This window comes from Actinophytocola glycyrrhizae (assembly GCF_042653545.1).
GTDB classification, from domain to species: Bacteria; Actinomycetota; Actinomycetes; order Mycobacteriales; family Pseudonocardiaceae; genus Actinophytocola; species Actinophytocola glycyrrhizae.
The window spans coordinates 38,345-150,063 of the sequence record NZ_JBHSIS010000008.1 but is presented as its reverse complement, the minus strand read 5'-3'; the positions used below and the strand labels follow the sequence as shown (position 1 = coordinate 150,063).

Genomic DNA, 111,719 nt, shown 5'->3' with positions numbered 1-111,719 from the left:
CACCACACGTTCGTCTGCCGCGTGCAGACCCATGACCTGCTGGTCGACCGCTTCGAGATCCGGCGGGCCACCACCCCGCTCGCCCCGGGCGCCGCACACCACGGCATCAACACCGAGGGCTTCTCGTCGGGCAACGTGTGGTCGAACGGCACCATGGAGGGCACGTTCGACTCGCACCGCGCGCTGCCGTTCGAGAGCGTGCGCACCGCGATCACGGTCACCAACAACGGCACCACCGGCGGCGCGGGCGACGCCGGGCCGCGCTGGGGCGCGCGGTTCTGCCACTGGAACGTCGACGTGCTCGGCGGCCGGTCGCACGGTGTCCGGCTGGAGGAGCACGCCCCGTACAGCGCGGTGGTGGGGGTGCGCGGCACCGCCGGGCCGACCGACCACCCGGAGGACTTCACCGGCGAGCTGTCCTCGGTCGTCGACGCGCTCGACGAGGCGGTACTGCCGGTGAACCTGTACGAAGCCCAGCTGCGCCACCGGTTGCGTGGCACGACATAGGAGCGTTGCGATGCGTAGGACAACGAGGTCGGCCTTCGCGGTGACGGCGGTGCTGGCCGTCGCGCTGGCGTGCGGCGCGCCGGAGACGACGGCACCGGCGAACGCGCCGAGCTCGGTGCCGGACAAGCCGTCGGCACCGGTCGAGCTGAGCATTCTCGACGTGGCGGGCAACCTGCAGCTGACGCAGGGCATGATCGACGAGTTCGTGGCCGAGCACCCGAACATCGTCAGCGCGGTCAACTACACGAAGTCGACCGCGCCGGAGATGCCCGGCAAGTTGCAGGCCGAGCAGCGCGGCGGGTCGTCGCAGACACATCTCGTGCTCACCGGCACCGACGGGCTCGCGTCGGTGATCGAGCAGGAGCTGGTGCTGGAGCTGTTCCCGGACTTCGAGTCCCGCTTCCCGGACCTGACCGAGAACTACCTGCCCGCGGCGGCGGACATGCAGGAGCTGGCGCAGGGGCAGGGGATCACGGTCACGTTCTACCCGTCGGGCCCGCTGCTGGAGTACGACCCGAACGCCGTCGCGGACCCGCCGTCGAGCACCGGCGAGCTGCTCGACTGGGCGAAGGCCAACCCCGGCAAGTTCCAGTACGCGCAGCCCGCCAACTCCGGCCCCGGCCGCACGTTCCTGATGGGGCTGCCCTACCTGCTCGGCGACGAGGACCCCAAGGACCCGGTCGACGGGTGGGACAAGACGTGGGCGTACCTGGCGGAGCTGGGCAAGTACGTCGACTACTACCCGACCGGCACCACCGACACCATGAAGAACCTGGCCAACGGCACGGTCGACGTCGTCGCCACCACCACCGGCTGGGACATCAACCCGCGCGTGCTCGGGACCGTGCCCGCACACATGAAGACGACCACTCTGGACGGTTTCCACTGGGTCACCGACGCGCACTACGCGGTCGTGCCACGCGGGGTGTCGGAGGACGTGCTCTCGGCGACCCTCGCGCTGATCGAGTGGATGTTGCAACCGGAACAGCAGGCGAAGGCCTACGACAAGGGCTACTTCTACCCGGGACCCGCGGTGAAGGACGTGACGCTGGACATGGCGCCGCAGGAGTCGCGGGACGCGATCGAGAAGTTCGGGCGGCCCGAGTACGACCGGCTCATCGAGGACAACCCGCAGGAGACCTCGCTCCCGGCCGAGCAGCAGGTGGCGGCGTTCCAGCGCTGGGACCGGGAGATCGGCAGTGGTAAGACGAAATGAGCTTCGCCGAACTCCACATCGACCGGGTCAGCAGGGCGTTCGGTGAGCACATCGCCCTGCGGGACCTGGAGTTGACGATCAAGGGCGGCGAGTTCGTCGCGCTGCTGGGGCCCTCCGGCTGCGGCAAGTCGACCGCGCTCAACTGCCTCGCCGGGCTGCTGCCGCTGACCGGCGGACAGATCCTCCTGGACGGCAGGCGGATCGACACGCTGCCGCCGGAGAAACGCGGCTTCGGCATGGTGTTCCAGAACTACGCGCTCTTCCCGCACATGTCGGTGCGGCGGAACGTCGCGTTCGGACTGTCCATGCGCAAGGTCGCCCGCGCGGAGCGGGAACGGCGGGTCGACGAGGCGCTGCGGCTCGTGCAGCTCACCGACCACGCGACGAAGTTCCCCGCGCAGCTGTCCGGCGGGCAGCAGCAGCGGGTCGCGATCGCGCGCGCCATCGTGCTGGAACCGCGGCTCGTGCTGATGGACGAGCCACTGTCCAACCTGGACGCCGCGCTGCGCCTGGAGATGCGCTCGGAGATCAGGAGACTCCACCAGACGCTCGGCCTCACCACGGTGTACGTGACGCACGACCAGGAGGAGGCGCTCGCGCTCGCCGACCGGCTGGTCGTGCTGCGGGACGGCCTCGTCCAGCAGATCGGCTCGCCGGAGGAGGTGTACGCGCACCCCGCGAACCGGTACGTGGCCGGGTTCATGGGCTACCGCAACCTGCTTCCGGTCACCATGTCCACACAGGACACCGTGGTGGGCAACGGTTTCACGCTCGCCGGGATCAACCGCGACGGTCTCACCGAAGGTGGCGCGGTCGCCGCGTTCCGGCCAACGGACGTGACCGTGGCCGACGCCGACGGCGAGAACACCGTGCGGGCGGCGGTGGAGATCGTGGAGTACCACGGCCGCGAGCAGGCCGTCGAGGCGCGGCTGCCCGGCGGCGAACCACTGCACGTGCGCACCGAGAGCCGTCTCGCGCCCGGCGACGAGGTGCTGTTCCACGTGCCACGCGAGCGGGTCCTGGTGTTCGCGCCGTGACCGTGACCGCACCGGAGAAGGCGCAGGGGAAACCGAGTGTGAGACACCGCCTGGCCGAACGCGGGGTCGACCGGACCCTGCTGCTGCTCGTGCCCGGCGTGCTGTTCGTGGTGCTCCTGTTCGCCTACCCGGTCCTGTACGGGCTCCAGCTGTCGTTCCAGCCGGCCGAGGGCGGCGGCCCGTTCGCCAACTACGCCAGGTTCTTCTCCGATCCCTACCTGTTCGACACGATCTGGATCACCCTGCGGCTCGCGCTCCCCGCCGCGCTGATCAACGTGTTCGCGTCGATCCCGATCGCGTACCGGATGCGGGGGCGGTTCCGCGGCAAACGGCTGCTCACCACGATCCTGGTCGTCCCGATCACGCTCGGCACCGTGCTCACCGCCGAGGGCCTGATCCGCTACCTCGACCCGGTCGGCTGGTTCAACAAGATCCTCGCCCTGTTCGGCGCGGACGAGCCCGCGCGGCTCGTGCACAACTACTGGGGCGTGCTGTTCTCGCTGATCATCACCGGGTTCCCGTTCGCGTTCCTGCTGACGCTGTCGTACCTGTCCGGCATCGACCCGACGCTGGAGCAGGCAGCGGCGACCCTGGGCGCGGACTGGTGGCACCGTTTCCGTTACATCACGCTGCCGCTGCTCGCCCCCGGCCTCGCGATCACGTTCTGCCTGACGTTCGTCCTCGCGTTCTCGGTGTTCCCGTCGGCGTACCTGGTCGGGCTGCCGCAGGGGGAGACCCGCGTGATCTCCATCGCCGCCTACGAAGCGGCGTTCCGGGACAGTGACTACCCACTCGGCTCCGCCATCGCGATGATCATGGCGGCCGTGATGCTCGCGGTGATCGGGCTGGTGCTGCTGTGGCGGGCCCGGCTCTACCGCGGCGCGACGGGAGGCAAGGGATGAAGCTCACCGTCGGCGCGTGGCTGGTGTGGGGCGCGGTCGCGTTCTTCCTGATCAACCTGTTCGGGCTGGTCGCCTCGGTCGTGGTGAACTCGTTCGCCACGCAGTGGTTCGGCACGTGGTGGCCCGCCGGGCTGACCACGTCGTGGTACTCGACGGCGTGGGCCGAGATGAACCTGCTCGACGTGCTCCTCGTGACGTTGCAGGTCGCCGTGGCCGTCGTGGTGCTGTCGGTGGTGATCGGCGTGCCGACCGCGTACGCGCTGGCCAGACGCACCTTCCCCGGCAAGAAGCTCGTGACCGTGCTGTTCCTGCTGCCGATCCTGATGCCGCCCATGACCTACGGCATCCCCCTCGCGACCGTGCTGTACAAGTTCGACCTCGCGGGCGGCATCGCGGGCGTGGTGATCGCGAACCTGGTGCCGTCGGTGCCGTTCGTGGTGCTGACGATGACCCCGTTCATCGAGCAGATCGACCAGAAGATCGAGTCCGCCGCACGCATGTGCGGTGCGAACACGGCCGCGGTGTTCGGCCGGGTGCTCGCGCCGCTGCTGGTGCCGGGCATCCTGGCCGCGTCGATCCTCGTGCTGGTCCGCACGGTCGGCATGTTCGAGCTGACGTTCCTCACCGCGGGGCCGGGCAGCCAGACGCTCGTGGTGTCGTTGTACGAGGCCATGTTCTCGGCGGGCATCCGCGCGCAGCAGGCCGTGGACGCCATGGCCGTGATCTACACCGGATCCATGCTCGTCCTCCTGGTGATCGCGCTACGGTTCGTGAACCCGACGCAGCTCGTCACCAGGCTGAAGGAGTAGGCATGCGGCTGACCGGCCACGCGTACCCGTGGGACGTGCTGGGCGACCCGGGTTTCCCGGCCCGCGCGGAGGGCGTGGCGACGGTGGCACTGGCAGCCGCCTACCACTCGGTCAGGGCCGCGACCCCGCTGCACCCGAAGCACCAGCTGGTGAACGCGTCCTACGCCGCGCTGTACCGGCCGGTGCGGCCGGACGTGTGGCGGGGACGGCGCCTGCGCCCCAGGGAGCCGGAGTGGATGTCCACACCCGACTCGTGGGACCGCGCCGCCGAGGTGCTGCGCGCCGAGGGGCTGCGGGTGTCGGCGTGGGTCGTGCTGACGCACAACACGAGGCTGGGCACGGAGTTCCCGGACGTGGCGGTGGTCAACTGCTTCGGCGACCGGTACCCGTACGCGCTCTGCCCGTCCCACGAGGAGGTGCGGACCTATGCGGCCACGCTCGCGGCGGAGGCGTCGAAGGGCGCCGACGAGGTGTCGCTCGAGGCGTGCGGCCAGCTCGGCCTGACCCACGGTTCCCACCACGAGAAGACCGACAACGCGTGGACGGCGACCGCCCAGCGGTGGCTGTCGGTGTGCTGCTGCAAGGAGTGCCAGAAGGGCTGGTCCGAACGCGGCCTCGACCCGGTGTGGGTGCTGTCGACGCTGCGGGAGGCCGTGCGCACCCCGGCGGAGGTGCCGTTCGCGGACGAGCTGCTGGCCACCCGCCACGCGGCGACCGACCTGCTGCGCGCCGAGGTCCTGGCCCGCATCGAGGTGCCGGTGACCCTCCACGCGCACCCCGACCCCTGGGTGACGGGCGCGTCACCCGGCCGCACCCCGACGACCGGCGAGGACGTGTCGGCGCTGGTCGTGCCCGCGTGGCCGGTGGACAGCGCTCCGGTGGTGAAGGCCGCCGCCGGGACCGGCCGCCCGGTCGACGCGTACGTGACGGTCCTGGGGTCCGAGGACGGCCTCACCGACCATGCCCGTCGCGTGGTGGAAGCGGGTGCGACCGGCCTGGCGATCTACCACCTCGGCCTTGCCCCGTCGACGCGCCAGCCGCTGATCAGGGCGATGGCGGCGGCTGCTTGCTTGGCTTGAGCACCCCACTTCCGCCGGTTGTCCGGCGACACGCGCGGCACACTAGACGATTGATTCCGTGAAGATCATGTGAAGTGGCCCGGCGTACGGACCCGTCATCAGGGCCGATGCCGTGAAAGGCGTGTTCACGGCACAACGAGTGCCGTCAATGGGCCATTCAGGGCGCCCAGCGCCCTGAACGCGCCTTTCAGGGCATTACCGCGCCGTCAACGCGCCTTTCACAGCACCAGCCCGGGCGCTACGCGCCCCGGGCCCGCGCAGCGGGCCCTGCCTGCGCAACCCTGACGGTGGCGCAAGCCCACCAGCAAGGGGCTCCCTGCCATCCCGAACCCAACCGCCGCCGACCCGCCCCTCCGCCACCCCGGAGACCTGCCCGTCCGGCGAGGACAAAACCCCACAACACCAACCGCAGCCAGCACACGACGACCTACTCACACCGACTTCACGGAATCAATCATCTAGCCGATCCAGTAGCGGCACGTGCCCGCGACGACGTTCTCCAGCGCACCGCCGCACTTCTCGATCACGCGCCGGGACGGCTTGTTCGTGCGGTCGCACGTGAGCAGCGCGCGGGGCACGCCGTGTGCGCGGGCCACCGTGAGGCTCTGCCGCAGGATCTCCGTCGCGTAACCGCGGCGGCGGTGGGCGGGCAGCACGCAGTAGCCGATGTGGCCGCCGACCGCCGCCAGCTCGGCGTTCAGCTCGAAGCGGACCGACGTGCGGCCCACCAGCTCGCCGTCGACCTCGGCGAGCAGGAACGACGCGGGCACCCGGCCGAACGACCGGTCGCCCGCCTCGATCTCGGCCAGTCTGCGCAGGTAGTACCGCCACGACAGCCCGGATAGCCCGAGCCCGAACACGTGGCCCTCGTCGGCGAGCAGTGCGTGTGCGCGGCGGAACTCCTGCTCGTCGGCGATCACCGGTGGGCGGAGCGTCAGAGCTGGAAGTGCCATACGACCATCACCGGGATGCCCGCGTCGGCGGCGGCCGTCGCCTCCGGCACCAGCGCCGCCAGCGACCACGGCCACACGTCCCACGGGCCGGGGTCGGTCGCGCGCTCCCCGGCGGGCGGGTCGAGCAGCGGCTCGACGCACCGCCGCACCCGGAACCCGGCGGCGAGCGCGGCACGCACGTAGTCGCCGACCAGGTGCCGGTGCGCGGGCACGCGGACCGGTCTGCCCTCGGCGTCCCGCAGCGGCGGGACCGCGCCGCGCAGCACCCGCTCGGGGTGCATGTCGGCGATCACCACGTGCCCGCCCGGCCGCAGCACACGCGCGAACTCGGCCAGCACGGGACCGAGCGAGGGCACGTGTGTGAGCGCGAGCCCGCACGTCACGAGGTCCACGGCGGAGTCGGCGACCGGCAGCGCGGTCACGTCCCCGACCCGGAAGTCACCCGCGGGCAGGCGGGTGCGGGCGTGACCGAGCATGTCCGGCGACGCGTCGACCCCGATCACCTGGTGCCCGCGCGCGGTGAGCAGCGCCGCGTACCGGCCGGTGCCGCACGCGGCGTCGACGGCCGGGCCCGGCGGCAGCTCCGCCAGGATCTCCGCGAGCACCGGTTCGTCCACGTCGAACGCCGAGTTCGGACCGTCGTACGTCGGTGCCCACAGCCCGTACCCGTCGACGGTGGTGACCGGTGTGGACGTCACGCCCTCGGTCAGCGCCGGGTCGTCGAGCAGCTTGCGGATCTCCTCGATCCGCGCCTCGACGAACTCCCGGTCGTGTTCCCCGCCGAAGGCCCGCAGCAGCGCGAGCCCTTCCATCCCCAGAACGTAAGAAAGCGGCTGTTCATACCCCACCCGGCCAGGCTAACCAGCCTACGCCGATCGGACGACCGAATTACCCCGCGCCCACCGGCAGGGCTGGACTGCCCTGAAAGGCGCGTTCAGGGCGCTGGGCGCCCTGAACGCGCCTTTCAGGGCGTTGAGGACCCGGTGTTTATCTCCACCAGGACGGTTGCCGCCTCCGCCGCCGCATGGGCCAGCAGCTCGGCGACACGGGCGTCGCCGGTCAGGTTCGGGTTGCCGTCCGCGACGAGCCCGCGCGCCAGCTCCGCCACCCGGCCCGCCACGGCCGCGATGTCCTTCGGCACCTCGGTCGCCGCGCGCAGTGCGGCTTTCCTCGCCTCGCCCTTCGCCGCCAGGTACGCCGTGTAGGCGTCGGCGTCGGCGTCGGCCAGCCGCAGCAGGTCGGCGCGCAGTTCGTCCGCGGTCGCGGCCAGCGGCTCGTCGGCGCTGAACCGCGCGGCCATCGCCACCAGCGCGGCGGCCGAGGCGGCGGTCGTCGCCGCCACCGCCCCACCGCCGGGTGCCGCCGTGCGGGCCGCGACCGCCGCCAGGAAGGACTTCACGACAGCCCGACGATCTCGCCGTCGGCGTCCAGGTCGATCCTCGTCGCCGCCGGTGCCGCGCCGAGGCCCGGCATGGTCCGCATGTCGCCGCAGATCGGGTACACGAACCCGGCGCCGACCGACGCCCGCACCTCGCGGACCGGCAGCGTCCACCCGGTCGGCGCGCCGAGCAGCTTGGGGTCCGACGAGATCGACAGGTGCGTCTTCGCCATGCAGACCGGCAGCTCGCCGTAACCGTTGCGCTCGAAGCGGTCCAGCTGCCTGCGCGCGGCGGGGGAGTAGCTGACGCCGTCCGCGCCGTACACGCGTGTCGCGATCGTCTCGATCTTCTCCCGCAGCGGCGCCGCCGACGGGTACAGCAGCTGGAACTCGCTCGGCTCGTCGGCGGCCGCCGCGACCGCCTCGGCCAGCTCGACCGCGCCGGCGCCGCCGTCGGAGAAATGGGTGGACACCGCGACCTTCGCGCCCATCTCCTCGGCGATCTCGCGGATCACGGCGTGCTCGGAGGCGAAGTCGCCGGGGAACGCGTTGATCGCGACGACCGGGGAGACACCGTGCATGCGGATGTTCTCGATCTGCTTGCGCAGGTTCGCCGCGCCCGCGTGCACGTCGTCGGGATTCTCCTTGAGCAGGTCCTCCGGCAGCGGCTTGCCCGCGACGATGCGGAACTTGCCCGAGTGGGCCTTGAGCGCACGTACCGTCGCGACCAGCACGGCCGCGTCGGGTGCCTCGCCGGAGACCCGGCACTTGATGTTGAAGAAGCGCTCGGCACCCATGTCGGCGCCGAACCCGGCCTCGGTGATGAGGTAGTCGCCGGTGCGCAGCCCGATCAGGTCGGCGACGACGGACGAGTTGCCGGTCGCGATGTTCCCGAACGGTCCGCAGTGGACCAGCACGGGCGTGTTCTCCACGGTCTGCATGAGGTTCGGCTTGATCGCCTCCCGGAGCAGGACGGTCATCGCGCCCGCGGTGTCCAGCTGCTCCGCGGTCACCGGTTCCCCGTCGGCGGTGTACCCGACGACGATCCGCCCGAGCCGCGCCCGGAGGTCGGCCAGCCCGGTGGTCAGCGCGAGCGCCGCCATCACCTCGGACGCGGCGGTGATGTCGAACCCGGTCTGCCTGGTCACCCCGTCGGCCTTGGCGCCGAGCCCGACCACGACGTTGCGCAGCGCCCGGTCGTTCATGTCGATCACCCGCCGCCAGGTGATCTCCCCCGGGTCGAGCCCGAGCGCGTTGCCCTGGTGGAGGTGGTTGTCGACCATCGCGGCGAGCAGGTTGTGCGCGGCCGTTACGGCGTGCATGTCGCCGGTGAGGTGCAGGTTCAGCAGCTCCATCGGCACGACCTGGCTGTACCCGCCGCCCGCCGCGCCGCCCTTGATGCCCAGCGTCGGCCCCATCGACGGCTGCCGCACCGCGATGGTCGCCCGCTTCCCGACGTGGGAGAACCCCTGGCCAAGCCCCACGGTGGTGGTGGTCTTCCCCTCCCCGAGCGGCGTCGGAGTGATGGCGCTGACCAGCACGTACTTGGCTCTCGGCGCGTCGCGCAGCTCCTCGATCGCGCCGAGCCCGACCTTCATCACGTCCCGCCCGTAGGGCTCCAGCAGGTGCGGTGGCAACCCCATGTCGGCGGCGATGTCGTCGATGGGCTTGAGCTTCGCGCCACGCGCGATCTCCAGATCGGACGGGAAGGCCATGTGTGCTCCTCGGGGTCGCCGGTGTGCTGCCGTCAGTCAACCAGCGAGCGCCAGGAACAGAGCCTCCGCCGTGCGCTTTCACGGCACAACCAGCGCCGTGAAAGGCACATTGACGGCGCTGAGCGCCGTGAACGGCCCATTGACGGCATCGCGGAACCAGGGCGAAGCGACCACCCGAAAACGATCACCCAAAGGTTTACTCGAAACGCCGATATATCGCCCCCCGTCCGGTTAAGCTACGTCGTAGCGCAGCGAACAAAGGGGGGCGGGAATGGATCAGTTCTATGTGCAACTGGATCGTCTCGACGATATCGGGAAGACCCGGTTGCCCGGTATCGCCGCGTCGATGACAGCCGCCGGTGCGCGGCTCGAAGAGGCCATCGGCTGGATCACGCGCACCTTCGACACCGAGGGGCGGTCGTACGACCAGGGGCGGTGGGACGCGGAGCAGCCCTACCAGTCGTACCTGTTCTGGCGGCCGGGGAACGAGTGCTTCTACGCCATGGACTTCATGCGGCGGATCGTCGACGACAACCGCGAGAACGTCGAACTCGCCGCGCAGGCGGTACGGGAGATGGCTCTCCGGTACCGCCAGGCCGACGGCCAGGCGTGACGGGGGGATATGCATGGATCCCGACTGGGCCGGCCGGATGGCCGACCTGAACGAGAACTTCCAGGCGATTCTCCGGGAACACGACGAGGACGGCATCGGTGATTCGGCGCGGCTTTACCACCGCATCGACCGGGCCTTCAACCTTTTCAGCTGCGGCGAGGGCTTCGCGGCCGAGAAAATGATCAGCAGCCTTGGCCTCGCCAAGGGGGAGCTGGCCAAGGAGAAGGAAGAGAACTTCAACGGCATACACAGGGACATGGAAGGCTGGCAGGGTGCCGCGGCCGACCAGTTCCTCGACTGGGTGAACCAGCTCGAGGGCGGTGTCAACGTGATGACCGACCGGATCGACACCCTGCTGATGATCCTCCAGGCGCACAACACCCTCGTGGTGAACATGCGCGCGGACGTGCTGGACCTCGTTCAGAAGACACTGGACGGCGTCGCCGCCGCGGAGACGGACGGCTGGGAGGTCGGCATGACGGTCGCCGGGGCCGTCGCCGGTTTCGCCGCGGGTGTCGCGGGCTCGGTCGGTGTGCTGCCTGCCTGGGCCGTGCTCGGCACGATCGCGATGAACATGGCGGCCGGTGCGCCAGGAGTCGCCGTGGCGGTGAACGAGGCCGCCGACGAGCTCGGTGTGATGGTCCGGTTCGTCGACTCCGCCGAGGGCATGCTCGACGCGATCGACATCGAACGGCTGCGGATCGAGAAGGCGTTCCGGGAACTCGCCGCGTCGATCACCAGTGATCAACTGGTGTGGGTGCGCCCGGACCGGCCGGACGTGATCACCGCGCCCGACTTCCAGCCCGGCGCGTTCGGCATGGAGGAGGACGACCAGGCCGGGCACCCGCTGCCCACCGACACCTCCGACCTGGTGCCGGAGCCGGAGAGGAAGCCGGACGGTCAGTTCGACCGCACCACCGGCGCCGACGGCGAATCACACGATCGCTACGTCGAGCAGGGGCCGGCATGAGCGACGAACACAGCGTCGGCGCGTTGAACGACCGCGCACGCCGGTTGAGTGACGAGGCCGCGCACGTGTACAGCGTGACCAGGCGCCGGAAGGAAGCCCTGCGGGCAGCCGAGGCGCGCGCACTGAAGGTCAGCGGCGAGGCGGCTTCCCACGACGGTTCCGTGCGAGCCAGGGTGGACGCCGGCGGCATGCTGACCGAACTCGTGCTCACCGACAAGGCACTGCGGTCCGGTCCTGGCGAGCTCGCCCGCCTCGTGACCACGGTGACCCAGCGGGCCGCCGCTGATGCCAGGTCGAGCGTGCGGGACACGTACGACCGGCTGCGCGACGAGGGGATCGTGCGGGGCGTGCCGGTGCTGCTGCCGGCACCGCAGACGGAAGCACCCCAGCGGCCCGGGAAACCGGAGGAAGAGGCGTCCTACGAGGAGCGTTCCGTCGTCCGAAGGCGGGGACCCCGGTGACCCGGGCCCGCGGGACGACCGCCTTGCTGGCAGTGCTGCTGGGTGTCGTGCTCGGCGGGTGCGGCTCATCGGAGGCACCGCCTCCCACCACGAGCACGGCGGCCACCCCGGCCGCCGACGAAGGCCTGCGGCCGGTGCGGATGACCGGTGGCCGCGCACTGGGCTACGTCCAGGACGACACGGCGTCCCAGATCCTGTGCCAGGTTCTTGGCAGGCAGCAGTGGGAACAGCTGCTGTCAGGCCCGGTGGGTCGGCGACCGTCTCCCGGCGCGGGGTGCCGGATAACCACCGGACACGGCATGGTCGACCTGTCGTTCCGGGGCGAGAACGCCGCGTTCGCACCGTCGGCGACCGTCGCGGACCGGCCGGCCACGGTGGAACAGAACAGCTTCGGCATGTCCGTGTTCACCCTGGTGATCGCGGACGACACCCCAAGGCCGCTCCTGCGGCTGGAGATGGTCGCCTACGACGACGGGCCGGGACAGGACGTCGGCACGCGCGTCCTCGACGAGATCGTCCCGTTGCTCACGAAGGACGGGGAACCACTGCCCGAGATCGACGATCAGGGGAACCTCGCGTACGCGGGAACACCGTTGACGGCCGACGAGTTCGTCGACCTGCCGACGCCGGTGCAGGCACTGCAGCTGTGCACCGTCCTGCAGGAGCAGCTGGGCATCCAGGCAGAGCACGTCCGCGTGGACGCGACCGGCAGGTGCACTCTCTCGACAGCTCAGGGGCCGGTGGCCGTCGAGGCACAAGCGGCCAGTCGTTCCGGCGACTTCACGAACCGGATCGCGGGGCGCCCCGCGTGGACGCCCGCGGACCCACCCGTGGCGACGGTCCTGCTCCGCGACGACACCGACGTCGCCCTGTACGTGTCCTCCCCGGACTCGGTCGGGCTCGCCGAGCAGCTCGTGCCGTTGCTGACCGGTTAGACGACCACCGCGCGCAGGCGGGACGCGACGTCCTCGGGGAGCACGTCGGTGATGAACGCGCCCATGCCGGTTTCCGACCCTGCCAGGTACTTCAGCTTGTCCTCGGCGCGCTGGATCGACGACACCTGCAGGTGCAGGTAGGCGTGTTCGCGCAGCGGGTCGGACACCGGGGCCTGGTGCCACGCCGCCACGTACGGGAGTGGCTGGGCGTACAGGCCGTCGAGCCTGCGCAGCACGTCCAGGTACAGCACGGCGAAGTCGTCGCGTTCCTCGCCGGTCAGGGACGGGATGTCGGGTACGCGGCGGTGCGGGTAGACGTGGACCTCGACCGGCCACCGGGCGGCCGCAGGCACGAACGCGGTCCAGTGGGTGGTGGTCGCCACCACGCGGATGCCCGAATCGCGTTCTCCCGCAAGGAGGTCGGTGAACAGGTTGCGGCCGGTGCGGTCCGCGAAACGAGCGGCGTTGCCCAGCATCTGGCGGCTCTTCGGGGTGACGAACGGGTACGCGTAGATCTGCCCGTGCGGGTGCCCGAGCGTCACCCCGATCGCCTCGCCGCGGTTCTCGAACGGGAACACCTGCTCCACGCCGGGCACCGCGGCAAGCGCGCTGGTGCGGTCCGCCCACGTGTCCACCACCAGCCGGGCGTGTTCCGGCTTGAGCGTGGCGAACGCGGCGTCGTGGTCGCTCGTGAAGCACACCACCTCGCAGCGGCCCACGCCTGGGCGCTGCGTGACCAGCGGCGGCAGGTCCGGTCCCGCGCCGCCGACCGCGTGGGTGGACAGCGAGGGGAAGCGGTTCTCGAACACCACCACGTCGTAGTCCGGCGACGGGATCTCCGTGTGCCGGTCGGGAGTGGACGGACACAGTGGACAACTGTTGGCCGGTGGGTGGTAGGTCCGGCTCTGCCGGTGCGCGGCCAGGATCACCCACTCGTCGAGCACCGGGTCGTGCCGCATCTGCGAGGCCGTCGACACCGGGTCCAGCTTGCGCGGGTCGTGCTGCTCCCTGGCCGGTGCGGTGTCGTGGTCGAAGTAGATGATCTCCCTGCCGTCGGCCAGGTGTGCCGTGGTGCGCTTCACGATGACGCCCCTTCCCCCGCTGCGTGGCGTCGCGGTGTCCGATGGTTCGCTGCGCGGGCTCCGCTCACCGGGCCGCCTCGACGTCGACGATGCGCAGGTCCTCGACCAGTTCGGCAAGCGCCTCGCGGCCGTCGTTCGGCAGGCCGTCGTCGGTGATCACGATGTCGGCGTCGGAGAGCCGGGCGATCGTCGAAAGGCCGACCGTGCCCCACTTGGTGTGGTCGGCGAGCACGACGAGCCTGCGCCCCGCGGCGACCAGCGCGCGGTCGGTGTCGGCCTCGAGGAGGTTCGGGGTGGTGAACCCGGCCGTCTCCGCCATGCCGTGCACCCCGAGGAACACGATGTCCAGGTGCAGTTGCGCGAGCGCGGACACCGCGATCGGGCCGACCAGCGCGTCCGACGGCGTGCGCACCCCGCCGACCACCACCACGTTCTGGTCGGTGCGTGGTGGCGCGTGCAGCACGTCCGCGACGCGCAGGGAGTTCGTGACGATCGTGAGCCCGTCGACCGCGCGCAGCGCGTGCGCGAGCGCCCACGTCGTGGTGCCCGCGGACAGCCCGACCGCGGTGCCGGGGGAGACCAGTTCGACCGCGGCGCGCGCGATCGCCTCCTTCTCCGGCTGCTGCCGCAACGACTTCGCCTCGAAGCCGGGCTCCTCGGTGCTCGCGGCCCTGGCGCGGGTCGCGCCGCCGTGCACCTTGTCCAGCAGCCCCTGCTGGGCGAGTGCGTCCAGGTCCCTGCGGATCGTCATGTCGGAGACGCCGAGCATCTGCGCGAACTCGATGACCCGGACCGCGCCCCGCCTGTGGATCTCCTCGACGATCCGGGCTTGCCTCTCCGCTGCCAGCATTGCCTCTCCCAACCGGTAGGGCACCCCCCGAGTCGGTCGCCGACCCAATCATAAACCGACTCATTCGCACAGGCGCAGACGCCGGCATGCACACCCCCGGTCTGTCGACCCCACCGGTCGCTTCCTGGGGCAATCCTCGTACTGATCCGTGCCGCGCGCCTGTTGATCCGACGTTCGTGTCGATACCGTGCGTAGTCCATGTTGACATATGTGCGCACGTGCGGGAAGTGGGAAGATCGCGCGCCCGGCCGGACGCGGTGGAGGACGAAGGCGGTGACCCCGTCCCCCACCGCACCGGCCGGTCCCGATGTGCGGTGAACACCGGGACCGAAGCCCCGTCGCCCGGCCAAGGCGACAGTGGTCGGTAATGGTCCAGACCATATCTCCGCCCGTTCCCCGGCGGCAAGGGCGTTCGGAGATGGGATGTCTACGGAGGGTGAGGCAGGTGTCGGTCCGATGAACGGGCCAGGTCACGAAAGTACCACCGGTTTGGCTTCGGCCTCTTGACAGGCGCGTGGGCGGCCCGCAAGGGTTTCGATTCTGAGAGGTCCCGTTCACAAGTGTTGGTTTCTGGCCGCTCCCTGAGGAGGCGCACAATGATGAGCCCTCGTACGTTCGGTGCAGGCGGCGTCTCCGCCATCAACGTCGGACGGCGCACGCTGTTGAAGGGGATGCTCGGCGCAGGGGCGCTCGCGGGCCTCTCCGCATGCGGCGGTGGCGACGGCGGCGGTGGTGGCGGCGATGTCACGCTCGGCTCGAACTGGTCCGACGACGTGCCGAAGAAGGCCATCGCGGACGTGGTGAAGGGCTTCACCGGCGGTGGCGTCAAGATCAACACCATCGACCACAACTCCTTCCAGGAGAACATCAACAACTACCTGCAGGGCGGCCCGGACGACGTGTTCGGCTGGTTCGCCGGCTACCGCATGCAGTTCTTCGCCGAGCAGAACCTGGTCGGCGACATCAGTGACGTGTGGGCCGAGATCGGCAGCGGTTTCTCCGACGCCATGAAGCAGCAGTCCACCGGCGCGGACGGCAAGCAGTACTTCGTGCCGCTGTACTACTACCCGTGGGCCGTGTTCTACCGGAAGAGCGTCTTCGCCGAGAAGGGCTACGAGACGCCGAAGACCATGGACGAGTTCGTCGCGCTCGCCACGAAGATGAAGTCCGACGGTCTCAACCCGATCGCGTTCGGCGACTCCGACGGCTGGCCCGCGATGGGCACCTTCGACTACCTGAACCTCCGCATCAACGGCTACGACTTCCACCGCGAGCTGATGGCGGGCGAGAAGCCGTGGAACTCGGGTGAGGTCAAGGCCGTCTTCGACGCGTGGCGCGAGATCCTGCCCTTCCACCAGCCCGACGCGCTCGGCCGCACCTGGCAGGAGGCGGCGCAGTCGCTGCTGAACAAGGAGTCCGGGATGTACACCCTGGGCATGTTCGTCGGCCAGCAGTTCCCGGAGGGCGCCGAGCGCGACGACCTCGACTTCTTCCCGTTCCCCGAGATCGACCCCGCGATCGGCTCCGACGTGGTCGAGGCGCCGATCGACGGCTTCATGATGGCGGCCCGCCCGCGCAACCCCGACGGCGCGAAGGAACTGCTCTCCTACCTCGGCACCGCGAAGGCGGAGGACATCTACCTCGAGTCCGACCCGAACAACATCGGCGCGCACAACGACGCGGACAAGAGCGGCTACAACGCCCTGCAGCAGAAGGGCGAGCAGCTCGTCAGCGGAGCCAAGTCGATCTCGCAGTTCCTCGACCGCGACACCCGGCCCGACTTCGCCTCCACGGTGATGATCCCGTCGCTGCAGGAGTTCATCAAGAACCCCGACGACGTCGACGGGCTGACGAACAGCATCGAGGACCAGAAGAAGTCGATCTTCGGTGGCTGACCTGATGACCAGGCCGGGGCGCACACGGACCAGGTCCGGTGCGCCCCGGTCGAAGCACGCGCGCACCCTGTCCACGATGGACAAGCTGACCGTCGTGCTGATGGTCGCGGTCCCGGCGCTCATCGTCGTGTCCCTGGTGTGGTTCCCCGCGATCTCGACGATCGTGCTCTCGTTCACCGACTGGAACGGCATCGGCAACATCGCCGACATGAACTTCGTCGGCACGCAGAACTACGTCGACGTCACGACGAACTACCCGCCGTTCGGCCCCGCGATGGAGCACAACCTCATCTGGCTGGTGGTGTTCTTCCTCGGGCCCACCCTGCTGGGGATCTTCCTCGCCGCGCTGCTCGACCGGGAGATCCGCGGCAGCCGGATCTACCAGAGCATCTTCTTCCTGCCGGTCGTGCTGTCGCTCGCGCTGATCGGCTTCATCTGGCAGCTGATCTACTCGCGCGACCAGGGTCTGCTCAACACCGTGCTCGGCACCCAGACCGACTGGTTCGGCGACCCGGACATCAACCTGTGGGCCGTGCTCGTCGCGGCCGGGTGGCGCCACACCGGGTACATCATGCTGCTGTACCTGGCGGGTCTCAAGGCGGTCGACCCGGCGCTGCGGGAGGCCGCCGCCGTCGACGGGGCGGGCGAGGTGCGCACGTTCTTCCAGGTCATCTGGCCGGTGATGCGCCCGGTCAACATCGTGATCCTGGTGATCACGGTGATCGAGTCGCTCCGCGCGTTCGACATCGTCTGGGTGATCAACAAGGGCCGCAACGGGCTGGAGCTGATCTCCACACTGGTGACGCAGAACGTGATCGGTGAGGCGAGCCGCGTGGGCTTCGGGTCCGCGCTCGCCACGATCATGATCGCGATCTCGACCGTGTTCATCGTGATCTACCTGATCCAGGTCATGCGGGAGCAGCGATGACGGCGGCGGTGGGACGGCGGCGCAGGCCCGGACGCGTCGTGTTGCGGGTGTTCCTGACGGTCATGGCGGTCGGCTGGCTCTTCCCCGTGGCGTGGGCGTTCTACAACTCGTTGCGGGACTACGACTTCACGTCGACGCACGGGTACTTCTCGTTCGGTGGCTTCACGTTCGACAACTACGTCAACGCCTGGTCGCGCGGCAACTTCGGGCAGACCTTCTACAACTCGATGATCATCACGATTCCGTCGGTGGTCATCACGCTGCTGCTCGCCTCGTCCGCCGCGTACGTGCTCGCACGCTACAGCTTCAGGTTCAACCTCGCGCTGCTCGCGTTGTTCACGGCCGCGAACCTGTTGCCGCAGCAGGCATTGCTCGTGCCACTGTTCCGGATGTTCCTCAACGTCGAGGTGCCGTTCTGGTTCAGCGACTCCGGCTCGCTCTACGACACGTACTACGCGGTCATCGCGGTGAACATCGCGTTCCAGACCGGGTTCTGCACGTTCGTGCTGAGCAACTACATGAAGACCATCCCGAAGGAGATGACGGAGGCCGCCCTGGTCGACGGCGCGGGCGTGTTCCGCCAGTTCTGGCAGGTCGTGCTGCCGCTGTGCCGCCCAGCGCTCGCGGCGCTGGCGACCCTGCAGATCACGTGGGTCTACAACGACTTCTTCTGGGCCGTCGCGTTCATGCGGACCGGCGACAAGTTCCCGGTGACGTCGTCGCTGCAGAACCTGCGCGGCCAGTTCTTCACCGACTACAACCTGCTGTCCGCGGGCTCGGTGATCGTCGCCATCCCCACGCTCGTGATCTTCTTCCTGCTGCAGCGGCACCTGCGTGCCGGTCTCACTCTGGGAGCCACCAAGGGATGATCGTCCACCTGCGCGCCGACACGGTCAGCGTGGTCGTCGACGCACGCGGCCTGCCCTCGATCGTCCACTGGGGCGCGCCGCTGCCCGACCTGTCCGAGGAGGACCTGCTCGCGCTGGCGGACGAGGCCGTCTCGCCCATCCCGAACAACGCACCGGACGTGCCCATCCCGATCGGGCTGCTGCCCTCGGCCCGCCAGGGCTACCCGGGACGGCCGGGCCTGCGGGGACACCGCGCGGGCGGCGACTGGCTGCCCTCGCTCACCCGCACGTCGGTCGCCCGGTCGGCGTCGGGAGCCGTGATCGACACCGAGGGCGGCGGGCTCGCCGTGCGGTCCACGGTGGAACTGGCGCCCTCGGGGGTGCTGCGGGTCCGGCACGAGATCAGGAACGACGGGTCCCACGCCTACACCCTGGACGGCGTCGAGACCGCGCTGCCGGTGCCCGCGCAGGCAAGCGAGCTGATGGACTTCCACGGCCGGTGGATCCGCGAGAAGCACCCACAGCGCAGGCACTTCGACCTCGGCTCGTGGGTGCGGGAGAGCCGCCGCGGCCGCACCGGGCACGACGCGACTCCCGCGATCCTGGCCGGCACCAGCGGTTTCGGCTTCCGCACGGGCGAGGTGTGGGCCGTGCACGTCGCGTGGAGCGGCAACCACGTCACCTACGCGGAGCGGGTCCACGAGGGCCGCGGCGTGCTGGGCGGCGGTGAGCTGCTGACCAGCGGCGAGGTGGCCCTCGCGCCGGGGGAGACCCACACGTCGCCGTGGCTGTACGCCGCGTACTCCGGCGCCGGGATCGACGGGATCACCTCGGCGTTCCACCAGTGGCTGCGTGCTCGGCCGTCCCACCCGGTGCGGCCGCGGCCGGTCGTGCTGAACACCTGGGAGGCCGTGTACTTCGACCACGACCTGACCCGGCTCAAGGGGCTCGCGGACGTGGCCGCGCGGATCGGCGTCGAACGGTTCGTGCTGGACGACGGCTGGTTCTCACACCGCAGGGACGACACGGCGGGCCTCGGCGACTGGTACGTCGACGACGGCGTGTGGCCCGACGGGCTGGCGCCGCTGATCTCCCACGTCACCGGGCTGGGCATGGAGTTCGGCATCTGGGTGGAACCGGAGATGGTCAACCCGGACTCCGACCTGTTCCGCGCGCACCCGGACTGGGTGCTGGCACCCGGCGACGGCACGCTGCCGCCGACCTCGCGCAACCAGCAGGTGCTGGACCTCGCGAACCGGGCGGCGTACGCGTACCTCCTGGACCGGCTCGACGAACTGCTGCGGGACAACGACGTGCGGTTCGTGAAGTGGGACCACAACCGCGACATCATCGGTGCCAGGGCACACGAGCAAACGCTTGCGGCGTACCGGTTGCTCGACGAGCTGCGGACCCGGCACCCCGGGGTGGAGATCGAGAGCTGCTCCAGCGGCGGCGGCCGGACCGACCTGGAGATCCTGGCGCGCACGGACCGCGTGTGGGCCAGCGACTGCAACGACGCGCTGGAACGGCAGACCATCCAGCGGTGGACGGCGTTGCTGCTGCCGCTGGAACTGATCGGCGCGCACGTCGGCCCGCCGCGGTCGCACACGACCGGCCGCACCCAGGACCTGTCCTTCCGGGTGGCGACCGCGTTGTTCGGGCACTTCGGCATCGAGTGGGACATCGCGTCGGCGTCCCCCGCCGAGCAGGAGGCACTGGCGGAGGCGGCGGCGTTCTACAAGTCGGTGCGCGGGCTGCTGCACACCGGCACGCTCGTGCGCGGCGACCTGGCGGACCCGTCGGCGACGCTGACCGGTGTCGTGTCCGACGCGGAGGCGCTGTACTGCTACGCGCAGCTCACGTCGTCGGCCGCCACGGTGCCGCCACCGGTCCGGCTGCCGGGCCTGGACCCGGCGCGCCGGTACGCGGTGACACCGGTGACCCCTGGCGGCGCGCCGCGCACACAGCAGGTCCCGGCGCCGACCACCGGGACACGGGTCCTGTCCGGCCGCGTCCTGTCCGAGGTGGGAATCCGCCCGCCGGTGCTGATGCCGGAACAGGCGTGGCTCGTCCACCTGATAATGACCGGGTGAACGCGACGATCAGGACCTACCAGCGGGCCGACGAGCAGGTGTTGTACGACATCTGCCTGCGGACCGGCGACAGCGGCGAGGACGCGACGGACCTCTACCGGGACCCGAGGCTGCTCGGCGAGGTGTACGTGGGCCCGTACCTGCGCTTCCCGGCCGCGCTGGCCCTGGTCGGCGACGAGGACGGCGTGGCGGGCTATGTGCTCGGCGTCCCGGACACCGTGGCGTTCGAACTGTGGTGCGAGCAGTCGTGGTGGCCCGCGCTGCGGACCCGCTACCCGCTCGGCACGTTCCCGGCCGAGTCCCCTGACGACCGGATCGTGCGCCTGATCCACCACCCGCCGACCGCGAGCCCGGACGTGGTCGAACGCTTCCCCGCCCACCTCCACATCGACCTGCTGCCCCGCCTCCAGGGCAGGGGCGACGGCAGGCGCCTGCTGACCGCGCTGTTGGACGGCCTCGCCTCGGCAGGCGCACCGGGCATCCACCTCGGCGTGGCCCGCGCCAACGAACGCGCGATCGGCTTCTACAAGCGAATGGGCTTCACCGAGACAGAGGCGTACACACACTCGCTCGTGATGGCCCGCCCGCTGTGACCCGGTGCCGTGGTCAGATGCCCAGGTGTGTGGCCAGCCGGTCCGTGTGGGTGTCCGCGTCGCCGAAGGCCAGGGCCGATGACATGGCGTGCCGGGTGTAGTGGTGCAGGTCGTGTTCCGCGGTGAAGCCGATCGCGCCGTGGACCTGGTGGCCCAGGGCGCAGACACGTTCGTAGGCCTCGCTCACCCACGACTTCGCCACCGACACCTCCACCGACGCGTCCAGCTCACGCGACAGCCGCCAGATGGCCTCGTAGGCGATGAACCGGGCGCTCATCACGTCGATCGCCATGTTCGCGCAGTGGTGTTGCACCGCCTGGAAAGCGCCGATCGGTTTGCCGAACTGCTCGCGTTCCTTGGCGTACTCGACCGTCCTGTCGAGCACCGCCTGCGCGCCGCCCACCATCTCGGCGCACGTCGCCGCCGCCCCGTAGGCCTCGATGGGGCCCGCGACGACCGGTTCTCCGGAGACGGAGCCGTACGTCACGCGGTACGTCGGGGCCGGGCCCACCACCGTCACCGGGGTGTGTTCCGCCTCCGAGGTCAGCACCAGGCCAGACGGCGTCGCCACCAGCAGCGCCGCCGCCTCGGCCGCCCACGGGACCAGTGCGCCGCTGAACGGCACGTACGCGAACACCTCGCCGGTGCCGACCCGGGGACGCAGCGACGGGACCGCCATGCCGCAGATCAACGAGGACAGGTACGGCACCGGAACCCGCGCCCGGCCCAGTTCCTCCGCGATCAGGCACGCCTCGAGGAAACCGAAGTCCTCGAAGGGCAGTGCCTGCCAGCCGAGGTCGGTGATCTCCTTCCACACGTCCTGGCCCGCGCGGCCCGCGAGGAACTCGCGGGCCGTCCGCTGGACCATCTGCTGGTCCTCGGTGAGCGTCAGGTCCATCAGCGCCTGCCGGGGATCTTGTCCGAGCGGACCCACACGCCGGGGCGCTCCTCCCAGAACAGCTGCACCAGCACACCGCCGGTCTGCTTCGGGTGGACGAAGGTGTGCTTCCACCGCGCGCCGTCGGTGACCCCCTCCTCGTCGTCGAACGTGGGGATGTCGTGGTGGCGGCAGGCGTTCAGCGCCGCGTCCCAGTCGGCGACCTGGAAGGTCACGTGGTGGGCGGCGGGACCGTTGCGGGAGAGGAACTTGTCGATGAACGACTCCTCACCCCTCGACGTGATCACCTCGAGGCAGATGCTGGAGCCCGGCACGTTCAGCACCAGGTCGGCCATGTCCGGGTGCTCGTCGTCGGCGGTGCGCCACACCTCCACCGCGCCGAGCAGGTCCCGGTACCACGCGGACAGCTCGTCGCGGTCCGGGAACGCCTGGCAGACGTGGTCCAGGTTCACGATGCCGAGCGTCGGTCCGTCCACGGGGGACGCGGGCACCGCGACGGCGGCCTCGTCACCGGTCATGGTCAGGGTGCCGGGGCCGCGGAGGCGGAACAGCACGCCGGGGCCGTGTGCCGGCGGGGACAGCGACGCCTCCACCCACTTGCCGGGCACGCCGTCGGTGACCTTGATGCCGCGTTCGTCCAGTTCGGACATCGCGGCGTCCAGGTCGGGGACCTCGGCGCCGATGTGGTGCAGGCCGGGGCGGCCGCCGTGGTCGTCCAGCCAGCGCTGGATCGGCGAGTCGTCACCCGAGGGGGCCAGCACCTGCCAGGTGTGGCCCCACGTGCCGGGGATCTCCAGCCGGGCGCCGCGGACACCGGCCGCCGGGTTGTCCCACTTGTGCGTCGCGCGGAAGCCGAACAGCTTCTCCAGCAACGCCACCTGGGGCTCCAGCGCGGGAACCGCCTGTGCGACATGGTCTATCCGGTAGATCTGCATTGCGCGGCTCCTTACTGAGCGTAGCTTGCGGAGCGAACGTCGTTTCAGCTCGGGTGCGGCTCGATCCAGTCGTACTCGTTGTCGACCAGTTCCTTGACCAGCCGCAGGTTGTAGCGGTTCATGGCGCCGATCCGCTCGGCCAGAGCCGCGACCTGCTTGTCGAACTCGTCGGCCGGGAACACGCTGTTCACCAGGCCCAGTTCCAGCGCGCGGGCCGCGTCGAGCTGGATGCCGGTGAACAGCATCTCCTTCGCCCGCGCCTTGCCCACGCGCTTGGGCAGCCGCTTCACCCCGCCCCACCCGGGTGCGGAACCGCCGACCTCCGGCTGGTCCGGGTCCGGCTCACCTTTCATGTACTTGGGCTGGTACGGCGGCCGCGCCGACAGGGTGATCTCGACCAGGCCCATCTTCGCGTTGTCCGCGCACACGATGAAGTCCGCCGCCAGCGCCAGTTCGAGCCCGCCACCGACCGCGTAGCCGTGCACGGCCGCGATCACCGGCACCGAGAGCCGCTCCAGCATGGAGAAGGTCTTCTCGCCGAGCCTGCCCTGCTCGATGCGTTCCCTCTTCGTCAGGCCCTCGGACCACTTCAGGTCCATGCCTGCGCAGAACGCCCGCTCACCGGCGCCGCGCAGCACGACGGCGTGCACGTTCTCGTCGTCGTCGGTCTCCGTGCAGAACCGCCGCAGCTCGGTCATCGACTCCGGCGTCAGCGCGTTCAGCTTCTCCGGCCGGTTCAGCGTTAGCCACGCGACCCGGTCCTCGATCCGGACATCCAGCGTTTCGTATGTCATGTTTCCCTTCCCCGACAACGGTTTCCTAGCTTCTGGGCAGTCCGAGCCCTCGGGTCGCGATCACGTTGCGCTGGATCTCGGTGGTGCCACCGAGAAAGGTAGCGGCTACCGAGTCCAGCCGCAGGTGCGTGAACGCGGCACCGAGCGGCGCGTCCTCACGTTGCCACAACTCGGCCAGTCTGCCGAACGCCTTCGCACCGGTGCGCGCGAGCCGCTGGTGCAGCTCGGCACCGAACAGCTGGCTCACCGAGCCCGCGTAGTCCCCGGAGGAGGCCGAGTGCCGCGCGAGGTTGTACAGCACGCGGACCTCCGCGTACCGGCGCGCGATCTCCAGCCGCAGCCCGGCCATGTCGGGCCGCGCCGTAGCACGTCCCTCGTCGGACTTCAGGTACTCGACCAGGGTGGACAGTGCCTGCTCGAACTTGACGGTCGCGCCGATGCCCGCCCGCTCGAAGCCGAGCGCGGCCATCGCGACGTACCAGCCGCGGTTCTCCTCACCGACCCGGTTCGCGACCGGCACGCGGGCGTCGTCGAAGAACACCTCCGCGAACGGGGTGTCGCCGCGGATGTCGGTGATGGGCCGAACCGTCACCCCCGGTGTCTTCGTGTCCACCAGCAGGAACGTGATGCCCTTGTGCTTGGGCGCGTCCTGGTCGGTGCGCACGAGCACGAACAGCCAGTCGGCCTGCGCACCAAGCGACGTCCACACCTTCTGCCCGTTGACGACGTAGTGGTCGCCGTCGCGCACCGCCCTGGTCCGCAGCGACGCCAGGTCCGACCCGGAGCCCGGCTCGGAGAACCCCTGCGCCCACGTGGTTTCCCCGCGCGCGATGCGTGGCAGGTGCTCGGCCTTCTGCTCGTCGGTGCCCAGTTCGAGGATCGTCGGGCCGAGCAGGAACGCGCCGATCCCGTTCACCGTCGGCACGCGGGCCCGCATCATCTCCTCCTGCAGGATGAACTCCTGCCGCGCGGACAGCCCGGCGCCGCCGTACTCGACCGGCCAGTGCGGGGTGATCCAACCGCGTTCCGCCAGCGCGGCGGCCCAGGCGAGCGCGCCGTCCCGCCGCGCCGGGTCGGGCGAGAGCCGGTCCGCGGCCCAGTTGTAGCCCCACACGTCCTCGGGCTCCAGGCTGTGCTCCGCCTCGGGGTCTCGCCGGTACGCCGAGGGGAAGTGCGTGGTCACGAACGAGCGCACCTCGTCCCGGAACTCGGTCTCCTCTGGCGTGTCTTCCCAGTTCACCGCGTTGCCTCACCGTCCCACGTCGCGTCTGTGATGCCGTGGTCGCCCTGCTCGCGCAGCTTGTACTTGGCGACCTTGTCGGTCGGGGTGCGGGGGAGCGTCTCGGCGAACTCGACGTAGCGCGGCACCATGAACTTCGGCAGCCGCTCCCCGCAGAACTCCACCAGTTCCTCGTGGCGGAGCTTCTTCCCCGGCCGCAGCACCACCACGAGCTTCACATCCTCGTCCTCCAGCTCCGAGGGCACCCCGATGGCAGCGCACTCGAGGATCGACGGGTGCGTGTTGACCTCGATCTCGAGGTCGAACGCCGAGATGTTCTCGCCGCGGCGGCGGATCGAGTCCTTCATCCGATCCAGGAAGTAGAAGTACCCGTCCTCGTCGCGCCACATCCGGTCACCGGTGTGGAACCACAGGTTGCGGAACGTGTCGGCCGTCGCCTCCGGTGTCCCGTAGTACCCGCTGGTGATCACGTACGGCTGTTTGGGCCGCAGCACCAGCTCGCCGGGCTCACCGGCGGGTAACTCGCGGTCGTGCTCGTCGACGACCGCGGCGTCGAACCGTTCCGAGTGGACGGTGCCGCACGAGCCGACCCGCCACTCGCCGTACGGGCTGCCGGTGGCGATGCCCGCCTCGGTCGAGGTGTAGGTCTCCACGGACCGTACGCCGAACCGTTCCCGCAGCGGCGCGTCCAGCGCGGACTTGCCCATGTAGAACATCTCGAGCGGGTGGTCCTTGTCACGGTCGGTCGGCGGCGCGCTCATCAGGATCGGGATCATCGAGAACACGCTCAGCGCGAGCTGTGCGTCGAAGTGCCGCACGTCGTCCCAGAACCTGGACGCGCTGAAGCGGTCCACCACCGCGATCGGCGCGCCGGACAGCAGTGCGGAGAACACGCCGTCCCACAACCCGGCCGCGTGGAACAGCGGCAGTGGGCAGTAGGTCGTCTTGCCCCACCGGTCGAGGTAGTTCAGCGAGTCGTACGCGCAGGTCAGCGCGAGCGAGTGGGACACCATCGCACCCTTGGACGGGCCGGTGGTGCCGGACGTGTACATGATCGCCTGCAGGTCGGAGAAGACGACACCGGCACGTGGTTCGGTGGCGTCGCGGCCGCGCAGGTGCTCGAAGCTCACCGCGCCCGCTGGTGGTGTTCCCCGGACCACCAGCCGGGTCAGGCCCGGCAGCCGTTCGAGCTGCAGTCTGTCCACGTACTCCTCGTCGATGACCAGTGTCGTCGAGTCGGAGCTGAACAGCACGTGTCGCAGGATCTCGCCGCGGTTCGCCGAGTTGATCGGCACCGCCACCGCACCGAGCCGGGCGAGCGCGAAGATCACCGACACCAGTTCCGGGCAGTTCGGCAGCATGACGGCGACGTGGTCGCCCTTGCCGATGCCCAGCCCGATCAGTCCCTGCGCGACCCGGTTGGCCTCGGTGTCCACGTCGCGGAAGGTGAGATCGCCGTCACGAAAGCGTAGAAAGGGCTCGGTCCCATGACTGTCGGCACGAGACCTGAGCACGTCGCCGAGAACGAAACTCTCCACCGACCCATCCGAGCACGGATGTCAATAAAGTGCACAAAGGTCGGATGTCTAAGTGATCGACTGCTTCGTGCACGCGTAGGCGGCTGCTAGGCTCCGCATACGCCACCAGCCTGTTGACCACCTGTTGACCACGGAGGTTTGCCTTGCGGCTCATGCGAGTGGGCGCCCTCGGCGCGGAACGCCCGGTCGTCCTGGACGACGGCGGCCGCGCGTTCGACCTGTCCGGTATGGCGAACGACATCGACGGGGCGTTCCTGGCCGCCGACGGCATCGGGCGCGCCCGTGCGGCCCTCGCGGCGGGTGAGCTTCCCATCGCTGACGTGGCCGGGAAGCGGATCGGTGCCCCGATAGCACGCCCGCCCGCCGTTGTCTGCGTTGGTATGAACTACGCCGCACACGCCGCCGAGTCCGGTGCCGCACCCCCCGAGCACCCGGTGGTCTTCTACAAACATCCGAACACTGTGGTGGGACCGAACGACGACGTGGTCCTCCCGAGGGGTGCCGCCAAGGTCGACTGGGAGGTCGAACTGGGCATCGTGATCGGCAGGCGCGCCCGCTACCTGTCGTCGCCGGACGACGCCTTCGCGTACATCGCCGGTTACGTGCTGTCGAACGACGTGTCCGAGCGGGCGCTCCAGCTGGAGGTCTCCGGCGGCCAGTGGTCGAAGGGCAAGTCGTGCGAGACGTTCAACCCGCTCGGCCCGTGGCTCGTCCCCGCCGACGAGGTCGGCAACCCGCAGGGGCTTGGCCTGCGGTCGTGGGTCAACGGCGAGGTCCGGCAGGACTCCAACACCGCCGACATGCTGTTCACGGTGGCGACCCTGGTCCACGACCTCAGCCAGTACACCGTCCTGGAGCCGGGTGACCTCGTGAACAGCGGCACACCGCAGGGGGTCGCGCTATCGGGCCGCTTCCCATACCTTTCGGTCGACGACGTCGTGGAGATCGAGATCGACGGGCTCGGCCGCCAGCGCCAGGTGGTCGTCAAGGGCTGAGCCCGTCAGCCGGGAGAGGGGGAGCCGAGTTGGGCACGCGGGTCGCGTTGTTCGCCACGTGTCTCACCGACACGTTCTTCCCCGACACCGCACGCGCGGTGGTCCGCCTGCTGGAGCGCCTCGGCTGCGAGGTCGACTTCCCCGCGGCGCAGACCTGCTGCGGCCAGATGCACCACAACACCGGCTACCGCGCGCACGCGGTGAAGCTGGCGAAGCGGCACGCGAAGGCGTTCGACGGCTACGACGCGGTGGTCGCGCCGTCCGGGTCGTGCGCGGGCATGGTCCGCGAGGTGTACCCCGACCTGCACCGGCGGGCGGGAGCAATGGCCCAGCGGACCTACGAGCTGTCCGAGTTCCTCGTGGACGTGCTCGGCGTGACCGACGTCGGCGCGTACTTCCCGCACCGCGTCACCTACCACCCGACCTGTCACTCGCTGCGCATGCTCGGCGTCGGCGCGAAGCCACTCGAACTGCTGCGGCACGTCCGCGGGCTGGACCTGGTCGAGCTGCCCGACGCCGAATCGTGCTGCGGGTTCGGTGGCACGTTCGCGCTCAAGAACGCCGAGACGTCGACCGCGATGCTCGCCGACAAGATGACGCACGTGCTGGAGACCCGTGCCCAGGTCGTCACCGCGGGTGACAACTCGTGCCTCATGCACATCGGTGGGGGGCTGTCGCGGCTGAAGACCGGGGTACGGTCGCTGCACCTCGCGGAGATCCTGGCGAGCACGGAGGAGGAGCCATGGGCCGCAACCCCGTGACGTGGCTGGGCAGCCCGGCCTTCCCGAGCGCCGCGCGCGACGCCCTTGGCGACATGCAGCTGCGCGGCAACCTCGCCCACGCCACCTCGACGATCCGTACCAAACGCACCGCCGCGGTCGAGGAGCTGCCGGACTGGGAGCACCTTCGTCTCGCAGGCGCGGCCATCAAGGACGACGTGCTGTCCAACCTGGACGGCTACCTCGAACGCCTCGAAGCCGCCGTCACCGCACGTGGCGGGGTCGTGCACTGGGCGCGGGACGCGGCGGAGGCCAACGAGATCGTGCTGCGCCTGGTGCAGGAGGCCGGCGCGTCCGAGGTCGTCAAGGTCAAGTCCATGGCGACCGCGGAGATCGGGCTCAACGAGGCACTCGCGGCGGGTGGCGTCTCGGCCATCGAGACCGACCTCGCGGAGCTGATCGTCCAGCTCGGCGACGACCGCCCGTCCCACATCCTGGTCCCCGCGATCCACCGCAACCGCTCGGAGATCCGCGACATCTTCCGCGGCCGCATGTCCGATGTGGACGGGCTGTCGGACCGGCCCGCCGACCTGGCGGAGGCGGCGCGGGCGCACCTGCGGCGCAAGTTCCTGTCCGCGAAGGTCGCCGTCTCCGGCGCCAACTTCGCGGTCGCCGACACCGGTTCGGTCGTGGTGGTGGAGTCCGAGGGCAACGGGCGCATGTGCCTCACGCTGCCGGAGACGCTGATCACGGTGATGGGCATCGAGAAGCTCGTGCCGACGTGGTCGGACCTCGAGGTCTTCCTGCAACTGCTGCCCCGGTCGTCCACGGCGGAACGGATGAACCCGTACACGTCGGTGTGGACGGGGGTCACGCCGGGCGACGGGCCGCAGAGGTTCCACCTGGTGCTGCTGGACAACGGCAGGACGAAGACGCTGGCGGACCGGGTCGGGCGGCAGGCGCTGCGGTGCATCCGGTGCTCCGCCTGCCTGAACGTGTGCCCGGTGTACGAGCGGACCGGTGGCCAGGCGTACGGCTCGGTGTACCCGGGTCCGATCGGCGCGATCCTCACCCCGCAGCTCGGCGCGGGCACGGACGACCCCGAGACGGCCGCGCTGCTGAAGTCGCTGCCGTTCGCGTCGTCGCTGTGCGGCGCGTGCTACGAGGTGTGCCCGGTGCGGATCGACATCCCGACGGTGCTGGTGCACCTGCGCGGCAAGGCGGTCGAGGGCACGCACACGCCGGAGTCGGTGGCGATGGCGGCGGCGTCGTGGATGATGCGGTCGCCGGCCCGGTTCCGGCTGGCGCAGCGGGCGGCGTCGGTGCTGCGGCTGGTCGCCAGACGCGGGCGGGTGAAGCGGCTGCCGTGGCCGGGTTCCAAGTGGACGGACTCGCGGGACCTCCCGGCACCCCCGGCGGAGACGTTCTCGGCGTGGTGGCGGAGGACCCGTGGCTAGCGGCGCACGTGCGGAGATCCTCGGCCGGATCCGGGCGGCGCTGTCGGACCGCCCAGGCCCGGTGACGGTGCCGCGCGAGTACGACCGGACCCGCGATCTCGGCGACGTGCTGACGTTGTTCGAGAAGCAGGTGGCCGACTACCGCGCGGTCGTGCGGCGGGTGCCGGAGGCGGCGCTGCCGGACGAGATCGGGTCGTCGCTGGCGGCGCGCGGCGTGCGGGTGATGGTGACCCCGGCGGACGTGCCCGCGTGGTGGCGGGTGGGCGAGTTCGTGTGGTCGCTGGACGCCCCGATGTGGCCGCTGCCGAACGCGGCACTCGACCGCGCGGACGGCGTGCTGACCGGGTGCGCGGTCGCGATCGCCCAGACCGGCACGATCGTGCTCGACGCCGGGTTCGCGCAGGGCAGGCGCGTGCTGACACTGCTGCCGGACTACCACCTGTGCGTGGTGCGCGCGGACCAGGTGGTGGCGACGGTGCCGGAAGCGTTGACACGGCTGGACTCCACCCGCCCGCTGACGTTCATCTCGGGCCCGTCGGCGACCAGCGACATCGAACTGGACCGCGTGGAGGGCGTGCACGGCCCCCGCACCCTGGAAGTCCTGATCGTCGGCTGACGAGCGGCCGCCGCCACCGACGGCTTCGCCCTGACCTTGCGAGTGGGCTTTGTCCTCGCCGGACGTTTGGGTGGGTTTACCTGCTGACCGTTGGTGGTTTGTCCTCGCCGGACGGGCAGGTCTCGGGGGTGGCGGAGGGGGAGGTCGGCTGCGGTTGGGTTCGGGTCTGCCTGCCATCCCGTCGACCTCCCTACGGGCTATCACACCGCGCCAAGGGGGGCCAGCTTTGGCGTGTTGTGATTCGGTCGTTTTGGCCCCCCTTGACACGGCGTGATCGGGCGCTGCCAGGTCGACGGGATGGCAGGGAGCCCCTTGGGGTGGGCTTGCGCCACCGTCAGGGTTGCGTGGGGGCGTTGGCCCGCTTCGCGGGGCTTGCCGCCCAGGGCCCGCTTCGCGGGCCCTGGGCGCGTAGCGCCCTGGCTTGTGCTGTGAAAGGCGCGTTGACGGCGTTGGCAGTGCTGTGAAAGGCGCGTTGACGGCGCTGGGCGCCGTGAAAGGGCCATTCACGGCGTGGCGGATGCCGTCAACGCGCCTTTCACAGCAGTTGCGAGGGCGCTGCGCGCCCGGCCCCGCGCAGCTGCTCCGAAAGGCGCTTTCGGGGGCATGGCTGGCGTTGTGAGTGTGCCGATAGGGACGCGCAGTGTCACTATCGGCACACTCACGGCTATCGCGACCGAACCGAACGCGTCTTTCGGACACGGAACGAGCCCGCGCACCGCAAGGTGAGTCGTTGCTCGCGGCAGGGCCGCCGCCCGGCCACACCAGGAACCAGCAGTACAACCATCGGTGGATCCAGGCTGGGCGCCGTGAATGGCCCATTGACGGCACTTGTTGTGCCGTGAACGCGCCTTTCACGGCGGCTCGCCCAGCGGGTGCTCGCCGGGCACTGATCGGATCAATCTCTCGCCAGGATTGAGGTTGATCTGGATTTCGGGAACCGTCTCCGGTATACATCGGATGTATCATTCGAGGTGGAAGGACCGGCGGCTCACATGGCGCGGATCATCGGCATGGATGTGCTCGACATCCGTTTCCCCACCTCGCGGGAGCTGGACGGGTCCGACGCGATGAACCCCGACCCGGACTACTCCGCCGCCTACCTGGTCCTGCGCACCGACGACGGGCCGGACGGGTACGGGCTCGCGTTCACCATCGGCCGGGGCAACGACGTGCAGGCCGCGGCCATCAAGGCGCTCGACCACATGGTCGTCGGGCGGTCCGTGCCGGAGACCGCGTTCGAACTGGCCGCCCTCAGCAGGGAACTGGTCGGCGACTCGCAGCTCCGCTGGCTCGGCCCGGAGAAGGGGGTCGCGCACATGGCGGTCGGGGCCGTGGTCAACGCGGCGTGGGACCTCGCGGCGCGCCGGGCGGGACGTCCACTGTGGAGGTTCCTGTCCGGGCTGTCGCCGGAGGAGCTGGTCGAGCAGGTCGACTTCCGGTACCTCTCCGACGCGCTCACCGAGGAAGAGGCGCTCGACATCCTGCGCAGGCCGGGGCGCGAGGCGCGGATCGCGGAGATCGAACAGCAGGGCTACCCCGCCTACAGCACCGGCGCGGGCTGGCTCGGTTACTCCGACGAGAAGATGGTCCGCCTCGCGAAACAGGCCGTCGCCGACGGGTTCACGATGCTCAAGCTCAAGGTCGGCGGCAGCCTCGACGACGACATCCGGCGGATGCGGCTCGCGCGGGAGGCCGTCGGGCCGGACATCCGGATCGCGGTCGACGCGAACCAGCGGTGGGACGTCGAGCCCGCGATCAGGTGGATGCGGGCGCTGGCCGGGTTCGACCCGTACTGGATCGAGGAGCCGACCTCGCCGGACGACGTGCTCGCGCACCGGGCGATCGCGGCGGCCATCGCGCCGATCCGGGTCGCGACCGGCGAGCACGTGCAGAACCGGGTGATGTTCAAGCAGTTCCTGCAGGCAGGCGCGTTGTCGGTGCTGCAGCTCGACGCGGCGCGGGTCGGCGGGGTCAACGAGAACATCGCGATCCTGCTGCTCGCCGCGAAGTTCGGGGTGCCGGTGTGCCCGCACGCGGGCGGGGTCGGCCTGTGCGAGCTGGTGCGCCACCTCGCCATGTTCGACCACGTCGCGATCTCCGGCACCCGCGCCGACCGCGCGATCGAGTGGGTGGATCAGCTGCACGAGCACTTCGCCGACCCCGCTATCGTGCGCGACGGACGCTACCTCGCGCCCACGGCCCCGGGTTTCTCCGCGCGGATCAACGACGAGGCGCTCGCCCGGTACGCCTTCCCCGACGGTCCTGAGTGGAGGATCACGTGAGCGGAGCTTGCGAAGCGAACCAGACGAACACGGCCGTGAAACTTGAGTTCGACGGCCTGAGTGCGGTTGTCACCGGTGGCGCGTCAGGAATCGGTGCGGCGGTCGCGAGAACTCTCACCGCACGCGGCGCCACGGTCGCCGTCCTCGACGTGAACCCCGGCGAGGACGGCATCCGCTGCGACGTCTCCGACGACGGAGCGGTCCGTGCCGCGATCGACGCGGTCGTCGCGCGGTTCGGCGGTATCGACGTGCTGGTCAACAACGCGGGCATCGGCGCGGCGGGCGACGTGGCCGCCAACGACGACGCGCAGTGGCACCGGGTACTGGACGTGAACGTGGTCGGCATGGCCCGCGTGACCAGGGCCGCGTTGCCGCACCTGAGGAAGAGCGAGAAGGCCGCGGTCGTCAACACCTGCTCGATCGCGGCGTGGCAGGGCCTGCCGAACCGGGCCCTGTACTCGGCCAGCAAGGGCGCGGTGCTCGCGCTGACGCTGGCCATGGCGACCGACCACCTCGACGACGACATCCGGGTCAACTGCGTGTGCCCCGGCACCGCGGACACCCCGTGGGTCGGCAGGCTGCTCGACGCGTCGGCGGACCCGGCCGCCGAGCGGGCCGCGCTCGCCGCCCGCCAGCCGATGGGCAGGCTCGTCACCGCGGACGAGGTGGCGCACGCGATCGCCTACCTGGCGAGCCCGCTGTCCGGATCGACCACCGGGACCGCGCTCGCGGTCGACGGCGGCATGTACGGCCTGCGTCCACGACCGCGGGCATGACACCCCTTCGGCATCAAGGAGGATGCGATGCGCAGAACCATCGGCGCGGTCGCGGCGGTCGCCGCGCTGGCCGCAGCGGTGAGCGGTTGCGGGTCCACAAAGGACACAGCGGGTGGTGGTGGCGGGGACGGCAGGATCGGGGCCACGGTGCCGCTGTTGACCTCGCCGTTCTGGCAGGCGTACAACAACTATGTGCCGGGGATGGCGGAGGAGGCGGGCCTTGATGTCCTGCCGACCGTAAACGCCGACAACGACACCCAGAAGCAGATCACCGACATCAACAACCTGCTCAACCAGGGCGTCCGGGGCCTGGTGGTGACGCCGCTCGACTCCGCCGCGATCGTCGCGGGTCTCGACCAGGCCGAGCGCAGGGGGGTGCCGGTCGTGTCGGTCGACGTGGCGCCGGAGTCCGGCAAGGTTGCGATGGTCGTGCGGGCCGACAACCGCGCCTACGGCACCAAGGCGTGTGACGTGATCGGGGAACGGGTCTCGGCGGGCAAGGTCATCCAGATCATGGGTGACCTCGCGTCGGTCAACGGCCGCGACCGGTCCGAGGCGTTCCGCGAGTGCGTGAGGACCAGGTACCCGAAGCTCACCGTGCTGGAGATCCCCGCGGACTGGCAGGCGGAGAAGGCCGCGTCGGGTCTCGAGGGCCTGCTGACCGCGAACCCGGACGTCAAGGGCATCTACCTGCAGGCGGGCGGTGTCTACCTGGCGCCGACGCTGCAGGCGCTGGAGCGCAAGAACCTCAAGTTCCCGGTCGGCGACCCGAAGCACATCGTACTGGTGTCCAACGACGGCATCCCGCAGGAACTGGACGCGATCCGTAGCGGCGAGCTGGACGCGACCGTGTCGCAGCCCGCGGACGACTACGCCAAGTACGGCATGTACTGGCTGAAGAAGGCCATGGCGGGCGAGACCTTCGCCGCGGGCCCGACCGACCACGGCAGCACGGTCGTCGAGACGATGCCGGGCATCCTGGAGGACCAACTGCCCGCACCGGTCGTCACGAAGGAGAACGTGGACGACGACTCCCTGTGGGGCAACAACCTGTGAACGTCGTCGAGGCACTCGGTGTCGGCAAGCGCTACGGGCCGACCGTGGCGCTCGCGGACGTCAGTCTCACCGTCGCGGCGGGCGAGTCGCACGCGCTCGTCGGCCGCAACGGGGCGGGGAAGTCCACGCTCGTGTCCATCCTCACCGGTCTGTCCAAACCGGACACCGGGACGGTCGCGTTCGACGGGGAACCCGCGCCGCCGCTCGGTGACCGGGAGGCGTGGCGGAGCAAGGTCGCCTGCGTCTACCAGCACTCGACGGTGATCCCGCACCTGAGCGTCGCGGAGAACCTGTTCATCAACCGGCAGCCGATCCGGCGCGGGGTGATCTCGTGGTCGCGGCTGCGCGGGGACTCGCGTGCGCTGCTGGACTCGTGGCGCGTCGACGTCGACGTGGACCTCCCGGCGGGTGAGCTGTCCGTCGAGGACCGTCAGCTGGTGGAGATCGCGCGGGCCCTGTCCTACGGCGCGCGGTTCATCGTGCTCGACGAGCCGACCGCCCAGCTCGACTCCGACGCGATCGCGCGGCTGTTCGTGCGGATGCGGGAGCTGCAGGACGCGGGGGTCACGTTCCTGTTCATCTCGCACCATCTGCAGGAGGTGCACGAGGTCTGCCAGGCGGTGACGGTGCTGCGGGACGCGCGGCACGTGGTGACCGCACCGGTCACCGACCTCACCCGCGCGCAGCTGGTCGACGCGATGACCGGCGAGACCGGCGGGCTGACGGTGGCCGACGCGGCCGAGCGGGACGCCGTGGCCACCGGCGCGGCGGACGTGCTGACCGTCGACGGGCTGACCGGGGACGCGTTCGCCGACGTCTCGTTCGGGCTGCGGCGCGGTGAGGTGCTCGGCATCGCCGGGTCGAACGCCAGCGGCAAGCACCAGGTCGCGGAGACCGTCTACGGGCTGCGCCCGCCGGCCCGCGGGGTGGTGGCGATGAACGGCCGCCCGCTGCCGCGCGGTGACGTGAAGGCCGCGCTGCGGGCCGGGATCGGTTGTGTGCCACGGGATCGGCACCACCAGGGCCTGGTGCTCGGCATGTCGATCGCCGACAACGCTTCGATGTCCGTTCTGGACCGGATGGGCGCGGGCGGACTCGCGTCGCCCGGTTCGCGGACCGCGGTGGCGAAGAAGGCGATCGGCGACCACGGCATCGTCGCGGCCGGGCCCGAGCAGCCCGCCGACGCGCTGTCGGGCGGCAACCAGCAGAAGGTGGTCCTCGCGCGGGCACTCGCGAGCGACCCGGACGTGCTGGTGCTGATCAACCCGACGGCCGGTGTCGACGTGAAGTCCAAGGAGGCACTGCTCGGCCAGGTCGAGCGGGTGCGTGCGGAGGGCAGGGCGGTGCTGATCGTCAGCGACGAGCTGGACGACCTGCGGCCGTGTGACCGGGTGCTGGTGCTGCGGTCGGGCGCCCTGGTGGCGGAGCACGAGGCTGGCTGGTCCGTTGGCGACCTGGTGGCCGACATCGAAGGGGTCACGCATGACTGAGGTGCGAAGCCCTGAAAGGCGCGTTGCGGGCACTGGGCGCCCGCAACGCGCCTTTCAGGGCATCGGGCGGTTGCCGCGGTTGCGGGAGCTGGCCCTGCTGCCCGTGCTCGTGGTGCTGTTGATCATCGGCGCCATCCTCAACGACAGCTTCCTCACCACCGGCAACCTGGTCAGCATCCTGGGCGCGTCCGCGGCGCTGGCGCTGGTCGTGCTCGGCGAGTCGCTCGTGCTGATCTCCGGCAAGTTCGACCTGTCGCTGGAGTCCACCGTGGGCATCGCGCCCGCGGTCGGCGCGCTGCTGGTGATCGAGACCGGCTTCGGCACGCAGTGGCCGGCCGCGGCCGGGATCGCGGTGATCCTCGTGGTGGGTGCGGTGATCGGCACGTTCAACGGCTTCCTCATCGTGAAGCTCAAGCTGAACGCCTTCATCGTGACGCTCGCCATGCTGATCGTCCTCAGAGGACTCCTGGTCGGCGCCACCGAGGGCAGGACGCTGTTCGACATGCCGGAGGCGTTCTTCACGCTCGCCACGGCCACCTTCGCCGGGTTGCCGGTATCGGTGTGGCTCGCGCTGGTCCTGTACGGCGTCACCGGTTTCGTGCTGCGTTACCACCGGGTCGGCCGCTCGCTGTACGCGATCGGCGGCAACCGGGAGGCCGCGCGGGCGGCGGGCATCAACACCGACCGCATCTCGTGGCTGGTGTTCGTCGTCGCCGGTGTGCTGGCCGCGATCGGCGGGCTCGTGCTCACCGGCTACGTCGGCGCGATCAACGCCAACCAGGGCGACGGCATGATCTTCACCGTGTTCGCGGCCGCGGTCATCGGCGGCATCTCGCTCGACGGCGGCCGGGGCACGATGTTCGGCGCGCTCACCGGTGTGCTGCTGCTCGCGGTGGTGGAGAACCTGCTGACACTCGCGCAGGTCCCGTCGTTCTGGATCCAGGCGGTGTACGGCGCGATCATCCTGGTCTCGCTGATGCTGGCCAGGTTCACCGGCGGCAAGCCGCAGACCTAGGACTGCTCGTGGTCGCCGAGGGTCTTCTTCAGCCACTGCTCCACACCCGAGATGTGCACGGTCGCCCACGAGCGGGCCAGCTCCGGCTCGCGGGCGGCGATGGCGTCGTAGATCGCGCGGTGCTGTTCGCGGGTCTTCGCGACCGCGCCCTCCTGGGTGAGGCCGCGCCAGATCCGCGCGCGGGTCGTCGGGCCCGACAGCGAGTCGATCAGCGAGCACAGCACGGGGTTGCCGGTGCCCAGGGCGATGCGGCGGTGGAACTCCAGGTCGTTCGCGACGAGCGCCTCGACGGTCGGCGACTCCTCGAGTCCTTCCAGGAGCTTCGCCAGCTCGGCGATGTCCTCTTCGGACATGGTGGTGGCCGCGATCGCGGTCGCCGCGGGCTCCAGGATCCTGCGCACGGCGAGGAAGTCGAGCACGGTGTCGTCGCGGTGGAAGTCCACGACGAACGTCATCGCGTCGAGCAGCAGCTTCGGTTCGAGGCTGGTGACGTAGGTGCCGTCGCCCTGCCGGACGTCGAGCACGCGGATCAGGCACAGCGCCTTCACGGCCTCCCGCAGCGAGCTGCGCGACAGGCCGAGGTGCTGTGCCAGGTCGGCCTCCTTGGGGAGCCGGTCGCCTGGCGCGAGCTCACCGGAGATGATCATGCCCTTGATCTTGTCGATCGCTTCGTCGGTAACGGGCATTCAGACCTCTCAAGACCTCGGATGTTTGTCCCCAAGAGTGCCACGAAAGGTGAACGGATGCGGGCAGTACCGCACGCGGTGATTCCGCGTGACCTGCGGGTCGCGCTGCGCGACCACCCGGCGAACGACTCCGGCCCCGGGCCCGGTCGGGAGCTGCCGTGAGGGTGGGTCTGGGCTGCGCGCAGCTGGGCAACCTGTACCGCGCGATGACCGACGAGACGGCGACCGCGATCGTCGACGCCGCGTGGGCGGCGGGCATCCGGTACTTCGACACCGCGCCGCACTACGGGCTCGGCCTTTCGGAGCAGCGCCTGGGTGCCGCGCTGCGCGGCAGGCCGAGGGACGAGTACGTGGTGTCCACCAAGGTCGGCAGGCTGCTGGCGGAGAACCCGGCGTACGCGGGGGAGCGGGACACCGACGGCTTCGACGTGCCCGCGACGCTGGTGCGGCGGCGCGACTACTCCCGTGACGGGGTGCTGCGGTCGCTGGAGTCGAGCATGGAGCGCCTCGGGCTCGACCGGATCGACATCGCGTTCGTGCACGACGCGGAACACCACGTCGAGGAGGCGCTCGCGGGTGCGATCCCGGCCCTGGTCGAGCTGCGTGACCAGGGCGTGCTGCGCGGCGTCGGGCTCGGCATGAACTTCGACCGGGCACTCGCCGAGTTCGTCCGCCGGTCCGATGTGGACACCGTCATGGTGGCGGGCCGGTACACGCTGCTCGAACAGCCCGCGCTGGACGAGCTGCTGCCGCTGTGCGAGGGACGCGGTGTCCGGGTGATGGCGGCCGGCGTGTTCAACAGCGGCATCCTGGCCAGCCCGGTCCCTGGCGGGAAGTACGACTACCAGGAGGCGCCCGCCGAGCTGGTCGAGCGGGCGCGGCGGATCGCCGGCGTGTGCGCGCGGTTCGGCGTCGAACTGCCCGCCGCCGCGATCGCGATGCCCGCCAGGCACCCGGCCGTCGAGGCCGTCGTGCTGGGCGCCAGCTCCGTCCGGCAGGTGGAGTCGAACGCCGCCCGCGCCGCGGCGCCGATACCGACCGCCCTGTGGGAAACCCTGATCGGGGAAGGACTGCTGAGGTGATCATCGACGCCCACCACCACCTGTGGGAGGACCTGACCCGCCGCGACTACGACTGGCTCGCGGACCTCGACCCGATCCGCCGACCGTACACAGTGGCGGACCTGGCCGCGGTGACCCGCGCGGACCGCACGGTGCTGGTGCAGACGGTACCCACGGTCGAGGAGACCGAGGAGTTCCTGTCGACCGCCGCGGCCACACCGCTGATCGCAGGCGTGGTCGGCTGGGCCGACCTGACGGCCCCGGACGTGGCGGACCGGCTGGCCGCGCTGCGCGAGGCCCCCGGCGGCCGGACGCTCGTGGGAATCCGCCACCCGGCGCAGGGCGAGGCGGACCCGGACTGGCTGACCCGCCGGGAGGTCGTCCGCGGCGTCAAGGCGGTCGCCGAAGCGGGCCTGACGTACGACATCCTCGTCCTGCCCCCACAGCACCAGGCCGCGATCGCACTGGCCGACGCGGTGCCGGGCGCCCGGCTGGTGCTCGACCACGCGGGCAAACCGGCGATCGCCTCCGGTGGCTACGAACCGTGGGCCACGTTCCTGACCGCCCTCGCGGCGCGCCCGAACGTGTTCTGCAAACTGTCCGGCCTGGTGACGGAAGCCGACTGGACGAAGTGGACGGTCGACCACCTGCGCCCGTACGCGGCGCACGTACTGGAGTCCTTCGGCCCAGAACGCGTCATGTTCGGCTCCGACTGGCCGGTCTGCGAACTGGCGGCCACCTACGACCAGGTCCACGACGTGGCCCGCGCGTGCACGAACGGCCTGTCACAACCGGAGCGAGCCGAGGTGTTCGCGGGCACGGCGACCCGCGCGTACCCGATCAGCGCGAGCTAGGCCGAGTACAGGTCGACCGGCGGCACCCCCTGGCCGGGGACGTGCACCCAGCCGACGTGCCGCTGCTCGGCCACCTCGAGACAGATCGCGGGATCGAACGTCCGCCCGTCGATCCCGTCGTAGCCGTGCCGGATGACCGACCGGTGGATGTCCCCGGAGACCGCGAGGACGAGGGGCGCGTCGGTCTGCTGCAACCGGCTCTTCAACTCGGGGGAGTCGAGGAGCCGGAACGTGATGTCGAGGTCCTCGCCGAACACGCCCTGCCGGTCGAAGTGCACCTCACCGGAGTGGATCGCGACGCGCAGCCGGAACATCCGGTCCGGATGCCTGATCGCGTGCGCGGTGAGTCGCGTGCTCAGCACCGGCACGAACGTGTGCAGGAGGAGCGTCTTGGGCACGCCGTCGACCGGGCGCAGCAACACCATGACGCCGTCGCCGTAGTCGTAGAACGGCTCGCGCACCTCCTCGGTGATCTCGCACTCGAGCAGCGTCGCCTCGAGCAGCTCGTACATGTCGGCACGGAGAGTCGCCTTGGCAGGGTTCGTCCTGCTGGTGGACCCTTCGACATCGCAGGCGACGATGATGCGCTGACGTGGCTGGAGTCTGGTCACCTCACTCATGGTCCCTCCAGACAGTCCCCAACTTCAGTAAACTTCAGCAAAGTTGGCAGACCTTCGAGGAAGTCCAAGCGTAAGCCGAAGGTGAGCGGTGCGGCAAGCGGTCGAATGGCTCTATGGTCCACGATTCAGTGATAGACCCCTGCTTGCCATCCGGTCGTAACTCTTTCGTGTCAAACTCGATTTTGTACCGGCCGATGGCATTCGCCAATGTAGACTTCAGTCTTTCGGCACTTGACACTGAAATTTGCCGAAGGAAGTGATGAGTGGTGGACCCGGCGCTCCGGCTCGCGCAGAAGCTGCGACAGCTGCGCATCGAGGGCTTGGCTGGCACGTCGATCACCCAGCGTGAACTCGGGGCTGCGATCGGTGCGAGCGGGCCGCTCATCTCCTCGTGGGAGAGTTCCAGTAAGCCGAAGGCCCCGCCGCATGCCCGCCTTGCTTCCTACTGTAGTTTTTTCGCCACCGAGCGCTCGGTGGCACAGCAGCCTTTTCGGGTGCTTCCGGTGGCTCAGCTGACAAGCACGGAACGGGCTCGCCGCGACGAGTTGCTCCACGAGCTGACCAGCCTGTGGAACGAGGTGAAGGGTCACAAGCCCGGACCTGCTGCTGCGAACGCGTTCACCCACGGTCACTGGCATTTCCCGGCCGGCGAGGACATCACGATCGTGTGTTCGGCGCTGCCCCCCGACTACCTCGAGCCGATGCCATACACGGATCCGAACGCTCCCGACTACGTGGAGCTGTACAAGTACGCGGACCTGGACGCGTTGCTCGAGCTGTTCGGGCACCTGCGCGCGGCGAACCCGCACAGTGACGTACGCGTCCGCACTCCCGACAAGGTCGAGACGGACGACTACGGCACTCACCTGGTGCTCCTCGGCGGTGTCGACTGGAACTCGATCACCGCCGAGTTCCTGCATCGCCTCGACGTTCCCGTGCGGCAACTGCCGAGGGAGAACGAGGCCGAGGCGGGCGGCTTCGTGGTCGGCGAGGGCGAGGACGAACGGCTGTACGCGCCGGAACTGCGCAGGGAAGGCGACCGCGAGATCCTGGTCAAGGACGTCGCGCATTTCTCCCGTGCCCCCAGCCCGCTCCATGACACGCGGACGGTCACCATCTGCAACGGCATGTACGCGCGAGGCACCCATGGCATCGTGCGCGCGCTCACGGACGCGAAGTTCCGCGACGGCAACGAGACCTACCTGCGCACGCGATTCGCCGGCGAGAAGGCGTTCAGCATCGTCAGCAGGGTCAAGGTGTTCCTCGGTAAGACGGTCACGCCGGACTGGAGCAGTTCCGAGGACGTGCTGCACGAGTGGCCGGTGCGCGTCGCGTGAGCAGGTCAGTCAACCCGGCTCCTGCCGGGAGGCGTTCCGAACATCACCACGGTTCGCACCGTCAGCTGTTGAGCAGCCGCCCGGCCATCCACTTCCCCATGGAGGTGGACGCGATCATCGTGCCGACCGCCCGGCACGTGGCCACTCTCGGCTCGGCGGTCGAGCTGGCCGCCAAGCTGGGGTGCACGCTCGTTGCCCTGTGCAGCAGGTGGTCCTCGGCGGACCGGGTCGCCGCGTACGTGCGGGGCAGGGGCGTCAAGCTCATCGCCGTCGACGTCGACGAACTGCCGCGCGGAGTGGTCCCCGCGTTCGAGTCATGCCGGGTCCTCGAGGGCACCAGGTTCGAGCGGTGGACCGACACCAGCCTCAAGCGGAACCTCGGGCTGCTCCTCGCCCGGCTGATCGGGTGGCAGCGGATTGTCTTCCTCGACGACGACATCGAGATCCCGGAGCCGACGGACCTCATGGAAGCCGTTGGCCTGACCGATGTCTATGCGGGAGTCGGGCTGGCGATCGACGAGGTCGACGGCATGCCGGACAACTCCGTGGTCTGCCACGCGTTCCGCGCGGCGGGGGGCGCGCAGGACATGTTCATCGGCGGTGGTGCGCTCGCGGTCGGTGCCAAGGCCATGACCTCGTTCTTCCCCAACATCTACAACGAGGACTGGTTCTTCCTCCTCGACGAGGACGGGCTACGTCCCACGACCACGACGGGCCGGGCGATCCAGCGGACCTACGACCCCTACCACGAGCACCGCGCCAGGATGGAGGAGCTCGGGGACTGCCTTGCCGAGGGGCTGTTCTGGCTGCTCGACAGCGGTCGGTCGCCGCGGGACGCGACAGTCGAGCACTGGCAGGGCTTTCTGCGGGAACGTGCCGAGTTCATCACCGACGTGATTCACATGGTCGAACGCATGGGCGGCGATCCGGGGCAGCGTCGTCGGATGTTGCTGGCGTTGAAGGCCGCCCGCGGGCGGTGCCAGTACATCAGGCCCGAGCTGTGCGTGAAGTACGTGGATGCGTGGCGAGCGGACCGCCTCAGCTGGCGCCTGCACGTCGAGGAGACCCACCGCGCGCTCGTGACCAGGAAGAAGAAGGACCGGCGGGAACGCCGCTCCCTCGCGGGCGTCCGGGCGATGTTCAGGTCGCTCGACCTTCCCGACCGGGCGGCGCACCTACATCTCCCGCAGGAGCGCCTTGACCATGATCTGACAGATCTCGACCTGCCGTACTCCATCCCCGTCGGTCAGTGAGTAGCACCGGATCGGCGAGTGCGGCCATTCCTCGTAGCCGAGCCGTTTGTACAGGCGTGCCGCTCGTTCGTTGCTGTCCTCCACAGCGAGCGCGACCTGGCCGAGGAGGAGTTTGCGCAGTCGCCGCTCCGCTTCGTCGATCAGCGTGGAGCCCACGCCGCCGCCGCGGTGGTCGGGGTGGATCTCGAGGTGATTGAGGATCGGGGTGCCGGGCAGATGGTCGCGGAGCTCCTTCTCCTCCGCGTCCTCGAGCCACAGATAGAGGACCCCGATGGGGACGCCTGCCCGCCACGCGGTCAGCAGCATGCCCAGTTTCCTGCTCTGCCGCGAAAAGCGGTCCTCGAAGAACCGCCGCTGGCCTAGCTCCTGAACGAGGGTTTCGAGATCGGCGGGGCGGGCTCGTCGAATGTGTAGGTCACCCATGTCTCTGACCACCACGGTAGCGGAATCACGGCAGGTCCGAGGTCGGTTCTGGGGATCGCGCGGCCAGCCGCGTGACCGGCGGCACGTGCCGGGACTGTCACGTCGGGCGGGTCGGCACCGTCCACCTGGTGATCCGAGAAAGGGGTCAGCATGCGCAAGATCCTGATCGTGGGTGGCGGTTATGCCGGCTTCTACACCGCGTGGAAACTGGAGCGGCGGCTCCGGCGCGGGGAGGCCGAGGTCACGATCGTCGATCCCCGTCCCTACCTGACCTACCAGCCGTTCCTGCCCGAGGTGGTGGCCGGTTCGGTCGAGGCGCGGCACGCCGGGGTGTCGCTGCGCCGCCACCTGCGCCGCACCCGGGTCGTCGCGGGGGCGGTCACCGCCATCGACCACGGGCACCGGGTGGTCACCGTGCGGCCCGCCGACGGCGAGACGTTCGAGCTGGACTACGACATCGTCGTGGTGACCGCGGGTGCGGTCACGCGGAAGTTCCCGGTGCCCGGCATCGGTGAGCAGGCGATCGGCCTCAAGCACGTCGAGGAGGCCGTCGCGATCCGGGACCGGCTGCTGACCGCGTTCGACCGGGCCGCGACGCTTCCCGCCGGGCCGCTGCGCGCCAGGCTGCTCACGGTGACGTTCGTCGGCGGCGGGTTCTCCGGTGTCGAGGGCTTCGGTGAGCTGCTGTCGCTCGCGACCGCACTGCTGAGGCGCTACCCCGAGATCGCCCGCGACGAGCTGCGGTTCCACCTCGTCGAGGCGAGCGGCCGCATCCTGCCCGAGGTCACCGACAGGCCGGGTCGCTGGGTGGTGCGGTCGCTTGAGGAGCGGGGCGCCCGCGTCCACCTGGACACGCAGGTCGTCTCGGCGGTCGGCGGGCACGTCGTGCTCTCGACGGGCGAGGAGTTCGACTCGGACCTGATCGTGTGGACCGCGGGCAACGGAGCCAACCCGGTCGTCGGCAACCACACCGACCTCCCGGTCGACGCGCGCGGCTACGTCGTGGTCCGGCCCGACCTGCGGGTCGGCACCGACGCCGCACCGGTGCCCGACGCGTGGGCGGCCGGTGATGCCGCCGCGGTGCCCGACCTCGCCGTGCCGGGCAGGCGGACCGTCCCGAACGCCCAGCACGCCTACCGCCAGGGCAAGCGCCTGGCCGGCAACATCGTCGCCACCCTGCGTGGCAAGGAGCCGAAGGAGTACCTCCACCACAGCCTCGGCGCCATCGCGACGCTCGGGCTCGGGCGCGGCATCTTCCAGTACCGCCGCGTCGTGATCACCGGGCCGCTCGCGTGGCTGATGCACCGCGGCTACCACGTGCTGGCCGTGCCCAGCTGGGAACGCAAGGTCCGGGTGCTCGCGATCTGGCTGGCCCAGGCGCTGTTCGGGCGGGACGTCCTGTCGCTCGCGTCGGTGCAGCACCCGCGCGACGCGTTCGTCGCGGGTGGCGAGCCACCGATGAGTTCCGCGCCCGCCGCCGGTCCAACCGGCCATGACCGAACTGAGCGGACTGCTCCGGCGCCACGTGGCTGACGGCTCGCTGCCGGGCGCGGTGGCCGCCGTGGCGCGGGGCGACGACGTCGAGGTCGTGGCCGCCGGGTCCGTCGACCTCGCCGGCACCGCGCCGATGACCAGGGAATCGATCTTCCGCCTCGCGTCGGTCACCAAGCCGGTCACGGCCGCCGCGCTGCTGGTGCTCGTCGACGACGGTGTCGTCGCGCTGGACGACCCGATCGAGCGGTGGCTGCCGGAGCTGGCCGGGCCGGTGGTGGTGCGCACCCCGGCGAGCCCGGTCGACGACGTGGTCCCGGTGCGGCGGCCCATCACCGTGTTCGACGTGCTGACGAGCCAGGCGGGCTGGGGTTTCGCGGCCGGCTTCGGCCTGCCCGCGGTGCGGGCGCTGCTCGGTGTGCAGAAGGACGGCCGCGAGGTGCGGAGCTTCCCGCCCGCCGACGAGTGGGTCGCGGCGCTGGCCGGCGTGCCGCTGCTGTACCAGCCGGGCGAGGCGTGGCTGTACGACACGTGCTCGGCGATCCAGGGTGTGCTGGTGGCCCGCGCCGCCGGCACCTCGCTGCCGGACTTCCTCGCGGAGCGGCTGTTCGCGCCGCTGGGCATGACCGACACCGGGTTCTCGGTGCCGCCGTCCAAACAGGACCGGTTCACCAGCTGCTACGAACAGGGCCCCGGCGGGCTGACCCTGGCCGACGCCCCGGACGGGCAGTGGGCCACCGAACCCGCGTTCCCGCTGGGGTCCGGTGGCCTGACCGGGACCGTCGACGACTGGCTGGCGTTCGGCCGGATGCTGCTCGCCGACGGCGACCCGGTGCTGTCGGCCGCGTCCGTGCGGCTGATGACCACCGACCACACCACCCCCGCCCACCGCGAGATCGGGGCGCTGTTCCTCGAAGGGGACGGCTGGGGCATGGGCGGTTCGGTCGACGGCACGCGGTACGGCTGGGTCGGCGCCACCGGGACCTCCGCGCACGTCGACCTCGCCACCGGCACCGTCGCGCTCCTGTTCACGCAGGTGAGCGCGGACTCGCCGGTGCCGTCCGGGTGGCTGAGGGAGTTCTGGCGCCTCACCCGGTGAGGACGACCTTCGCGCGGGCGTGTTCCTCCTCGACGTACCGGATCGCGGCCGCGGCCTCGCAGAGCGGGTAGGTGCGGTCGACGGCGGGCGTCACCTCGCCCGCCTCGATCAGCGCCCGCAGCGTGTCCAGGTTGGCCGAGCCCGGCACCTCGATCAGCACCACCACCCGCTGCCGGACGAACGGGCGCACGAGCTGCGACCGGATGATCAGCCCCATCGGGCCGACGACGCTGCCGCCGCGGTACACGCCACCGCCGGACAGGACCAGCGTCCCGCGCGGGACGAGTGCGCGCCGCAGGGCCGTCAGCGACCGGTTGCCGACGAGGTCGAACACCACGTCGTACCGCTGCCGGGTGAAGTCCTCACGGGTGTAGTCGACGACCTCGTCCGCGCCGAGTTCCCGGACCAGCCCGACGTTGCGGGTGCGGCACACGCCGGTCACGTGCGCGCCGAAGGACTTCGCGAGCTGCACGGCGAACGTGCCGACGCCACCGGACGCGCCGTTGACCAGAACCCGTTGCCCCGCCCGCACATCCGCCACGTCCCGCAGCCCCATGAGCGCGGTGTTCGCGGCCAGTGGCACCGCGGCCGCCTGCTCGAACGTCAGGTTCGCCGGCTTGCGCGCCACCTGGCCGCGGGGCACGCACGCGTACTCGGCGAACGCGCCCTCCGCGCTCCCGAGGTCCCCGTACACCTCGGCACCGGGCCGCAGGTCCGTCACGTTCCCGCCGACCGCGGCCACCACCCCCGCGAAGTCCCGGCCCCGGACCGTCCTCTTCGGACGCCGCAACGACCCCGTCGTCAGCCGCGACAGGTACGGGTCGCCCCGCATCATGTGCCAGTCCCAGGCGTTCACCGCGGCGGCACGCACCGCCACGAGCACCTCGTCGGCGCCCGCCACCGGTACCGGCACGTCCCGGAACTCGAGCACGTCCGGTGGGCCGTAACGCTCCTGCACGATCGCCTTCATCTGGTCTCCCTCCCTCGAATGATCCATTCCGCGACGACGAGGTTGAGCACCCAGCCCGCGCCGAGCAGCAGCGCGAAGGTGAGCTGGTCCGTCGCCGCACCGGCGAACGCTGCCCACAGCCCGAAGACCACGGCCTGGCTGCCCGCGCCCTGCCCGATCGCGTAGCCGCGGATCATCCAGGCGCGGTGCGCGGCGAAGTCCCGCCAACGCACCGCGAGGAACCCGAGCACGAGCGCGACGGCCATGGCCGTGCCGAACCCCACCCGCAGCGCCACGCTCAGTGCGCTGTCGTGTGCCGGTAGCGGGTACACGAGGGCCATCCAGATCCCGGACAGCGCCCCGGCCAGTCCACACAGGACGATCGCCCGGCCAAACACGCGGTGCCGCGGGCCACGGAGGAACTGGAACGCACCCAGCACGCAGTACAGGCTCGCGCCGACGATGTGCAGCACGATCGGCACCGGCGCGGCGAGGAACCGGGCGTTGTCCGCCGTGGCCTCCGGGCCGGAGCCGAGTTCGGTGAGCCGGGCGGCGCCCGCGAGGACCGGGACGGCGGTGAGCACGAGCAGAGCCGTCGGCACCCGCCATTTCCGCCGGGTGAGTGTCGTCGTCATACGACGATCGTGGCGGTTGGCGGCGCCACGCTCATCGGGCGATGGTTCCGTTGTGGCGTCGTACTTTCGGCTACCTGCGGGCCCGGCCGGTCTCGTACGCCCACATCGCGATCTCGACGCGGTTGCGGGCGCCGAGCTTGTTCATGAGGCTCGTGACGTGTGACTTGACGGTGCTGAGCGTGATGTGGAACTCGGCGCCGATCTCGTTGTTGGTGCGCCCGCGGGCGACGGCGGCGAGGATCTGTTCCTCCCGTTCGGTGAGGGGGTCGACGGGCTGGGCGGGCGAGGCCGACGGCGCGCTGCCCGCGAACGTGGCGAGCAGGCGCGCGGTGACGCTGGGGGCGATCAGTGCGTCGCCGTTCGCGGCCGCGTGGACGGCCTGTGACAGCATCGCGGCGCCCGCGTTCTTCAGCAGGAACCCACGCGCGCCCGCCCGCAGCGCGGCGTGGACGTACTCGTCGAGGTCGAACGTGGTGATCACGACGACAGCCATGGGGTCGGCGACGTCCGGGCCCGCGAGGCGGCGGGTGGCCTCGATGCCGTCCAGCTCCGGCATCCGGATGTCGAACAGGCACACGTCGGGCCGCAGCCGCCGCGCGACGTCGACGGCCTCCCGCCCGTCGGCCGCCACGCCGACGACCTCGATGCCCGGCTGCGCGTCGAGGATCATTGCGAGCCCGGTGCGGACGATCTCCTGGTCGTCGGCGACGACGACGCGCAGGCTCACCCTGCCGTCCTCGGCAGGACGGCGGTCACGGCCCAGCCGCGGCCGGGCGCGGGGCCCGCCTCGCAGGTGCCGCCGAGGAGTTCCGCGCGTTCGGCCATGCCGACGAGCCCGAACCCGGTGCCGGTGTCCGGGCGGCCGGGCGGGTCGCCGTCGTCGAGCACGGAAAGGCGCACCGTGTGGTCGTCGGCTTCCACCCGCACCTCGACGCGCGTGGCGTGCCGTGCGTGCCGTTTGGCGTTGGTGACCGCTTCCTGTGCGAGGCGGTAGATCCCGGCGCTCACCTGCGCGGGAAGAGCGTCGACGTCGCCGGTGAACGTCACCTCGACCGGCGGGCCGAGCCGGGCGAGGTCGGTGATCCGGTGGCCGGGGGAGAAGTCCACGGGCCCGTCGGTGCGCAGGAGCCGCACCATGCCACGCATCTCGTCCAGTGCCCGTGCCGCCTCCGCGTCGATGATCCGCAGCGCGTCGACCGCCGCGTCCGGGTGGGTCGCCGCGGTCGCGATCCCGGCCTGTGCGCGGATCGCCATCGCCGACACGTGGTGGGCGACCGTGTCGTGCAGGTCACGCGCGAGCCGTTCGCGTTCGAGGAGCTTCACCTGGTCCAGTTCGCGGACGCGGGCCCTGGCCCGGTAGCGGAACGCCGCGCCGGCCGCCATGACCGAGACCAGCACGGCGCTGCCGCCGATGGCGTCGCCCGGCGTGTGGAACCCGAGTGCCGTGTCGGTGGCCATCTTCGCGAACAGGACCCCGGCGCCGAGCACCGCCTCGCGCCCGGAGCCCCACCGGAACAACGAGAACGGCAGCAGCACGAGGAAGACGAGGACGTCCTGCTCCGGGAAGACACCGCCGACGAGCAGCGACGCAAGCTCGCACACCCCGAACGTGAGCACGAGCACGAGCAGCGGCCGGGACCGCCGCCACGGCAGGCTGAACGCGACCCCGACGCAGATCAGCACGGACAGCGGCCGCAGCCCGAGCCCAGGCCGGAGCACCCCTTCGAGCACCGCGACGGCCACGATCACGGCCACGAGCACCCAGTCCCGCCACACCCGCGACGGCGGCGGCGCGGGCGCCGGTTCCCGCCACACCGACCGGAGAAGCTCATACACCGGCTCATCGTACGAGCAGACCCCAACCCCCAAACCACCCAAAAGTACGACCCCACACAACCACCCCACCCCGCGAGTCCCCGTCCCAGAACCCGCGAGTCCCCGGTTCAGAACCCGCGAGTCCCCGGTTCAGAACCCGCGAGTCCCCGGTTCGGAACCGGCGAGTTGGCGGTTCAGGACTCACTAGTCGCCGTTCCGGTCCCCCCGCCGCTCGACCCGAACCGCGAGTTCGGGGGTTCTGAACCGGGAACTCGCGGGTTCTGAACGCGGGACTCGCGGGTTCCGAAGCCGGGACTCGCGGGTCCTGAACGGGGGACTCGCGGTTCCTGAACCGGGGACTCGCGGGTTCTGAACGGGGGACTCGCGGGTTTGGGAGTTGCGGATGGGTCGGTGATCGGTATATACCGTTCCGGTGACGGATGCGCTGCGAGAACCGACCTTTCTGATACTCACGGCGTTGGCCGCCCGGCCTCGGCACGGCTACGGCATCCTGCGCGACGTGGAGGAGATCTCCGGCGGCCGGGTCCGGCTGCGGGCGGGCACGCTCTACACCGCGCTCGACCGGCTGTCGTCCGACGCGTGGGTGGTGATCGACCGGGAAGAGGTCGTGGACAGCAGGCTCCGTCGCTACTACCGCCTGACCGACCTGGGGGCGGCCAGGCTCGCGACCGAAGTGGAACGGATGCGGGCGAACACCCGTGTGGCGGAACAACGGCTCCGCGCACGGCCAATCGGAGGGACCACGTGAACGAACTCGAGCGGCGGTACCGGCGGCTGATCGCCCTCTACCCCCGTGACCACCGCGAACAGCACGGCGAGGAGATGCTCGGCGTCCTGGTGGCCGCGGGCGACAGGGCCCGGCCCGGCTGGAAGGACGTCGCCGACCTGGTGTGGGGCGCGTTCCGGCTGCACCTGCGCCGCATGGTGGCGGGCGGGGTCGACCCGCGTGACGTGCTCGCGATCGTGAGCCTGCTCGGGCCGATCGCGATCCTGGCCGGTGCCACCGAGAGCCTGCACGAGTTCGTGTGGTGGGTGCGGGCGGTCGCGTTGTGGGACATGCCGTTGCGGGACATGCAGTTGTGGGAACGGAGCCCGGATGCCCCTGTGTGGGTCGTCTGGCTGGTGGTGGTCGTGCTCGTCCTGTTCCGGCAGCGGGTCGCCGCCGCGGTCGGCGCCTGGGTGGGCGCGATCGGCCTCGTCCTGGTCGCCACCGTTTCCGAACGTACTTGGTTGTGGGCGCACGCGGACTCCGGGTGGGTGCTGCTGGGCGCGTTGACCGCCGTCGCGCTCACCCTGTCGCCGGGTCCCGCGCGCGGACGTGAGCTGGCAGGCAGGGCGCCGGTCCGCGTGATGAGCGCGGCGGTCGTGGTGGCCGTGCTGATCGGGGTCCTGGGCTACCGGGAAGTGGTTGCCGAGACGACGGCCCTGCTCGTGCTGGTCGTCGGCGCGGTGACGGCTGCCGGGGCCGGGTCGCGTGCGGGCCGCCGGGCCGCGCTGGTGCTGCTGGTGCCGGTCATGACCACGTTGATCGAGCTGGTCATGGGGTCGTTGAACTCGTTCCGGCCCAACGACACGGTGCAGGCGCTGATCTTCTACGGCCCGCCGCTGGTGGTCCTGCTCGCACTGGGCGGGCTGCTGCCCCGCGGCGTCCGGCGCAGGCCGGACCAGCCGGTCACGTAGTGCGGCCCGCGCCGATGCCGGTCACCGAGCGGACCTCGAGTTCGTCGGAGCGATCGGCGTCGGCGCGGTCGCTGCTCAGCACGGTGCCGAGGTAGCCGAGCAGGAACGACAGCGGGATCGACACCAGACCGGGGTTGCTCAGCGGGAACAGGTGGAAGTCCACGCCCTTGATGATCGAGTTCTGGCCGCCGGAGAACACCGGCGAGAACACGATCAGCAGCAGGCAGGACCCGAGCCCGCCGTAGATGGAGAACAGCGAGCCGGTCGTGTTGAACCGCCGCCAGAACAACGTGTACAGGATCGTCGGCAGGTTCGCGGACGCGGCGATCGCGAACGCGAGTGCCACGAGCGCCGCGACGTTCTGCCCGATCGCGAGGTAGCCGCCCACGATCGACAGGCAGCCGATGACGACCGCGGTGATCCGCGCGACCCGCACCTCGGCGCCCGGCTCGGGGCGGCCGTGTTTGATCACGTTGGCGTACACGTCGTGCGCGAACGACGCGGACGCGGTGAGCGTCAGCCCGGCCACCACCGCGAGGATCGTGGTGAACGCGACCGCCGCGACGATCGCGAGCAGCACCGGCCCGCCGATCTCGAACGCGAGCAGCGGGACCGCCGAGTTCTCCGCGCCCGGCGCGGCGAGGATCTCCCGCGACCCGACGATCGCGCTCGCGCCGTAGCCGATGACCAGCGTGCACAGGTAGAACAGCACCATCGCCCACGTCGCCGACAGCACCGACCTGCGGGCCTGGTAGGCGTCCGGCACGGTGTAGAACCGCATCAGCACGTGCGGCAGTGCGCCCGCGCCGAGCACCAGCGCGATCGACAGCGACACGAAGTCGAGCTTCGCCGTCTCCGTCTTCCCGTACAGCGCACCGGGTCGCAGCACCTCGTCGCCGAGCGCGTTGTTGCGTGCGGCGCTGTCGAGCAGGTTGGTCAGGCTGTAACCGAACTTGCCGAGCAGGAACACGGTCAGCATCAGCACACAGCACAACAGCAGGCCGGCCTTGATGATCTGCACCCACGTGGTGCCCTTCATGCCGCCGACCAGCACGTAGAAGATCATGATCGCGCCGACGCCGGTGATGACCAGCGCCTGCCCACCGCTGGAGTGCACGTCGAGCAGCAGCGACACCAGTACGCCGGCGCCGGCCATCTGTGCCAGCAGGTAGAACGCCGAGATCACGAGCGTGGCGTTGGCGGCGGCCGCCCGCACCGGGCGCTGCCGCATCCGGAAGCTGACCACGTCGCCCATCGTGAAGCGGCCGACGTTGCGGAACCGCTCCGCGATCAGCAGCAGCGGGACCAGCCACGCGACGAGAAATCCGATCGAATAGAGAAAGCCGTCGTAACCGTGCACGGCGATGGCGCCGGCGACGCCGAGGAACGATGCGGCGGAAAGGTAGTCGCCGGACAGGGCGACGCCGTTCTGGAGACCGGTGAAACCGCCGCCCGCTGCGTAGTAGTCGGCGGTCGTGGTGTTCCTGCTGCTCACCCGGTAGACCACGAAAAGGGTCACTCCGACGATGATCAGGAATATCGTGATGTTGAGCGCGGACTCACCGGTCATGATCGGTTTCTCCCGCCGCCGCGCGCAGTTCCGCGATCTTCGGATCGATATTTCTCCTGGTGAAACGGGCGTACCAGAGCATGATGGCGACGGTGCTCACGAACTGGGACAGTCCGAGCAGCAGTCCGGCCGTGACGCTGCCGGTCACCCGGTGCGCCATGAAACCGGGGGCGTATGCCGCCAGCAGCACATAGGTCAGATACCACGCCAGGAACAGCGCGCTCACCGGGAGGACGAACCTGGTCAGCCGCCCGCGCACGGCCACGAAGTCCGGGTGCTCGCGAATGGCCGCGAAGTCCGGCGGCCCGCCCGGTGCCGCGTGCGGACCGGCCGGGAAATCGTTTTCGGCGGGTTCGAACGCGACATGATCTCCCGGTTCCGGCGCACGCGTGAACGACGATGCGTGGGTCATGGGATTCCCTTTCGCGGCATGGCGGGCGCCCGGGGAGGCGGCGATCGAAAGCGTAACCACCGGGTCAAGCCCCTCGTGCGGAAGTTTCCGAAAGAATCGCTGCCGCGAAAATGTCCGCCTGGCAGCGCTTACACAACGGAGTGTGCTCGGTCGGTGGCGTAATCGGTGCTTGAACAATGCGTCACGTTTTCCCTAGGTTGACCCGGATACTCGAATTTCCCTGGGGGGAGAGGGTGCACCCGTGAGCTCGCCCCACGAAAGACCCGCGAGCGGTGCCGCGTGGTGGTCCGCCGCCGTGCAGTGGCGCAACTGGCCGCTGCTGGTCAAGCTCGGCGTGGTGCTCGTCGTACCGGTGGTCGGCGCGCTCGTGCTCGGTGTCCTGCGGGTGCGGGCCGACGTCGAGCTCGCCGACTCCTACGCGAGCGTCGAACGGGTCGCCGCCGTGCGCGTGCAGCTCGTGCGGGTGCTCTCGGCGCTCCAGCACGAACGGAACGAGGCCGTCGGGGACGGCGCCGGGCTGCCGAGGGCCATCACCGCGACCGACGCGGCCATCGCCGACGTGACCGACGTGATCGGGGCGACCTCGGGTGACCAGGCCAGGATCGCGGGCGAGTCGGACTACCGCGAGCTGGTCGGCGCGCTCGGCTCCCTCGTCGCGGCCCGCGGGCAGCGGGCGGCGGACGGCGACGGGCTGGTGGTGCTCAGCGGCTACAACGCGGTGACCGGCGCCGTGCTCGAGTTCGACCGCTCGCTCGTCGGCCGGTTCCCCGACCAGAACCTGACCAACACGTCGATCGCGCTCGGCGAGCTGCAGTCCGTGCGGGAACAGGTCGCGCTGCAACAGGCGATCGGCAGCCTCGCGCTGCGCGACAACGCGCTGTCCGACGCGGGGCGGCAGCTGATGATCGAGGCGGCCGTGCGGCTGGAGGACCAGCTCGGCGACTTCCGTTCGGTGGCCCCGCCCGCGCTGCGCGAGCGCTACGACACGACCGTCACCGGTCAGGACGTGACCGCGCGCCAGCAGATGGTGGACGCGGCCCGCACGATGGGCCCGGCACAGGCCCGGTTCACCGCCGAGCAGTGGAACACCGTCTCCGACACCACGACCAGCCAGCTCACCGAGGTCACGCAGCTGGCGGCGGCCGACCTGCGCGCTGGCTCGGACGAGCTGGCGGAGCGCGTCAGCGACCGCGCGGGCCTGGAGTCGGTGCTGCTGCTGGTGATGCTGCTGCTCGCCGCCGGAGTCGGTGGTGGTCTCGGCCGCTACCTGCTGCGTTCGGTCGGGCTGCTGCGCCGCGCCGCGCTCGACGTCGCGCACCAGGAGCTGCCCGCCGCGGTCGCGAGCATCCGGGCCGGTGACGGGGCGAAGGTCGCGATCGAACCGGTGCCGCTGCGCACCACGGAGGAGTTCGGCCAGCTCGCGCGCGCGTTCGACGCTGTGCACGACCAGGCGCTGCGGTCCGCCGCCGAGGAGGCGGGCCTGCGCAGCAACCTCGCCAACATCTTCACCAACCTCTCCCGCCGCAGCCAGGGGCTGGTCGAGCGGCAGCTGCGGCTGATGGAACAGCTGGAGCAGAAGACCGACGACCCGGACCAGCTCGCCGACCTGTTCAGGATCGACCACCTGGCGACCCGCATGCGCCGCAACAACGAGAACCTGATGGTGTTGTCGGGCACCGGCGCGCTGCGGCGGTTCACCGAGCCGGTGCCGCTGCCCGACGTGCTGCGCGCGGCGATCTCCGAGGTCGAGCACTACGAACGCGCGATCGTGCGGTCCGCGCCGGACATCCGGGTCGTCGGCTACGCGGCGGGCGACCTGATCCGGTCGGTGTCCGAGCTGATCGAGAACGCGACCGCGTTCTCCCCGCCGGACTCGGTGGTCGTCGTCGAGAGCAGGCTGCGCGGGGACGGCTCGGTGATGGTCGACGTGCTCGACGACGGGGTCGGCATGGGGGACGAGGAACTGCGCGAGGCCAACCACCGCGTCACGGGCGGCGGCGGGGTGGACGTGCCGGTCTCCCGGCAGATGGGCCTGTTCGTGGTCGGCAGGCTCACGGCGCGGCACGGCATCCGGGTGCGGCTGTCCAAGCGTGCCGATGGCGGTCTGTGCGCGTCGGTGCTGGTTCCGGCAGCGCTGGTCGGCGTGGACGGGTCCGAGCTCGTGCCGGTCGCGGCGGCCGTGCCGACCGGTGCGGTGGCGGGCAGGCTCGAGTCGGCCGGGATCACCGTGACCCTGCCGGACCTGCCGTCGGCGAGCACACCGGCGTCGATCCTGTTCGCGGCCGACGAGCAGCGCCCATACCACGCCGTCACCGGCTTCGCCTGGCTGGGCACCCCGGCGAGCGGTGCGGCGCAGGCAGGCCCCCGGTCCGCGCCGGTCGTCGAGGCGGGTCCGGACGGGTTGCCGAAACGGGTGCCGAAGGGGCAGTTGCTCGCGCCGCCCGCGCGGCCGCAGCCGTCCACCAACGCCAAACGCGACGCCGCACGGGCACGCGGGTTCCTGAGCGGTTTCCAGTCGGGCATCCGGCAGAGTGAGAAGCGCAGAGGGGAGGCGGAGTCATGACCGCCACGCACGAGCCGGCCGACCGGCAGCAGATGGGACAGTTCGGGTGGCTGGTCAACAACTTCGTCGACAACACCCCCGGGGTGGCGCACGCCGTGGTGGTGTCGGTCGACGGGCTGATGCTCACCGCGTCCGCGCGTCTGCCGGAGGAACGCGCCGGTCAGCTCGCCGCGATCGCGGCAGGCATCGTGAGCCTCAACCTCGGTGCCGCGAAGGCGCTCGGCGCGGAGTCGGTGGTGCGCGCGGTCGTGGAGATGGACGGCGGCGCACTGCTGCTGACGTCGATCAAGGACGGCTCGTGCCTCGCGGTGCTCGCGGCCCGCGACTGCGACATCGCGCAGGTCGCCTACGAGATGACGGTGCTCGTGGACCGGGTCGGCCAGATCCTCACCCCGCAGCTGCGGGCCGCACTGGCCGCGGGCTGATCCCGCGCGAGGAGCTGTCATGACTGATGACAGACCCGAGTCGACCTTCGCCGACGTGCTCAACGGCCTCACCATGGGCAGGCCACGCAAACGCTCGCCAGACCCGGGACCGGCCCAGGAATCCCGTGCCCCGCAACAAGAAGCGCCCGCCGACGAGCCACCGCCCGCCGAGGAGAACGCGGCGAGCGTCCGCGCGTACGCCTGGACCGCGGGCCGCACCAGGTCGAGCGGCAGGCTGGAGATCGAGACGCTGATCGCGACCGCGCCCCGCGCCGAGGAGCTGTTCACCACCATGCGGGTCGAGCACCAGTCGGTGGCGCGGCTGTGCAGGCAGACGAGGTCGGTCGCGGAGATCGGTGCACTGCTCTGCCTGCCGATCGGCGTGGTCCGCGTCCTGCTCGACGACATGGCCGGGCTGGGCCTGGTCACCGTCCACCACAACGAGACGGCACCGGACGCCCGCCCGGACATCGCGCTGATGCAACGCGTGCTGCGCGGCCTCGCCAACCTGCGCACCTGAGCCCCGGCACAATGTGGGCCATGTGGACCCTCGCCGACGTGGAGCGTGCCGTGCGGGCGAGCTGGGGCGCCGACACCTGCGACCCGGCAGACCGCCCCGACTGGGATCCCGGCAACCCCGCTCGCGGCCAGTGCGGGGTGACCGCGCTGGTGCTGCACGACCTGTTCGGCGGTGAGTTGGTGCTCGGCGAGGTCCGGGTCGCGGGAGAGCGGACCGGCGTGCACTACTGGAACCGCTTCGGCACGGGACTGGAGGTGGACCTCACCCGCGGCCAGTTCCGGCCGGACGAGGACGTCGTCGGCGCACAGGTGGTCCAGCGCCCGGACGGGCCGCCGAAGCGCTGCCGCGAGGAGTACGACCTGCTGCGGACCCGCGTCCTGGCACGCTTCAGGGGAGTGCCCACCACGAGTCCAGCCGCGGCACCGGCTCCGTCGAAGCCCGCAGTGCCCGGCTGACCCGGAACAGGAACGCCGCGATCCCGGCCGCCCCCTGCAGCCAGCCGACGCCGGGCGGCAGCAGCGGCTCCACGTCCCGGTGCTCGACGAACCGCCAGTACGCGTGCGGGCCGTCGGTCACCGCGCGTGCCACCAGCGCGTCCGCCAGCCGCACCGCGAACGCCAGGTCGTCGGGGTCACCGCCACGGCACCACGAGTCGAGGAACGTGTCCCCGACACCGGCGGTCCCGCAGCACCGGCCGTCGTTGTCCCAGAACCCGGGCCGCAGCCGCTCGGGCAGACCCGAGGTGCGCACCCCCGCCAGCGCACGCCGGTGCCATTCCATCGGCGCGGCCCCCGCGACCTCCGCCACCCCGGCCCGCGCCAGCGCCAGGTACAGCAGCGACGTGCCGGACCCGCCGTGACACCACCCGTGCGCGACGGGCTCGTCTCCTGGCGGAATCCGTCGTGGCACGACGTATCCGTCGCCGAGCGACAGCAGGTGCGACGCGCCTCTGGTCGCGGCGGTCACCAGGTCCCGGCGATCGAACCGGGCACCGGCCACCGCGAGCGCGGCCGCGATCCCCGCGACACCGTGCGAGAAGTTCGGCAGCCGCACCGTCTCGTCGGTGCGGAACCGCGTCGGCACGTACGCCCAGTCGAGCCCGGCCGGCACCTCCTCCGCCTCGGCGAGCAGCACCTCCGCCGCCAACGCGCCCAGTTCGCGTGCGTTCGTCCACACCGCGGCCAGCAGCACCCCGGCCGTGCCCAGCACCACGTCGGTCACCCGGGTGCCGGGAAGGAAACGGGGCGGCTCGAACGCCGTCTGCGGCCAGCCGTCCGGCGTCGCCAGTGCGAGCAACCGGTCCACGGCGGGCGACGGGTCCGCGCCGAGCGCGGTCAGCACCCCGACCGCGCTGACCAGCCCGTCGAAGAAGTCGTACTCGGTCGCGTGGGGCACCTCGGCGTTCAGCTGTGTCACGATGCGCTCGGCGAGCAGCGATTCCTCCGTGGTCCACGGCCGCGACAGCCGGATCTCGGCCAGCACGTAGGCGAGCCCGCCCACCCCGGAGTTCATCCCGTCGCGGTGCTCCGGCGGCAGGTCGGTGCCCGGTGTCTCGGGGATCGACAGCTCGTCAGCCCACCGCACCTGCGACAGCACCCACCGCCACGCGGCGTCCGCGACCCGTTGGTACATCAGGGAAGGCGTGCGGTGATCAGGTCGAGTACCCCTGGCGCGTCCACCTCCACGCACACGTTCACGAGCGGCCGCCCCTGCCACGCGGGGGGCGCCGGGTCGTCGGTGCCGCCGAGGTTGGGCCAGGTCTTGCCCCGGCTGATGCCCTGCGTCTCCACGCGGACCGGCCACCGCTTCGTGCGGAACAGGCCGGGGGCGAGGAGGTACGCGACCGCGCTCGGGTCGTGCAGGTAGATGCCGTCCTGGCCGCTGGCCTTGGTCAGGAACGCCCGGTACAGCGGGATCGCCCGCGCGAGCAGCCGCGCGGTCGGCGTGTCCCCCGAGGTGACCGCGTCGACGCGGTCACCGGGCAGCAGCACCTGGTGCGTCACGTCCAGCCCGACCATCGTCACCGGCCACCGGGCGCCGAACACGACGTCCGCCGCTTCCGGGTCGTTCCACATGTTCGCCTCGGCCGCCGGGGTCGCGTTGCCGGGGCCGAGCGCGTTGCCGCCCATCACGACGACCTGCTCGACCAGCGTGTCGAGGTCGGGGCGCAACCGCAGCGCCAGCGCGAGGTTGGTCAGCGGCCCGATCGCGAGGATCGTCGCGCCCGGCGCCTCCCGGCACAGGAACTCGGCCGCGCTCACGTCCAGGGCCGGACGGGACGGTTCGGCCAGGTCACCGCCGTCGCCGAGCCCGTCCTCGCCGTGGATGTGCGGGATCGCGCCGAGGTAGTCCATGGCGAGCGGCGCGGTGGCACCACGCGCGACCGGGATGTCGGCGCGGCCCGCGATGTCCAGCAGCGCCAGTGCGTTGCGGGTCGCGACCTCGACCGTGACGTTGCCGAACACGGTGGTCAGCCCGGCCACGTCCAGCTCGGGGGAGGCCAGTGCGGCGAACAACGCCATGGCGTCGTCGATGCCGGGGTCAGTGTCGATGATGAGGCGCGTCACCGCCTCACGTTACCGTGGTCAGCTCCACGTCGAGGAGGCTCGCGACCGCCTTCAGCTCCGCCAGCCGGTGCCCGGTGCCCAGCGCCCAGTGGTGCCCGACACCGCTCGCGGACCAGTCGTCGGTCCACTCGCCGGGGTCCCGGCCGAAGTCGACGCGGCTCGTGGTGTTGCCGATCCTCAGGTGCGGCCCGTCGGCGACCATGCCCTCCGCGGCGACCAGCGTGTACCGGCCGTCGCGGGTCTGGCCGACCCCCAGCAGCGTGACCGGGCCGGTGGCCACGTCGAACTCGACCGACACGCCCCACCCGCGCTTGCCGTGGAACACGCCGAGCCCGCGCAGCAGCGGCTTCTTCGCCGAGATCGCCAGGTGCGCGGGCCCGTCGTGGCCCATCTCGACGTGCCCGCGCGTGAAGTCGAGCGCCTGGAACTCGGTGAACGACCCGCCGGCGCCGAGCACGTCCATGATCAGCATGGCGAGGCTGGTGCGCAGCTCGTACTCACCGGCCGCCGGGACACCGCGGGCGGTGAGCAGGCTCGCGCCGAGGATCATGCCCGCGCCGAGCCGCTCGTGCTGCTCGCCGTTCAGGCCGCGGTGGTAGTAGGCGAGGCTGTCGAGGTCGAAGTCGGCGACGAGCCGGTCGAGGCCGACGGAAACCCGGGCGCCCCAGGCGAAGTCCTCCCGGTCGACCGACTCGGTCACCTCGAACACCTCGCTGGCCGCCGCCAGCCGCCTGTCCACTTCGGACTCGGTGACGGCCTCGACCCGCACCAGCAGGTCGTCGAACTCCAGCACCTCGACGTGTCCGCCGAAGTGCGCGTTGACCATCGCGAGGTCGGTCGACACGTCGTACATGCCGGGGTAGAGGTGTCCCATGAGCCCGTGCCTGCCGTGCCGCAGCACCTTCCGCACCCCGGCGGCGCGGATCCACGCACCGATCTTCGCCCACGCCCGCTCGTCCCGCAGGTGGCCGGACACGCTGCGGAAGTCGATGCCCGCGCGGGTGAACGCGTTCGCCATCTCCGGCAGCGGGCACGCGCCGCAGTAGGCGAGCCACTGCCCGGTGTCGAACGTCGCGTGGTCCATGGACTCGGTGGGCTGCAGGTTGATCAGCAGCACCGGCGCGCCACTGCGCTGCGCGACCGGCATGAGCATGGTCGCGGTCAGGTACGTGGTGAGGAACCCGACGATCAGGTCGCAGCCCGCCTCGCGCAGCTCCTCCGCGGCCCGCGCGCCTTCCTGGGCGTCGGAGATGAACCCGACGTCGACGACGTCGGCGTCGTGGCCCTTGATCCGCTCGCTGACGTACCGCGACGACTCCCGCAGCGTCGGCAGGAGGTCCGGGAACTGGGGCCAGTACGCGCCGAGCCCGCCCGCGACGAGGCCGATCCTCGGCCGTCTCTTGTCGGTCATGGTGTCCCCTCAGCCGATCCGGAAGTCCGCGACACGGATCGGCGACGGCGTGGTGCCGGTCGAACGTTGCTGGTACAGCACGGAAAGCACACCGCCCGCGAGGTCGACGTTCACCTCGCCGAAGGAGTTCATGCCCGGCCGGTCGAACAGCACGGTCCAGTCCGTCCAGCCGCTCGCCCTGGACGCGGCCACGATCCGGCCGTACGGCATCACGAGGTAGGCGTTGTCCTCGCCGTCGAACACGATCCGGGTGCGGCCGGTGGCGTTGGGCGGGACCGGGACCTCGTGCTTGGTCCAGTCGCCGTTCTTCCTGGTCAGGTGGAACGTGCGGGCCCAGCGGGTGCGGTCGGCGGCGTAGCTGGTGACGCACTGGGTGAACCGGCCAGGCACGTAGCTGATCACGATGTGCGGGGTGCCGGCCGAGTCGACGGCCTGGCTTTCCTGGTTCATCAGGCCGTGGTCGGGGCCGAGCGGGTCGACGACCAGACCGGGGTCGACGGCGACCGGGGTGGTGACCCGCGTGCCGTCGTCGCGGCGCCAGGTGCGGCCCTGGTCGTCGCTGTAGACGTAGCCGGTGTCGTGGTTGGTGAGCCCGCCGGGTGCGCACAGGACCCCGGTGTCGCCCTCGCGCCAGGTGAACGCCGCGTGCAGACGCCCGCCGGGGCCGTAGGTGAGGCCGTGCAGGTACATGTTGCGGGTGGTGCTGACCACACCGTTCGGCCCGGTCCATGGCCCGGTCGCGGAGGTCCATCTGCCGAGTCTGCGCCAGGTGCCGTCGTACTCGGCCAGCTCGTTCGTGCCGTTGCCGGAGCCGCCGGTGCGGAAGCTCAGCTGCAGGTGCCGGTCGGGCGTGACGACGAACCGCGGGTAGCTGATGCCGCCGAGGTCGACGCCGTCCAGGGTCCGCTGCACGGGACCGAACCGCTCGATGGACCACTGTGGACTGTCCACTGCGTTCGCCACGGTCTTCACGTAGTGCACGGGCGTGTTGTGGGTGTCCATCGCGACGTGCAGGCGGCCGTCGCGGGGCGAGATGCCGAGCGAGATCACGTTGTGCGAGTCGTTGGCGGACAGCTTGTGGGGGAGCACCACCTTCTGCCACGTGGTGGCTCCCGTGCGGCGGCGCGCGACGACCGCGCTCCGGTCGGCCGTGTACCACGCCGCGTACTGGTACGCGCCGTGGGTGCGGATCGCGTCCTGCTGGAACGACTCGTTGTTGACCAGACCGTCGTAGGACACGAAGTACAGCGCGGCCGGGTCGAGCTGGGTGTCCCGCAGTAACCGCACCGCGGGGTCTGCCGCCGGTTCCGCGGTGACAACGGGGCTGACCACTGTGGACCCGGTGATCAGCAGGGTCGCGAGCAGGACACCCAGTCTCTTCATCTCATGCTCCCCATCCCGCCGCGGCGCCGCCCGCGCGCGCGTCGCGGATCGTCTCGAAGTGCCCGGACCGCCGGTACGCGCTCAACGGGTCCGGGTCGATGCCCATGTCCTCGCGCAGTTCGGCCAGCAGCGGCCGCACGTCGGTGGCGAACGCGTCGGTCAGCGCCGCGTTGGCCTCGAGCACGTCGCCGTTCTGCTGCGCTGCGCGGAGCGCGTCCTGGTCGACGAGCAGCGCCTTCGCCGTCGCCTCCTGGACGTTGAGGACCGACCGGATCAGCGCCGGGATCTTCGGCTCGATGTTGTGGCACTGGTCGAGCATGAACGCGACGCCCGCGCTCGCGTCGAGCCCGCCACCCAGCACGATCTCCACCATGATCCGGAACAGCTGGTACGGATCGGCCGCACCCACCATCAGGTCGTCGTCGGCGTAGAACCGCGAGTTGAAGTGGAACCCGCCGAGCTTGTCCCGGTGCAGCAGGAACGCGACGATGAACTCGATGTTCACCCCCGGCGCGTGGTGCCCGGTGTCGACGAGCACCTTCGCCCGGTCCCCGAGGTCCACGCAGTGCGCGTAGCTGGTGCCCCAGTCCGGCACGTCCATGGTGTAGAACGCGGGCTCGAACAGCTTGTACTCCAACAGCATCCGCTGGTCGCCGCTGAGCCGGTCGCGCACGGTGCGCAGTGCCTCGGAAAGCCGTTCCTGCCGAGCCCGGACGGAGTCCTGCCCCGGGTAGTTGGTCCCGTCGGCGAACCACAGCGACAGGTCCCGCGACCCGGTCACGTTCATGATCTCGACGCACTCCAGGAGGTGGTCGAGCGCCTTGCGGCGCACCGCCTCGTCCGGGTTGCAGACGCTGCCGAGCCGGTAGTCGTCCTCCTGGAACACGTTCGGGTTGATCGCGCCCAGCCCGATACCCCGCTCCTTCGCGTGCCTGGCGAGGTCGCCGTAGTCGTCGACCCGGTCCCACGGGATGTGCAGCGCCACCGTCGGCGCGACGCCGGTGAACCGGTGCACGGTCGCCGCGTCGTCGACCTTCTCGTAGGCGTCGCGCGGCACCCCCTCCTGCGCGAACACCTTGAAGCGGGTGCCGGAGTTGCCGTACGCCCACGAGGGGGTCTCGATGTGCTGGGCACGGAGCGCCGCCTTGACGGCTGACTGGTCGGTCATCGGTTCTCCTGGTCGAGGTGGAAGACCTCGGTGAGCGGCGTGATCCCCGCGTCGGGCGCGCCACCGTCGAGCCCTTCGAAGAACGGCGCCATCTCGGTCTGCCACCTGGTGTTCACATCGCGCGCCGCCATCCCGGCGAGCGCCGCGTCGAGGTCGTCGGTCTCGAAGTACCCGACGAGCAACCCGTCCGGGCGGAGGAACAACGAGTAGTTCCGCCAGCCCGTCTCCCGCAGCGCGGCCAGCATGTCCGGCCACACCTCGGCGTGCCGCCGCTGGTACTCCTCGGCCCGGTCCTCCCGGACCTTGAGCAGAAAACAAACCCGTCGCATCAGCCGCCTCCCGTCCTCCCGGCTGCCCTGAAAGGCGCGTTCAGGGCACTCGGCGCCCTAAACGCGCCTTTCAGGGCATTGCCGCGCAGACCAGGGCATCAGAAGTTGAAGTCATCGATGTTGTCGGCGTTGAACGTCGTCGGCGGGCCGAGGATGATCTCGCCGTTCTCGCCGATCGTCCGCTCACCGAGCTTGCCCGCCTCGAACGTCTCGCCTTCCTTGCCGCTGATCTGCCCGGACGCGAGCGCCGCCGCCGCGTACCCGGCCAGGTAACCCAGCTCCACCGGGTTCCACAGCGCGAACTCGGTCACGGTGCCGTCCTTGACGAACTGCCGCATCTGGTTCGGCGTGCCGAGCCCGGTCAGCTTCACCTTGCCCTTGTACGGCGACGACGAGATGTACCGCGCGGCCGCCGAGATCCCCACGGTGGTCGGCGAGATGATGCCCTTCAGGTCCGGAATGGACTGCAGCAGGCCCTGCGCCTCCTGGAACGACTTCTGGTCGTCGTCGTCCCCGTAGGCGACCTTCACCAGCTCGACGTTCGCGTACTCGGGCTTGGTCAGCTCGTCCTTCATGAACTCGATCCAGGTGTTCTGGTTCGTCGCGTTCGGGGTGGCCGACAGGATCGCGATCTTGCCGCTGCCGCCGATCTGGTCGGACATCAGCTTCACCTGCGACCGCCCGATCTCCTCGGAGTCGGCCTGGTTGACGAAGATCTGCCGCGCGTCGGGCGCCGCGTCCGAGTCGTAGGTCACCACCGCGATGCCCTTGCTCATCGCGTCCTTCAGCGCGGGCGCCACAGCGTTCGGGTCGTTCGCCGCGATGACGATCGCGTCCTGCCGCTGCTGGATCAGCGTGTTGATGTAGGACACCTGCGACGACGCGGACGCGTCGGAGGGGCCGACCTCCTTGCCCTCGCCCTTCAGCTCCTCGACCGCCTCGATGCCGCCCTCGTCGACCAGCACCTCGTACGGGTTGTCGATCTCCTTGGGCAGGAACGCGATCTTCAGGCCCTCCTTGATCTCGGCGTTCGGGTCGGCCTCGCGTTCGGTCGCGTTGCCGCCGTCGCCCTGGGCCTGTTCAGACCCCTTGGTGGTTCCGCCGCAGCTCGCCACCAGAGTCAGCGCCAGCGCGGCGCTCAGTGTCTGCATCAGACGGTTCGAGCGGAGCATCTTTGGTCCTCCTCGGTTTGAACACGACCGGGACGAGCACGGAGAGGATCAGTAGCAGTCCCGTGATGACGTTCTGGATCTCGTTGCTGACATCGTCGAGGAACAACACGTTGCGCAGGCCCGCCATGGCCAGCAGCGCGGTCGCGACCCCGAGCACGGTGCCGCGGCCACCGAAGATCGACACCCCGCCGAGCAGCACCGCGGCGACCGCGACCAGCTCCATGCCGCTCGCGTTGTCGGCGCGGGCGCTGTTGTAGCGGAGCGTGTAGATCAGCGACGCGACCGCCGCCAGCCCGCCGGACAGCATGAACAGCGCGAACTTGACGCGGTCGACCCGGATGCCGGAGAACCGCGCGGTCTGCGCGCCGAGCCCGATGGCGTACAGCGACCGCCCGGTGGTGGTCCTGTGCACCAGCACCGCGACCGCCGCGCCGACGAACAGCACCAGCACCGTCGCGTACGGCAGGAACGTGCCCGCGATCGGGTCCGTCGCGAGCGGACGGTAGTTCTCCGGGAACCCGGTCACCGCGCGGTCGCCGAGCAGCACGTACGCCAGGCCGCGGTACAGCCCCAGCGTGCCGATGGTGACCGCGAGCGAGGGCAGCCCGAACCGGACCACCAGCACCGCGTTGACCGACCCGAGCGCGACCCCGGCGAGGATCACGATCGGCACGATCGTCTCGAAGCCCGTACCCGCGTCCCACAGCGTGCCGGTCAGCGCGGAGCAGAACCCGAGCGTGGACGCGACGGACAGGTCGATCTCACCGGTCAGCACGATCGGCAGCAGCGCGAACGCGAGCAGCGCGACCTCGCTGTAGTCCAGCAGCAGGAAGCTGATGTTGCCCTGCCCGGCGAACCCTGCGCCCTCGGAACTGTTGGCCGACCCGACCGCGAACACCCCCACGCACAGCACGAGGAGCACGGTTTCCCACCGGAGGAACCTGTCGAGCACCCGGTCAAGCACGTCGCACCGCCCTCTCGGCCCGTAGTCGTTCTGCGAGGCGCACCATGAACGCCCGGTCCAGCGAGATGGCCACGAGCAGCGCGGCGCCGTCGACCGCGCGCTGCCAGAACGCGGGCACCCCGAGGATCGGCAGCGCGCTGGTGACCGTGGTCAGCAGCAGTGCCCCGAGCACGGCACCGACCACGGTGCCGCTGCCGCCGAAGATCGCGACCCCGCCGACCACCACCGCTGCGACGACGGCCAGTTCGCGGCCGGTGCCGACGGAGGCGTTGATGGTGCCGAAGTACGCGGCGTGCATGACCCCGGCGAGCCCGACCAGCGCGCCGGAGACGACGAACGCGGAGAACACCCGCCGCCCGGTCGGGATGCCGGCCAGGCGCGCGGCGTCCGGGTTGGACCCGATCGCGTACAGTTCGCGGCCCGCGCGGAAGTTGTGCAGTGCGTAGGCGGTGAGGCCGAGGACGACCAGCGTGATCAGCGTGAGGTTCGGGATGCCGAGGACCGCGCCGCTGCCGAGGTCCAGGAAGCCCTGCGGCATCTGGTAGGCGTTGATCTGGGTGGTGTCGGTGGCCGACGCCCACGCGTAGTCGATGCCGCGGAACACGTACAGCGTGCCGAGTGTGACCACGAGCGCGGGCACCTTGGCGATCGCGACGAGCGCGCCGTTGATCGCCCCGCACAGCGCGCCCATCCCGATCCCGGCGAGCACCACGACGATGACCGGCAGGTCCTTGTCCACGAGGAACAACTGCCCGGACAGGTACGCGGTGAGCCCCATGACCGACCCGACGGACAGGTCGATGTTGCGGGTGATGACCAGCAGCGCCTGCCCGATGGCGAGCAGCCCGATGATCGACGCGTTGAGGAACAGGTCGTGGATCCCCTGCCCGGAAAGGAAACTGGGCCGGGCGATGGTGGCCGCGACGACGACGGCGACGAGCGCGACGACGATGCCCAGCTCACGCCCGGCGAAGGCGGACTCGCGCCCGGAAGGCTTGATCACCACCCACCTCCGGCGGCCGCAGTGCCCTGAAAGGCGCTTTCGGGACACTCAGCGCCCTGAACGCGCCTTTCAGGGCACTGCCGCTGTCCGGTCACGCGGCACCTCCCGTCGCGGCCCGCAGCACGGTCTCCTCCGTGGCCTCCGCCTTCGACAGCTCCGCGGTCAGCCTGCCCTCGTGCATCACCAGCACCCGGTCGGCCATCCCCAGCACCTCCGGCAGCTCGGAGGAGATCATCAGCACCGCGATCCCGGCCGCCGCCAGCTCCGCGAGCAGCGCGTGCACCTCGACCTTCGCGCCGATGTCGATCCCGCGCGTCGGCTCGTCCACGATCAGCACGTCCGGCTCGGTCGCGAGCCACTTGCCGAGCACGACCTTCTGCTGGTTCCCGCCCGACAGCGTCGCCACCGGGTCGGCCAGGCGCCGCCGCTTCACCCCGAGCCGGTCGGCCCACGTCGCGGCGAGCGCCCGCTCCTTCGACCGGCTGACCAGGCCCCACCGCGACACCGCGCGCAACCGGGGCAGTGTCGCGTTCCGCTCGATCGACAGGTCCAGGATCAGTCCCTGCTCCCGCCGGTCCTCCGGCACCATCGCCACCCCGGCCCGGATCGCGGCCCGCGGATCACCGGGCGGCAAACGCTTGCCACCCACGAGAACCTGCCCGGCGTCGAGCGGGTCGACCCCGAAGATCGCACGCGCGACCTCGGAGCGGCCCGACCCGACCAGCCCGGCGAGCCCCACGATCTCGCCGCGCCGCACCGAGAACGAGACGTCCGCGAACACCCCGGCCCGCGTCAGCCCGGCCACCGCCAGTGCCTCGTCGCCGGTCGCCGTGTCCTGCGACGGGTACAGCTGCTCCACCGAACGCCCGACCATGCTGCGCACCAGGGCATCGCGGTCGATGTCGGCCATGGGGGAGGTCGTCACCAGCGACCCGTCGCGCAGCACGGTCACCCGGTGGCAGATCTCGTACATCTCCTCCAGCCGGTGCGAGATGAACAGCAGTGCCGCGCCGCCCTCCGCGAGCCGCTTCGCGACCAGGAACAACCGCTGCGCCTCCACAGTGGACAGTGCGGCGGTCGGTTCGTCCATCACGATGATCCGCGCGTCCGCCGAGAGCGCCTTGCCGATCTCGATGATCTGCTGGTCCGCGATCGACAGTCCACGGGTGACGCGCCCCGGTTCGATCGGCACGCCGAGCGACTCGAACAGCTGCGCAGCGCGCGCGTGCATGCCCGCCCGGTCGATGCGCCGGAACGACCGCAGCGGCTGGCGGCCCATGAACACGTTCTCCGCGACCGTGAGGTCCGGGAACTGGCTCGGTTCCTGGTGGATCACCGCGATGCCGTGGCGCTGCGCGTCGCGCGGCCCCGCGAACCCGGCGGGTGTCCCGTCGACGAGCACCGCCCCGGCGTCGGGCCGGTGCTCACCACCGATCACCCGCACCACGGTGGACTTGCCCGCTCCGTTCTCGCCCGCGAGTCCGTGGACCTCGCCGGCGTGCAGTTCCAGGGACACGCCCCGCAACGCGTGCACCGCGGCGAACGACTTGTGGACATCGCGCAGCTCGAGCAGCGGGGGCACCTTTGCCGTCACGCGCTCACCGCCTGCACGGGTCATGAAACGTTTCATCCCTGTTGCTCAGCGAACGTAGCCGAGGGTCGGCGAACGCGTCAAGACAACGGAATTGGCACGTTTCAACCGCGGTCCGCGCAGCTGCCTAGACTCGGCCGCGTGCCCATCACACTCGACGAGCTGACCACCGACCCCCACCCGGTGCTGGCCCGGCTGCGCGGCTCGGCACCGGTGGCGTGGGTGCCGGTGCTGGACGGCTGGCTGGTGACCGGCTACGCGACGGCGCAGCAGGTGATGCGTGACGCGGCGACGTTCACTGTGGACGATCCGAGGTTCTCGACCGCGACGGTCGTCGGCCCGAGCATGCTCTCCCTCGACGGTCCCGTGCACGCCCGCCACCGCGACCCGTTCGTCCCGCCGTTCCGCCCGGCGCCGGTGCGGGATCGTTACGCGGCGTTCGTCGCCAAGTCGACAGAGCGCTTGATCGACGCGCTCCTGCCGCGCGGTGCCGCCGAGCTGCGCGCGGACTTCGCGGGCCCGCTCGCGCTGTCGGTGGTCGCGGACGCGCTGGGCCTGACCGGCGTGGACGCCGCGGCGGTCCGCACGTGGTATGCGGCGCTGGTCGACTCGGTGTCGGCCGTGACCTCCGGCGGCGCGCCGACCGAGGCGGGCGCTGCGGCGTTCCGCGAGCTGGGGGAGCGCGTGGCGAGCACGATCGCCGACCCGGCGGCGGACTCGCTGCTGGTCGACGTCGTGCACGGCCACGGCCTGACCACCGGCGAGGCGGTGTCGAACGCGGCGGTCCTGATGTTCGGCGGCATCGACACGACCGAGAGCATGATCGCGAACCTGGTGCTGCACCTGCTGTCGCACCCGGCGGCCCTGGCCGAGATCCGCGCCGACCGCACGCTGCTGCCGAACGCGATCGAGGAGTCGATGCGCGTGGAACCGGCGGCGTCGGTGGTCGACCGCTACGCGACCCGCGACGTGACCCTCGCGGGCGCGGACATCGCGAAGGGCGACCTGGTCCGCGTGTCCATCGCGGGCGCCAACCGCGACCCCGGGGTGTTCGCCGACCCGGACGTCTTCGACCTCCACCGCGGCAACGCCCGCGCCAACCTCGCGTTCGCGCTGGGCCCGCACTTCTGCCTCGGCGCCCGGCTCGCCCGCGTGGAGGCGGAGATCGCGATGACCGCGCTGCTGGACCGCCTGCCCCGGCTGCGGCTCGCGGAACCCGTCACCCCGTCCGGGCTGGTGTTCCGCAAGCCGCCGACGCTCCCGGTCCGCTGGGACTAGATGATCATGTGAAGTGAGCCCGCGGGACATCCGCAGGGCGGACCGGTGCCGTGAATGGGCCGTTCAGGGCGCTGAGCGCCCTGAACGCGCCTTTCAGGGCATTCGCCGTCAACGCGCCTCAGGGGAGCGCCATCACCCGGGTGTTCTGGAAGGACTCCTGCAGCCACCGGCCGTGGCGTTTCACCATCACGTTGGTGTTGCGCGACAACGAGTCCGGCCGGCACTCCGTCGACGGCGGCACGAGCTGGCACCCGGTCCGCACGATGACCGCGAGGTTGGGCCCCGCGAAGCGGATGTGCTCGTCGATGGTGTGCAGCCGTGTGTGGTCGATGTAGGTGTCGAAGTAGTACTGCATGCCGTCGGCGATGCCGTCGCGGGTCCGCAGGTGGTCGCCGTTGAACGCGACGACGTCGGCGTCCTCGGTGAAGGTCGCGGCGAACGCGGCGCCGTCCTCCCGGTACCACGCGTCGGCCTGCCGGTCGCGGATCTGCGCGAAGGCGGCGAGCGCGTCGTCGCGGGGCGGCCCGGCCTGTGCCGGCAGCGACGCGGACGCGGTCAGCAGTACGGCGGCGGCGATGGCGGTCAGATGTGTGCGCATGTGGTGGTCCCCTTCCTGGTCTCGCACCGGAAGGTACGGCGGCACCCGCCGCGTGGTCGTCGTCCCGCGGTTGTGTTCCGGTGGCGGCCGCCTACCACTGCGGGAGGTACATGCCGATGCCGCACAGCACCAGCGCGACCATGCTCGACACCGTGCGCACGGTGTTCCACCGGCGCCAGCGCGGCGAGAACTCGGCCCACCGCCGCTCCCAGTCGGTGGCGGTGCTGTTCTCCAGCGCGTTGTTCAGCGGCACGTTGACCCGGCCGGTGACGGCGAGGCAGCCGGCCAGGTAGACGACGGCGGCGGCGAAGAACAGCAGCGCGGGCGTCGTCTCGTCCAGGCCGAGCAGCAGGAACCCGGTCGCGGCGGAGGTCAGCAGCGGCCCGAGGAACGTCGCGAGGAACCTCGGGTTGATGATCACGACGTTGAAGCTGCGCATCGCGGCGACGGCCCTCTCGGCGTCGATCCGGTCGAGCCCGGGCACGATCGAGTTCGAGTACGTGAAGAAGACGCCGTACACCGCGCCGAGCAGGACGAGGTTCAATGACGCGACGACGAGGGTCAGGAGCACCATGGGGCGCACGCTACGCCGCCACAACCGTGACAGAGTACGGGTTTGGACGTCCGGGCAGGTTCCGTGGACGCCTGGTGGACTCAGGGACGGTGGTGGTTCACCCGCGGCGTGATAGTGGTGGCATGTTCGTCGTTCCCGGCAGGGGCTAGGAGAGGCATGTTTCCGGACTTGGTGACCAGTAACGACCGCGTGGCGTTGCGCTTCGGTGCGAATGTGCTTACCTACCGTGAGCTGTCGCTCCTCGCGGCGGAACTGGCGGAGGGCCTGCGCGGGCGGACCCGGGTGGCGGTGTGGGCGACGAACACGATGGACACGTGTGTCGCGGTGGTCGGCGCACTGGTCGCGGGCGTGCCGGTGGTGCCGGTCAACCCGAAGGTCGGCGAGCGCGAGCTGACCCACATCGTCACCGACAGCAGTCCGGACCTGCTGCTGGCCGCGGCCGACGCGGAGCTGCCCGCGGGCTTGCGGGCGCTGCCACGCCTGCCGGTCCCGCGGCAACCGCGAGACCTGGGGCTGGCACCCGTTCCCGAACCGGGCCAGGAGACCCCGGCGTTCGTCGTCTACACGTCCGGCACGACGGGCCCGCCGAAGGGTGTGGTCCTGCCGCGCCGGGCGGTGACGTCCAACCTCGACGCGCTGGCGGCGGTGTGGGAGTGGACCGGCGACGACGTGCTGGTGCACGGGCTGCCGCTGTTCCACGTGCACGGGCTGATCGTCGGCGTGGTCGGCCCGCTGCGCCGCGGCGGCACCCTGCACCACCTGGGCCGCTTCTCGTCACAGGCGGCGGCCGGTGAACTGTCCGGCGCGGCGACGATGATGTTCGGCGTCCCGACCATGTACCACCGCCTGGCACTGGACTGCGCGGCCGATCCGGCGCTGGCGAAGGCGATCGGCGGCGCGCGGCTGCTGGTGTCGGGCTCGGCGGCGTTGCCCGCCGCCGACCACGAACGCCTCGCGGCGACCACGGGCCAACGGGTCGTCGAGCGCTACGGCATGACGGAGACGCTGATGAACTGCAGCGTCCGCGCGTCGGGCGACCGCAGGCCGGGTGCGGTGGGCCTGCCGCTGCCGGGCGTGGACCTGCGTCTGGTGGACGACGCTGGCGCGGAACTGACGGCACGGGACGGCGACACCGTCGGCGAGATCGAGGTCCGGGGCGAGAACCTGTTCCTCGGCTACCTGAACCGTCCGGACGCGACGGCGGCCGTGCTGCACGAGGGCTGGTTCCGCACCGGTGACATGGCGGTCCGCGACCCGGACGGCTATGTCCGCATCGTCGGCCGCCGCGCGACGGACCTGATCAAGAGTGGCGGCTACAAGATCGGCGCGGGCGAGATCGAGAACGCGTTGCTGGACCACCCCGCGGTGGCGGAGGTGGCGGTGACCGGCGAACCGGACGAGGACCTGGGCGAACGCATCGTCGCGTGGGTGGTGCCCAACGGCGCGCCCCCGGACCCGGCGGAACTGGCGGACCACGTGGCGCGGCTGCTGGCGCCGCACAAACGCCCGAGGGTCGTCCGCTACCGGGAAAGCCTGCCCCGCAACGACATGGGCAAGATCATGAAACGTGCCCTGACCCGGTGACACCGGACTCAGGCGGTCCTCTGTTGGTGGTTCGTCCTCGCCGGACGGGCAGGTTCCCGCTTCGCGGGGCGGGCGCGTAGCGCCCGGCTTTGGTGCCGCGTGACGGCGTGGCCAATGCCGTGAAAGCGCCACGGCAGCCCACCCTGCGGGCGCTGCGCGCCCGGCGCACTCGGACGCCGGGTGTCGGATGTCAGCTCATCCGGTCTGTCGACAGGATCGCCATCGTGTGCGTGTTGTGCCACTCGCCGTCCCACAGCAGGGCATCGCGGTGTTCGCCCTCCAGCCGGAAACCGCACTTCTCGTACACGTGCCGGGCGCGCGGGTTGTGCTCGAACACCTCCAGCCAGACCCGGTGGAGACCGGCGTCCTCGAACGCGTAGCGGACCGCGAGCAGTGTCGCCTCCGTGCCGTAGCCCCTGCCGATCGCGTGCGCGGCCAGCACGATCCGGAAGCCTGCCGAACGGTTGTCCTCGTCCAGGTCGTTCAGCACCACCTCGCCGACGAAAGCGCCGTCGTGGAGGATCGCCCAGTCGGCCCGGTCGGTGGCTCGGCGTACCTTCGTCAGCCACTCGCGGATCTGTTTCTCCGTGAACGTCTGGTGGGTGCCCGTCAGCCGCCGCGACTCCTCGTCCTGCAGCATCGCCCACTCGCCCGCGAAGTGTTCCGGGCCAAGTGGGACCAGGCGCACCCGCTCGCCGACCAGTGTTCGCTGTTCCTGAAATGCTTCGATCACACTCTCAGCAAAACACGGGCACTATGAGTACGTGATCAGAGACCTCATGCGCCGATCGGCGCTGCTGGTGCCGGTCGGCGCGCTGGTCGGCGCCGGCTGGCAGGTGCCCGCCGCCATCGGTGGCCGACCGACGGGGGCGCGGCTCGCCCGGATGCGGCGTTCGCCGCATTTCCGGGACGGGCGGTTCCACAACGACGTGGCCACGGCCGTGGCCGGGCCGCCGCCGTCCGGGGCCATGCGGGACCTCGTCCTCGGCAAGGAGGTGCGCCGCCCCCGGCAGCCGGTGCCGCTTGTCGGTGCGCCCGACTTCGCCGGGGTCGACGGGCTGCGGGTGTCCTGGCTGGGGCACGCCACCGTGCTGGTCGAGATCGAGGGCAAGCGCGTCCTCTTCGACCCGGTGTGGAGCGACCGGGTCTCGCCGTCGCCCGTGCTCGGGCCCAAGCGGCTGCACCCGGTGCCCTGGGCGCTGGACGACCTGCCGGACCTGGACGCCGTCGTGATCTCCCACGACCACTACGACCACCTCGACATGACGACCATCCGGCGGCTCGCCGCCCGGCAGCCGTCGCTGCGGTTCGTCGTGCCGCTCGGTGTCGGTGCGCACCTCGAGCGCTGGCGGGTGCCCGCCGACCGCATCGTCGAACTGGACTGGGACGAGCGGGTCTCGCTCGACCACGTCGACGTGGTCGCCACCGCCGCGCAGCACTTCTCCGGCCGGCTCCGGCCCGGCGGCAACGGCACGCTGTGGGCGTCCTGGGTGATCAAGGGCCGCGACCGCAGCGTGTTCTACACCGGCGACTCCGGCTACTTCGACGGCTATCGCCGGATCGGTGACGAGTACGGCCCGTTCGATGTCACGTTCATCCAGGTCGGCGCCTACTCCCCGTACTGGCCGGACATCCACATGACACCGGAAGAGGGCGTCGAGACCCACCGGGCCGTGCGCGGGGAGTTGCTCGTGCCGGTGCACTGGGCCACGTTCAACCTCGCCATGCACTCGTGGTCGGAGCCGGTCGAGCGGCTGCTCAAGGCGGCCGGCGACCTGCGGGTCACGATTCCGAAGCCGGGTCAGGCGCTGGACGTCGACGAGGCGTCGCCGCCGGATGGCTGGTGGCGTGCCGTGGCCTGACGCCGCACGTACACGATCGTGCCGATGACCAGCAGCGGGGACACGAGCGCCACCCCGCTGCTGGCCACGACCAGCACGGTGAGCCCACCCTCGCGCACGGCCTCGTCGTCGAGCACCCGGACGGGGACCGTGTCGCCGGGCTCGATGTCGAACGCGAGTTCCACCTCGCCCGTCCGGCCGTCCCATCTGGACTCGCACTCGCCGTCGTCCTCGCAGCTCACGACCTGGGCCTCGGCGGGCGCGCCGCGGACGTAGGTCCACGACTCCTCCAGGTAGGCGAACCCGAACACGGTCGCCGTGAGCAACGCGCCGACCCCGGCGTACGCGGCCGAGACCAGGACGATGCCGGGCTGGTGCTCGACGATCGCGGTCGCCACCCCCACCACCACGAGCGCCACCCCGGCCGCCACGGTCGCGAAGACGAAGGCCCGCCACCCGGTGATCGACCACCCGGCGATCGCGACGACGAACAGCAGTCCGAACAGGACGGTCAACCAGCCTCGGGCGCCGCGGGGTTCGCTCACAGGCGGCCTTCCTTGACGGCCTGCGCCAGACGACGGACGTCCCCGCGCAGGGTCGCGGAAGTGCTCTTGGAGTCCCGCAACTCGGTGAGCGTGTTCCGCACCTCGACGCAGTTACTGCTGTTCTCGCTACGGCTCGACTTTCGCCACATCACTTCTTCTCCATTCTTTTGCGCACTTCCGAGATGAACTGCGCGGACTGCTCCGGCGCCAGGGACACGGCCAGAACCCGGTCGAGCGCTTGCCGGTAGGCGGCCACGTCCTGCTCCTCGTGGAGCATGAGATCCGACCGGCGCATGGCGATGAACACGATCGAGCCGGACGTGACGGCTGCCCGCCGGGCGGAAGCGGGCCGGGCAGCGTCGATGAGGATGAAGTGGCCTTCCAGCCCGGGATGCCAGCCGCGGTGGTCGGGCACGACGCGCAGTTCGATGTTCGGGCGGGCGGCCATCTCCAGGAGGTGGTCGAGCTGCCCGAGCATCGCGGTCCGGCCGCCGATGTCCTGGTGCAGCGCGGCATGGCCGATGAGCACCAGGAGGTTCGCGGGCTTCCGCTTCGTGATGGCATCCGCGCGGCCGAGGCGGGAGGCGACTCGCAGGGCGATCTCGTCCTCGGGGACACCCGCCGCCGTCATGATCCCGCGGATGTAGTCACTCGTCTGGAGGATGCCCGGAACCAGGAGCGGGGCCACTTCCACGATCCGGGTCGCCCTGTCTTCCCAGTCGACCAGGGCGGCCAGTTGCTGGCGTTGTTCGCCCAGGGTGGTGGCGACCCACTGGGACTCGTTGGTGCCGTAGGCGAGGGTCATGATCTCGTCGTAGCGTTCGCCGTCGACTTCGAGCTTCGTCAGGATCTGGGCCACCTGCTCTGGCTTGGGCGTCCGGTCGCCGGTCTCCCAGCGGGACACCACCCCGATATCCCTCTTGATCATCGCCGCCAGTTCACGCAGGAGCAGCTTCCTGTCCTCGCGTGCCTGCCGGAGTGCCGCACCGAGGGCTTGGGCCTTCGGAGTCCGGGCCATCGTGAATCTCCGTGGTTGTCGGCCGGTAACAGCATAGCGTCACCGGGCGCCGGCGAACGTCACCCGTTGCGGGTACGCAACCGAGTAGGTCCATTGCCGACTTGTCCATAGCCTGCCAATGCGACAAGGCAAAGCTACCAGCGGAAGGACGGGACGATGGCACACGACATGGCCATGAGCACGTGGATGGACCTTAGCCGAGGCACCCCGCTGAGCTACAGCGTGAGTGGCAGCGACGTGGCGCACGTGCTGATCGGCAGCGGCAACACCATCTGCGAGCTGGTGTTCGACTCACCAGCGATGCGGGCGATGGCGGAACTGTCCGCAGCGGTCGTGGCCGAGATGGACGCCCGCTACGCACAGGAAACGGCGGCCGAGCACAGCGTGCCCGGCCGCCACCACCTGCACGCGTCCTAGAGGACTGCTTCCGTGAAGATCACCCGAAGTGGCCTTGGCGTACGAACCCGCCATCAGCACAACCCCCACACCCACACCCCTGCGGTCGCCCCGAGACGGGGCGGGGCCGATGCCGTGAAAGGCGCGTTCACGGCACAACCGGTGCCGTCAATGGCCCATTGACGGCGTTGAGCGCCGTGAATGGCCCATTGACGGCATCACGGCTGCCGTGAACGCGCCTTTCACAGCACCAAAGCCCCGGGCGCTACGCGCCCGGGCCCCGCGAAGCGGGCCCGCAACCCCACGCAACCCCGACGGTGGCGCAAGCCCACCACCAAGGGGCTCCCTGCCATCCCGTCGACCTGGCGAAGCCCGATCACACCGCGTCAAGGGGGGCCAAAAGCCCGAATCACAACACGCGGAAAAGGCCCCCCTTGGCGCGGTGTGATAGCCCGTAGGGAGGTCGACGGGATGGCAGGCAGACCCGAACCCAACCGCCACCGAACAACCCCTCCGCCACCCCCGAGACCTGCCCGTCCGGCGAGGACAAACCCACAACGAAAGCCGCAGCCAACCCTGACATACCGACACGCACACCCAACCCGCCGGGCACGCAGCACCCGGCGGGCACCCACAGGAACAGCGCTACGTGCCCGGCCCGCGAAGCGAGAACTGCCCGCGAAGCGGGCAGCACCCCCACGCAACCCCCGATGGTGGCGCAAGCCCACCCCGCAGACAGACCGCCCAAACCGCAGCCACTCAACGTCCCCGCCACCCCGGAGACCTGCCCGTCCGGCGAGGACAACCCACAACGGATGGCAGGCAGGTTCGCCGAATTCCGGCGCCTAGTTGGCTTCTCCGGTCAGCGCGAAGGAACGCAGGCGCTGGGTCGCGCCCACGGTCCCCACCACGATGAAGATCACCGACATGACCAGCGCCGTCGTCACCGTCACCGAGGCGTCGATGAGCTGCGTGTTGCCGATGGAGTCGGCGATCGCGGTCGCGTGCTGGCGCACGCTGAAGATCCGCGCCCCGCTGACGTAGCTGACCAGGATGTTCTCCCACAGCACGATGTACACGAGCCCGACCGCGACCGGCCGTTTCGTCATCACCGACAGCGCGAGGAACAGTGCGCTGTAGGCGAGCCCGCCGATCGCCGCGCCGATCACCAGGCCGACCGCGAGGGTGCCCGAGCCCGCGATCAGTGCCGCGGCGGCAAGGGGAACACCGGTGGCCACCGTCGTCACCAGCCACGCGACGGCCAGCTTCGACAGCACGATCTCGCTGCGCGGCAACGGTTTCGTGAGCAGGTGGGTGATCGTTCCGTCGTCGATCTCCAGGCCGAGCGCGCTGCTGCCGATGATCAGCGCGGTCAGCGGCAGGATGACGCTGATGCCCAGCGACGAGAACACCACCGGACCCCACTCGGCGTCGCTCGACCCGGACAGCACGCCGATGAGCGTGAGCCCGACGAGCATGATCGGCATCGGGAGGAGCATCAGCACGCGCTTGCGGCCCAGCATGGCGCGCGCGGTGAGGCTCATGATCGTCAGGTTCATGTCGCCACCAGGTAGGAGAAGACTTTTTCGAGCGACTCGTCCGAGGGGAGGAGCTGCGTGATGCGGATCTTGTGCTCGCGGGCGAGCTTGGCGAGCGCACGGGTGAACGTGCCGTAGTCGTTGGCCTGCACCAGCACCCCGACCGGCTCCAGGCTCACGCCCGACACCGACGGCTGTCCCATGAGGACGGTGGCGAGCAGGCGGTCGTCCGAGGAGGAGATCGTGAACTGGTGGGGCCGGGTGGTCATCAGGCGGCGGATGTGCCGGTAGTCGCCGGACGCGGCGAGCCTGCCCGCGACGATCACCTGCACGGTGCCCGACAGCTGCTCCACCTCTTCGAGGATGTGCGAGCTGAACAGGAGCGTCCGGCCCTCGTCGGCCATGCGGTTCAGCAGGTCCATCATGTGGAGCCGCTGCCGGGGGTCCATGCCGTTGAACGGCTCGTCCAGCAGCAGGACCTTCGGGTCGTGCACCAGCGCCGCCGCGACCCGGCTGCGCTGCCGCATGCCCTTGGAGTACGTCGAGATGCGGCGGTCCTGCGCGTCCTCCAGTTCGACGATCGCGAGTGCCTTGCGCGCCGCCTCCTCCGGGTTCGGCAGCTTGTGCAGCTTCGCGCTCGACAGCACGAACTCCCATGCCGTGAGGAAACCGGGCACGCTCTCGCGTTCGGTGACCAGGCCCAGCGTGCGGTACATCTCCGGGTTGCGCCACGCGGACTGGCCGCCGACGGTGACCTCACCCTGCGAAGGGGCCATCAGCCCCGCCATCAGGTGCAGGACCGTGGTCTTGCCCGCGCCGTTGGGGCCGAGCAGCCCGGTCAGGCCGGGCCCGATGGTGAGCGTGACGTCGTTGACCGCGACGACGTTGCCGTACCAGCGGGAGACGCCGTTCAGTTCGATCGCACTCACGACTTCACCTTCTTGTAGCGCAGCACCGCGAGCGCGGTGCCCAGCGCGATCAGGGCCGCGGTGACCAGGCCGTACACGACCCCGTAGTCACCGGTCTGGACGATGCCGATGCCAGGGCCGAACAGCCACTGGTCGACGCCGTTGAGCAGGCTCGACGGGTCGAGCAGGCCGCCGAGGTTCTCCAGCGCGCCACTGCCGAACTCCTGCAGCGCGGCGGAGACCGGCGCGGTGAGCAGGAACAACGCGATGATCATGCCGGAGGCGAACACGCGGCGGCCGGTCAGCGACGCGAGCGGCAGGCCCAGCGCGGACAGCAGCGCGGCGTGGATCGCGGCGGCGACCAGGCCCTTGGCGAGCCCGCCGACCTCGTCGAACACCCCGCCGATGCCCGCGTCGGTGTTGAACGCCATGCCGAGGAACATGATCAGCATCGGGATGGCGAACAGCAGGAACGTCGCCGTGGCAAGGGAAGCGAGCTTCGTCAGCGCGTAGTCGCTCTTGCGCAGCGGCCGGGAAAGGTACAGCTGCAACAGGTTGCTGCGCAGGTCGACCGACACCAGCTCCGGCGCGACGACCGCGACGAACACCGTCGCCGCGTAGGTGAACGTGGACGCGATGCCGACGTAGTCGATGACCTGGGTCGGCAGCTGGGTGTTGACCACGACCAGGATCAGCGACGCCATGCTCGCGAAGGCCAGCACGCCCATCGGCAGGACCTTCGCCCACGCGCTGCGGCCGAGACCGTACGCGGAGCGGACGCCGTGGGCGTACAGGGAGCGGGCCGCGTAGCCGCGGCCCAGCCGCGGACCGTCGTAGCGCTGGTAGCCGATGTCGTGGATGACGCCGGTGTCAGGCACTGGCCACCTCCCGGAACAGGTCGGCCACCTGGTGGCGCTGACGTTCGATGCGGTGCAGGGACAGGTCGAGGTCGGCGACGGCGTCGCGGATGCGGTCGTAGACCTCGTCCTGCTCGATGCGGACGTAGAGGACCCGCTTGTCGGCGCGGACTTCCAGGCCCTGGCTGACCAGGAGCTGGGTGAGCGCCTCCGCGTCCTCGTCGACCTCGACCATCAGCAGGTCACGGGCCTGCGTCATCGAGTCGAGGGTGGCCGACCGCAGCAGACGGCCCGCGTCGATGGCGACCAGCGAGGTGCAGATCCGCTCGATCTCGCCGAGCAGGTGCGAGCACACCACCACGGAGATGCCGAAGTCGGTGCCGATGCGGTGGACCAGGTCCAGCATCGCCCTGCGGCCCGCCGGGTCGAGGCCGTTGGTCGGCTCGTCGAGCAGCAGCAGCTCCGGGTCGTGCACCAGGGCCTGCGCGAGCTTGACGCGCTGCTTCATGCCGGTGGAGTAGCCACCGATGCGGCGGTAGCGCTCCTCGTACAGGCCGACGTGGCGCAGCGTCTCGGAGGCTCTCTCGCGGGCCATCGCCTTGGGCAGACCGCTGACGCGGGCCATGTGCGTGACGAACTCGGCGGCGATCATGTCGGGTGGCAGGCAGTCGTGTTCGGGCATGTAGCCGACCCGGGCACGGACCCGGTCCCCGTCGGCGACCGGGTCGAGGCCCAGCACGCGGATCTGACCGCTGGTCGGTTCGAGCAGCCCCAGGGCAAGTTTGATGAGGGTGCTCTTGCCTGCGCCGTTCACCCCGACCAGGCCCACCACCCCCGGCTCGATCGCGACGGTGAGGTCCGCCAGCGCGGTCACCTTGTTGTCGTAGCGCTTCTGCAGCGCGGTGGTCTCGATGAGTGGCACCCACCCAACGTATTGGTACGGCACCGCTCATGACATCCGGCTCATACCCTGAGGCGACCCTGATGTTCGCCGATGCCCTGAAAGGCGCTTTCGGGACGTGGAGCGTCCCGAAAGCGCCTTTCAGGGCAGGGCACCGATCAGGCCCGGTCCACCGGGATGTGCGCACCGCTGATCGTGCTGGCGGCCTCGCTTGCCAGGAACAGGATCGTCCTCGCGATGTCGGCGGGGTCCACCCAGCCCGCGCGGCTGCCGGGCATCGACTCGCGGTTGGCCGGGGTGTCGATCACGCCGGGCAGGACCGCGTTCACACGGACGCCGTCGGCGCGGTACTCGGCGTCCAGCGCGGCCACGAACGCCAGCACCGCCGCCTTCGACGTCACGTAACCGGCGGCGCCCGAGAACGGGGCCACCGCCGCCTTCGACGACACGCAGACGATCGACCCGCCGCCCGCCGCGATCAGGTGGGGGAGCGCGGCCGCGCACACGAGGTAGGTCGGGCGCAGGTTGGTGTGGAACTGCGCCTCGAACTCCTCGACCGGCGTCTCGTGCACGCGGCCGCCCATCGCGAAGCCACCTGCCAGGTTCACCACCGCCCTGAGCGGGCCCTCCTCGGCGGCCACCTCGACCGCCGCCGCGACCTGGGCCGGGTCCGTCAGATCCGCCCTGACCCCCACGACACCGGACGGCGCGTGCGACCGGTACGGCACCACCACCCGCCAGCCCGCCTCGGTGAACGCGGCGGTCACCGCCGTGCCGAGGCCGCCGGTACCACCGGTGATCAGCACCGAGTCGGTCATGCTCACTCCTCTGTCAGTTTGGTGCGCAGCCGTTGTGCGTCCACCTTGTCGAAGCCGTGCTCGTGCAGCCACCCGAGCGGGCCGCCGAAGTCGGCGTCGAGCCTGCCGAGGAACCGGCGCATGATGTCGGGCCGGGGGTCGTGCTCGTGGGCCGGCACGTTGTCGATGTCCGCGGCGTAGGTCGGCGAGGAGCGCAGCCGGTCGAGGATCTGCACGATGCGCTCACCGGTCGCCTCGTAGTCGGCGACGATCGCCTCCGCGGGCACACCGACCACGGACAGCGCCATCGCCACGACGACACCGGTCCGGTCCTTGCCCGCCGCGCAGTGCACCAGCGCGGCGCCCGGCGCGGTCGCGATGGCCCGCAGCGCGCCGACCACGCTGTCCGGCCGGTCCTCCAGGTAGCCGTAGTAGAACGCGTCGGCCACGTTCCGCGGGTCGCGTTTGATGGCGCGTTCCCGGTTCAGCGCGAGCGCGTCCTTCGCCACGTCGGTCATCTCGCCGAATTCGGGCAACAGGGACAGGTGGCGGTGTTCCACGGAGGCGACCGCCTTCAGCGGGCCGGGGCCCTCCGCGTCGACCTCCCCGGTGCTGCGCAGGTCGACGACGGTGGTGACGCCGATCTCGTCGACGAGCCGGGTCACGTCCGTCGGCGAGAGGTCCTGCAGGTTGTCGGACCGGATGAGTTGCCCGGTCCTGATGCGGGTTCCGTTGTCGGCGGGAAGTCCGCCGAGGTCACGGACGTTGACTGCGTTCTGTAGCTCTATCCAGCGCACCCTGCCATCTCATCATTGCCGGTGGGCTCGGCCGTGTGAGAGGTTGGCCACCGTGACGGTCGTGAGGACTGCCAACGAGGGTGCTGCTCGCCGGGTCCTGATGATCGCGGGGTTCCTGCTGCTCGCCGCCAACCTGCGGGCGGCTCTGACGTCGGTCGGCCCGCTGCTGGAGACGATCCGCGCGGACATCGGGCTCACGGCGGGTGAGGCCGGGTTCATCGGCACGCTGCCGCTGCTCACGTTCGCCGCCGTGTCGCCGCAGGTGCCCAGGCTCGCGCGGCGCGTCGGCACCGACCGGCTGCTGTGGCTGGCGCTCGTCCTGCTCGCGACGGGCATCGTGCTGCGGTCGCTGCCGGTCACCGGGCTGCTGTGGGCAGGCACCGTCGCGCTCGGCGCGGCGATCGCCGCGGGCAACGTGCTGCTGCCGAGCCTGATCAAACGGGACTTCCCGGACCATGTGAGCGCGGTCACCGGGGTGTACACGGCGGTCATCGGGATCGTCGCGTCGACGGCGGCCGGGATCGCGGTCCCGCTGGCCGGGGCGCTGCCCGGCGGGTGGCGCACGGCGCTGGGGTGCTGGGCCGGGTTCGTGCTGATCGCGCTGGCCGTGTGGACACCGCGGCTGTCCCGCCGCAACCAGCCCCCGCTGCCCGACGAGGGCCGGGCCGCGACGCCGTGGCGGTCGCTGCTCGCGTGGGAGTGCGCGGCCTTCATGGCGCTGTCGGCGACCGGTTTCTACACCGTCCTGTCCTGGTATCCGTCCATTCTGGTCAGCTACGGCACGAGCGAGGTGGCCGCGGGGTGGCTGCTGTTCGCCTACCAGATGATCGGTGTGCTCATGAGCCTCGTGGTGCCGCTGCTGCTGACCCGGCTGGCCGACCAGCGCGCGGTCGCGGCCGTCTCGTCGCTGCTGGCGATGATCGGCTACCTCGGGTTGCTGATCGCGCCGGAACTCGCGGTGCTGTGGGTGCTGACCACCGGTGTCGGCGCAGGCGCGTTGTTCTTCCTCGCGCTCGCGTTCTTCAGCCTGCGTGCCGCCGACCCGCGTTCGTCCGCGGCGCTGTCCGGTATGGGACAGTCGATCGGCTACCTCGTCGCGGCGGTCGGGCCGACGCTGTTCGGCGCGCTGCACGACGCGACGGGCGGCTGGCGGGTGCCGCTGGGGGTGCTCGTCGGCGTCGCGGCCGCGCACACCCTGATCGGGTTGCGTGCGGGCCGGGACGCGCACGTGAAGGTGTGAGAGGAGCACGATGCGCCTGCTGGTGATCGGCGGCTGCGGTCTCGTCGGGTCGATGGTGGTGCCGGTGCTGGCCCGCACCCACGAGGTCCGCGTGCTGGACCTGAAGGAACCCCGCGAGGCGGTGCCTGGGGTGGCCTACCACACGGGCAGCCTGCACGACGTGGACCTGGTCGCGTCCCTGACGTCCGGAGTGGACTCGCTGGTGTTCATGGCGATGGGCCCGATGGCGGGCTGGGGGAGCCCGGAGAACGCGCGGCAGCACTTCGACGTCGCCGTGTCCGGGCTGTACCTGGCGCTCACCGGCGCGGCGCGGTCCGGGGTGCGGCACATGGTCTACACCAGCAGCATGTCGGTGTACCCGTACGAGGAACTGACCGGCATGATCACGTTCCCCGACGAGTCGGTGCCGCCGTCGGCCACCGACTTCTACGGCCTCGCGAAGCGCCTCGGCGAGGAGGTCTGCCGCACCGCGACCGACCGCTGGGACATGGACGCCGTGTGCCTGCGGCTGTGCTTCCCAGCCGCCGACGACGAGTGGCCGCGCGGCGACACCCCGATGAAACGCGCGATCAGCACGTCAGCGCGGGACGTCGCCGCCGCGGTCGAGGCCGCGCTGCACCGGCGCGGCCACGGCTTCGACGTCTACGCGATCAGCGGTGACGCCACCGGCCGCACCATGAGCATCGAGAAGGCACGCCGCGAACTGGGCTGGACGCCGGAGGACGTGACGTGATCCCGGGCCTGGTGTCGGTGACGTTCCGGCAGCTGTCACCGGCCGAGATCGTGTCGCTGGTGGTCGACGCCGGGCTCGAAGCCATCGAGTGGGGCGGTGACGTCCACGTCCCGGCCGGCGACTTCCGCACCGCACGCGACGTGCGCGCCCGCTGCGCCGACAACGGGATCGCGATCGAGGCGTACGGCTCCTACTACCGCGCGGACGGCGACTTCGGGCCGGTGCTCGCGACCGCGCTCGCCCTCGGCGCGCCACGGATCCGCGTGTGGGCCGGGACGAAGGGCTCCGCAGGGCAACCGGACCGCGCGGCCGTCGTCGAGGACCTGCGCGCGGTCGCGGCGCTCGCAGGCGGCGAGGGTGTGGAGGTCGCGGTCGAGTACCACGCGGACACGCTGACCGACACCCTCGACTCGGCGCTGGCCCTGTTCGAGGAGGTGCCCGCGCTGAAGTCGTACTGGCAGCCGCCGGTCGGCGCCACCGTCGACGACGCGCTGGCGGCCGTCCCGGCGCTGGACCCGGTCGCGGTGCACGTGTTCAGCTGGACCGACGACGGCACGCGGCTCCCACTCGCCGCGCGGGAGCCGCTGTGGCGCCCGGTGCTCGCCGCACTGCCCGCCGACCGGCACGCACTGCTGGAGTTCGTACGCGCCGACTCACCAACGACGTTCCTGCAAGACGCCACCACCTTGCACACCTGGCTGAAAACCCCACCCCAAGAAGCCACCACCTAAAGGCACGCCCCCACCGAGACAACCCCCCACCACACCCAAACCCGCGAGTCCCCCGTTCAGAACCCGCGAGTCCCCGGTTCGGAACCCGCGAGTCCCGGGTTCAGGACCGGCGAGTCCCCGGTTCGGAACCCGCGAGTCCCCGGTTCGGAACCCGCGAGTCCCCGGTTTAGGACCGGCGAGTCCCGGGTTCGGAACCGGCGAGTTCGCTGTCGGGATTCGCTAGTTCCCTCTCGCCGTCGGCGCTGCTGTCGCGAACCGTCGACTCGGTCGTCCCGAACGGGAGACTCGCGGGTTCCGAACGGGGAACTCGCGGGTTCCGAACGGGAGACTCGCGAGTTTGGTTGCGCGGCACTGGAGGTTTCGGCTGTGCTGGGGTAGCGCTCGGGCCCGAGTTGCACGGTGCGAACGTCATCTTGCGGCGCGCTGAGGCGGAGCGCTGTTCGGGCCTCGACCCACGGACGCTAACCTCAGCCGTTCTCTGGCGCTGGTGAGCGTTCCGCGGAGGTGAGCCTTGGGCGTCGCTGATGTCGTACCCCTCGTCGACCAGCACTGCCACGGGGTGGCGACCGGGGAGGTCGATCCCCGGGAGTGGCTGTCCGAGGCAAAAAACGCGAGGCGGCACCCGTTCCGGTCGCTGCTCGGCCTCTCGGTGCGACGCTGGTGTGCGCCGGTGCTCGGGATGCCGACGCTGGCCCCGGCGGAGGAGTACCTGTGGCGGCGCGCCGAGCTGGGCTGGCTCGAGGTGTCCAAACGCCTGCTCACGGCGGCCGGGGTGCGGCACTGGTTCGTCGACACCGGTTACGTGCCGGGGCCGGTGACCTCGCCGTCGGGTCTCGCGGAGCTCGGTGGCGGCACCGGGCACGAGGTGGTGCGGATCGAGGCCGTCGCGGAGGCGGTGCAGAAGACCGCGACGTCACCGGAGGGGTTGCTCGACAAGATCAGGGCGGCGCTGCACGTGGCACCCGCGATCGCGTTCAAGTCGATCGTCGCCTACCGGTACGGGCTGGAGCTGCCTGGCGCGCAACCCGCCCGCGCCGAGGCGGTGCGGGCCGCCGCGTCCTGGTTACGTGCCAAGGACAGCGACCTCACCGACCCGGTGCTGCTCGCGTGGCTGGTGCACGAGGCCGCGCGGGTCGGCGCCGAGCGGGGTCTCCCGCTGCAGTTCCACACCGGATTCGGTGACGCCGACCTGCGGCTGTCGGCCACGGATCCGGTGCTGCTGACCGAGTTCCTGCGTGCCGTGCGGTGCCAGGTCGTGTTGCTGCATTGCTATCCCTTCCACCGCAACGCCGCGTACCTGGCGCACGTGTACGACCACGTGCACGTCGACCTCGGGCTGACGATCCCGTTCGTCGGCGTGCGGTCCGCGGCGGTGCTCGCCGAGGTGCTGGAGATCGCCCCGTTCGACTCGGTCCTGTACTCCTCGGACGGCAGCGTGCTGCCGGAACTGCACTACCTCGGCGCGGCACTGTGGCGCAGAGCGGTGAACACCCTCACCGACTCGTGGCTCACCGAGGAAGCCCTCACCACCGCCGACGCGGAACGGCTGGCCTACGGCATCCTCGGCGGCAACGCCGCCCGTCTGCACCGCCTCTGAGCATCCACCCAGGACAACCCGCCTCGGACCCGCCCACCCACCAACCCCGCGAGTCCGCGTTCGGAACCCGCGAGTCTCCCGTTCGAGACCGGTGAGTTGGCGGTTCGCGCATGTCACTCGCGCCTCGAACCGCTGACTCGCTGGTTCCGAACGGGGAACTCGCGGGTTCCGAACCGGGGACTCGCGGGTTCCGAACGGGGAACTCGCGGGTTCTGAACCGGGGACTCGCGGGTTCCGAACGGGGGACTCGCGGGGTTGAACGGGGGATTTGCAGGGGATGGGTACGAATGGTGGTCGTTTTAAGACGAACGATCGTGCTTTTGTGATGACACGAAGGCGACCTTTCAGCAGAGGAGAAGTCAGGGGCGGGCCCGGTCCAGAAGGGCCTCGAACGCGGCGCGGGCACGGGACTCCGCGGTCGGGTCACCGAGCAGGCGGCCCGACATGTGGCGCGACAGCATCACGCCGTCGACCTCGAACGCGAACTGCTCCGGCTCGGCGTCCGCCCGGAAATGACCCTCGGACAGGCCGGTGCGGAAGACCTCCGCGAGCGAGTCCAGCCAGTCCTGCTGGTAGCGCACGAGCCGGTCCCGCACCGGCCCCGGCTGGTCGTCCAGCTCGGAGGACGCGGCGACGAACAGGCACCCGCCGGGCTGGCCGTCCCACGTCAGCCAGTTCTCGAACAGCGCGCGCACGCGCGGCTCACCACGCGGTTCGGTCAGCGCGGGCGCGACCACCTCGGCCACGAACCGCGCCCGCGTGTGCTCCAGTATCGAGACCTGCAGCGACTCCTTGGACCGGAAGTGCGCGTACAGGCCACTCTTCGACAGCTCCGCGCTCGTCGCGAGCGTGCCGATGGTGATGCCACCCAGCCCGACCGACCGCGCCAGGCGGCTGGCCGTGTCCAGGATCGCCTCACGGGTGGCCTCACCCTTGCGCATGTCCGCGACAATAGCACGACCGGTCGTGTGAGACCGGCAACCAGGCAGGACACCCAGTGGAGCCAGGCTCAGTCGCCCCACACCTCCGCCGCCGTCTCCACGATGAGCGCGAGCTTCGCGACCTGCTCGTCGTAGGTCAGCGCGTTGCCCTCGACCGTGGAGGAGAACCCGCACTGCGGCGACAGGCACAGCTGGTCCAGCGGCACGTACCGCGCGGCCTCGTCGATCCGCCGCTTCAACTCGTCCTTGGACTCCAGCGCACCACGCTTGGTGGTCACGAGCCCCAGCACGACGTTCTTGCCAGGCGGCACGAACCGCAGCGGCGCGAACCCACCGGACCGCTCGTCGTCGTACTCCAGGAAGAACCCGTCGACGGCCAGCTCGGAGAACAGCGCCTCGGCCACGAAGTCGTAGCCACCGGACGCGGCCCACGACGAGCGGAAGTTGCCCCGGCACATGTGCGTGGTGACCCGGAGATCCGACGGCCGGTCCGCGATGGCCGCGTTGATCTGCCTGATGTAACGCAGGTGCTGGTGCTCCGCGTCGTCACCGCGCGCGGAGAGCTCCGCCCGCTGCGCCGGGTCGTTGAGGTAGGCCAGCGAGGTGTCGTCGAGCTGCAGGTACCGGCAGCCCAGCTCGTACACACCGCGCACCTGGTCGGAGTACGCCGCCGACAGGTCCGCCCAGAACTGCTCCTCGTCCGGGTACACCGCCGGATCGAGCGCGGCGGGCCCACCCCGGTAGTGGACCATGCTCGGCGAGGGGATGGTGAGCTTCGGCGTCACCGCGCCGCCAGCCACGTCCCTCAGGAACGTGAAGTCGTCGGCGAAGACGGTCTCCCGCAACCGCACCGGACCGTCCACGTGCAACGCGGCGGTGGTGAACTCGATGACCCCGCCCGGATTCTCGAACCGCACCTTGATCGCGTCGTCCGGCGCGGAGGAGATGCCGCCGAGCCGGTAGATGAAGTCCATGTGCCACGACGTGCGGCGGAACTCGCCGTCGGTGGCCGAATTCAGCCCGGCCTCGGACTGCATCGCGACCACGTGCCGGACCGCCTCGTCCTCCACCGTCCGCAGCTCCTGTGCCGACAGTCTCCCGTTCGCGTGGTCGTCGCGTGCGGTCAGCAGCGCAGCCGGGCGCAGCAGGCTGCCGACGTGGTCGGCCCGGAACGGAGGCAGTTTCGATGAACCGGCCATGGTGTTCCTCCTCAGAACGGGTAGGCGGGAATCTGCCCGCGCACGGTGATCCACCGCGACTCGGTGAACGCGTCCAGGTTCGCGAGACCGCCGAACCGCGCGCCGGTGCCCGACGCGGCGACCCCGCCGAACGGCGCGACCGCCTCGTCGTTCACGGTCTGGTCGTTGATGTGCGCGATGCCGGTGGGGATGCGCTCGGCGAGCGCGAGGCCACGCATGGCGTCGCCGGTGAGGATCGACAGCGACAGCCCGTACTCGCTGTCCGCCGCGAGCGCCGCGGCCTCGTCGTCGCTGCCGAACCGGACCACCGGCGCGACCGGCCCGAACACCTCGTTGGCGTAGGCGGGCATGTCGGTGGCCACGCGGTCGAGCACGGTCGGCCGGTAGAACAGGCCGTCGTGGGTGCCGCCGGACGCGAGCCGCGCACCGGCGTCCACGGTGGCCGTGACGAGGTCGTGGACCTTGCCGAGCTGGCCGTCGTCGATCAGCGGGCCGAGCGCGACCTTCCCGGTGGCCGGGTCGCCGACCGGCAGCGCGGCCGCGTGCGCGGCCAGCGCCTCCACATAGGACTCCGCGACCCGCTCGTGCACCAGGTGCCGGCCGGTGGTCATGCAGATCTGGCCCTGGTGCAGGAAAGAACCCCACGAACCGGCCGACACCGCCCGCTCGACGTCCGCGTCGTCCAGCACGATCAGCGCTGAGTTTCCGCCCAGCTCCAGGTGTGCCCGCTTGAGGTGCTTCGCGGCCAGCTCACCGACCTTGCGGCCGGCCGCGGTGGAGCCGGTGAACGAGACGACCTTCACGCGCGGGTCCTCGACCAGCGCCGTGCCCGCGTCCGCGCCGCCGGGCAGCACTTGCAGGAGCCCGTCGGGCAGCCCGGCGTCGGCGAACGCCCGCGCGATCGCGAAGCCGCCGCTGACCGGGGTGCGCAGGTCCGGCTTGAGCACCACCGCGTTGCCGAGCGCGAGCGCGGGCGCGACCGAGCGGATCGACAGGATCAGCGGCACGTTGAACGGCGAGATCACACCGACCACACCGACCGGCACGCGGCGCAGCATCGACAGCCGCGGCTCGGACGTCGGCAGGAGCTGACCGGGTGGCTGGGACGCGAGCGCGGCCGCCTCGTAGCACTCCTGCGCGGCCACCCCGACCGCGAACGCGGCCATGTCCGGCACCGCGCCGGTCTCGCGGACCACCCAGTCCTGGAGGTCGGCGAAGCTCGCCTCGATCGCCGCACCGGCCTTGCGCAGCACCGCGGCCCGGTCGGAGAAGGACGCGGCGGCCCACTCCTTCTGCGCCGCCGCGGCCCGCGCGCACGCGGCGTCCACATCGGACGCGTCGGCGACACCGGTGCGGCCCAGCTCGTTGCCGGTCGCGGGCTCGACGATCGCGGTGTCGCCGCCGTGCGCGGCAACCCAGCCGCCGCTGTAGAGGGTGCCCGGTTCGAACCACGTGGTCATGTGCGCTCCTGCTTGGCTTTCTGGATCTGGGCGTACACCTGGCCGCGCAGCTCGGTGAACCTCGGGTCGGCGCGGGTGCCGAGCTGGTCGCGCTCGGCGGGCAGGTCGATCGCGAGGTCCTCGGCTACCGTGGTCGGCGACGAGGACAGCATCACCACCCGCTGTCCAAGGTAGACCGACTCGTCGATGTCGTGCGTGACGAACAGCAGCGTGACCCCGAGCCGCTGCCACACCGACCGGAGCAGGTCCTCGAGGTCGGCGCGGGTCTGCGCGTCGACCGCCGCGAACGGCTCGTCCATCAGCAGCACCCGTGGCTGGTAGGCGATCGCGCGGGCGATGGCGACGCGCTGCTGCATGCCGCCGGAGAGCTGCCACGGGTACGCGGCGTGCGCGTCGGACAGCCCGACCGCGTCGAGTGCCCCGGTCACCAGCTCGCGCCGCTTCGCCTTTCCCGTGCCCGCGGCACGCAGCGGCAGGTCCACGTTGTCCCGCACCCGCAGCCACGGGAACAGGCTGCGGCCGTACTCCTGGAACACCACCGCGAGCCCGTCCGGCGGGCCGTCGACCACCTTGCCCTCCACCACGATCTCACCCGAGGTCGGTGGGAGCAGTCCGGCGATGCAGCGCAGCAGCGTGGTCTTGCCGCAGCCGGACGGGCCGACCACGCACACGAACTCGCCGTCCGCGACGGAGAACGACACGTCGCCGATCGCCTCGACGTGGCGCCCCTTGGCGTCGTAGGTCTTGGACAGGCCATTGACGGTGAGCATCAACGCTCCTTCCGTACGCCCTGTATGCCCGCCCGCATACCGAGGTACCAGCCGAGGACGCGCCGCTCGACGAGCCGGAACGCCCACGCCAGCAGCACACCCAGCAGCCCGAGCAGGAGCACACCGCTCCACATCTGCGGAATCCGGAAGCCGTCCTTGAACTGGATGACCGTGAACCCGATGCCGCTCGACGCCGCGAACATCTCGCTGATGACCATCAAGATAATGCCGATGGACAGCGCCTGCCGGGCACCGGCCACGATCTGCGGGCTCGCCGACCGGACCGTCAGGTGCAGGAGCCGCAGGCGGCCGCGGATCTTGTAGCTGCGGCAGGTGTCCTTGAGCACCTCGTCGACCGCGCGCACGCCCTCGACCGTGTTCAGCAGGATCGGCCAGAGACAACCGCTGAGGATGACCAGCACCTTCATCAGGTCGCCGATACCGGCCATCAGCATCAGGATCGGCACCAGCACCGGCGGCGGCACCGCGCGCAGGAACTCCAGCAGCGGCTCGACCACCGCCCGCAGCGTGCGGTTCGCGCCGATGAGCATGCCGAGGCCGATGCCGGCCACCAGCGCGGCCGCGTAGCCGATGCCGAGCCGGGCGAGGCTCGGCAGCACGTCGTCGACCATGCGCGGCCCGAACCACGTCTCCGGGAAGACCTCGAGGATCCGCTTCAGCGGCGGGAAGTAGAAGTCGGTGCTGCCCGCGCTCGCGAACCACCACGCAGCGACGAGCACGACCGGCAGTGCGACGGCCAGTGCGATCCGCCTGATCACGCGGGCACCTCCGTCCGCACCGACGGGTGCCACGCCAGCGCCCTGCGCTCGGCCGCCCGGGTGAGCACGTTCGCCGCGACACCGAACAGGCCGGTCACCACGATCAGCGCGTACATCACCGGCACCGCACCGGACGTGCGTGCGTTCGCGATCTCCTGCCCGAGTCCCGGCGAGCCGATGACCAGCTCACCGGTGATCGTCAGGATCAGCGCGACGGTCGCGGCGAGCCGGATGCCGGTGACGACGTAGGGGAGCGCGGTCGGCCAGACCAACCAGCGGACCCGCGCCCACCGGTTCAGGTGGTAGGACCGTGCCGTGTCGGCGGCGACCGGGTCGATGTCCGCGACCCCGGCGAGCGTCTGGATCAGCACCTGCCAGAACGCCGCGTACACCACGAGGATCAGCGTCGCCTCGACCGTCGACCCGTACAGCACCACCACGAGCGGGATCAGCGCGACCGACGGGATCGGCCGCAGGAACTCGATCGTGGACGCGGTCGCCGCGCGCAGCACCGGCACCGACCCGATCGCCACCCCGGTCACGACGCCCAGCACGACCGCGATCACCAGACCGAGCAGCCAGGTGCCGAGCGTGTCCCCGACCGCGCCCCAGAACTCCCCGCGCCGCGCCTGTTCCCCGAGCGTGCCGAGGATGTCGCTGGTCGGTGGTGCGTACCTGGCGGGAACGAGCCCGATCCGGGGCGCGATCTCCAGCAGGACACCGAAACCGACCAGCCCGGCGAGGCCGAGGAGCACCTTCACGGGAGAAGCGCGTCCAGGTCGGGGGCCGCCTCGATCAGTCCGTCCTCGACGGCGAGGTCGGCCATGGTCTGGAGGGAGTCCCGGTTGACCTCGGCAGGCCACTTCGGCAGCGTGACCTTCTCGATCACCTCGGGCGCGATCTTGGTGTAGGTGCCGATGACCGCCCGTGCCTCGTCCGGGTGACTGTCCGCATAGGACAGTGACTCCTGCATGGCCTCGGTGAACCTGAGCACCAGGTCGGGGTTCTCCGACAGCAGCTGCTGGGAGGTGAAGTAGGCCGCCACGGTCAGGTCGTCGGCGGCGTCGACGTAGCTGGAGGCGATCCTGCGCCCGCCCTCCGCGAGCACCGCCTGCTGGAACGGCTCGACCACGAACACGGCGTCCACCTGACCGCCTGCCAGCGCGGCGGGCTGTTCGGGGAACGGCAGCGCCACGAACTCGACCTTCGACGGGTCACCGCCCGCCTTGCGCACCGACGCGCGGACGCTGGTGTCGACGATGTTGGACAGCGTGTTCGCCGCGACCGTCCTGCCCTCCAGGTCCTTCGCGGTCCTGATCGGGCTGTCGCCCTTCACCATCAGCCCGGCGAAGTCCTCGCCGTCCACGCCGGTGGAGTTGTTGCCGTTGCTGACGACCTTGACCGGCAGCCCCTCGGACTGCGCGAGCAGCAACGAGACCACGTTGCTGAACCCGAACTGGTACTGCTCGCTGACGACCGCGGGCACGATCGCCGCGCCGCCCTCCGCCTGCGCAAGTTCGAGGTCGATGTCGCGTTCGTCGAAGAAACCCTTCTCGAGACCGAGGTAGATCGGTGCCACGTCGAGGATCGGGATGACACCGACCGTGACCTTGTCCGGTTGCCCAGGTGCCGCCGCCTCGTTGCCGCCGGAGCCGCAGGCCGTGGCGAAGAGGGAGGTGGCGAGCAGGAACGCAGCGAGATGACGTCGCATGGGCGCAACTCCGATGTTCGGGTACCGCACGCTCGTTCTCCAGGTGAACCTAGAGCGCGGTGATTGTGAGGTCAACAGTTGCCTGAGTACTATCGTGCGACTGGAGAACTGGCGTTCGCATTGCGTACGGGAGTGGTCGTGTGGCCGGTCGGGGTGCGGACTTCGTGCAGTCACTGGAACGCGGCCTCGCGGTGATCCGCGCGTTCGACCACGAACACCCGGAGCTGACACTGTCCGAGGTGGCCGCCCGCACCGGCGTGACCCGCGCCGTGGCCCGCCGGTTCCTCCTCACACTGGCGACGCTGGGTTACGTGCGCAACGACGGCCGGTTCTTCTCGTTGACCGCGCGGGTGCTGGAGCTGGGGTACGCGTACCTGTCGTCGCTGTCGCTGCCGGAGGTCGCGGAGTCGCACCTGGAGGCGCTCGTCGCGGAGGTGAACGAGTCGTCGTCGGTGTCGGTGCTCGACGGCCACGACGTGGTCTACGTGGCCAGGGTGCCGGTCTCCCGGATCATGACGGTGTCGATCAGCGTGGGCACCCGCTTCCCGGCGTACGCGACGTCGATGGGCCGGGTGCTGCTGGCCGGACTGCCCCCCGAGGAGCTGGACGAGTACCTGTCCGCGGTGACGATGGCGCCGCTGACCGCACGGACCCTGACCTCGGTGGCCGCCCTGCGCACGGAGATCGCGAAGGTGCGCACCCAGGGCTGGTCGCTGGTCAACCAGGAACTGGAGGAGGGCCTGCGCGCGCTGGCCGCCCCGGTCCGCGACCGCACCGGCAAGGTCGTCGCCGCGGTCAACGTGTCCGCCCACGCGAGCCGCACGTCACTGGAGTCCATGCGCCGCGACCTGCTGCCCCCGCTGCTGAAGGCCGCCGCCCACATCGAGGCCGACATCCCGGGCCCGCGCCGCCGCGGCTGATGCCCTGAAAGGCGCGTTCAGGGCACTGGGCGCCCTGAACGCGCCTTTCAGGGCACTGGTCCGGCCTGTACCGCGAAACGGACATCCCCGGGGTCCCTGCGTCCGTAGTATCGGCGGTTGCTGATCACCATTACCCCGGAACGAGTTGTCCCATGCTGACCGAGTTCGTGCGTGACCACTACTTCACGACGGCCTGGTTCGGGCTGATGGCCTTCGTGTGGTTCGGCTGGTCGCAGGAGGACCCGCCGAAGCGGTGGCGGCCATGGCTGGGCGCGGGGTCGGTGCTCGGCATCGGGTTCGCCGTCTGGTTCGGCGTGCTGACCGCCACGAACTGGGACCAGCCGTCGGCGCTGGCGGGCAGGTACGGCTGGTTCGGTGTCCTGGTCGCGGCCGAGGTCGTTGTCGCGGGTCTCGGTTGCCTGCTGCTGGCCAGGCGGGGGGCGTCCCGGTGGCTGGCCTGGTGGGTCGCGGTGGTGGTGGCCGCGCACTTCCTGCCGCTGGCCGTGCTGCTGGCGGACGCCGGGGTCGGCGTCGCGGGCGTCGTGCAGCTTGCCGCGCTCGGGGCGGCGGTGCCCCGCCTGCGTGCCACCGACACGACGACGAGCCGCGTGGCGGGCCCGGTCATGGGCACGGTCCTGCTGGTGAGCGCGGTGACCGGCGCGGTGCTCACCGTCGTCTAGCTCAGCCGGCCTTGCCGACCGTCCATTCCGCGGTGTGGGGGAGCAGGCCGGGGACGTCCTCGGTGAGGCGGGCGAAGTCGAGCACCTGGCCGATGAGGCTCGCCGGGTCGTTCTCGATGGCCGCCCACGCCCTGGCGCGTTCCTGTTCGCTCGCGAAGCGGCCGTGGTCGAAGGCCCGCCGCGCCGCGGTGCGCAGTGCGTCCAGGTCGTGGACGACGACCGAGATCTCGGCCGCTACGTGAAACCGCCGGTCCCGGTCGCCGGCGATGGCCAGCACCTGGGAACGGCTCAACTCGTGGGTCATGACTCCATGGTGCGCCCGCGCAAGCACGTCAACCAGGCAGAACAGCCCTTTCCGGGTAAAGACCGGGGTCCCCCTTAGGGGCGGGGAGGATGTCCAGCGCACGCAGCCGGGACAGCAGCGCGGCCATCGCGCCGGGCTCGTCGGCGTAGAACGCCGACTCGCGGATCCGGTGCAGGTGCCAGCCGCAACGTTCCAGGTCACGCTGGGTGGCGAGGTCCCGTTCGTACGCCGGTGCGCCCTGCCACGTGTCGCCCTCGCACAGCACGGCCAGGCGGGACTGGGCGCCTACCACGACGAGGTCCAGCCGCAGCCGTTCCGCCAGGTGCGCCGGGATCACCCCGTACCCCAGCGTGACCAGCCGGTTAGCCACCCGCTGCTCGAACAGCGAGTCGAACGGCTCCACCCGCACGTCGGCGGGCACCGGCGCCGTCAGCGTGCCCGCGTCGCCCTGTGCCGCCAGCACGCCGTAGCAGTGGTCCAGGAGCTGGAACCGCATGTCCTCCGGGTTCCCCAGCGCCGAGAGCGGCACCGAGTGGAACACCCACATCTGGTCGCGCGCCCGCGACGCCGCCACGTTGTACCGCTGCACGTACATCTCCCGCGTCAGCGGCATGAGCCGGTCCGCGGCGCCCGCCACCATCGACAGGAACATCACATCCCGCTCGGCGCCCTGGAAGTCGGCCGAGTCGCCGCACTGCAGCCTGCGCGCCGCCCAGTCCTCCGGCGGGATCCGGTCCAGCAGCCTGCGTTCGATCGCCTTCGCCTGCGCCGCACCGAGAAGCGAGATCACGCCGAACGTCCTGCTGTCGTACCGTGGGTCGGCGAGGCATTTCTCCAGCTGCTCCACCACGGCCTCGACCTCGGCCGCGTTGACCTTGTTCGTGCTGCCCGCCACCGTGCCGCCCACGTCGACCGCGCGGATCGGCGGCAGCCGGTCTGCGCCGTACTGCCGCACCGGCACCAGCCTGATCCCGTCCGGTTCGTACGCCACCCGGTTGGAGAACCCGATGATCTCCGGGACGCAGCGGCGGTGCTCGGTGAGCGTCAGCAGCCCCCGGTAGCGCATCTTGGCCTCGTCGAACAGGCTGCGCTGCGGGTCCTGCCACGCGGACCGGTAGGGGTCGTCGGCGAGGTACTGGCCCGCGAGGTCACGCAACTGCTGCTGGTCGACGCCGACCGCGGTCGGCGACACCTGCTTGTCGTCGCCGATCACGACCATCCGCGGCGCCAGGTACTGCAGGAACGTCGCCTCCAGCCCGGCCTGCGACGCCTCGTCCACGATCACCACGTCGAACATGTCGCGGCGGATCTGCAACTGCTCCGCGATCCGGTACACCGGCATGATCCACACCGGCACCGCGGACCGGCAGCGGTCCATCGCGGTCCGCACCTCGGCACGCCGCTGCGCCGCGTACTTGCCGGTGCCCTTGCCGAGCCTGCGCACCAGGTAGGCGTAGTGCTCCAGGTTGGCCCGCGCCTGCCCGGTGAGCCGGTCCGGCGACACCGCGTGCCGCCAGGCCCGGGTCGCGGCAAGGCTTTCGACCTCGCGCCGGATCCGTTCCTCGGTCAGCGCGATCTCCGCCTGCACGGCGTTGACGTCCGCCGCGCCGCGCGCCGCCACCCACGCCCCCGCCGCGGCCCACGACCACGCGGCGCCGAACGTGGCGAGCTTCTCGCCCCACAGCGCCGGGTCGGCCGTGACCGCGGCACGCAGCCCCGGCGGCACCAGGGACCCCAGCTCGTCGCGGCGGGCCAGCATCGCCCGGACCGTGACCAGCCTGCTCAGGCGCTGGTAGGCCGTCGCGTACGCGGCCGGGTCGCGCTCCCGCACGGCCGCGAGCAGCGCGGCCACGCACGGCGCCGCGTCCGCCCGTCCGGCCACCGCGGCGACCGCGGCCGCCAGGCGGCGCAACGGGAGCGTGGCCGTGGCGTGCGCGTCGACGGCGGCCGCCACGTCGACCAGGTTCGCGTAGCGGCGGACCGAGTCCAGGTCCGTCCAGTCCGGGCGCGGCAGCCCGGCCTCGGCGAACCGGTGCTGCTCGGCGTCGAGCGCCTCGCCGAGCCGCAGCACCCGGTGCAGCTGGTCCAGTTCCGTGCCGTGCCACCGCACGCGCTCGTTGAGCGGGTCGGTCGGCAGCAGCGGCACACCACCTGGCCACGACCGGTCCAGCGCCGCGAGCACCCGCGTCGCCTCCGCCCACAGGATGAACGCGCCGACCTGCGCCGCCGACGTCGGCGGCAGCCCGTCCACCAGCACCTGCTCGAACAGCTGCTGCGCCTGCTTGACCGGTTTCGGGGTGAGCGCACCGATTTTTGGCAGCCCGCTCGGGCCGGTCCTCAACGACCCGCCCGCGAGGTGCGCGTGGAGCTGCTTCGCAGCCGGGACGAGCATCGCCGGACTGCCCGACACCTCGACCTCGGTGAGCGGGCCGAGCTGGGAGACCAGCCCGCTCGCCTGCGCGACGAGCTGCCCGATCTGCTCAGCACGCGAGTGCCACAGGCGCGCCCGGCCGGTCTGGATGTCGGCGAGTGCCTCCCGCATCCAGCTCTCCCTGCGCCGTGCGAGGTCGTCGGCCTCGTCGGCCAGCTCCGACAACCGTCTGCGCAGTTGCGCGCGGGCGCCGGGCTCGATGCCGCGTACCGCCTCGAAAGCGGGGTGCTGCTTGAGTTCGGCGTGCCTGGCCTCGGTCTGCGCCGCGGCCCGTTCGGTGTCGACGAACTCGGTGAACACCTGCGGCGCCGGGGCCGTGCCCAGCTCGACGAGCCGCCCGGCCGCTTCGGTCTCGTCGGCGAGCAGCGCGGGGTCGGTCAGCAGCCCGTGCCACTCGACGATCTCGCCGGTGGCCAGCGGCGGTGTGCTGTCCGGTGCGACGTCGGTGTGGTCGCGCAGCCAGCCGAACGCCGGTTCCTGGCGCCGCAGCTGGAGCGCGATCGCGGCGAGCGTGCCGCGGTAGCCGGCGTGGTCGTGCTCGCGGACCTCGTCCCGGCGGGCCTCGACGAGCTGGTCGTGCAGCTCAGCGCGCCGCAGCCCCAGCCGCTCGACGTGCGCGAGGCAGCGGCGGACGGTGTCGGCCGCCACGTCGTCGTCGTGGTCGGTCGCGGCGGCGGCGATCCGCTCGACCGCGACCTTCAGGTCCGACATGTCCTCCCGCGACGAGCCGACCACCGCCACCGACAGCGGCTTGATCCCGGCGGGCAGCTTGTCGCGGACCTCACGCAGCGCGCGGTCGGTGTGCGCGGTGACAAGGACCCGCTTGCCCTGCGCCAGTAGGTGCGACAACAGCGCGGCCGCGGTGTGCGTCTTGCCGGTGCCCGGTGGGCCCTGCACGAGCGTCTGTGCCTGCGTGTCGACCTGCCGGACGATACGCAGCTGGGTGTCGTTGACCGGCAACGGAAGGAACGGGTGACCGTCCACTTCGACCAGTGCGCCCTCCGGCGGGTCACCGGCGTGCGGCCGGGGCCGGTGGTCGGGGTCGACGAGCGGCGCCAGCCCGTCCGGCACGACACCGTCCTCGCCGAGCTGCGCGACGATCGTGGAGAAGATCTCGACGAGCCCCTGCTGCGAACGCCTGCGCAGGATGACCGCGGGCGCGTACGCGGCCACCGCGTTCTGCGCGGGCACGGGGGCCGCGTCGTCGTCGCGGTACTCGCCGTCCGGGTCCAGCGCGTGCACGAGCCGTCGCACGAGCACGGCGGTTTCCTTGCGGTGCAGGGGATGCGTCTTGAGGTCGCTGGCGAGCGCGCGGATCTCCCCGACGTGCCGCGGGTTGGGCACCAGCCCCGGATCGAGCATGTCCAGCTCGACGTCCGCGGCCGCGACCGACTCGACGCGGTGCACCGTCAGCCGCCCGCTGTCGTCGTCGAACCGGATGCCGACCGGTGCGGTGACCAGGTGCCTGCGCGCCCCCGGCCCGGCCCACGCGAGGCATCCGACGCCAAGGACCAGCTCCAGCTCCTCCGGGTTGCCCGCCGCGGCCACGTACGCGGCGAACAGCTGCGCGTAGCCGGCGCGAACGGGCCGGTCGGCGCGTTCGCGGGCGGCCCAGGCCTGCCAGTCGACCAGCCACGAGACGTACCGCTCGGTCAGCTCGGCCGGTGCGTCGTCGGTGAGCTGGGGGGTGGTGGCGGGGTCGCGCCAGTCGGCGGTGAGCCAGTCGACGAGCCCGTCGGGTGCCGGTGGTTCGTGTCGGACGACCCGCTCGACGGTGAGGATGTCGGCGTCCGGGTCCGGGTCCCCGCGGTGCGCGGAGCTGACCGCGGGGTGGTCGGGCAGGTCGGCCAGCCACAGGACCGACCGGTAGCCGTCGACGGTGCGTGGTGGCTGGTTGCGGAGCTGTTGCGTGCGCCCGAGAAACTCGAACAGGCGAACGGCACGGCCGACCAACGGATCGGCGTCCCCTCCAGTCGCCTGGCTCACACCTGTCAACGGTACCGGAAGATCCAGGTCAACCCGGTTCGCCGAGGTCCGCGACGGCTACGCCACAAGGCGCAATGCGCGGCCGATCCGGCGGTCCGACTCCTCAAGTTCGGCTCGAGCGCGTACCCTGAGTGGTCTGGCGGTAACCGTGGATTCGAGGCAGGAGGGCTGATGGCCCAGGAAGACCCTCGCGGTGAGGAGTCTCCCAGGCTCGGCAGCGGCGAGCAGTCCGGCGCACCGACGGCGCGACGGATCGTGCTCGGCGCGCAGCTTCGCCGTCTCCGGGAGGCAGCTGACATCAGTCGTGCCGACGCCGGCTATGCCATCCGCGGCTCCGACTCCAAGATCAGCCGCATGGAACTCGGCCGCGTCGGCTTCAAGGAACGCGACGTCGCCGACCTGCTTTCCATGTACGGCGTCGCGGACGAGGACGAACGCAACGTCTTCCTGGAGATGGTGCGCAAGTCCAACGAGCGCGGCTGGTGGCACCGCTACTCCGGCACCATGCCGAACTGGTTCCAGGACTACGTCGGGCTCGAGGAGTCCGCGTCCCTGATCCAGAGCTACGAGCTGCAGTTCGTGCCCGGCCTCCTGCAGACCGAGGACTACATCCGCGCCGTCGTCAGCCACGGCAGGCCCGAGCTGCTCGGCCAGGACGGCGAACGCCGGGTCGCGCTCCGCATGCAACGGCAGAAGGTGCTGACCAGGCAGGGCGCGCCGCGCGTGTGGGCGGTGGTCGACGAGTCCGTGCTGCACCGGCCCATCGGCGGCCCGCGGGTGCTGCGCGAACAGATCGAGCACCTGCTGGAGCTGACGAAGCAGCCGAACGTGACGTTGCAGATCCTGCCCTACCACATGAGCGGCTACGCGGCCGAGGGCGCGTTCACGCTCCTGCGGTTCGCTGAGCCCTCGTTGCCGGACATCGTGTACATCGAGCATCTCAGTGGTGCGCTCTACCTGGACCGGGTCGAGGAGCTGGAGGTCTACGGGCGCGTCATCGACCGGCTGGCTGTGGACGCCGAGACACCGGACCGGAGCCGGCAGATGCTGTCGAAGTTCCGGCAGGAGATCTGACGCCGCTTTCGGGTGTCTCTACAGCACCAGAGCCGGGCGCTACGCGCCCGGTCCGCGCAACCCCAACGGCCGGGACAGGACCGTCAGCCAGGTGACGGCGCTGGCAATGCCCTGAAAGGCGCGTTCAGGGCGCTGGGCGCCCTGAACGGCCCATTCACGGCACTCGTCACGCCGTGAACGCGCCTTCCACGGCGCAGGTCCGGCCCGCGGGGTCCGCCGGGCGCTGCGCGAGCGGGGGTCGCTGCGCGGGGCGTGTGCCGTGCCTGAACGACGCTTTCGGGACGCTCAACGCCATGAAAGCGTCTTTCGGGGCGCGTAGCGGGCGGACGACGGTTCTTCGCAGGTGGAGCGGGTTCTTCCGAAGGTAACCGCGCATTCCCTCTCCATTGTTCTGCCGCCCCGGTTGGTGCATTCGGGTGAGCTTGGCGCGCGTGGCGAATCGTTACCATCTCCGGCTCCGCATACCTGTGTGACTGCATGTGTTCGTTGGTGTGTCTCGTTCGAGACGTCAAGCTGCGGCGATGTGTTGCCGACAGTGACAACGTTGCGCCGGTTGCCGGTGTGGGGTACACCCTCAGTAGTGAAAGCGGGGCCGCCTGTGTGCGCCCGTACAGATGCACGTGCATTTACCGCTGCACCTGCGCGTGTTACCGTGCAATCGGTCAATGCACGTGCATCTGCACCCACTGTTTGCGATGTCGGAAAGGTGGGGTCCCCCTTATGGACACGATCCACAACGGCGTTTCGGCGGATGAGCTCCCCGGTGTGGCCTGGCGTAAGAGCAGCTACAGCGGTGCCGTCGGCAACTGCGTGGAACTGAGCTGGTTCGACAGTCAGGCGGGTGTGCGCAACTCCCGCGACCCGCACGGGCCCGTGCTCGTGGTGCCCACGCGCATGCTTCGTTCCTTCGTCGTCGATGCCAAGGATCGGAGTGCTTGATGTCCACCACTGGTGTCGCCGCACTCGGCGTCGACTTCCAGTTGCGCGCGCTGGTCGGCAAAGGCTTCCGCTTTGTCGACCCGCGCGACGAGCAGGGTGAGGTCCTCGCTGTCGTGGGGGTCCGTGCCCACGACGACGTGCTCGACGTCGTCGAGCTGCGCGGCGAGGACGACGTCGTCGCCACGCGGATGCCGTCCGACCAGGACCTGCTGGCCCCTCGGCGCGTCCACTGGCGGGAGCAGGGGCCCGCGTCAGTGGTCCTGGCGAAGCTGTTGTCCCTGCCGGACGAGTACGTTCCCGGCCTGCTGCACAACCCGGCCAGGGCGATCGCCTAGTACCCGGCGCGGCCGCCGCTGATGTCGTGGACGGCGCCCGTCGAGAAGCTGCAGCGCTCCGAAGCGAGCCACGCCACCAGTTCGGCCACCTCGCGCGCGGAACCCATGCGGCGCATGGGGATCAGGCTCACCAGCCGTTCCAGCACCGCGGGGGCGGTCGCCGCGTTCATGGGGGTCTCGATCACCGCCGGGGCGACCGCGTTGACCAGCACGCCGGTGGTCGCGAGCTCCTTGCCCAGCGACTTGGTGAGCCCGAGCACCGCCGCCTTGCTGGCCGAGTAGGCCGCCAGGTTCGGGTTGCCCTCCTTGCCCGCGATGCTCGCGACGTTCACCACGCGGCCCCAGCCCCGCGCCACCATCCCCGGCACGAACGCCCGGCACATGTGGAACACGCCGGTGACGTTCACGGCGAACGTCGCCGCCCACTCGTCGTCGGTCACGTCCGTGAACGGTTTGTTCGGGCCGATGATGCCCGCGCTGTTGACCAGCACGTCCACCGTCAGGTCGGCGGCGGCCTCCTCGACCGCCGCCGCCGACGTGACGTCGAGGCGCAGGTCCGCGCCGGGGGCGACGTCGGCGGTGACCACCGAGAGTCCCTCCGAGGCGAGCAGTTCGGCACAGGCCTGTCCGATGCCGCTCGCGCCCCCGGTGACCAGCGCCGTCCGTCCCACGTGAACCTCCCGCGGTGACTACTGGGGAGCGAGCCCCAGGCCACTGAAGTAGAACAGGTTCTAGTAGCTTACCCGGTCAGCCTGGTGACCGTCGGGAGTCCGGCCGCCCGCCACGCCGCGAAGCCGCCCGCCACGTCCCGCACCGCGGTCAGGCCCAGCTGGCGCATCACCTGGTGCGCGGCGAGGCTGGACGTGTAGCCCTCGTTGCACATCAGGACGATCTCCTGGTCGCGGTCGCCGAACCGCAGCTGGGTCAGCCGGTGCTCGCTCGTCACGTCGAGCCGCCACTCCAGGACGTGCCGCGACACCGCGATGGCACCGGGGACCTCGCCGAACCGCCACCGGTACTCGACCGGCCGCAGGTCGACGAGCAGCGCGCCGCGGCGCATGGCATCGGCCGCCTCCAGCGGGGCGTAGCGGGTGATGCGCGACCTGGCGTCGTCGAGCAGTGCTTCCACGGCACTCATGACGCCACCTCCCGCAGCAGCGCCGCCTCGGCCTCGAGTGCCGTGGTGTCCGGCTCCGGGGTCTCGCACCGGACCTCGCGCAGGTGGTGCATGCCGGTCGGCAGCCAGCAGTAGAAGTTCATCGCACGCAGCGGGCGGGAGTACGCGTGGATGGACACCGTCGGCTCGGTGCTGACGTTGACGAGGTTGTGCAGGTAGTCGACGCCGAAACCGACGGCGGCGCCCGCCGCGTGCCGCCGGGTCCGCAGGCCGGGCCGGTCCACGGCGCCGAAGTCCTCCGTCAGTGACCCGCGTGCGACGGTGAACGCGCCCGCGCTGCCGCCGTGGTCGTGCAGGAGGGTGTCCTGGCCGATGTCCCAGCAGATGAGCCACACCTCGACGTCGGCGGTGCGGCGCAGGCGGACGTAGAACCGTTCCGCGAGGTCGAACCGGACCTGACCGGCCCATTGGGAAGGATCCGCCGCGATCTCCGTCACGAGGTTGCGTAACGCGGGCACGGCGAGTTGACGCGAATTACTCACGAGACAAGCCCTTTCGCTTGTTGCCCGCGGTTTCCTCGTGCGCCGACCGGTCTTGACGACCGGCCCTCGCCAGGGGCCACCACGAGCCGTGTCTCGCTCGAGTCGCACCGCCGCTCCTCGCGCTCGGCGAGTCACTGCGGCGCGGCCCGATCAGCCACTATGGTTTCCAGGTGGTGAGCGACATGCTCTGGTCGAGAGGGTAGTGCCCGCGATGCGGATAACCAAGGCACAGCGGAACGCCGTCGCCGAGAAGGTCACCAGCCTCGAACGCGCGTTCTACGGCCGGGGCCCGCGCAACGTCCAGGTCTCGGTGTCCGACGACGAGCCGGTGAGCCTGATCGTGCTGTCGATCGACACGCTCACCGTCGCCGACGCCGTGCTGTCCGAACGCGGCCTCCGCGACGCGGTGATCAAGCACCACGAGGCGCTGCACGACGCGACGCGGCAGGACTTCCTCGAGGCGGTCGAGAACATCGTGGGGGAGACCGTGACCGCCTACCTCGCGCAGGTGCACCCGTCGACCGGCCACGCGGTCCGGGTGTTCGTCTTCTCGTCGGAGATCCCCGCCGAACCAGCGGAATAGGCGTTTTGTCGGACCGTCGTCCTACTATCGGCGGCATGGCACCTGGACTCATCGGGCGGGACCATCCCGCGGGCGTGTTGCGCGCCGAGATCAGCCGTGCCACCGACAGCCACGGTGGTCTCGTGCTGGTCACCGGTGAGGCCGGGATCGGCAAGACGACGCTGGTCACCGACGTCATCGAGGTCGCGCGCGAACGGGGCGCGCTCGTACTGTCCGGCTCGTGCTGGGACTCCTCGGCGGCACCGGGGTTCTGGCCGTGGGTGCAGGTGATCCGGGGGCTGCGGCGCCAGGCGGAACCCGGCGAGTGGGCCGCCGCGACGGAGGCGGCGGGCGGGCAGCTCGCGATCCTGCTCGGCGAGGCGGGCAACGACGACCCGGCCGACGGCTTCGGCATGTACGACGCGGTCACGTCCGCGCTGGTGGCGGTGTCGCAGCGGCGGCCGGTGGTGGTCGTGGTGGACGACCTGCACTGGGCCGACCCGTCCTCGGTGCGGCTGCTGGAGTTCGTCGCGCAGCACACCTGGTTCGAGCGGCTGCTGCTGGTCGCCACGTACCGCGACGTCGAGGTCGACGCCGGTGGCCACCCGCTCGCGCCGCTGATGCCGCCGTTGCTCGCCAAGGCCACCACGGTCACGCTCACCGGCCTGTGCCGCGACGAGGTCGGCGCGCTGATGGCCCGCACGGTCGGCGTCGCGCCGGACGCGGACCTGGTCACCGAGGTGCACCTGCGCACCGGCGGGAACCCGTTCTTCGTCGAGGAGACCGCCCGGCTGTGGCACAGCGGCGGACCGCTCACGTCGGTGACGGCGGTGGCGCCCGGGGTGCGGGAAGCGGTGCGCCGGAGGTTGTCGCTGCTGCCGGGGCCGGTGTCCGCGCTGCTCACCGGCGCGGCCGTGCTGGGCAGGGAGTTCCACCGGCAGGTGCTGGCGGCGACGGTCAGCGCGCCGGTCGCGCAGGTCGACCGGCTCCTGACGCAGGCGGTCGCCGCCCGGCTCGTGACCACGCTCGGCGACGGGCGGTTCGCGTTCGCCCACGACCTGGTGCGCGAGACCCTGTACGCGGGGATCGACGAGGCCGACATGGGGGAGCGGCACGCGGCGGTGGTGCGTGCGCTGGACCGGTCACCCGCCCTGGCCGAACGGATCTTCCCGGCCGACCTCGCGCGGCACGCCTACCTCGGGCGCGCGGTGCTGGACCCCGGCCGCGTGGCCGACCTGCTGATGGCGGCGGGCAAGGAGGCGCGGCGGCGGTTCGCGATCGAGGAGTCGACCGGCCACTACCGGCGCGCGGTCGAGGTACTCGACCCGGCCGACCCCCGGCGCGCGCGGGTCGGGCTGGAGCTGGGGGTGCAGCTGCACCACTTCGGTGAGCGCACCGAGACGTGGCAGGTGCTGGACGAGGTCGCGCGCCTCGCGCTGGCGCTCGACGACATCGACCTGCTGACCCGCTGCGCGCTGACGATCTACAGCCTCGACGGGCGCGCGACGCTCAAGGCCGACCTGCTGCGCACCGCGTACGAGCGGCTGGTGCCCGGCACCGACCCGCCGGGCGGCTCGCTCGACCGCCTCGCGCAGGAGGTGATCATGCGGGTGATCGCGATCGCGCGGGACGGCGGGGACGACGACGCGCTGGGGTTCAGTCTGTGGACCCAGCACGACACGCTCTGGGGGCTCGGGCACGCGGCGGAGCGGCAGGCGCTCACCGACGAACTGGCCGTGGTCGCGCGGCGCACCGGCGACTACGAGATGGAGCAGTACGCGGTCTCGCTCGGCTGGGTGGCGATGCTCGAACTGGGCGACCCCGGGTACCTGGAGCGCTTCAGGGAGTTCCTCGCGCTTGCGGAGGAGAAGCGCGAGGTGACGCTGATGGCGATCGGCACCTACGTGGACAGGAACATCATCGCGGCCTTCCACGGCCGGTTCGACGAGGCGCAGGCCCACCTCGGGAGCGCGCGCGACGTGTCCACGGCCCACGAACACTACGACTACATCGACCACCACCTGACGTGGGCGATGGCGATGCTGCGCGGCCGGTACGACGAGCTGACCGGGCTGCGGGCCGGGTCGCTCACCGCGAAACACCCGTTCCCCGGGCTACTCGACGGGATCACCGCGGCAGCGAGCGGCGACGCGGCCACCGCGCTGCGGTGCCTCGTGGAGCTGGAGTCGGCGCGGCAACCGGTGTCCAGCGCGTACGAGGCGTTGCTGATGCGGCTGCGCGCGCAGGTGGCGGTGGCGACGGGCGACGTGGCGCGGAGTGCGTCTCTGTACGAGACGCTGGCGCCGCACGCTGGCACGTGGCTCGTGTCGATGTACGGGTGCGACATCAGCGGTCCGGTGTCGCTGTGGCTCGGGCACCTCGCGCTCACCCGGGGCGAGACCGCGCTCGCGGTGTCGCACTTCGAGTCGGCGCGCGAGGAGGCCGACCGGCTCGGCTCGCGGCCGTGGTCGCTGGAGGCCAGGGCCGGGTTGGCGGCCGCGCTCGGCGAGCGGGGCGGTGCGCTGCGTGCCGCGGTGGCCAGGGAGGCGGCCGCGCTCGGCATGCGGCACCTGGCGGCCGCCGAGTCCGAGGTGGACGAACTGCCGGGCAACGAGTTCCGGTTCACCGGCGAGACGTGGTCGCTGTCGATGGCCGGGCGGACCGTGCACCTGCCGGACAGCAAGGGGTTGCGGGACCTGCACGTGCTGCTCCGCGCGCCCGGCAAGGAGATCCCGGCGACCAGGCTGCTGAACCCGGCTGGTGGCGCGGAGGTCGTGGCGGCGGCGAGCCTCGCGGGCGACGCGGTGCTGGACGACGAGGCCAAGGCCGCCTACCGCGCCCGGCTGTCCACTTTGGACGAGCGGATCGCGGCGGCGGCGGAATGGGGCGACGACGACCTGGCGGCCAAGTACGACGCGGAACGCGCGATGCTGCTGGAAGAACTGCGTACCGCCACCGGTCTCGGCGGCCGCACCCGCAGGCTCGGCGACGAGGCCGAACGCGCACGCAAGACCGTCACGGCCCGGATCCGCGACACCCTCCGCAAGCTGGACACCCGGCACCCGGAACTGGCCGAGCACCTGCGCGCGTCGGTCACCACCGGCACGACGTGCGGCTACCGCCCGGACCGTGAACCCGTGTGGCACCTGTGAATGTGGATCCGCGCCAGGGCCATGTCTCATGGATCTTTGTGCGAGGGTCTGGGCTGACCAGCAGTCACCTCAGGGGAACGTGACGGCACTCAACCACAATCCACTTCGGTGGCCGCGCTTGCGCCGGGACGTAACCCACACATAGAAATCCGGGGAGGCGGACTAGCATCACTCCCGAGCATGGAGAAGATCAGCGGCCGATCGCCCGGCTGTCACCGGGAGGGCGCGGGTTCGAATCCCGCCTCCATGTCCAACCTGGGGTAGTTCAGTGGCAGAACGCCCGGCTCGGGACCGGGAGGGCGCGAGTTCGACCCTCGCCTCCAGGTCATGGCAGACAGGGGAGCGTCAGGGTATGCCTTCTGGCAGTTGCGGCGCGCGCTGCGGCACGCGGGTGCCGACTCGGCGCGTGCCGGTCGCTGGCAGGCCGTGCTCGACGGGATGGCCGACGGCACGCTGACCGTCGGTTCCCGCACCCCGGTCGCCGACACCCCGGCGTGGGTGACGCTCGAGGTGCTGCACGGCGGGTTCGCCACCGGCCGCTACCTCGCCGAGGCGCCGCTGCGGCACGACGAGCGGGAGGTCGTGGCGTCCCTGCCCGCCGACGCGCCGGGGACGACCGACCGGGAGCGGCTCAACCTGTACTACCTCACCGACACCGGTCAGGACGTGCTGCGCGACGCGCTCACGGCCGGGACCTACCGGGTCGACATCCCGGAGCACGCCGCGCTGCCGACCGTCGTGTGGCTGCTGGCGAACGACCACCACGCCGCGGCACTCGACGTCGTCGCGCAGCTGCGGCCACTCATGCACCGGCTGCGCCTGACCCCGTACCTCGGGCAGCCGCCGTCGCCCGCCGGCGCTGTCGTGCACGTCGCGTCGGTCGGGCAGGTCAGGGCGGCCCTGCGCGCGGTCACCACGCCCAAGGCCATCGAGACGATGCGCACCAGGCTGGCGGAACAGCCGCTGTACGACCGGATCGTCGCCCTGTGGTGCGACACCGTCGATGGCGACCTGCCCGTGCTCGACGACGGCCGGGTCGTCGGCGGGTGGCCGTGCCGGGTGTGGCCCGCCGACTGGGCGGAGCGGCGGGCGCGGCTGCTCGCCGATTCCGAGGACGTCACGCGGCACCCGCGCGGCAACTTCACGCGGCTGCGGGCCGCGCTGCTCGCGTGCGCGACGGACAGCAGCGCGCTGACCGCCCGTGACGTCGGGTGGGTCCGCCGGGCGCTCGCCAACACGATCACTCGGCACGGCGCGCCAGGGTCACCGCGGCGGACGGCACTGCGGGAGCACGAGCTTTCCGTGGTGGCACAACCGACCCGGGCCGCGATGGCCGCGGTCGTGGCGGACCGGCTCGACGCGTACCCGGACGAGGGCGGCGTGCCGTCGGTCGACGTGGTCGCGGCGGAGGTCGACGGCCGTTTCGTGCCGGAAAGCATCGTGGCGAAGGTGTCGCGGGCGCTGGCGGCACCCGTCGACGAGCTGGTCGCGCGGGGCGTGATCGGCTCCGGCGAGGTCCTCGCGACCGTGCTGCCCAAGATCACCGCGGCCCTGCTCGCGGCGAACCTCGACGACCCGGTGCTGGCCGCGCTGTACGCCAAGACCTACGCGGCGTTCCGGCGCAGGCGCAGTCTGCTGCTGCTCGACCTGCGCACGCAGGTCGGGTTCGGTGAGCTGCCGTGGGTGGCGGCGGTCGAGCCGCTGCGCGCGCACCGGCAGGACACCGCGAAGGCCGCGCGGCAGGCGCTCGCGCAGACCACGATGCTGGCGTTGACCGCGTTCCCGCACACGATCCTGCCCAACCCGCTGGTGAAGGAGTTCGGCGCGCTCGCAAGGCAGGCGGACCTGTCGCTGCCGCTGGTGGAGGAGATCGCGGCGGACATCTTCATGGGCACGTTCACCACCAGGTTCCGGGACGCGGCCGCGGTCGCGAGCCGGGTCATGGCCGGCACCGTGTACGCGACCTACTACGACCTGCCGGAGTCGTGGTCCGGCCGGACCGGGACCTGGTGGGGGCGCAAGGTCGCGAACGACTTCGCGCAGGCGTGCACCGCGCGGGCGCGGATCACGGACACGACGTCGTGGGTGGCGGCGAACGGTGCGGTGCTGGAACAGAGCCAGATCCTCACCACCCACAACCTGGCCGTCCTGGTCGACCGGCTCGGGCTGGCCGAGCGGCTGGCCGCGGTCGCGCCCGGCCTCGCGGACCGGGCACTGAGCTGGGCGGTGCGCAGGATGGCCGGGTCCTTCCCGCACCGGCACGCCGCGCTGGTGGCGGTCAAGAACGCCGCCTACGCGTGGCGGCAGGGGATCTTCTTCCTCAGCTTCTGCGCCGCGCGGACGCAGCGGGACACGCTCGACCTGCTGCGCCCACAGGTGCGCGGCACCCGGCTCGGACCCGCGCTGGACGGGCTCGCCGCCGTCGTGGCCGGCGACCGGTTCGACGCCGACGGGAACGTCCACAGTGGACGCCGGTGGCTCGGCTGGAGCACCGGCGCCCACTGGGCGCTCGACGGCTGAGCCGTCACTTCCGGTTGTAGAGCCGCATCGTCAGCGTGCCGAACACGGCGACCAGCACGGCGGAGGACACCAGCACCCACGTGATCTCACCGGCGTCCGGCACGCCCTGCATGAGGCCGCGGATCGCCGCCACCAGGTGCGTGATCGGGTTGACCTCGACGAACGCCCGCAGCCAGCCCGGCATCGTCTCCGGCGAGACGAACACGTTGGACAGGAAGGTGAGCGGGAACAGCACCATCATGCTGACGCCCATCACCGACTTCTCCGACCGCAGCAGCAGGCCGAACATCGTCCAGATCCAGGAGAACGCGAACGAGAACACGAGCAGCAGCATCATCGCCACCAGCACGCCGTCGACGCCGCCGTCGGGCCGGAAACCCAGGATCAGGCCGACGATCAGGATGACCGTGCCCGCCATGACGTAGCGCAGCACGTCGCCGAACAGCGCGCCGACCAGTGCGGCGGGTCGCCAGATCGGCAGCGTGCGGAACCGGTCGAACACGCCCTTGTCGATGTCGGTGTTGATCCCGATCCCGGTGTACATCGTGATCATGACGACGCTCTGCACCATGATGCCCGGCAGCAGGAACTGCAGGTACTCGGTCACGGACCCGGCGAGCGCGCCGCCGAACAGGTACGTGAACATCAGCGTCATCATGATCGGGAACGCGGTCACGTCGATCAGCTGCTCCGGCACGTGCTTGATCTTCAGCAGTGCCCGCCAGCCGAACGTGACCGACGCCGACCACGCGCTCGGTCTCGGCGGTGCCTGCCCGGTGGCGAGCACCGCGTTCAGGCTCTCGGCCGCCGGGGTGTAGACGGCGGTCTTCTCGTCCGTGGCGGCGGTCATGCCGCGACCTCCTTCTCGGTCGCCGGGTGGTCGGTCAGCGCGAGGAACACCTCGTCGAGGGTCGGCTGACCGAGTGCGAAGGTGTCGACGGTGATGCCGGCGGCCGCGAGCTCCGCCAGCACGCGGGACGCCTGCTCGGCCGCAACGCGGTCACTGTCCTCACCGGACAGCTGGGCGGTCAGCGCGACCGGGTCCGCCTCGGGCTGCGCCGTGGTACCGAGGATCCTCGTCAGCACCGACAACGCGGCGGGCCGCTGCGCGGCGTCGCGGAGCCGGACGTGGACGGCACCGGCGCCGACCGAAGCCTTCAGCTCACCCGGCGTGCCCTCGGCGATCACCCTGCCCCGGTCGATCACCGCGATCCGCGACGCCAGCTGATCGGCCTCGTCCAGGTACTGCGTGGTGAGCAGGACCGTCGTCCCCTGCGCCACGATGATCCGCACGATGTCCCACACCTGGTTGCGGCTGCGCGGGTCCAGGCCGGTGGTCGGCTCGTCGAGGAACAGCACGTCCGGCGTCTTCAGGATGCTCGCGGCGATGTCGAGCCGCCGCCGCATGCCGCCGGAGTAGTGCTTCACCTGCCGGTCCGCGGCGTCGGTCAGCCCGAACGCCGCCAGCAGCTGCGCGGACCGCTCCCGGGCCGCGGGCTTGCGGTGCCCGATCAGCCTGCCGAGCAGCACCAGGTTCTCGGTGCCGGTCAGGTCCTCGTCGACCGACGCGTACTGGCCGGTCAGGCTCACCCGCTGCCGCACCGCGTCCGCCTCGCGCAGCACGTCGTGGCCGAACACGCGGGCCTCGCCGCCGTCCGGGCGCAGCAGCGTCGCGAGCATCCTCACCGCCGTGGTCTTGCCCGCGCCGTTCGGTCCGAGCACCCCGTACACGGTGCCCGCGGGCACCGCGAGGTCGATCCCGTCGACCGCCCGGTTGTCGCCGAACACCTTCACGAGGCCGGCTGTCTCGATCGCCAGCTCACTCATCTCGTTCCCCTCTATGTGACATAAGGTCGTGCCGCGCGTGCCGTGCGCAGCGTTTCACCCCACCAGACGACCTGGTCGAGCATCGTGGCGGCGGCCGGTTCCTGCGCTGGCCCTGGCTCGTTCGCCATCAGGTCCAGCGCCACCTCGTCGCGCACCGCGTGGGTGTGCAGGTCGGCGAACACCACCCGCAACGCCGCGACGGCGTGGAACCCCCGCGACCGGCAGCCGTAGGAGACGAACCCGACGGGCTTCGCGTGCCACTCGTCGTAGGCGAAGTCGATCGCCTGCTTGAGCGACGCCGGGAAACCGCGGTTGTACTCGGGGGTCACGACGACGAAGCCGTCCGCCCGCCCGATCGCCGAGGTGAACCTGTCCATCTCGGCCGTGACGACCTGCGGATACCGTGCCGGGAAGTCGAACTCGGCCAGATCGAGCAACTCGACGTCGATATCGTCCCGCTGCTTCGCGACGCGCACGAACCACGCCGCGACCGAGTCCCCGGCACGCCCCTCCCGGGTACTGCCGACGATCACCGCGATCCGCATCGCCCCCTCCTCCACCTGCCACCCAACAGGCGCGAGACCCCCCGCTAGATCAGATCTAGCACCCCACCCCACCCCACACCCCACACCCCAAACCCCGCGAGTCCCCCGTTCAGAACCCGCGAGTCCCGCGTTCAGGACCCGCGAGTCCCGCGTTCAGGACCCGCGAGTTCCCCGTTCAGGACCGCCGAGTTCGCTGTTCGAGTCTGACGGCGGTAGGGACGAACCGTCGACTCGAAGGTTCCGAACGGGAAACTCAGGGGTTCCGAACGGGGGACTCGCGGATTCCGAACGGGGGACTCGCGGGTTCCGAACGGG

The 111,719-nt window shown here is 70.9% G+C and carries 109 protein-coding genes and 2 tRNA genes (1 of these 111 cut by a window edge); 54 read left to right on the top strand and 57 right to left on the bottom strand.

Going from position 1 to position 111,719, the window contains the following annotated elements; all coding sequences use genetic code 11:
- The 6 genes in view from ACFPCV_RS19235 to ACFPCV_RS19210 are tightly spaced (at most 38 nt apart) and all read left to right on the top strand, a layout consistent with a single transcriptional unit that may run on beyond the window.
- Positions 1-507: the end of a glycosyl hydrolase family 28-related protein gene (locus ACFPCV_RS19235; protein WP_378057610.1), read on the top strand. It extends 1,146 nt beyond the left edge of the window; the window shows 507 of its 1,653 coding nt (coding positions 1,147-1,653); its start codon lies off the left edge, out of view; its stop codon occupies positions 505-507.
- 10 nt (positions 508-517) lie between these two features.
- Positions 518-1,723 (top strand): extracellular solute-binding protein, encoded by a 1,206-nt coding sequence (locus tag ACFPCV_RS19230; protein WP_378057609.1) that lies wholly within the window; start codon positions 518-520, stop codon positions 1,721-1,723.
- Positions 1,720-2,760, top strand: a complete 1,041-nt coding sequence (locus ACFPCV_RS19225) for an ABC transporter ATP-binding protein (RefSeq protein WP_378057608.1) — start codon at positions 1,720-1,722, stop codon at positions 2,758-2,760. Before ACFPCV_RS19230 ends, ACFPCV_RS19225 begins: the two co-directional genes overlap by 4 nt.
- Positions 2,761-2,798: 38 nt before the next feature.
- Positions 2,799-3,662: an ABC transporter permease gene (locus tag ACFPCV_RS19220; RefSeq protein WP_378057607.1), complete on the top strand. Its 864-nt coding sequence runs from the start codon at positions 2,799-2,801 to the stop codon at positions 3,660-3,662.
- The gene (locus ACFPCV_RS19215; RefSeq protein ID WP_378057606.1) at positions 3,659-4,471 is read left to right on the top strand and encodes an ABC transporter permease; all 813 of its coding nucleotides are present in this window, start codon (positions 3,659-3,661) and stop codon (positions 4,469-4,471) included. Before ACFPCV_RS19220 ends, ACFPCV_RS19215 begins: the two co-directional genes overlap by 4 nt.
- A gap of 2 nt (positions 4,472-4,473) precedes the next feature.
- A complete protein-coding gene (locus ACFPCV_RS19210) occupies positions 4,474-5,550 on the top strand; it encodes a hypothetical protein (protein ID WP_378057605.1) in 1,077 nt (358 codons plus the stop codon).
- A 458-nt stretch (positions 5,551-6,008) separates the two neighbouring features.
- Here the strand turns inward: ACFPCV_RS19210 and ACFPCV_RS19205 are convergent, their stop codons facing one another.
- From ACFPCV_RS19205 to ACFPCV_RS19190, 4 genes are all read right to left on the bottom strand, one after another.
- A complete protein-coding gene (locus ACFPCV_RS19205; RefSeq protein ID WP_378057604.1) occupies positions 6,009-6,503 on the bottom strand; it encodes a GNAT family N-acetyltransferase in 495 nt (164 codons plus the stop codon).
- Positions 6,485-7,315 carry a class I SAM-dependent methyltransferase gene (locus ACFPCV_RS19200; protein WP_378057603.1) on the bottom strand — a complete coding sequence of 277 codons (831 nt, stop codon included), beginning with the start codon at positions 7,313-7,315 and terminating at the stop codon, positions 6,485-6,487. The genes ACFPCV_RS19205 and ACFPCV_RS19200 overlap by 19 nt, the downstream gene beginning before the upstream one ends.
- A 152-nt stretch (positions 7,316-7,467) precedes the next feature.
- Complete coding sequence (locus ACFPCV_RS19195) at positions 7,468-7,902, bottom strand: cyclodeaminase/cyclohydrolase family protein (protein WP_378057602.1); 435 nt, start codon at positions 7,900-7,902, stop codon at positions 7,468-7,470.
- On the bottom strand, positions 7,899-9,596 hold the full coding sequence (locus ACFPCV_RS19190; protein ID WP_378057601.1) for a formate--tetrahydrofolate ligase: 1,698 nt from the start codon (positions 9,594-9,596) through the stop codon (positions 7,899-7,901). The genes ACFPCV_RS19195 and ACFPCV_RS19190 overlap by 4 nt, the downstream gene beginning before the upstream one ends.
- Before the next feature lie 271 nt (positions 9,597-9,867).
- On the opposite strand from ACFPCV_RS19190, the gene ACFPCV_RS19185 reads away from it, so the two are divergent.
- The 4 genes from ACFPCV_RS19185 to ACFPCV_RS19170 are packed head-to-tail and all read left to right on the top strand — an operon-like array spanning position 9,868 to position 12,575.
- Positions 9,868-10,209: a hypothetical protein gene (locus ACFPCV_RS19185; RefSeq protein WP_378057600.1), complete on the top strand. Its 342-nt coding sequence runs from the start codon at positions 9,868-9,870 to the stop codon at positions 10,207-10,209.
- Positions 10,210-10,222: 13 nt separating this feature from the next.
- Positions 10,223-11,179: a hypothetical protein gene (locus tag ACFPCV_RS19180; protein ID WP_378057599.1), complete on the top strand. Its 957-nt coding sequence runs from the start codon at positions 10,223-10,225 to the stop codon at positions 11,177-11,179.
- The gene (locus ACFPCV_RS19175; protein WP_378057598.1) at positions 11,176-11,640 is read left to right on the top strand and encodes a hypothetical protein; all 465 of its coding nucleotides are present in this window, start codon (positions 11,176-11,178) and stop codon (positions 11,638-11,640) included. The genes ACFPCV_RS19180 and ACFPCV_RS19175 overlap by 4 nt, the downstream gene beginning before the upstream one ends.
- Positions 11,637-12,575 carry a hypothetical protein gene (locus ACFPCV_RS19170; RefSeq protein ID WP_378057597.1) on the top strand — a complete coding sequence of 313 codons (939 nt, stop codon included), beginning with the start codon at positions 11,637-11,639 and terminating at the stop codon, positions 12,573-12,575. The genes ACFPCV_RS19175 and ACFPCV_RS19170 overlap by 4 nt, the downstream gene beginning before the upstream one ends.
- Here the strand turns inward: ACFPCV_RS19170 and galT are convergent.
- Positions 12,572-13,657 carry a galactose-1-phosphate uridylyltransferase gene (gene galT, locus ACFPCV_RS19165; protein ID WP_378057596.1) on the bottom strand — a complete coding sequence of 362 codons (1,086 nt, stop codon included), beginning with the start codon at positions 13,655-13,657 and terminating at the stop codon, positions 12,572-12,574. The two genes, ACFPCV_RS19170 and galT, sit on opposite strands and share 4 nt — an antisense overlap.
- Before the next feature lie 64 nt (positions 13,658-13,721).
- Entirely contained in the window at positions 13,722-14,507 is a 786-nt protein-coding gene (locus ACFPCV_RS19160; RefSeq protein ID WP_378057595.1) for a DeoR/GlpR family DNA-binding transcription regulator, read from the bottom strand.
- Positions 14,508-15,103: 596 nt separating this feature from the next.
- On the opposite strand from ACFPCV_RS19160, the gene ACFPCV_RS19155 reads away from it, so the two are divergent.
- From ACFPCV_RS19155 to ACFPCV_RS19135, 5 genes are read left to right on the top strand one after another with little or no spacing between them, the layout of a single operon-like run.
- Positions 15,104-16,402, top strand: a complete 1,299-nt coding sequence (locus ACFPCV_RS19155) for an ABC transporter substrate-binding protein (protein WP_378057594.1) — start codon at positions 15,104-15,106, stop codon at positions 16,400-16,402.
- Entirely contained in the window at positions 16,395-17,330 is a 936-nt protein-coding gene (locus ACFPCV_RS19150) for a carbohydrate ABC transporter permease (protein WP_378057592.1), read from the top strand. The genes ACFPCV_RS19155 and ACFPCV_RS19150 overlap by 8 nt, the downstream gene beginning before the upstream one ends.
- On the top strand, positions 17,327-18,199 hold the full coding sequence (locus tag ACFPCV_RS19145) for a carbohydrate ABC transporter permease (protein WP_378057591.1): 873 nt from the start codon (positions 17,327-17,329) through the stop codon (positions 18,197-18,199). The genes ACFPCV_RS19150 and ACFPCV_RS19145 overlap by 4 nt, the downstream gene beginning before the upstream one ends.
- Positions 18,196-20,271 (top strand): alpha-galactosidase, encoded by a 2,076-nt coding sequence (locus ACFPCV_RS19140; protein WP_378057590.1) that lies wholly within the window; start codon positions 18,196-18,198, stop codon positions 20,269-20,271. The genes ACFPCV_RS19145 and ACFPCV_RS19140 overlap by 4 nt, the downstream gene beginning before the upstream one ends.
- A complete protein-coding gene (locus tag ACFPCV_RS19135; RefSeq protein WP_378057589.1) occupies positions 20,268-20,864 on the top strand; it encodes a GNAT family N-acetyltransferase in 597 nt (198 codons plus the stop codon). Before ACFPCV_RS19140 ends, ACFPCV_RS19135 begins: the two co-directional genes overlap by 4 nt.
- Before the next feature lie 13 nt (positions 20,865-20,877).
- Here the strand turns inward: ACFPCV_RS19135 and ACFPCV_RS19130 are convergent, their stop codons facing one another.
- From ACFPCV_RS19130 to ACFPCV_RS19110, 5 genes are read right to left on the bottom strand one after another with little or no spacing between them, the layout of a single operon-like run.
- Positions 20,878-21,762 (bottom strand): acyl-CoA dehydrogenase family protein, encoded by an 885-nt coding sequence (locus tag ACFPCV_RS19130; RefSeq protein ID WP_378057588.1) that lies wholly within the window; start codon positions 21,760-21,762, stop codon positions 20,878-20,880.
- A complete protein-coding gene (locus ACFPCV_RS19125) occupies positions 21,762-22,697 on the bottom strand; it encodes a VOC family protein (protein ID WP_378057587.1) in 936 nt (311 codons plus the stop codon). Before ACFPCV_RS19125 ends, ACFPCV_RS19130 begins: the two co-directional genes overlap by 1 nt.
- 44 nt (positions 22,698-22,741) lie before the next feature.
- The gene (locus ACFPCV_RS19120) at positions 22,742-23,491 is read right to left on the bottom strand and encodes an enoyl-CoA hydratase/isomerase family protein (RefSeq protein ID WP_378057586.1); all 750 of its coding nucleotides are present in this window, start codon (positions 23,489-23,491) and stop codon (positions 22,742-22,744) included.
- A gap of 25 nt (positions 23,492-23,516) precedes the next feature.
- A complete protein-coding gene (locus tag ACFPCV_RS19115) occupies positions 23,517-24,731 on the bottom strand; it encodes an acyl-CoA dehydrogenase family protein (RefSeq protein WP_378057585.1) in 1,215 nt (404 codons plus the stop codon).
- Entirely contained in the window at positions 24,728-26,245 is a 1,518-nt protein-coding gene (locus ACFPCV_RS19110; RefSeq protein WP_378057746.1) for an AMP-binding protein, read from the bottom strand. The genes ACFPCV_RS19115 and ACFPCV_RS19110 overlap by 4 nt, the downstream gene beginning before the upstream one ends.
- 167 nt (positions 26,246-26,412) lie before the next feature.
- Here ACFPCV_RS19110 and ACFPCV_RS19105 point away from each other — a divergent pair, with 167 nt between their 5' ends.
- The 9 genes from ACFPCV_RS19105 to ACFPCV_RS19065 all read left to right on the top strand — a co-directional run bounded on the left by ACFPCV_RS19105 (position 26,413) and on the right by ACFPCV_RS19065 (position 36,675).
- On the top strand, positions 26,413-27,264 hold the full coding sequence (locus tag ACFPCV_RS19105) for a fumarylacetoacetate hydrolase family protein (protein ID WP_378057584.1): 852 nt from the start codon (positions 26,413-26,415) through the stop codon (positions 27,262-27,264).
- 29 nt (positions 27,265-27,293) lie between these two features.
- On the top strand, positions 27,294-28,025 hold the full coding sequence (locus tag ACFPCV_RS19100; RefSeq protein WP_378057583.1) for a (Fe-S)-binding protein: 732 nt from the start codon (positions 27,294-27,296) through the stop codon (positions 28,023-28,025).
- On the top strand, positions 28,007-29,440 hold the full coding sequence (locus tag ACFPCV_RS19095; RefSeq protein WP_378057582.1) for a LutB/LldF family L-lactate oxidation iron-sulfur protein: 1,434 nt from the start codon (positions 28,007-28,009) through the stop codon (positions 29,438-29,440). The genes ACFPCV_RS19100 and ACFPCV_RS19095 overlap by 19 nt, the downstream gene beginning before the upstream one ends.
- A complete protein-coding gene (locus ACFPCV_RS19090) occupies positions 29,433-30,056 on the top strand; it encodes a LutC/YkgG family protein (RefSeq protein ID WP_378057581.1) in 624 nt (207 codons plus the stop codon). Before ACFPCV_RS19095 ends, ACFPCV_RS19090 begins: the two co-directional genes overlap by 8 nt.
- A 992-nt stretch (positions 30,057-31,048) precedes the next feature.
- Entirely contained in the window at positions 31,049-32,338 is a 1,290-nt protein-coding gene (locus ACFPCV_RS19085; protein WP_378057580.1) for an enolase C-terminal domain-like protein, read from the top strand.
- Between the two features lie 35 nt (positions 32,339-32,373).
- Entirely contained in the window at positions 32,374-33,114 is a 741-nt protein-coding gene (locus ACFPCV_RS19080) for an SDR family NAD(P)-dependent oxidoreductase (RefSeq protein WP_378057579.1), read from the top strand.
- A 27-nt stretch (positions 33,115-33,141) separates the two neighbouring features.
- On the top strand, positions 33,142-34,170 hold the full coding sequence (locus ACFPCV_RS19075; RefSeq protein ID WP_378057578.1) for a sugar ABC transporter substrate-binding protein: 1,029 nt from the start codon (positions 33,142-33,144) through the stop codon (positions 34,168-34,170).
- Positions 34,167-35,660 (top strand): sugar ABC transporter ATP-binding protein, encoded by a 1,494-nt coding sequence (locus ACFPCV_RS19070; protein WP_378057577.1) that lies wholly within the window; start codon positions 34,167-34,169, stop codon positions 35,658-35,660. The genes ACFPCV_RS19075 and ACFPCV_RS19070 overlap by 4 nt, the downstream gene beginning before the upstream one ends.
- Positions 35,653-36,675 (top strand): ABC transporter permease, encoded by a 1,023-nt coding sequence (locus tag ACFPCV_RS19065; protein WP_378057576.1) that lies wholly within the window; start codon positions 35,653-35,655, stop codon positions 36,673-36,675. Before ACFPCV_RS19070 ends, ACFPCV_RS19065 begins: the two co-directional genes overlap by 8 nt.
- Here the strand turns inward: ACFPCV_RS19065 and ACFPCV_RS19060 are convergent.
- Positions 36,672-37,361 carry a FadR/GntR family transcriptional regulator gene (locus ACFPCV_RS19060; protein WP_378057575.1) on the bottom strand — a complete coding sequence of 230 codons (690 nt, stop codon included), beginning with the start codon at positions 37,359-37,361 and terminating at the stop codon, positions 36,672-36,674. The genes ACFPCV_RS19065 and ACFPCV_RS19060 overlap by 4 nt on opposite strands.
- 164 nt (positions 37,362-37,525) lie before the next feature.
- On the opposite strand from ACFPCV_RS19060, the gene ACFPCV_RS19055 reads away from it, so the two are divergent.
- Both ACFPCV_RS19055 and ACFPCV_RS19050 read left to right on the top strand, forming a co-directional pair.
- Entirely contained in the window at positions 37,526-38,443 is a 918-nt protein-coding gene (locus ACFPCV_RS19055) for an aldo/keto reductase (RefSeq protein ID WP_378057745.1), read from the top strand.
- Complete coding sequence (locus tag ACFPCV_RS19050) at positions 38,443-39,276, top strand: amidohydrolase family protein (RefSeq protein ID WP_378057744.1); 834 nt, start codon at positions 38,443-38,445, stop codon at positions 39,274-39,276. Before ACFPCV_RS19055 ends, ACFPCV_RS19050 begins: the two co-directional genes overlap by 1 nt.
- Here the strand turns inward: ACFPCV_RS19050 and ACFPCV_RS19045 are convergent.
- The gene (locus tag ACFPCV_RS19045) at positions 39,273-39,896 is read right to left on the bottom strand and encodes a hypothetical protein (protein ID WP_378057574.1); all 624 of its coding nucleotides are present in this window, start codon (positions 39,894-39,896) and stop codon (positions 39,273-39,275) included. The two genes, ACFPCV_RS19050 and ACFPCV_RS19045, sit on opposite strands and share 4 nt — an antisense overlap.
- Positions 39,897-40,159: 263 nt before the next feature.
- On the opposite strand from ACFPCV_RS19045, the gene ACFPCV_RS19040 reads away from it, so the two are divergent.
- Together ACFPCV_RS19040 and ACFPCV_RS19035 are read left to right on the top strand one after the other, a co-directional pair.
- A complete protein-coding gene (locus tag ACFPCV_RS19040) occupies positions 40,160-41,233 on the top strand; it encodes an XRE family transcriptional regulator (protein WP_378057573.1) in 1,074 nt (357 codons plus the stop codon).
- Positions 41,234-41,301: 68 nt separating this feature from the next.
- Complete coding sequence (locus ACFPCV_RS19035; protein ID WP_378057572.1) at positions 41,302-42,486, top strand: hypothetical protein; 1,185 nt, start codon at positions 41,302-41,304, stop codon at positions 42,484-42,486.
- On the opposite strand, the gene ACFPCV_RS19030 is transcribed toward ACFPCV_RS19035, so the two are convergent.
- A complete protein-coding gene (locus ACFPCV_RS19030) occupies positions 42,409-42,909 on the bottom strand; it encodes a GNAT family N-acetyltransferase (RefSeq protein WP_378057571.1) in 501 nt (166 codons plus the stop codon). The two genes, ACFPCV_RS19035 and ACFPCV_RS19030, sit on opposite strands and share 78 nt — an antisense overlap.
- Positions 42,910-43,059: 150 nt before the next feature.
- Between ACFPCV_RS19030 and ACFPCV_RS19025 the strand changes: the two genes are divergently transcribed.
- Complete coding sequence (locus tag ACFPCV_RS19025) at positions 43,060-44,442, top strand: NAD(P)/FAD-dependent oxidoreductase (RefSeq protein WP_378057570.1); 1,383 nt, start codon at positions 43,060-43,062, stop codon at positions 44,440-44,442.
- Positions 44,402-45,499 carry a serine hydrolase domain-containing protein gene (locus ACFPCV_RS19020; protein WP_378057569.1) on the top strand — a complete coding sequence of 366 codons (1,098 nt, stop codon included), beginning with the start codon at positions 44,402-44,404 and terminating at the stop codon, positions 45,497-45,499. The genes ACFPCV_RS19025 and ACFPCV_RS19020 overlap by 41 nt, the downstream gene beginning before the upstream one ends.
- Here ACFPCV_RS19020 and ACFPCV_RS19015 read toward each other — a convergent pair.
- The 4 genes from ACFPCV_RS19015 to ACFPCV_RS19000 form a co-directional block, all read right to left on the bottom strand.
- Positions 45,489-46,469: an NAD(P)-dependent alcohol dehydrogenase gene (locus tag ACFPCV_RS19015; RefSeq protein WP_378057568.1), complete on the bottom strand. Its 981-nt coding sequence runs from the start codon at positions 46,467-46,469 to the stop codon at positions 45,489-45,491. The genes ACFPCV_RS19020 and ACFPCV_RS19015 overlap by 11 nt on opposite strands.
- Positions 46,466-47,083: a DUF2306 domain-containing protein gene (locus tag ACFPCV_RS19010; protein ID WP_378057567.1), complete on the bottom strand. Its 618-nt coding sequence runs from the start codon at positions 47,081-47,083 to the stop codon at positions 46,466-46,468. Before ACFPCV_RS19010 ends, ACFPCV_RS19015 begins: the two co-directional genes overlap by 4 nt.
- Positions 47,084-47,153: 70 nt before the next feature.
- Positions 47,154-47,810, bottom strand: coding sequence for a response regulator (locus ACFPCV_RS19005; RefSeq protein WP_378057566.1), 657 nt, complete (start codon positions 47,808-47,810; stop codon positions 47,154-47,156).
- A complete protein-coding gene (locus tag ACFPCV_RS19000; RefSeq protein ID WP_378057565.1) occupies positions 47,807-48,919 on the bottom strand; it encodes a sensor histidine kinase in 1,113 nt (370 codons plus the stop codon). The genes ACFPCV_RS19005 and ACFPCV_RS19000 overlap by 4 nt, the downstream gene beginning before the upstream one ends.
- Positions 48,920-49,376: 457 nt before the next feature.
- On the opposite strand from ACFPCV_RS19000, the gene ACFPCV_RS18995 reads away from it, so the two are divergent.
- Both ACFPCV_RS18995 and ACFPCV_RS18990 read left to right on the top strand, forming a co-directional pair.
- Complete coding sequence (locus ACFPCV_RS18995; protein ID WP_378057563.1) at positions 49,377-49,667, top strand: PadR family transcriptional regulator; 291 nt, start codon at positions 49,377-49,379, stop codon at positions 49,665-49,667.
- On the top strand, positions 49,664-50,599 hold the full coding sequence (locus tag ACFPCV_RS18990; protein WP_378057562.1) for a hypothetical protein: 936 nt from the start codon (positions 49,664-49,666) through the stop codon (positions 50,597-50,599). The genes ACFPCV_RS18995 and ACFPCV_RS18990 overlap by 4 nt, the downstream gene beginning before the upstream one ends.
- Here ACFPCV_RS18990 and ACFPCV_RS18985 read toward each other — a convergent pair.
- Complete coding sequence (locus ACFPCV_RS18985; protein WP_378057561.1) at positions 50,592-52,169, bottom strand: solute symporter family protein; 1,578 nt, start codon at positions 52,167-52,169, stop codon at positions 50,592-50,594. The genes ACFPCV_RS18990 and ACFPCV_RS18985 overlap by 8 nt on opposite strands.
- Positions 52,159-52,581 (bottom strand): DUF485 domain-containing protein, encoded by a 423-nt coding sequence (locus ACFPCV_RS18980; RefSeq protein WP_378057560.1) that lies wholly within the window; start codon positions 52,579-52,581, stop codon positions 52,159-52,161. The genes ACFPCV_RS18985 and ACFPCV_RS18980 overlap by 11 nt, the downstream gene beginning before the upstream one ends.
- 241 nt (positions 52,582-52,822) lie before the next feature.
- Here ACFPCV_RS18980 and ACFPCV_RS18975 point away from each other — a divergent pair, with 241 nt between their 5' ends.
- Genes ACFPCV_RS18975 through ACFPCV_RS18960 form a run of 4 tightly spaced genes read left to right on the top strand, consistent with a single transcriptional unit; the run spans position 52,823 to position 56,544 of the window.
- The gene (locus ACFPCV_RS18975) at positions 52,823-55,144 is read left to right on the top strand and encodes a sensor histidine kinase (protein ID WP_378057559.1); all 2,322 of its coding nucleotides are present in this window, start codon (positions 52,823-52,825) and stop codon (positions 55,142-55,144) included.
- Positions 55,141-55,569, top strand: a complete 429-nt coding sequence (locus ACFPCV_RS18970) for a roadblock/LC7 domain-containing protein (RefSeq protein ID WP_378057558.1) — start codon at positions 55,141-55,143, stop codon at positions 55,567-55,569. The genes ACFPCV_RS18975 and ACFPCV_RS18970 overlap by 4 nt, the downstream gene beginning before the upstream one ends.
- A gap of 19 nt (positions 55,570-55,588) precedes the next feature.
- Positions 55,589-56,089 carry a DUF742 domain-containing protein gene (locus ACFPCV_RS18965; protein ID WP_378057557.1) on the top strand — a complete coding sequence of 167 codons (501 nt, stop codon included), beginning with the start codon at positions 55,589-55,591 and terminating at the stop codon, positions 56,087-56,089.
- Positions 56,090-56,109: 20 nt separating this feature from the next.
- A complete protein-coding gene (locus ACFPCV_RS18960) occupies positions 56,110-56,544 on the top strand; it encodes a YunG family protein (protein ID WP_378057556.1) in 435 nt (144 codons plus the stop codon).
- On the opposite strand, the gene ACFPCV_RS18955 is transcribed toward ACFPCV_RS18960, so the two are convergent.
- The 10 genes from ACFPCV_RS18955 to ACFPCV_RS18910 all read right to left on the bottom strand — a co-directional run bounded on the left by ACFPCV_RS18955 (position 56,477) and on the right by ACFPCV_RS18910 (position 67,716).
- Positions 56,477-57,721, bottom strand: a complete 1,245-nt coding sequence (locus tag ACFPCV_RS18955) for a lanthionine synthetase LanC family protein (RefSeq protein ID WP_378057555.1) — start codon at positions 57,719-57,721, stop codon at positions 56,477-56,479. The two genes, ACFPCV_RS18960 and ACFPCV_RS18955, sit on opposite strands and share 68 nt — an antisense overlap.
- Entirely contained in the window at positions 57,721-58,656 is a 936-nt protein-coding gene (locus tag ACFPCV_RS18950) for a nucleoside hydrolase (RefSeq protein ID WP_378057554.1), read from the bottom strand. Before ACFPCV_RS18950 ends, ACFPCV_RS18955 begins: the two co-directional genes overlap by 1 nt.
- 4 nt (positions 58,657-58,660) lie before the next feature.
- A complete protein-coding gene (locus ACFPCV_RS18945) occupies positions 58,661-60,067 on the bottom strand; it encodes an arabinose isomerase (protein WP_378057553.1) in 1,407 nt (468 codons plus the stop codon).
- Positions 60,068-60,076: 9 nt separating this feature from the next.
- Positions 60,077-61,450 carry a BNR repeat-containing protein gene (locus ACFPCV_RS18940; RefSeq protein ID WP_378057552.1) on the bottom strand — a complete coding sequence of 458 codons (1,374 nt, stop codon included), beginning with the start codon at positions 61,448-61,450 and terminating at the stop codon, positions 60,077-60,079.
- A 1-nt stretch (position 61,451) separates the two neighbouring features.
- A complete protein-coding gene (rhaI, locus tag ACFPCV_RS18935) occupies positions 61,452-62,618 on the bottom strand; it encodes an L-rhamnose isomerase (protein WP_378057551.1) in 1,167 nt (388 codons plus the stop codon).
- Complete coding sequence (locus ACFPCV_RS18930; protein WP_378057550.1) at positions 62,615-62,947, bottom strand: L-rhamnose mutarotase; 333 nt, start codon at positions 62,945-62,947, stop codon at positions 62,615-62,617. Before ACFPCV_RS18930 ends, rhaI begins: the two co-directional genes overlap by 4 nt.
- Positions 62,948-63,045: 98 nt before the next feature.
- Positions 63,046-64,119 carry a rhamnose ABC transporter substrate-binding protein gene (gene rhaS / locus ACFPCV_RS18925; protein ID WP_378057549.1) on the bottom strand — a complete coding sequence of 358 codons (1,074 nt, stop codon included), beginning with the start codon at positions 64,117-64,119 and terminating at the stop codon, positions 63,046-63,048.
- The gene (locus tag ACFPCV_RS18920) at positions 64,028-65,083 is read right to left on the bottom strand and encodes an ABC transporter permease (RefSeq protein WP_378057548.1); all 1,056 of its coding nucleotides are present in this window, start codon (positions 65,081-65,083) and stop codon (positions 64,028-64,030) included. The genes rhaS and ACFPCV_RS18920 overlap by 92 nt, the downstream gene beginning before the upstream one ends.
- Complete coding sequence (locus ACFPCV_RS18915) at positions 65,076-66,086, bottom strand: ABC transporter permease (RefSeq protein ID WP_378057547.1); 1,011 nt, start codon at positions 66,084-66,086, stop codon at positions 65,076-65,078. The genes ACFPCV_RS18920 and ACFPCV_RS18915 overlap by 8 nt, the downstream gene beginning before the upstream one ends.
- Before the next feature lie 91 nt (positions 66,087-66,177).
- Entirely contained in the window at positions 66,178-67,716 is a 1,539-nt protein-coding gene (locus ACFPCV_RS18910; RefSeq protein ID WP_378057546.1) for a sugar ABC transporter ATP-binding protein, read from the bottom strand.
- Positions 67,717-67,818: 102 nt separating this feature from the next.
- Between ACFPCV_RS18910 and ACFPCV_RS18905 the strand changes: the two genes are divergently transcribed.
- Entirely contained in the window at positions 67,819-68,955 is a 1,137-nt protein-coding gene (locus ACFPCV_RS18905) for a cytochrome P450 (RefSeq protein WP_378057545.1), read from the top strand.
- A gap of 118 nt (positions 68,956-69,073) precedes the next feature.
- On the opposite strand, the gene ACFPCV_RS18900 is transcribed toward ACFPCV_RS18905, so the two are convergent.
- On the bottom strand, positions 69,074-69,553 hold the full coding sequence (locus ACFPCV_RS18900) for an SgcJ/EcaC family oxidoreductase (RefSeq protein WP_378057544.1): 480 nt from the start codon (positions 69,551-69,553) through the stop codon (positions 69,074-69,076).
- Between the two features lie 91 nt (positions 69,554-69,644).
- Positions 69,645-70,127 carry an anthrone oxygenase family protein gene (locus ACFPCV_RS18895; RefSeq protein ID WP_378057543.1) on the bottom strand — a complete coding sequence of 161 codons (483 nt, stop codon included), beginning with the start codon at positions 70,125-70,127 and terminating at the stop codon, positions 69,645-69,647.
- Between the two features lie 156 nt (positions 70,128-70,283).
- Here ACFPCV_RS18895 and ACFPCV_RS18890 point away from each other — a divergent pair, with 156 nt between their 5' ends.
- Positions 70,284-71,711 carry an acyl-CoA synthetase gene (locus ACFPCV_RS18890; protein ID WP_378057542.1) on the top strand — a complete coding sequence of 476 codons (1,428 nt, stop codon included), beginning with the start codon at positions 70,284-70,286 and terminating at the stop codon, positions 71,709-71,711.
- 190 nt (positions 71,712-71,901) lie between these two features.
- Here ACFPCV_RS18890 and ACFPCV_RS18885 read toward each other — a convergent pair whose 3' ends face one another.
- Positions 71,902-72,444, bottom strand: coding sequence for a GNAT family N-acetyltransferase (locus tag ACFPCV_RS18885; RefSeq protein WP_378057541.1), 543 nt, complete (start codon positions 72,442-72,444; stop codon positions 71,902-71,904).
- Between the two features lie 31 nt (positions 72,445-72,475).
- Between ACFPCV_RS18885 and ACFPCV_RS18880 the strand changes: the two genes are divergently transcribed.
- On the top strand, positions 72,476-73,573 hold the full coding sequence (locus ACFPCV_RS18880; protein WP_378057540.1) for an MBL fold metallo-hydrolase: 1,098 nt from the start codon (positions 72,476-72,478) through the stop codon (positions 73,571-73,573).
- Here the strand turns inward: ACFPCV_RS18880 and ACFPCV_RS18875 are convergent.
- From ACFPCV_RS18875 to ACFPCV_RS18865, 3 genes are read right to left on the bottom strand one after another with little or no spacing between them, the layout of a single operon-like run.
- Positions 73,513-74,097, bottom strand: coding sequence for a hypothetical protein (locus ACFPCV_RS18875; protein WP_378057539.1), 585 nt, complete (start codon positions 74,095-74,097; stop codon positions 73,513-73,515). The two genes, ACFPCV_RS18880 and ACFPCV_RS18875, sit on opposite strands and share 61 nt — an antisense overlap.
- Positions 74,094-74,246, bottom strand: a complete 153-nt coding sequence (locus ACFPCV_RS18870; protein WP_378057743.1) for a DUF397 domain-containing protein — start codon at positions 74,244-74,246, stop codon at positions 74,094-74,096. Before ACFPCV_RS18870 ends, ACFPCV_RS18875 begins: the two co-directional genes overlap by 4 nt.
- Positions 74,246-75,115, bottom strand: a complete 870-nt coding sequence (locus tag ACFPCV_RS18865) for a helix-turn-helix domain-containing protein (protein WP_378057537.1) — start codon at positions 75,113-75,115, stop codon at positions 74,246-74,248. The genes ACFPCV_RS18870 and ACFPCV_RS18865 overlap by 1 nt, the downstream gene beginning before the upstream one ends.
- A 156-nt stretch (positions 75,116-75,271) precedes the next feature.
- Between ACFPCV_RS18865 and ACFPCV_RS18860 the strand changes: the two genes are divergently transcribed.
- Positions 75,272-75,532 (top strand): hypothetical protein, encoded by a 261-nt coding sequence (locus tag ACFPCV_RS18860; RefSeq protein ID WP_378057536.1) that lies wholly within the window; start codon positions 75,272-75,274, stop codon positions 75,530-75,532.
- An 824-nt stretch (positions 75,533-76,356) separates the two neighbouring features.
- Here the strand turns inward: ACFPCV_RS18860 and ACFPCV_RS18855 are convergent.
- From ACFPCV_RS18855 to ACFPCV_RS18830, 6 genes are all read right to left on the bottom strand, one after another.
- Positions 76,357-77,070: an ABC transporter permease gene (locus ACFPCV_RS18855; RefSeq protein WP_378057535.1), complete on the bottom strand. Its 714-nt coding sequence runs from the start codon at positions 77,068-77,070 to the stop codon at positions 76,357-76,359.
- The gene (locus ACFPCV_RS18850) at positions 77,067-77,978 is read right to left on the bottom strand and encodes an ABC transporter ATP-binding protein (RefSeq protein WP_378057534.1); all 912 of its coding nucleotides are present in this window, start codon (positions 77,976-77,978) and stop codon (positions 77,067-77,069) included. Before ACFPCV_RS18850 ends, ACFPCV_RS18855 begins: the two co-directional genes overlap by 4 nt.
- Complete coding sequence (locus ACFPCV_RS18845; RefSeq protein WP_378057533.1) at positions 77,975-78,835, bottom strand: hypothetical protein; 861 nt, start codon at positions 78,833-78,835, stop codon at positions 77,975-77,977. Before ACFPCV_RS18845 ends, ACFPCV_RS18850 begins: the two co-directional genes overlap by 4 nt.
- On the bottom strand, positions 78,828-79,736 hold the full coding sequence (locus ACFPCV_RS18840; protein WP_378057532.1) for an ABC transporter ATP-binding protein: 909 nt from the start codon (positions 79,734-79,736) through the stop codon (positions 78,828-78,830). The genes ACFPCV_RS18845 and ACFPCV_RS18840 overlap by 8 nt, the downstream gene beginning before the upstream one ends.
- Positions 79,737-79,873: 137 nt before the next feature.
- A complete protein-coding gene (locus tag ACFPCV_RS18835; RefSeq protein ID WP_378057531.1) occupies positions 79,874-80,533 on the bottom strand; it encodes an SDR family NAD(P)-dependent oxidoreductase in 660 nt (219 codons plus the stop codon).
- A 2-nt stretch (positions 80,534-80,535) separates the two neighbouring features.
- Entirely contained in the window at positions 80,536-81,309 is a 774-nt protein-coding gene (locus tag ACFPCV_RS18830) for a tyrosine-protein phosphatase (protein ID WP_378057530.1), read from the bottom strand.
- 61 nt (positions 81,310-81,370) lie between these two features.
- Between ACFPCV_RS18830 and ACFPCV_RS18825 the strand changes: the two genes are divergently transcribed.
- The 4 genes from ACFPCV_RS18825 to ACFPCV_RS18810 all read left to right on the top strand — a co-directional run bounded on the left by ACFPCV_RS18825 (position 81,371) and on the right by ACFPCV_RS18810 (position 85,610).
- A complete protein-coding gene (locus tag ACFPCV_RS18825) occupies positions 81,371-82,549 on the top strand; it encodes a CynX/NimT family MFS transporter (protein ID WP_378057529.1) in 1,179 nt (392 codons plus the stop codon).
- A gap of 10 nt (positions 82,550-82,559) precedes the next feature.
- Positions 82,560-83,282 carry an NAD-dependent epimerase/dehydratase family protein gene (locus ACFPCV_RS18820; RefSeq protein WP_378057528.1) on the top strand — a complete coding sequence of 241 codons (723 nt, stop codon included), beginning with the start codon at positions 82,560-82,562 and terminating at the stop codon, positions 83,280-83,282.
- Positions 83,279-84,013 (top strand): sugar phosphate isomerase/epimerase family protein, encoded by a 735-nt coding sequence (locus ACFPCV_RS18815; RefSeq protein WP_378057527.1) that lies wholly within the window; start codon positions 83,279-83,281, stop codon positions 84,011-84,013. The genes ACFPCV_RS18820 and ACFPCV_RS18815 overlap by 4 nt, the downstream gene beginning before the upstream one ends.
- Positions 84,014-84,524: 511 nt before the next feature.
- Positions 84,525-85,610 (top strand): amidohydrolase family protein, encoded by a 1,086-nt coding sequence (locus tag ACFPCV_RS18810; RefSeq protein WP_378057526.1) that lies wholly within the window; start codon positions 84,525-84,527, stop codon positions 85,608-85,610.
- Positions 85,611-85,969: 359 nt separating this feature from the next.
- Here the strand turns inward: ACFPCV_RS18810 and ACFPCV_RS18805 are convergent, their stop codons facing one another.
- The 7 genes from ACFPCV_RS18805 to ACFPCV_RS18775 all read right to left on the bottom strand — a co-directional run bounded on the left by ACFPCV_RS18805 (position 85,970) and on the right by ACFPCV_RS18775 (position 92,470).
- On the bottom strand, positions 85,970-86,551 hold the full coding sequence (locus tag ACFPCV_RS18805) for a TetR/AcrR family transcriptional regulator (protein WP_378057525.1): 582 nt from the start codon (positions 86,549-86,551) through the stop codon (positions 85,970-85,972).
- 68 nt (positions 86,552-86,619) lie between these two features.
- A complete protein-coding gene (locus ACFPCV_RS18800; RefSeq protein WP_378057524.1) occupies positions 86,620-87,750 on the bottom strand; it encodes a 5-methyltetrahydropteroyltriglutamate--homocysteine S-methyltransferase in 1,131 nt (376 codons plus the stop codon).
- A gap of 11 nt (positions 87,751-87,761) precedes the next feature.
- The gene (locus tag ACFPCV_RS18795) at positions 87,762-89,210 is read right to left on the bottom strand and encodes an aldehyde dehydrogenase family protein (protein ID WP_378057523.1); all 1,449 of its coding nucleotides are present in this window, start codon (positions 89,208-89,210) and stop codon (positions 87,762-87,764) included.
- The gene (locus ACFPCV_RS18790) at positions 89,207-89,980 is read right to left on the bottom strand and encodes an ABC transporter ATP-binding protein (protein ID WP_378057522.1); all 774 of its coding nucleotides are present in this window, start codon (positions 89,978-89,980) and stop codon (positions 89,207-89,209) included. Before ACFPCV_RS18790 ends, ACFPCV_RS18795 begins: the two co-directional genes overlap by 4 nt.
- Positions 89,980-90,759: an ABC transporter permease gene (locus ACFPCV_RS18785; protein WP_378057521.1), complete on the bottom strand. Its 780-nt coding sequence runs from the start codon at positions 90,757-90,759 to the stop codon at positions 89,980-89,982. The genes ACFPCV_RS18790 and ACFPCV_RS18785 overlap by 1 nt, the downstream gene beginning before the upstream one ends.
- Positions 90,756-91,520, bottom strand: coding sequence for an ABC transporter permease (locus ACFPCV_RS18780; protein WP_378057520.1), 765 nt, complete (start codon positions 91,518-91,520; stop codon positions 90,756-90,758). Before ACFPCV_RS18780 ends, ACFPCV_RS18785 begins: the two co-directional genes overlap by 4 nt.
- A complete protein-coding gene (locus tag ACFPCV_RS18775; RefSeq protein ID WP_378057519.1) occupies positions 91,517-92,470 on the bottom strand; it encodes an ABC transporter substrate-binding protein in 954 nt (317 codons plus the stop codon). Before ACFPCV_RS18775 ends, ACFPCV_RS18780 begins: the two co-directional genes overlap by 4 nt.
- A gap of 140 nt (positions 92,471-92,610) precedes the next feature.
- Here ACFPCV_RS18775 and ACFPCV_RS18770 point away from each other — a divergent pair, with 140 nt between their 5' ends.
- Entirely contained in the window at positions 92,611-93,390 is a 780-nt protein-coding gene (locus ACFPCV_RS18770) for an IclR family transcriptional regulator (protein WP_378057518.1), read from the top strand.
- 152 nt (positions 93,391-93,542) lie between these two features.
- On the top strand, positions 93,543-94,070 hold the full coding sequence (locus tag ACFPCV_RS18765) for a hypothetical protein (protein WP_378057517.1): 528 nt from the start codon (positions 93,543-93,545) through the stop codon (positions 94,068-94,070).
- A gap of 1 nt (position 94,071) precedes the next feature.
- Here ACFPCV_RS18765 and ACFPCV_RS18760 read toward each other — a convergent pair whose 3' ends face one another.
- Positions 94,072-94,374, bottom strand: a complete 303-nt coding sequence (locus ACFPCV_RS18760) for a hypothetical protein (RefSeq protein WP_378057516.1) — start codon at positions 94,372-94,374, stop codon at positions 94,072-94,074.
- A 28-nt stretch (positions 94,375-94,402) separates the two neighbouring features.
- Positions 94,403-98,791, bottom strand: coding sequence for an AAA domain-containing protein (locus tag ACFPCV_RS18755; protein WP_378057515.1), 4,389 nt, complete (start codon positions 98,789-98,791; stop codon positions 94,403-94,405).
- A gap of 171 nt (positions 98,792-98,962) precedes the next feature.
- Between ACFPCV_RS18755 and ACFPCV_RS18750 the strand changes: the two genes are divergently transcribed.
- The 3 genes from ACFPCV_RS18750 (at position 98,963) to ACFPCV_RS18740 (ending at position 101,139) form a co-directional block, all read left to right on the top strand.
- Positions 98,963-99,865 carry a helix-turn-helix domain-containing protein gene (locus ACFPCV_RS18750; RefSeq protein ID WP_378057514.1) on the top strand — a complete coding sequence of 301 codons (903 nt, stop codon included), beginning with the start codon at positions 98,963-98,965 and terminating at the stop codon, positions 99,863-99,865.
- A gap of 720 nt (positions 99,866-100,585) precedes the next feature.
- The gene (locus tag ACFPCV_RS18745) at positions 100,586-100,804 is read left to right on the top strand and encodes a DUF397 domain-containing protein (protein ID WP_378057513.1); all 219 of its coding nucleotides are present in this window, start codon (positions 100,586-100,588) and stop codon (positions 100,802-100,804) included.
- Complete coding sequence (locus ACFPCV_RS18740; protein WP_378057512.1) at positions 100,804-101,139, top strand: hypothetical protein; 336 nt, start codon at positions 100,804-100,806, stop codon at positions 101,137-101,139. The genes ACFPCV_RS18745 and ACFPCV_RS18740 overlap by 1 nt, the downstream gene beginning before the upstream one ends.
- On the opposite strand, the gene ACFPCV_RS18735 is transcribed toward ACFPCV_RS18740, so the two are convergent.
- The 3 genes from ACFPCV_RS18735 to ACFPCV_RS18725 form a co-directional block, all read right to left on the bottom strand.
- Positions 101,136-101,810, bottom strand: coding sequence for an SDR family NAD(P)-dependent oxidoreductase (locus ACFPCV_RS18735; protein ID WP_378057511.1), 675 nt, complete (start codon positions 101,808-101,810; stop codon positions 101,136-101,138). The two genes, ACFPCV_RS18740 and ACFPCV_RS18735, sit on opposite strands and share 4 nt — an antisense overlap.
- 68 nt (positions 101,811-101,878) lie before the next feature.
- Entirely contained in the window at positions 101,879-102,277 is a 399-nt protein-coding gene (locus tag ACFPCV_RS18730) for a rhodanese-like domain-containing protein (protein WP_378057510.1), read from the bottom strand.
- Positions 102,274-102,798, bottom strand: coding sequence for a cysteine dioxygenase (locus ACFPCV_RS18725; RefSeq protein ID WP_378057509.1), 525 nt, complete (start codon positions 102,796-102,798; stop codon positions 102,274-102,276). The genes ACFPCV_RS18730 and ACFPCV_RS18725 overlap by 4 nt, the downstream gene beginning before the upstream one ends.
- Positions 102,799-103,009: 211 nt before the next feature.
- Between ACFPCV_RS18725 and ACFPCV_RS18720 the strand changes: the two genes are divergently transcribed.
- The 5 genes from ACFPCV_RS18720 to ACFPCV_RS18700 all read left to right on the top strand — a co-directional run bounded on the left by ACFPCV_RS18720 (position 103,010) and on the right by ACFPCV_RS18700 (position 109,032).
- Entirely contained in the window at positions 103,010-103,381 is a 372-nt protein-coding gene (locus ACFPCV_RS18720) for a Na-translocating system protein MpsC family protein (protein WP_378057508.1), read from the top strand.
- A 35-nt stretch (positions 103,382-103,416) separates the two neighbouring features.
- Positions 103,417-106,512: an ATP-binding protein gene (locus ACFPCV_RS18715; RefSeq protein WP_378057507.1), complete on the top strand. Its 3,096-nt coding sequence runs from the start codon at positions 103,417-103,419 to the stop codon at positions 106,510-106,512.
- A gap of 179 nt (positions 106,513-106,691) precedes the next feature.
- A tRNA-OTHER gene (locus ACFPCV_RS18710) sits at positions 106,692-106,765 on the top strand.
- A gap of 1 nt (position 106,766) precedes the next feature.
- Positions 106,767-106,838, top strand: a tRNA-Pro gene (locus ACFPCV_RS18705).
- Position 106,839: 1 nt separating this feature from the next.
- A complete protein-coding gene (locus tag ACFPCV_RS18700; RefSeq protein ID WP_378057506.1) occupies positions 106,840-109,032 on the top strand; it encodes a hypothetical protein in 2,193 nt (730 codons plus the stop codon).
- A 4-nt stretch (positions 109,033-109,036) separates the two neighbouring features.
- Here ACFPCV_RS18700 and ACFPCV_RS18695 read toward each other — a convergent pair whose 3' ends face one another.
- Genes ACFPCV_RS18695 through ACFPCV_RS18685 form a run of 3 tightly spaced genes read right to left on the bottom strand, consistent with a single transcriptional unit; the run spans position 109,037 to position 111,404 of the window.
- A complete protein-coding gene (locus ACFPCV_RS18695) occupies positions 109,037-109,882 on the bottom strand; it encodes an ABC transporter permease (RefSeq protein WP_378057505.1) in 846 nt (281 codons plus the stop codon).
- Positions 109,879-110,859 carry an ATP-binding cassette domain-containing protein gene (locus ACFPCV_RS18690; RefSeq protein ID WP_378057504.1) on the bottom strand — a complete coding sequence of 327 codons (981 nt, stop codon included), beginning with the start codon at positions 110,857-110,859 and terminating at the stop codon, positions 109,879-109,881. The genes ACFPCV_RS18695 and ACFPCV_RS18690 overlap by 4 nt, the downstream gene beginning before the upstream one ends.
- Positions 110,860-110,870: 11 nt before the next feature.
- Positions 110,871-111,404: an NADPH-dependent FMN reductase gene (locus ACFPCV_RS18685; protein ID WP_378057503.1), complete on the bottom strand. Its 534-nt coding sequence runs from the start codon at positions 111,402-111,404 to the stop codon at positions 110,871-110,873.
- Between the last annotated feature and the right edge of the window lie 315 nt (positions 111,405-111,719).

Bases quoted from the DNA above. Each gene is read 5' to 3' on its own strand.
- ACFPCV_RS19230 (WP_378057609.1), top strand. From the start codon at position 518: ATGCGTAGGACAACGAGGTCGGCCTTCGCGGTGACGGCGGTGCTGGCC.
- ACFPCV_RS19225 (WP_378057608.1), top strand. From the start codon at position 1,720: ATGAGCTTCGCCGAACTCCACATCGACCGGGTCAGCAGGGCGTTCGGT.
- ACFPCV_RS19215 (WP_378057606.1), top strand. From the start codon at position 3,659: ATGAAGCTCACCGTCGGCGCGTGGCTGGTGTGGGGCGCGGTCGCGTTC.
- ACFPCV_RS19210 (WP_378057605.1), top strand. From the start codon at position 4,474: ATGCGGCTGACCGGCCACGCGTACCCGTGGGACGTGCTGGGCGACCCG.
- ACFPCV_RS19205 (WP_378057604.1), bottom strand. From the start codon at position 6,503: ATGGCACTTCCAGCTCTGACGCTCCGCCCACCGGTGATCGCCGACGAG.
- ACFPCV_RS19200 (WP_378057603.1), bottom strand. From the start codon at position 7,315: ATGGAAGGGCTCGCGCTGCTGCGGGCCTTCGGCGGGGAACACGACCGG.
- ACFPCV_RS19190 (WP_378057601.1), bottom strand. From the start codon at position 9,596: ATGGCCTTCCCGTCCGATCTGGAGATCGCGCGTGGCGCGAAGCTCAAG.
- ACFPCV_RS19185 (WP_378057600.1), top strand. From the start codon at position 9,868: ATGGATCAGTTCTATGTGCAACTGGATCGTCTCGACGATATCGGGAAG.
- ACFPCV_RS19180 (WP_378057599.1), top strand. From the start codon at position 10,223: ATGGATCCCGACTGGGCCGGCCGGATGGCCGACCTGAACGAGAACTTC.
- ACFPCV_RS19175 (WP_378057598.1), top strand. From the start codon at position 11,176: ATGAGCGACGAACACAGCGTCGGCGCGTTGAACGACCGCGCACGCCGG.
- ACFPCV_RS19160 (WP_378057595.1), bottom strand. From the start codon at position 14,507: ATGCTGGCAGCGGAGAGGCAAGCCCGGATCGTCGAGGAGATCCACAGG.
- ACFPCV_RS19155 (WP_378057594.1), top strand. From the start codon at position 15,104: ATGATGAGCCCTCGTACGTTCGGTGCAGGCGGCGTCTCCGCCATCAAC.
- ACFPCV_RS19145 (WP_378057591.1), top strand. From the start codon at position 17,327: ATGACGGCGGCGGTGGGACGGCGGCGCAGGCCCGGACGCGTCGTGTTG.
- ACFPCV_RS19140 (WP_378057590.1), top strand. From the start codon at position 18,196: ATGATCGTCCACCTGCGCGCCGACACGGTCAGCGTGGTCGTCGACGCA.
- ACFPCV_RS19130 (WP_378057588.1), bottom strand. From the start codon at position 21,762: ATGGACCTGACGCTCACCGAGGACCAGCAGATGGTCCAGCGGACGGCC.
- ACFPCV_RS19125 (WP_378057587.1), bottom strand. From the start codon at position 22,697: ATGCAGATCTACCGGATAGACCATGTCGCACAGGCGGTTCCCGCGCTG.
- ACFPCV_RS19120 (WP_378057586.1), bottom strand. From the start codon at position 23,491: ATGACATACGAAACGCTGGATGTCCGGATCGAGGACCGGGTCGCGTGG.
- ACFPCV_RS19095 (WP_378057582.1), top strand. From the start codon at position 28,007: ATGGGCCGCAACCCCGTGACGTGGCTGGGCAGCCCGGCCTTCCCGAGC.
- ACFPCV_RS19085 (WP_378057580.1), top strand. From the start codon at position 31,049: ATGGCGCGGATCATCGGCATGGATGTGCTCGACATCCGTTTCCCCACC.
- ACFPCV_RS19075 (WP_378057578.1), top strand. From the start codon at position 33,142: ATGCGCAGAACCATCGGCGCGGTCGCGGCGGTCGCCGCGCTGGCCGCA.
- ACFPCV_RS19065 (WP_378057576.1), top strand. From the start codon at position 35,653: ATGACTGAGGTGCGAAGCCCTGAAAGGCGCGTTGCGGGCACTGGGCGC.
- ACFPCV_RS19060 (WP_378057575.1), bottom strand. From the start codon at position 37,361: ATGCCCGTTACCGACGAAGCGATCGACAAGATCAAGGGCATGATCATC.
- ACFPCV_RS19045 (WP_378057574.1), bottom strand. From the start codon at position 39,896: ATGAGTGAGGTGACCAGACTCCAGCCACGTCAGCGCATCATCGTCGCC.
- ACFPCV_RS19030 (WP_378057571.1), bottom strand. From the start codon at position 42,909: ATGGGTGACCTACACATTCGACGAGCCCGCCCCGCCGATCTCGAAACC.
- ACFPCV_RS19025 (WP_378057570.1), top strand. From the start codon at position 43,060: ATGCGCAAGATCCTGATCGTGGGTGGCGGTTATGCCGGCTTCTACACC.
- ACFPCV_RS19020 (WP_378057569.1), top strand. From the start codon at position 44,402: ATGACCGAACTGAGCGGACTGCTCCGGCGCCACGTGGCTGACGGCTCG.
- ACFPCV_RS19015 (WP_378057568.1), bottom strand. From the start codon at position 46,469: ATGAAGGCGATCGTGCAGGAGCGTTACGGCCCACCGGACGTGCTCGAG.
- ACFPCV_RS19010 (WP_378057567.1), bottom strand. From the start codon at position 47,083: ATGACGACGACACTCACCCGGCGGAAATGGCGGGTGCCGACGGCTCTG.
- ACFPCV_RS18985 (WP_378057561.1), bottom strand. From the start codon at position 52,169: ATGACCGGTGAGTCCGCGCTCAACATCACGATATTCCTGATCATCGTC.
- ACFPCV_RS18980 (WP_378057560.1), bottom strand. From the start codon at position 52,581: ATGACCCACGCATCGTCGTTCACGCGTGCGCCGGAACCGGGAGATCAT.
- ACFPCV_RS18970 (WP_378057558.1), top strand. From the start codon at position 55,141: ATGACCGCCACGCACGAGCCGGCCGACCGGCAGCAGATGGGACAGTTC.
- ACFPCV_RS18965 (WP_378057557.1), top strand. From the start codon at position 55,589: ATGACTGATGACAGACCCGAGTCGACCTTCGCCGACGTGCTCAACGGC.
- ACFPCV_RS18960 (WP_378057556.1), top strand. From the start codon at position 56,110: ATGTGGACCCTCGCCGACGTGGAGCGTGCCGTGCGGGCGAGCTGGGGC.
- ACFPCV_RS18955 (WP_378057555.1), bottom strand. From the start codon at position 57,721: ATGTACCAACGGGTCGCGGACGCCGCGTGGCGGTGGGTGCTGTCGCAG.
- ACFPCV_RS18945 (WP_378057553.1), bottom strand. From the start codon at position 60,067: ATGACCGACAAGAGACGGCCGAGGATCGGCCTCGTCGCGGGCGGGCTC.
- ACFPCV_RS18940 (WP_378057552.1), bottom strand. From the start codon at position 61,450: ATGAAGAGACTGGGTGTCCTGCTCGCGACCCTGCTGATCACCGGGTCC.
- rhaI (WP_378057551.1), bottom strand. From the start codon at position 62,618: ATGACCGACCAGTCAGCCGTCAAGGCGGCGCTCCGTGCCCAGCACATC.
- ACFPCV_RS18930 (WP_378057550.1), bottom strand. From the start codon at position 62,947: ATGCGACGGGTTTGTTTTCTGCTCAAGGTCCGGGAGGACCGGGCCGAG.
- rhaS (WP_378057549.1), bottom strand. From the start codon at position 64,119: ATGCTCCGCTCGAACCGTCTGATGCAGACACTGAGCGCCGCGCTGGCG.
- ACFPCV_RS18910 (WP_378057546.1), bottom strand. From the start codon at position 67,716: ATGAAACGTTTCATGACCCGTGCAGGCGGTGAGCGCGTGACGGCAAAG.
- ACFPCV_RS18900 (WP_378057544.1), bottom strand. From the start codon at position 69,553: ATGCGCACACATCTGACCGCCATCGCCGCCGCCGTACTGCTGACCGCG.
- ACFPCV_RS18895 (WP_378057543.1), bottom strand. From the start codon at position 70,127: ATGGTGCTCCTGACCCTCGTCGTCGCGTCATTGAACCTCGTCCTGCTC.
- ACFPCV_RS18890 (WP_378057542.1), top strand. From the start codon at position 70,284: ATGTTTCCGGACTTGGTGACCAGTAACGACCGCGTGGCGTTGCGCTTC.
- ACFPCV_RS18870 (WP_378057743.1), bottom strand. From the start codon at position 74,246: ATGTGGCGAAAGTCGAGCCGTAGCGAGAACAGCAGTAACTGCGTCGAG.
- ACFPCV_RS18865 (WP_378057537.1), bottom strand. From the start codon at position 75,115: ATGGCCCGGACTCCGAAGGCCCAAGCCCTCGGTGCGGCACTCCGGCAG.
- ACFPCV_RS18860 (WP_378057536.1), top strand. From the start codon at position 75,272: ATGGCACACGACATGGCCATGAGCACGTGGATGGACCTTAGCCGAGGC.
- ACFPCV_RS18855 (WP_378057535.1), bottom strand. From the start codon at position 77,070: ATGAACCTGACGATCATGAGCCTCACCGCGCGCGCCATGCTGGGCCGC.
- ACFPCV_RS18835 (WP_378057531.1), bottom strand. From the start codon at position 80,533: ATGACCGACTCGGTGCTGATCACCGGTGGTACCGGCGGCCTCGGCACG.
- ACFPCV_RS18820 (WP_378057528.1), top strand. From the start codon at position 82,560: ATGCGCCTGCTGGTGATCGGCGGCTGCGGTCTCGTCGGGTCGATGGTG.
- ACFPCV_RS18805 (WP_378057525.1), bottom strand. From the start codon at position 86,551: ATGCGCAAGGGTGAGGCCACCCGTGAGGCGATCCTGGACACGGCCAGC.
- ACFPCV_RS18800 (WP_378057524.1), bottom strand. From the start codon at position 87,750: ATGGCCGGTTCATCGAAACTGCCTCCGTTCCGGGCCGACCACGTCGGC.
- ACFPCV_RS18795 (WP_378057523.1), bottom strand. From the start codon at position 89,210: ATGACCACGTGGTTCGAACCGGGCACCCTCTACAGCGGCGGCTGGGTT.
- ACFPCV_RS18790 (WP_378057522.1), bottom strand. From the start codon at position 89,980: ATGCTCACCGTCAATGGCCTGTCCAAGACCTACGACGCCAAGGGGCGC.
- ACFPCV_RS18775 (WP_378057519.1), bottom strand. From the start codon at position 92,470: ATGCGACGTCATCTCGCTGCGTTCCTGCTCGCCACCTCCCTCTTCGCC.
- ACFPCV_RS18765 (WP_378057517.1), top strand. From the start codon at position 93,543: ATGCTGACCGAGTTCGTGCGTGACCACTACTTCACGACGGCCTGGTTC.
- ACFPCV_RS18760 (WP_378057516.1), bottom strand. From the start codon at position 94,374: ATGACCCACGAGTTGAGCCGTTCCCAGGTGCTGGCCATCGCCGGCGAC.
- ACFPCV_RS18750 (WP_378057514.1), top strand. From the start codon at position 98,963: ATGGCCCAGGAAGACCCTCGCGGTGAGGAGTCTCCCAGGCTCGGCAGC.
- ACFPCV_RS18745 (WP_378057513.1), top strand. From the start codon at position 100,586: ATGGACACGATCCACAACGGCGTTTCGGCGGATGAGCTCCCCGGTGTG.
- ACFPCV_RS18740 (WP_378057512.1), top strand. From the start codon at position 100,804: ATGTCCACCACTGGTGTCGCCGCACTCGGCGTCGACTTCCAGTTGCGC.
- ACFPCV_RS18730 (WP_378057510.1), bottom strand. From the start codon at position 102,277: ATGAGTGCCGTGGAAGCACTGCTCGACGACGCCAGGTCGCGCATCACC.
- ACFPCV_RS18720 (WP_378057508.1), top strand. From the start codon at position 103,010: ATGCGGATAACCAAGGCACAGCGGAACGCCGTCGCCGAGAAGGTCACC.
- ACFPCV_RS18715 (WP_378057507.1), top strand. From the start codon at position 103,417: ATGGCACCTGGACTCATCGGGCGGGACCATCCCGCGGGCGTGTTGCGC.
- ACFPCV_RS18700 (WP_378057506.1), top strand. From the start codon at position 106,840: ATGGCAGACAGGGGAGCGTCAGGGTATGCCTTCTGGCAGTTGCGGCGC.
- ACFPCV_RS18695 (WP_378057505.1), bottom strand. From the start codon at position 109,882: ATGACCGCCGCCACGGACGAGAAGACCGCCGTCTACACCCCGGCGGCC.
- ACFPCV_RS18690 (WP_378057504.1), bottom strand. From the start codon at position 110,859: ATGAGTGAGCTGGCGATCGAGACAGCCGGCCTCGTGAAGGTGTTCGGC.
- ACFPCV_RS18685 (WP_378057503.1), bottom strand. From the start codon at position 111,404: ATGCGGATCGCGGTGATCGTCGGCAGTACCCGGGAGGGGCGTGCCGGG.